The organism is Acinetobacter sp. AG1 (assembly GCF_001005525.1).
In the GTDB taxonomy this organism is placed as follows: domain Bacteria; phylum Pseudomonadota; class Gammaproteobacteria; order Pseudomonadales; family Moraxellaceae; genus Acinetobacter; species Acinetobacter modestus.
Genome location: NZ_LBMZ01000112.1, coordinates 1 through 90,264, shown reverse-complemented (window position 1 = coordinate 90,264; position 90,264 = coordinate 1). Strand labels below are relative to the sequence as shown.

96 protein-coding genes, 1 other RNA gene and 1 pseudogene are annotated in these 90,264 nt (G+C 38.2%); 49 read left to right on the top strand and 49 right to left on the bottom strand.

What is annotated here, in order from left to right; translation table 11 throughout:
- From AAV96_RS10250 to AAV96_RS10210, 9 genes and pseudogenes are all read right to left on the bottom strand, one after another.
- A pseudogene (locus AAV96_RS10250) lies at positions 1–187 on the bottom strand (hypothetical protein); the annotation flags it as partial.
- Between the two features lie 58 nt (positions 188–245).
- Positions 246–1,478 carry a benzoate/H(+) symporter BenE gene (gene benE, locus AAV96_RS10245; protein ID WP_046739241.1) on the bottom strand — a complete coding sequence of 411 codons (1,233 nt, stop codon included), beginning with the start codon at positions 1,476–1,478 and terminating at the stop codon, positions 246–248.
- Between the two features lie 39 nt (positions 1,479–1,517).
- Complete coding sequence (benD, locus tag AAV96_RS10240; protein WP_046739240.1) at positions 1,518–2,303, bottom strand: benzoate diol dehydrogenase BenD; 786 nt, start codon at positions 2,301–2,303, stop codon at positions 1,518–1,520.
- A 17-nt stretch (positions 2,304–2,320) separates the two neighbouring features.
- The gene (gene benC / locus AAV96_RS10235; RefSeq protein ID WP_046739239.1) at positions 2,321–3,337 is read right to left on the bottom strand and encodes a benzoate 1,2-dioxygenase electron transfer component BenC; all 1,017 of its coding nucleotides are present in this window, start codon (positions 3,335–3,337) and stop codon (positions 2,321–2,323) included.
- 70 nt (positions 3,338–3,407) lie between these two features.
- Entirely contained in the window at positions 3,408–3,911 is a 504-nt protein-coding gene (gene benB / locus AAV96_RS10230) for a benzoate 1,2-dioxygenase small subunit (protein WP_046739238.1), read from the bottom strand.
- A complete protein-coding gene (gene benA, locus AAV96_RS10225; protein ID WP_046739237.1) occupies positions 3,908–5,299 on the bottom strand; it encodes a benzoate 1,2-dioxygenase large subunit in 1,392 nt (463 codons plus the stop codon). The genes benB and benA overlap by 4 nt, the downstream gene beginning before the upstream one ends.
- A gap of 79 nt (positions 5,300–5,378) precedes the next feature.
- The gene (gene catA, locus AAV96_RS10220; protein WP_005216816.1) at positions 5,379–6,299 is read right to left on the bottom strand and encodes a catechol 1,2-dioxygenase; all 921 of its coding nucleotides are present in this window, start codon (positions 6,297–6,299) and stop codon (positions 5,379–5,381) included.
- 144 nt (positions 6,300–6,443) lie between these two features.
- Positions 6,444–6,734 (bottom strand): muconolactone Delta-isomerase, encoded by a 291-nt coding sequence (gene catC / locus AAV96_RS10215; RefSeq protein WP_004662754.1) that lies wholly within the window; start codon positions 6,732–6,734, stop codon positions 6,444–6,446.
- 10 nt (positions 6,735–6,744) lie between these two features.
- The gene (locus AAV96_RS10210; RefSeq protein ID WP_046739236.1) at positions 6,745–7,860 is read right to left on the bottom strand and encodes a muconate/chloromuconate family cycloisomerase; all 1,116 of its coding nucleotides are present in this window, start codon (positions 7,858–7,860) and stop codon (positions 6,745–6,747) included.
- Between the two features lie 111 nt (positions 7,861–7,971).
- Between AAV96_RS10210 and AAV96_RS10205 the strand changes: the two genes are divergently transcribed.
- Positions 7,972–8,904, top strand: a complete 933-nt coding sequence (locus tag AAV96_RS10205) for a LysR family transcriptional regulator (protein ID WP_004662749.1) — start codon at positions 7,972–7,974, stop codon at positions 8,902–8,904.
- Between the two features lie 88 nt (positions 8,905–8,992).
- Here AAV96_RS10205 and AAV96_RS10200 read toward each other — a convergent pair whose 3' ends face one another.
- Both AAV96_RS10200 and AAV96_RS10195 read right to left on the bottom strand, forming a co-directional pair.
- Entirely contained in the window at positions 8,993–9,994 is a 1,002-nt protein-coding gene (locus tag AAV96_RS10200; protein WP_046739235.1) for an LLM class flavin-dependent oxidoreductase, read from the bottom strand.
- Positions 9,995–10,138: 144 nt separating this feature from the next.
- Positions 10,139–10,654, bottom strand: coding sequence for a glycine zipper domain-containing protein (locus AAV96_RS10195; RefSeq protein WP_046739234.1), 516 nt, complete (start codon positions 10,652–10,654; stop codon positions 10,139–10,141).
- A 246-nt stretch (positions 10,655–10,900) separates the two neighbouring features.
- Between AAV96_RS10195 and AAV96_RS10190 the strand changes: the two genes are divergently transcribed.
- The gene (locus AAV96_RS10190; protein ID WP_046739233.1) at positions 10,901–11,617 is read left to right on the top strand and encodes a pseudouridine synthase; all 717 of its coding nucleotides are present in this window, start codon (positions 10,901–10,903) and stop codon (positions 11,615–11,617) included.
- On the opposite strand, the gene AAV96_RS10185 is transcribed toward AAV96_RS10190, so the two are convergent.
- The 4 genes from AAV96_RS10185 to AAV96_RS10170 all read right to left on the bottom strand — a co-directional run bounded on the left by AAV96_RS10185 (position 11,618) and on the right by AAV96_RS10170 (position 14,121).
- Positions 11,618–12,061 (bottom strand): GNAT family N-acetyltransferase, encoded by a 444-nt coding sequence (locus tag AAV96_RS10185; RefSeq protein ID WP_005215389.1) that lies wholly within the window; start codon positions 12,059–12,061, stop codon positions 11,618–11,620. It lies immediately after the preceding gene.
- A 98-nt stretch (positions 12,062–12,159) separates the two neighbouring features.
- On the bottom strand, positions 12,160–12,474 hold the full coding sequence (locus tag AAV96_RS10180; RefSeq protein ID WP_046739232.1) for a type II toxin-antitoxin system RelB/DinJ family antitoxin: 315 nt from the start codon (positions 12,472–12,474) through the stop codon (positions 12,160–12,162).
- A gap of 109 nt (positions 12,475–12,583) precedes the next feature.
- On the bottom strand, positions 12,584–13,492 hold the full coding sequence (locus tag AAV96_RS10175; protein ID WP_046739231.1) for a pseudouridine synthase: 909 nt from the start codon (positions 13,490–13,492) through the stop codon (positions 12,584–12,586).
- A complete protein-coding gene (locus AAV96_RS10170; RefSeq protein ID WP_046739230.1) occupies positions 13,489–14,121 on the bottom strand; it encodes a hypothetical protein in 633 nt (210 codons plus the stop codon). Before AAV96_RS10170 ends, AAV96_RS10175 begins: the two co-directional genes overlap by 4 nt.
- A 107-nt stretch (positions 14,122–14,228) precedes the next feature.
- Between AAV96_RS10170 and tsaE the strand changes: the two genes are divergently transcribed.
- From tsaE to AAV96_RS10145, 5 genes are all read left to right on the top strand, one after another.
- Entirely contained in the window at positions 14,229–14,705 is a 477-nt protein-coding gene (gene tsaE, locus AAV96_RS10165) for a tRNA (adenosine(37)-N6)-threonylcarbamoyltransferase complex ATPase subunit type 1 TsaE (RefSeq protein WP_046739229.1), read from the top strand.
- On the top strand, positions 14,695–16,635 hold the full coding sequence (gene mutL / locus AAV96_RS10160; protein WP_046739228.1) for a DNA mismatch repair endonuclease MutL: 1,941 nt from the start codon (positions 14,695–14,697) through the stop codon (positions 16,633–16,635). The genes tsaE and mutL overlap by 11 nt, the downstream gene beginning before the upstream one ends.
- Before the next feature lie 6 nt (positions 16,636–16,641).
- Positions 16,642–17,586, top strand: coding sequence for a tRNA (adenosine(37)-N6)-dimethylallyltransferase MiaA (gene miaA, locus AAV96_RS10155; RefSeq protein ID WP_046739227.1), 945 nt, complete (start codon positions 16,642–16,644; stop codon positions 17,584–17,586).
- A 91-nt stretch (positions 17,587–17,677) separates the two neighbouring features.
- Positions 17,678–18,190, top strand: a complete 513-nt coding sequence (hfq, locus tag AAV96_RS10150) for an RNA chaperone Hfq (protein WP_004661396.1) — start codon at positions 17,678–17,680, stop codon at positions 18,188–18,190.
- Between the two features lie 79 nt (positions 18,191–18,269).
- Positions 18,270–19,130 (top strand): EamA family transporter, encoded by an 861-nt coding sequence (locus AAV96_RS10145; RefSeq protein WP_046739226.1) that lies wholly within the window; start codon positions 18,270–18,272, stop codon positions 19,128–19,130.
- A gap of 44 nt (positions 19,131–19,174) precedes the next feature.
- Here the strand turns inward: AAV96_RS10145 and nfsB are convergent, their stop codons facing one another.
- The 3 genes from nfsB to AAV96_RS10130 form a co-directional block, all read right to left on the bottom strand.
- Positions 19,175–19,828, bottom strand: a complete 654-nt coding sequence (gene nfsB / locus AAV96_RS10140; RefSeq protein ID WP_046739225.1) for an oxygen-insensitive NAD(P)H nitroreductase — start codon at positions 19,826–19,828, stop codon at positions 19,175–19,177.
- Positions 19,829–20,042: 214 nt separating this feature from the next.
- Positions 20,043–20,759: a UDP-2,3-diacylglucosamine diphosphatase gene (locus tag AAV96_RS10135; RefSeq protein WP_046739224.1), complete on the bottom strand. Its 717-nt coding sequence runs from the start codon at positions 20,757–20,759 to the stop codon at positions 20,043–20,045.
- Positions 20,760–20,780: 21 nt separating this feature from the next.
- A complete protein-coding gene (locus AAV96_RS10130; RefSeq protein WP_004661403.1) occupies positions 20,781–21,290 on the bottom strand; it encodes a peptidylprolyl isomerase in 510 nt (169 codons plus the stop codon).
- A gap of 167 nt (positions 21,291–21,457) precedes the next feature.
- Here AAV96_RS10130 and AAV96_RS10125 point away from each other — a divergent pair, with 167 nt between their 5' ends.
- The gene (locus AAV96_RS10125; RefSeq protein WP_046739223.1) at positions 21,458–23,185 is read left to right on the top strand and encodes a glutamine--tRNA ligase/YqeY domain fusion protein; all 1,728 of its coding nucleotides are present in this window, start codon (positions 21,458–21,460) and stop codon (positions 23,183–23,185) included.
- 411 nt (positions 23,186–23,596) lie between these two features.
- Here AAV96_RS10125 and AAV96_RS10120 read toward each other — a convergent pair whose 3' ends face one another.
- Together AAV96_RS10120 and AAV96_RS10115 are read right to left on the bottom strand one after the other, a co-directional pair.
- Positions 23,597–24,310, bottom strand: a complete 714-nt coding sequence (locus tag AAV96_RS10120; protein ID WP_046739222.1) for a glutamine amidotransferase — start codon at positions 24,308–24,310, stop codon at positions 23,597–23,599.
- A gap of 31 nt (positions 24,311–24,341) precedes the next feature.
- Positions 24,342–25,307 carry an alpha/beta hydrolase gene (locus tag AAV96_RS10115; protein WP_046739221.1) on the bottom strand — a complete coding sequence of 322 codons (966 nt, stop codon included), beginning with the start codon at positions 25,305–25,307 and terminating at the stop codon, positions 24,342–24,344.
- Positions 25,308–25,466: 159 nt separating this feature from the next.
- Between AAV96_RS10115 and AAV96_RS10110 the strand changes: the two genes are divergently transcribed.
- The 3 genes from AAV96_RS10110 (at position 25,467) to AAV96_RS10100 (ending at position 28,490) form a co-directional block, all read left to right on the top strand.
- The gene (locus AAV96_RS10110) at positions 25,467–27,179 is read left to right on the top strand and encodes an AAA family ATPase (protein ID WP_046739245.1); all 1,713 of its coding nucleotides are present in this window, start codon (positions 25,467–25,469) and stop codon (positions 27,177–27,179) included.
- A 9-nt stretch (positions 27,180–27,188) separates the two neighbouring features.
- Positions 27,189–27,551: a 5-carboxymethyl-2-hydroxymuconate Delta-isomerase gene (locus tag AAV96_RS10105; RefSeq protein WP_046739220.1), complete on the top strand. Its 363-nt coding sequence runs from the start codon at positions 27,189–27,191 to the stop codon at positions 27,549–27,551.
- Between the two features lie 87 nt (positions 27,552–27,638).
- Complete coding sequence (locus AAV96_RS10100; RefSeq protein WP_046739219.1) at positions 27,639–28,490, top strand: AraC family transcriptional regulator; 852 nt, start codon at positions 27,639–27,641, stop codon at positions 28,488–28,490.
- 31 nt (positions 28,491–28,521) lie between these two features.
- On the opposite strand, the gene thiM is transcribed toward AAV96_RS10100, so the two are convergent.
- The gene (gene thiM, locus AAV96_RS10095) at positions 28,522–29,337 is read right to left on the bottom strand and encodes a hydroxyethylthiazole kinase (protein WP_046739218.1); all 816 of its coding nucleotides are present in this window, start codon (positions 29,335–29,337) and stop codon (positions 28,522–28,524) included.
- Positions 29,338–29,371: 34 nt separating this feature from the next.
- Positions 29,372–30,532 (bottom strand): hypothetical protein, encoded by a 1,161-nt coding sequence (locus tag AAV96_RS10090; protein WP_046739217.1) that lies wholly within the window; start codon positions 30,530–30,532, stop codon positions 29,372–29,374.
- A 228-nt stretch (positions 30,533–30,760) separates the two neighbouring features.
- On the opposite strand from AAV96_RS10090, the gene AAV96_RS10085 reads away from it, so the two are divergent.
- The 4 genes from AAV96_RS10085 to AAV96_RS10070 all read left to right on the top strand — a co-directional run bounded on the left by AAV96_RS10085 (position 30,761) and on the right by AAV96_RS10070 (position 33,211).
- Complete coding sequence (locus AAV96_RS10085) at positions 30,761–31,234, top strand: DUF2147 domain-containing protein (protein WP_046739216.1); 474 nt, start codon at positions 30,761–30,763, stop codon at positions 31,232–31,234.
- 142 nt (positions 31,235–31,376) lie between these two features.
- On the top strand, positions 31,377–31,853 hold the full coding sequence (locus AAV96_RS10080) for a DUF2147 domain-containing protein (protein ID WP_004661419.1): 477 nt from the start codon (positions 31,377–31,379) through the stop codon (positions 31,851–31,853).
- A 240-nt stretch (positions 31,854–32,093) separates the two neighbouring features.
- Positions 32,094–32,531, top strand: coding sequence for a DUF2147 domain-containing protein (locus tag AAV96_RS10075; RefSeq protein WP_227505845.1), 438 nt, complete (start codon positions 32,094–32,096; stop codon positions 32,529–32,531).
- Positions 32,532–32,737: 206 nt separating this feature from the next.
- On the top strand, positions 32,738–33,211 hold the full coding sequence (locus AAV96_RS10070) for a DUF2147 domain-containing protein (RefSeq protein ID WP_034601217.1): 474 nt from the start codon (positions 32,738–32,740) through the stop codon (positions 33,209–33,211).
- Between the two features lie 56 nt (positions 33,212–33,267).
- Here AAV96_RS10070 and AAV96_RS10065 read toward each other — a convergent pair whose 3' ends face one another.
- Entirely contained in the window at positions 33,268–33,525 is a 258-nt protein-coding gene (locus AAV96_RS10065) for a hypothetical protein (protein WP_004661424.1), read from the bottom strand.
- A 345-nt stretch (positions 33,526–33,870) separates the two neighbouring features.
- Here AAV96_RS10065 and pepN point away from each other — a divergent pair, with 345 nt between their 5' ends.
- The 6 genes from pepN (at position 33,871) to AAV96_RS10035 (ending at position 41,489) form a co-directional block, all read left to right on the top strand.
- Complete coding sequence (gene pepN, locus AAV96_RS10060; RefSeq protein ID WP_046739214.1) at positions 33,871–36,477, top strand: aminopeptidase N; 2,607 nt, start codon at positions 33,871–33,873, stop codon at positions 36,475–36,477.
- Between the two features lie 111 nt (positions 36,478–36,588).
- Positions 36,589–37,272 carry a dienelactone hydrolase family protein gene (locus tag AAV96_RS10055; protein ID WP_046739244.1) on the top strand — a complete coding sequence of 228 codons (684 nt, stop codon included), beginning with the start codon at positions 36,589–36,591 and terminating at the stop codon, positions 37,270–37,272.
- A 69-nt stretch (positions 37,273–37,341) separates the two neighbouring features.
- Positions 37,342–37,758: an RDD family protein gene (locus AAV96_RS10050; RefSeq protein ID WP_046739213.1), complete on the top strand. Its 417-nt coding sequence runs from the start codon at positions 37,342–37,344 to the stop codon at positions 37,756–37,758.
- Positions 37,759–38,068: 310 nt separating this feature from the next.
- Entirely contained in the window at positions 38,069–38,761 is a 693-nt protein-coding gene (locus AAV96_RS10045; RefSeq protein WP_046739212.1) for a hypothetical protein, read from the top strand.
- Between the two features lie 56 nt (positions 38,762–38,817).
- On the top strand, positions 38,818–39,537 hold the full coding sequence (locus tag AAV96_RS10040; protein WP_046739211.1) for an MgtC/SapB family protein: 720 nt from the start codon (positions 38,818–38,820) through the stop codon (positions 39,535–39,537).
- A gap of 116 nt (positions 39,538–39,653) precedes the next feature.
- Positions 39,654–41,489: a monovalent cation:proton antiporter-2 (CPA2) family protein gene (locus tag AAV96_RS10035; protein WP_046739210.1), complete on the top strand. Its 1,836-nt coding sequence runs from the start codon at positions 39,654–39,656 to the stop codon at positions 41,487–41,489.
- 47 nt (positions 41,490–41,536) lie between these two features.
- Here AAV96_RS10035 and AAV96_RS10030 read toward each other — a convergent pair whose 3' ends face one another.
- The 4 genes from AAV96_RS10030 to AAV96_RS10015 form a co-directional block, all read right to left on the bottom strand.
- The gene (locus AAV96_RS10030) at positions 41,537–42,715 is read right to left on the bottom strand and encodes a benzoate/H(+) symporter BenE family transporter (protein ID WP_046739209.1); all 1,179 of its coding nucleotides are present in this window, start codon (positions 42,713–42,715) and stop codon (positions 41,537–41,539) included.
- A gap of 107 nt (positions 42,716–42,822) precedes the next feature.
- A complete protein-coding gene (gene leuE, locus AAV96_RS10025) occupies positions 42,823–43,473 on the bottom strand; it encodes a leucine efflux protein LeuE (protein WP_046739208.1) in 651 nt (216 codons plus the stop codon).
- 72 nt (positions 43,474–43,545) lie between these two features.
- Positions 43,546–44,535: a transaldolase gene (gene tal, locus AAV96_RS10020; RefSeq protein WP_046739207.1), complete on the bottom strand. Its 990-nt coding sequence runs from the start codon at positions 44,533–44,535 to the stop codon at positions 43,546–43,548.
- 107 nt (positions 44,536–44,642) lie between these two features.
- Complete coding sequence (locus AAV96_RS10015) at positions 44,643–45,536, bottom strand: LysR family transcriptional regulator (RefSeq protein WP_046739206.1); 894 nt, start codon at positions 45,534–45,536, stop codon at positions 44,643–44,645.
- 87 nt (positions 45,537–45,623) lie between these two features.
- On the opposite strand from AAV96_RS10015, the gene aceI reads away from it, so the two are divergent.
- A complete protein-coding gene (gene aceI / locus AAV96_RS10010) occupies positions 45,624–46,058 on the top strand; it encodes a chlorhexidine efflux PACE transporter AceI (RefSeq protein ID WP_004661441.1) in 435 nt (144 codons plus the stop codon).
- 100 nt (positions 46,059–46,158) lie between these two features.
- On the opposite strand, the gene AAV96_RS10005 is transcribed toward aceI, so the two are convergent.
- A complete protein-coding gene (locus AAV96_RS10005; protein WP_046739205.1) occupies positions 46,159–46,749 on the bottom strand; it encodes a DUF4291 domain-containing protein in 591 nt (196 codons plus the stop codon).
- 269 nt (positions 46,750–47,018) lie between these two features.
- Here AAV96_RS10005 and AAV96_RS10000 point away from each other — a divergent pair, with 269 nt between their 5' ends.
- The 5 genes from AAV96_RS10000 to AAV96_RS09980 all read left to right on the top strand — a co-directional run bounded on the left by AAV96_RS10000 (position 47,019) and on the right by AAV96_RS09980 (position 54,298).
- Positions 47,019–47,831, top strand: a complete 813-nt coding sequence (locus tag AAV96_RS10000) for an SDR family NAD(P)-dependent oxidoreductase (protein ID WP_046739204.1) — start codon at positions 47,019–47,021, stop codon at positions 47,829–47,831.
- Between the two features lie 81 nt (positions 47,832–47,912).
- Positions 47,913–51,374 carry a transcription-repair coupling factor gene (gene mfd / locus AAV96_RS09995; protein WP_046739203.1) on the top strand — a complete coding sequence of 1,154 codons (3,462 nt, stop codon included), beginning with the start codon at positions 47,913–47,915 and terminating at the stop codon, positions 51,372–51,374.
- A gap of 199 nt (positions 51,375–51,573) precedes the next feature.
- The gene (locus AAV96_RS09990; RefSeq protein WP_004661448.1) at positions 51,574–52,008 is read left to right on the top strand and encodes an HIT domain-containing protein; all 435 of its coding nucleotides are present in this window, start codon (positions 51,574–51,576) and stop codon (positions 52,006–52,008) included.
- 49 nt (positions 52,009–52,057) lie between these two features.
- Positions 52,058–53,494, top strand: coding sequence for an adenylate/guanylate cyclase domain-containing protein (locus tag AAV96_RS09985; RefSeq protein ID WP_004661449.1), 1,437 nt, complete (start codon positions 52,058–52,060; stop codon positions 53,492–53,494).
- A gap of 33 nt (positions 53,495–53,527) precedes the next feature.
- Positions 53,528–54,298 carry a hypothetical protein gene (locus AAV96_RS09980; RefSeq protein ID WP_046739202.1) on the top strand — a complete coding sequence of 257 codons (771 nt, stop codon included), beginning with the start codon at positions 53,528–53,530 and terminating at the stop codon, positions 54,296–54,298.
- A gap of 52 nt (positions 54,299–54,350) precedes the next feature.
- Here AAV96_RS09980 and fdx read toward each other — a convergent pair whose 3' ends face one another.
- From fdx to AAV96_RS09940, 8 genes are all read right to left on the bottom strand, one after another.
- Positions 54,351–54,689, bottom strand: a complete 339-nt coding sequence (fdx, locus tag AAV96_RS09975) for an ISC system 2Fe-2S type ferredoxin (protein ID WP_004661453.1) — start codon at positions 54,687–54,689, stop codon at positions 54,351–54,353.
- A gap of 17 nt (positions 54,690–54,706) precedes the next feature.
- Positions 54,707–56,566 (bottom strand): Fe-S protein assembly chaperone HscA, encoded by a 1,860-nt coding sequence (hscA, locus tag AAV96_RS09970; protein WP_046739201.1) that lies wholly within the window; start codon positions 56,564–56,566, stop codon positions 54,707–54,709.
- 38 nt (positions 56,567–56,604) lie between these two features.
- Positions 56,605–57,123, bottom strand: a complete 519-nt coding sequence (hscB, locus tag AAV96_RS09965) for a Fe-S protein assembly co-chaperone HscB (RefSeq protein WP_046739200.1) — start codon at positions 57,121–57,123, stop codon at positions 56,605–56,607.
- A gap of 83 nt (positions 57,124–57,206) precedes the next feature.
- Positions 57,207–57,527 carry an iron-sulfur cluster assembly protein IscA gene (gene iscA, locus AAV96_RS09960; RefSeq protein WP_004661460.1) on the bottom strand — a complete coding sequence of 107 codons (321 nt, stop codon included), beginning with the start codon at positions 57,525–57,527 and terminating at the stop codon, positions 57,207–57,209.
- A gap of 29 nt (positions 57,528–57,556) precedes the next feature.
- Positions 57,557–57,943 (bottom strand): Fe-S cluster assembly scaffold IscU, encoded by a 387-nt coding sequence (iscU, locus tag AAV96_RS09955; protein WP_004639432.1) that lies wholly within the window; start codon positions 57,941–57,943, stop codon positions 57,557–57,559.
- 91 nt (positions 57,944–58,034) lie between these two features.
- Entirely contained in the window at positions 58,035–59,252 is a 1,218-nt protein-coding gene (locus tag AAV96_RS09950) for an IscS subfamily cysteine desulfurase (RefSeq protein WP_005215456.1), read from the bottom strand.
- A gap of 1 nt (position 59,253) precedes the next feature.
- Positions 59,254–59,727 carry an Rrf2 family transcriptional regulator gene (locus AAV96_RS09945; RefSeq protein WP_004661463.1) on the bottom strand — a complete coding sequence of 158 codons (474 nt, stop codon included), beginning with the start codon at positions 59,725–59,727 and terminating at the stop codon, positions 59,254–59,256.
- Positions 59,728–59,835: 108 nt separating this feature from the next.
- Entirely contained in the window at positions 59,836–60,483 is a 648-nt protein-coding gene (locus AAV96_RS09940; protein WP_005215459.1) for a hypothetical protein, read from the bottom strand.
- A 210-nt stretch (positions 60,484–60,693) separates the two neighbouring features.
- Between AAV96_RS09940 and AAV96_RS09935 the strand changes: the two genes are divergently transcribed.
- From AAV96_RS09935 to AAV96_RS09925, 3 genes are all read left to right on the top strand, one after another.
- The gene (locus tag AAV96_RS09935; RefSeq protein WP_004661467.1) at positions 60,694–61,149 is read left to right on the top strand and encodes a phasin family protein; all 456 of its coding nucleotides are present in this window, start codon (positions 60,694–60,696) and stop codon (positions 61,147–61,149) included.
- A gap of 166 nt (positions 61,150–61,315) precedes the next feature.
- A complete protein-coding gene (locus tag AAV96_RS09930; protein WP_004661469.1) occupies positions 61,316–61,588 on the top strand; it encodes an HU family DNA-binding protein in 273 nt (90 codons plus the stop codon).
- Between the two features lie 128 nt (positions 61,589–61,716).
- Positions 61,717–63,588 (top strand): SurA N-terminal domain-containing protein, encoded by a 1,872-nt coding sequence (locus tag AAV96_RS09925; RefSeq protein ID WP_046739199.1) that lies wholly within the window; start codon positions 61,717–61,719, stop codon positions 63,586–63,588.
- Positions 63,589–63,656: 68 nt separating this feature from the next.
- On the opposite strand, the gene AAV96_RS09920 is transcribed toward AAV96_RS09925, so the two are convergent.
- Positions 63,657–64,520: a YbgF trimerization domain-containing protein gene (locus AAV96_RS09920; protein ID WP_005215464.1), complete on the bottom strand. Its 864-nt coding sequence runs from the start codon at positions 64,518–64,520 to the stop codon at positions 63,657–63,659.
- Between the two features lie 319 nt (positions 64,521–64,839).
- Here AAV96_RS09920 and ffs point away from each other — a divergent pair.
- An RNA gene (gene ffs, locus AAV96_RS17985) (signal recognition particle sRNA small type) lies at positions 64,840–64,936 on the top strand.
- 10 nt (positions 64,937–64,946) lie between these two features.
- Here ffs and AAV96_RS09915 read toward each other — a convergent pair.
- The 4 genes from AAV96_RS09915 to AAV96_RS09900 all read right to left on the bottom strand — a co-directional run bounded on the left by AAV96_RS09915 (position 64,947) and on the right by AAV96_RS09900 (position 67,797).
- Positions 64,947–65,429 (bottom strand): regulatory protein RecX, encoded by a 483-nt coding sequence (locus tag AAV96_RS09915; protein ID WP_046739198.1) that lies wholly within the window; start codon positions 65,427–65,429, stop codon positions 64,947–64,949.
- A gap of 46 nt (positions 65,430–65,475) precedes the next feature.
- Positions 65,476–66,522 (bottom strand): recombinase RecA, encoded by a 1,047-nt coding sequence (gene recA, locus AAV96_RS09910; RefSeq protein WP_004661473.1) that lies wholly within the window; start codon positions 66,520–66,522, stop codon positions 65,476–65,478.
- A 158-nt stretch (positions 66,523–66,680) separates the two neighbouring features.
- Positions 66,681–67,109, bottom strand: coding sequence for an RNA-binding S4 domain-containing protein (locus tag AAV96_RS09905; protein WP_046739197.1), 429 nt, complete (start codon positions 67,107–67,109; stop codon positions 66,681–66,683).
- Positions 67,093–67,797 (bottom strand): HAD-IA family hydrolase, encoded by a 705-nt coding sequence (locus tag AAV96_RS09900; protein WP_046739196.1) that lies wholly within the window; start codon positions 67,795–67,797, stop codon positions 67,093–67,095. Before AAV96_RS09900 ends, AAV96_RS09905 begins: the two co-directional genes overlap by 17 nt.
- Before the next feature lie 11 nt (positions 67,798–67,808).
- On the opposite strand from AAV96_RS09900, the gene AAV96_RS09895 reads away from it, so the two are divergent.
- Together AAV96_RS09895 and AAV96_RS09890 are read left to right on the top strand one after the other, a co-directional pair.
- Positions 67,809–68,666, top strand: coding sequence for a 3'(2'),5'-bisphosphate nucleotidase CysQ (locus tag AAV96_RS09895; protein ID WP_046739195.1), 858 nt, complete (start codon positions 67,809–67,811; stop codon positions 68,664–68,666).
- 51 nt (positions 68,667–68,717) lie between these two features.
- Entirely contained in the window at positions 68,718–69,449 is a 732-nt protein-coding gene (locus AAV96_RS09890; RefSeq protein ID WP_004661479.1) for a histidine phosphatase family protein, read from the top strand.
- A gap of 117 nt (positions 69,450–69,566) precedes the next feature.
- Here AAV96_RS09890 and rpsT read toward each other — a convergent pair whose 3' ends face one another.
- Positions 69,567–69,833, bottom strand: coding sequence for a 30S ribosomal protein S20 (gene rpsT / locus AAV96_RS09885; RefSeq protein ID WP_004639414.1), 267 nt, complete (start codon positions 69,831–69,833; stop codon positions 69,567–69,569).
- A gap of 212 nt (positions 69,834–70,045) precedes the next feature.
- Here rpsT and AAV96_RS09880 point away from each other — a divergent pair, with 212 nt between their 5' ends.
- The 4 genes from AAV96_RS09880 to AAV96_RS09865 all read left to right on the top strand — a co-directional run bounded on the left by AAV96_RS09880 (position 70,046) and on the right by AAV96_RS09865 (position 72,508).
- Positions 70,046–70,711 carry an NAD(P)H-binding protein gene (locus tag AAV96_RS09880; protein WP_046739194.1) on the top strand — a complete coding sequence of 222 codons (666 nt, stop codon included), beginning with the start codon at positions 70,046–70,048 and terminating at the stop codon, positions 70,709–70,711.
- A gap of 13 nt (positions 70,712–70,724) precedes the next feature.
- Positions 70,725–71,237 (top strand): ribonuclease E activity regulator RraA, encoded by a 513-nt coding sequence (gene rraA, locus AAV96_RS09875; protein WP_004661483.1) that lies wholly within the window; start codon positions 70,725–70,727, stop codon positions 71,235–71,237.
- Between the two features lie 11 nt (positions 71,238–71,248).
- Positions 71,249–72,034, top strand: a complete 786-nt coding sequence (locus AAV96_RS09870) for a glutathione S-transferase N-terminal domain-containing protein (protein ID WP_046739193.1) — start codon at positions 71,249–71,251, stop codon at positions 72,032–72,034.
- Between the two features lie 123 nt (positions 72,035–72,157).
- The gene (locus AAV96_RS09865) at positions 72,158–72,508 is read left to right on the top strand and encodes a hypothetical protein (RefSeq protein WP_046739192.1); all 351 of its coding nucleotides are present in this window, start codon (positions 72,158–72,160) and stop codon (positions 72,506–72,508) included.
- Positions 72,509–72,591: 83 nt separating this feature from the next.
- Here AAV96_RS09865 and AAV96_RS09860 read toward each other — a convergent pair whose 3' ends face one another.
- Entirely contained in the window at positions 72,592–74,118 is a 1,527-nt protein-coding gene (locus tag AAV96_RS09860) for an acetyl-CoA C-acetyltransferase (protein WP_046739191.1), read from the bottom strand.
- A 224-nt stretch (positions 74,119–74,342) separates the two neighbouring features.
- Here AAV96_RS09860 and AAV96_RS09855 point away from each other — a divergent pair, with 224 nt between their 5' ends.
- The 3 genes from AAV96_RS09855 (at position 74,343) to AAV96_RS09845 (ending at position 77,991) form a co-directional block, all read left to right on the top strand.
- Positions 74,343–75,734, top strand: a complete 1,392-nt coding sequence (locus tag AAV96_RS09855) for a 3-oxoacyl-ACP reductase (RefSeq protein ID WP_046739190.1) — start codon at positions 74,343–74,345, stop codon at positions 75,732–75,734.
- A gap of 66 nt (positions 75,735–75,800) precedes the next feature.
- Complete coding sequence (locus AAV96_RS09850) at positions 75,801–76,655, top strand: MaoC family dehydratase (protein ID WP_046739189.1); 855 nt, start codon at positions 75,801–75,803, stop codon at positions 76,653–76,655.
- A gap of 82 nt (positions 76,656–76,737) precedes the next feature.
- Positions 76,738–77,991, top strand: coding sequence for a serine hydrolase domain-containing protein (locus AAV96_RS09845; protein ID WP_046739243.1), 1,254 nt, complete (start codon positions 76,738–76,740; stop codon positions 77,989–77,991).
- A gap of 138 nt (positions 77,992–78,129) precedes the next feature.
- On the opposite strand, the gene AAV96_RS09840 is transcribed toward AAV96_RS09845, so the two are convergent.
- Complete coding sequence (locus AAV96_RS09840) at positions 78,130–78,717, bottom strand: TetR family transcriptional regulator (protein ID WP_046739188.1); 588 nt, start codon at positions 78,715–78,717, stop codon at positions 78,130–78,132.
- A 125-nt stretch (positions 78,718–78,842) separates the two neighbouring features.
- Between AAV96_RS09840 and AAV96_RS09835 the strand changes: the two genes are divergently transcribed.
- The gene (locus AAV96_RS09835; protein ID WP_046739187.1) at positions 78,843–80,333 is read left to right on the top strand and encodes an MFS transporter; all 1,491 of its coding nucleotides are present in this window, start codon (positions 78,843–78,845) and stop codon (positions 80,331–80,333) included.
- Between the two features lie 205 nt (positions 80,334–80,538).
- Positions 80,539–80,916, top strand: coding sequence for a hypothetical protein (locus tag AAV96_RS09830; RefSeq protein ID WP_046739186.1), 378 nt, complete (start codon positions 80,539–80,541; stop codon positions 80,914–80,916).
- An 83-nt stretch (positions 80,917–80,999) separates the two neighbouring features.
- On the opposite strand, the gene AAV96_RS09825 is transcribed toward AAV96_RS09830, so the two are convergent.
- Positions 81,000–81,593, bottom strand: a complete 594-nt coding sequence (locus AAV96_RS09825) for a Maf family protein (RefSeq protein WP_046739185.1) — start codon at positions 81,591–81,593, stop codon at positions 81,000–81,002.
- Positions 81,593–81,976: a DUF2237 family protein gene (locus AAV96_RS09820; RefSeq protein ID WP_004680899.1), complete on the bottom strand. Its 384-nt coding sequence runs from the start codon at positions 81,974–81,976 to the stop codon at positions 81,593–81,595. Before AAV96_RS09820 ends, AAV96_RS09825 begins: the two co-directional genes overlap by 1 nt.
- 139 nt (positions 81,977–82,115) lie before the next feature.
- Between AAV96_RS09820 and AAV96_RS09815 the strand changes: the two genes are divergently transcribed.
- Entirely contained in the window at positions 82,116–83,303 is a 1,188-nt protein-coding gene (locus AAV96_RS09815; RefSeq protein WP_004661505.1) for a phosphoglycerate kinase, read from the top strand.
- A gap of 140 nt (positions 83,304–83,443) precedes the next feature.
- Entirely contained in the window at positions 83,444–83,686 is a 243-nt protein-coding gene (locus AAV96_RS09810; RefSeq protein ID WP_046739184.1) for a hypothetical protein, read from the top strand.
- A gap of 46 nt (positions 83,687–83,732) precedes the next feature.
- Here the strand turns inward: AAV96_RS09810 and AAV96_RS09805 are convergent, their stop codons facing one another.
- Complete coding sequence (locus AAV96_RS09805) at positions 83,733–84,116, bottom strand: hypothetical protein (RefSeq protein ID WP_004661508.1); 384 nt, start codon at positions 84,114–84,116, stop codon at positions 83,733–83,735.
- Positions 84,117–84,311: 195 nt separating this feature from the next.
- On the opposite strand from AAV96_RS09805, the gene AAV96_RS09800 reads away from it, so the two are divergent.
- The 5 genes from AAV96_RS09800 to gspM are packed head-to-tail and all read left to right on the top strand — an operon-like array spanning position 84,312 to position 88,181.
- A complete protein-coding gene (locus AAV96_RS09800; RefSeq protein ID WP_046739183.1) occupies positions 84,312–84,890 on the top strand; it encodes a nitroreductase in 579 nt (192 codons plus the stop codon).
- A gap of 47 nt (positions 84,891–84,937) precedes the next feature.
- Positions 84,938–86,011, top strand: coding sequence for an NAD(P)H-dependent glycerol-3-phosphate dehydrogenase (locus AAV96_RS09795; protein WP_004661512.1), 1,074 nt, complete (start codon positions 84,938–84,940; stop codon positions 86,009–86,011).
- Positions 86,012–86,068: 57 nt separating this feature from the next.
- Positions 86,069–86,524 carry a phosphohistidine phosphatase SixA gene (gene sixA / locus AAV96_RS09790; protein WP_004661514.1) on the top strand — a complete coding sequence of 152 codons (456 nt, stop codon included), beginning with the start codon at positions 86,069–86,071 and terminating at the stop codon, positions 86,522–86,524.
- A gap of 38 nt (positions 86,525–86,562) precedes the next feature.
- Positions 86,563–87,702, top strand: coding sequence for a type II secretion system protein GspL (gene gspL / locus AAV96_RS09785; protein WP_046739182.1), 1,140 nt, complete (start codon positions 86,563–86,565; stop codon positions 87,700–87,702).
- A complete protein-coding gene (gene gspM / locus AAV96_RS09780; RefSeq protein ID WP_004661518.1) occupies positions 87,702–88,181 on the top strand; it encodes a type II secretion system protein GspM in 480 nt (159 codons plus the stop codon). The genes gspL and gspM overlap by 1 nt, the downstream gene beginning before the upstream one ends.
- A gap of 46 nt (positions 88,182–88,227) precedes the next feature.
- On the opposite strand, the gene AAV96_RS18465 is transcribed toward gspM, so the two are convergent.
- Positions 88,228–88,824 (bottom strand): sensor histidine kinase, encoded by a 597-nt coding sequence (locus AAV96_RS18465; RefSeq protein WP_227505844.1) that lies wholly within the window; start codon positions 88,822–88,824, stop codon positions 88,228–88,230.
- A 682-nt stretch (positions 88,825–89,506) separates the two neighbouring features.
- Positions 89,507–90,208 carry a response regulator gene (locus AAV96_RS09770; protein WP_034601242.1) on the bottom strand — a complete coding sequence of 234 codons (702 nt, stop codon included), beginning with the start codon at positions 90,206–90,208 and terminating at the stop codon, positions 89,507–89,509.
- Between the last annotated feature and the right edge of the window lie 56 nt (positions 90,209–90,264).

The following is a 90,264-nucleotide window of genomic DNA, read 5'->3' as shown; positions in this document are numbered from 1 at the left end:
GAGTACGTTTAACGATTTCAATAGGAAAGCGGATACGATTTTCATAACTCCCGCCCCATTCGTCATCACGGTGGTTAGTACGAGCAGCAATGAATTCATTGATCAAGTAACCTTCTGAACCCATGATTTCAACGCCATCGTAACCTGCATATTGTGCAAGCTTGGCACAGTTTGCAAAATCATCAACTGAGGGCTTCAACCAGTGAAGCTTGTGATTTGTCGATCATAATTAATTTATCCTACAATCAAGTCTTGCTGATCTGTTTTTCAGAAGATGACTGGGTCATCACAGTATTTGGGTGAGCATGAGGATTTAAAAGAATCTGGGCGATAATACCGATACAGATGCCCCAAAAAACTGAGCTAAGTCCGAGAAAGTGCATTCCTGAAACCGTTGCAAGAAATGTGATTAATGCTGCATCGCGCTGATGATCATCTTTCATCGCAATCATGACATTTGTCCCGATCGCCCCAAGCAGGGCTAATCCTGCTAAAGCTGCGATGAGTTCTTTGGGAAGAAGGCTAAAGAGCATGACAATACTGCCAGCAAATAAGCCACCTAAAATATAGAAAATACCGTTGGTAACACCTGCGATATAACGCTTCTCTTTGAGTTCATGAGCATCTTTACCCATGCATAGAGCAGCAGTAATTGCAGCAAGTACAATCGTAATTCCACCTACACAAGCGACTGCAAGTGAGGCAATACTTGAAGCTGTAATAATCGGTTTAGCGGAAGTGTCATAACCACTTAATTTCATAATGGCCATACCCGGCAAGAATTGCCCTGTTAAACTCACGAGAATTAAAGGTAAAGCCAAGTTGAATGTAGAGTGCCAAGTCCATTCAGGAAAAATAAAATGAGGGATAGCAAAGTTAAACTGCATTTCAACAGGATTCATTTTTCCCAAAATTAAGCTGAGTGAAACACCAAACAATAAAACCCACAGCATGGTGTAACGAGGCGAATATCGTTTTGCTAATAGATAACAAAGCAACATGCTGAAAACGATCAAAGGCATGGAATCAGTTGCTACAAATAATCCGAGCCCAAATTGAAATAAAATCCCTGCCATCATGCCTGCTGCAATTCCTTGAGGAATCCATTTCAGCAATTTGTCAAAATATCCTGTCGCTCCAACTATAAAAATGACAATCGCCGAAGTGATATAAGCGGCAACAACTTCATTCAAAGAGATATTTGGAAACAGTGAAACCAATAATGCCGTACCAGGAGCTGACCATGCTGTGATGACAGGGGTTTTATAACGAATTGAAAGATAGATTCCAGCAACAGCAGCACCAATTGATATGCCCCAAATCCATGAAATCATCATTTCTGTAGAGATATTGGCTTTTTGGGCAGCCTGAAAAAAAATGATGAGAGGGCCTGAATAAGAAATTAAGACAGCAATAAATCCAGCGATCGTTGCTGAAATAGACCAATCATTCTTTAAACTCTTCAACAGGTTAGTCATAGCGCCTCCTTGCAAGATTTCCTGCTGTTTAGATCAGAATTAACCCTGATCACCACCACCCACTGCAATTACACTACCAGTCATATAAGACGACTCATCTGATGCAAGAAAAACAATAGCGTTGACTTGTTCATCAATCGTGCCATAACGTCCCATCAGACTTCTTTCTTTGGTTTGATCTACAACCTGTTGCATCCAAACTTTTTCATCTTCGGTAAGTGGAGTTGAATTACGAGGCACTTTTCGTGGTGGAGCATCTGTTCCACCTGTTGCAATTGCGTTTACACGAATTCCATCTTTCGCGTGCTCAAATGCAAGGGACGTGGTAAGTGCATTGACACCACCTTTTGCTGCTGAATAAGGAATTCGGTTGATACCACGCGTTGCAATAGAAGAGACATTTACGATGACACCGCTTTTTTCCTTCAACATTTCAGGCAATACGGCACGGCAACACCATAAAGTTGGAAACAATGAGCGATTGATTTCTTTAATGACCTCTTCTTCACTAAAAGCATCATATGGCTTCATCCAAATTGCGCCACCGACATTGTTAATCAGAACATTAACACGACCAAAATGCTCAATTGCTTGATTTACAACAGTCTGCGCACCAGAAAAAGTTTCCAAGTCTGTTTTGACTGTGATCGCCACGCCACCTGAACGCATAATTTCATGAGCAACTTCATCCACCAAATCTGAACGATCAGCTAAAATCACTTGTCCATTTTCAGCAGCAATTCGAAGTGCAACACCACGACCAATCCCTTGTGCTGCACCTGTGACAATCACTATTTTGTCTTTGAATCTATCTGGAAAAATCATGCTCATCTCCAATTTAATTAATTCGCTGAGAATTTTTCAAATAAGAAATTGGCAGGTTTAATGCCTTCTTGATCTAACCAACCACGAACAGCTTCAACCATTGGTACTGGGCCACATAAGTAAATGTCGACATCACCATGATTCAACCAGTCATTTTCAATATGACCTGTGACATAACCTTTACGTTCATGTTGGCTCTCTGGGTTTGCGACGACAGTACGATACTCAAACCACGAGTATTTATTTTGAAGTTCTTCTAACTTTTCAATAGCGACTAAATCAAAGTCATTGGTTACACCAAAAACCAGACGAATAGGGTGATCAGACCTTTTTTCTTCAAGGATTTGAAGCATCGAAATAAATGGTGCAATGCCTGTACCACCAGCGAGCATTAATACTGGGCGAGTCACATGACGCAGATAGAAACTGCCAAATGGACCAGTAAAACTCATTTTGTCACCCGTTTTTGCATTTTTACTGAGGAACTCGCTCATCTGTCCATTCGGTACATTCCGAACAACGAAACCCGTTAAACGATTGCCGGGTTTTGAACTAAAAGAATAAGAGCGTGTTTCAGTCGTATTCGGAATTCCTACATTGACGTATTGACCTGCTAGGAAATGAATCTCAGGCTGTCCATCATCAAGTTGAATATCAAAGGTAATTGTGGAGTCAGACAGATTTTCGACACGTGATAAAGTACCTTGGAACTGATGAATTTCTGTTTTGCAAACATCAGAAGAAGCTTGAATTTTGAATACAGCATCTGATTTTGGGCGGCATTGGCAAGCAAGTATGTAGCCTTGTTCAGCTTCTTCAGGAGTTAAAGCATCTTCAATATAGGTTTCTTCTGGCATGTCATAACTACCAGATTCACAGAATGCTCGACATGTACCACATGCACCATCTCGGCAATCCAAAGGAATATTAATCTTCTGGCGGTAGGCAGCATCAGATAAAGTTTCATCTTGTGCGACAGTAATAAATCGCGTTACACCATCTTCAAATTGAAGTGCTACATTATGGTTAGACATGGCAATCATCCTATTTAAAAATTTTGATCTGGCTAACCCAACCAAAAGATCCATTTGGCTGGGCGGCTGGCTATAGATGATAAATATCAATCACTTGATTGATATAATCGTTCTTTAACACCACATATTTACTGAGAATTTTTGGTTGCTCACCTGAAAAATCAATGACATAGCGAGACATACCAAAGTAGCTATAGTTGGTTTTGTAGCGGAAGCTCAAGGTGTTCCAGTTAAAACGTACGGTGACTGTTTCGCCATTACGTTCCACAATTTCAATATTGCAGATGTTGTGGCTCGTCCGTGTATCTGGCATCGTTGCTGATGAACGTTCGGTTTTGATACGAAATATGCGATCTTCCAATCCTTGGCGGTCTGGGTAGTAAATTAACGAAATTTCAGACTGAGGATCTTCGGTGAGTTTGTCGTCGTCATCCCATGCAGGCATCCAAAAAGATGCTTCTGCTGCATAACAATTCAGCCAATCGTCCCACTGTTCATCATCGAGAAAACGAGCTTCTTGATAGAGGAATTGAGTGATATTTTCTAAGGTCACTTTTTCTGCTGCGGTATTCATACTGCTTCCCCTTGAAATTGAGCTGCTGCCAATCGTTTTTCGATCGCAATTGCATTTTTCATAGAGGTCAACCAGTATTGATGTTGAGCAAGATATAAGCCTTCATCTTCAGTTTTAATGCCACTGAGTTTTGGTTTTAGACCAATTTCATTTGCTGCTTCATCGGGTCCATGAATCCAGTGTTTTGAACCACGACACATGTCATTCCATTCCAATTCAAGCCCTGCATAACCAGCTTGGCATGCACGAAATTCTTCTAAATCATCAGGCGTTGCCATTCCAGAGGCATTAAAGAAATCTTCATATTGACGGATACGGCGAGCACGAGCTTCAGCCGATTCGCCAACAGGCGCGATGCAGTAAATGGTGACTTCAGTTTTATTCACGCCAAGTGGACGGAGTACCCGAATTTGAGAGCCAAATTGATCCATCAAATAAACGTTAGGGTATAAGCAGAGATTTCGTGAGCGTTCGATCATCCATTTAGACATCGCAGCCCCGAACTTCTCGGTATATTCTTCTGCTTTGGGAAAATTTGGTCGATCTTCTGGATTTGCCCACTGAGTCCATAGCAACATATGACCATGTTCAAAACCGTATGATCCACCACCTTGTTTGCCCCAAGAGCCTGCACTCATTGCACGAATATTATCGCCTGCCTGAGCTTCTTTACGGTGTTGAGTCGTTGCAGCATAGTTCCAGTGAACGGCTGATACGTGATAGCCATCCGCACCATTTTCAGCAGTGAGCTTCCAGTTTCCTTCATAGGTGTAGCTTGAAGAACCACGTAAAACTTCTAAACCTTGTTCTGACTGACCAACAATCATGTCAATAATCTTGCTTGTTTCACCCAAGAATTCTTCTAAAGATGGAACATCTGGGTTTAAGCTGCCAAATAAGAAACCCTTATAGTTTTCAAACTTTGCAACTTTTTTTAAGTCATGTGAACCATCTTGGTTGAAACAATCAGAATATCCAGCATCGCTTGGATCTTTTACTTTGAGCAATTTACCTGAGTTGTTAAATGTCCAACCATGGAAAGGGCACGTATAAGTCGCTTTATTACCGCGTTTATGTCTGCAGAGTTGTGCACCACGATGAGAACATGCATTGATCATTGCATTTAACTCACCGTTACGGTTACGCGCAATAATGATTGGCTGGCGACCAATATAGGTGGTGTAAAAATCATTATTTTGGGAAATTTGGCTTTCATGTGCTAAATAGACCCAGTTACCTTCAAAGATGTATTTCATCTCAAGATCAAACAAAGCTTGATCAGTAAATACTGAACGATGCAGCTTGTATTCGCCCGTTTCTTCGTTATCTACAAGTAATTCATCAATTCGATCAAGATGGCTCGTATTAATTACAGGAATTCGTGGCATGTCCGTTCTCCGACTTTCCAAGCAAGGAAGTCCTGAGCTAACAAGTCTCTATTGCTAACTCAGTTCCTATTAAGCTGAGTTATGCGCTAGCGCGACGACGATCTACTTCAGTTGAAGGCGCTGTGGCAGCGTCTTTCACGAGTTCGATATTGAACGTGATATGTTTAAAGGGTTTATCCAGACCACGACCTTGAATTTCAGCTTGATCAGATACATCAATCGCGGTTGCCACTAAGCCATCACGTGTCGCAAAAGCAAAGTCATCCCATAAATATTGATCACCCTCAATGTTGAATTGAGTTGTTAATTTGCGGAAACCTGGTGCAGAAACAAAATAATGAACATGAGAAGGGCGGTTGCCATGACGACCTAATTTGTTGAGTACAAATTGGGTTGTGCCTTCTGGTGGACAGCCATAACCTACAGGCATCGTGGTAAGCGCTACGTATTTGCCCTCAGCATCAGCTAAAATAGTACGACGTAAATTAAAATCGGATTGAGACTTATCGAAGAAAGAGTAGTTGCCTAAACTATTCGCATGCCAAACTTCAACCTTGGCACCTTCAATCACATTACCATCAGTATCTGTTACTGTACCTTCAATAATTAATGTGTCGATTTTGTCTGATTCAGAGCCATCGTCCATACGTGCAAAACCAACTGATTCAGGCGCACCTGCAACATAAAGTGGACCTTCAATCGTACGAGGCGTACCGCCTGAAATACCTGCTTTAGCATCAGCCTCATCAGCACGTAAATCTAAATAATGTTCTAAACCCAAACCTGCTGCGAGTAAGCCTAATTCATTGGCTTGACCTGCATCTGTAAAATATTCGAGACCTTTCCATACTTCCGATGGTTGGATATCTAAATCTTCAATCGCTTGAAATAAATCACCTAATAAACGAACCACAATCGTTTGAACGCGTTGATCAACTTCAGCAGTTGCAGTATCAACATTCATTTGTTTAACTAGCGTATCGATTTCCTGACGGTTCATACTATTTCTCCTTGAGTATGCTTATAGCGTTAGTAGCGGGGGAATCACCAAATTATTTATTGCGATTTTGCCTTGCTACATTCCTTGTTTTAGCCTAGCGCTGAGAGGGTGTTGGGAACCTCAGAGCAATTAGATTCATATACGTTAATGATCATCTTCCCGAATCGATGATGGGTGACGATTCAACGCCATCACCTCAATATTCATGTAGGGATACAAGGGCAAGCCCTGTAAAATGTTGTGCAGCTCTTCATTGCTTTCAACATCAAAAATACTGATGTTTGAATACTGACCTGTGATACGCCAAATATGACGCCACTTGCCTTGACGCTGTAAATCTTGCGAATACGCTTTTTCTACAGCTTTAATTTGATTGGCTTGTTCAATTGGCATATCGAGTGGAATATGCACATCCATGCGAACCTGAAATAGCATGCTTTTCTCCTTATGCTTTGCGTCGTAATTGCTCAATTTTGTCTTCATCAATCTCAATACCTAAGCCAGCTGCTTGGGGTACAACCAATTCAAAATTTTCATATTGCAAAGGTGTTTTTAAGATATCTTCAGTGAGTAACAATGGCCCAAACAATTCTGTTCCAAACGCAAGGCTGTCAAAGGTGCTAAACGCATGTGCTGAGGCAATGGTTCCAATCGGACCTTCAAGCATCGTGCCCCCATAAAGATCAATCCCTGCAAGTTTTGCAATTTTTGCCACTTCACACGCTTCAATTAGACCGCCGGACTGTTCAACTTTTACGGCGAACACATCAGCCGCATGTTGTTGTGCTAAGCGATAAGCACTGTCAGGACCTGTTAATGCTTCATCAGCCATAATCGCGACATCAAATCGTTGGGTTAAACGTCCGAGAACGTTGGTTTGTTCAATTGCACAAGGTTGTTCAATTAAATCAATGCCACCATCCTGTAACTGTTGAATCCCTTGGATACATTCCAATTCTGACCATGCACGATTTACATCAACACGAATACTGATCTCTGTACCTAAAGCCTTTTTAATGGCAATCACATGATCAACATCATGTTGTAGAGGATTAGAACCAATTTTTAACTTGAAAATATTGTGGCGTTTTAGCTCAATCATTTCCTTTGCTTCAGCAATATCTTTATCTGTATCACCAGAAGCTAAAGTCCAAAGTACAGGCAAGCGATCACGCAAACGACCACCTAAAATTTCACTTAAAGGGAGGTTTAATTGTTTTGCTTGAATATCAAGAAGTGCTGTTTGAATGGCACATTTTGCAAATCGATTTCCATTAATACTTTTGCGAATTAACGCTAAAGTTTGTGCCACATTCAACGATTTTTTGATCGAAAGTAATAAGGGAGCAAAGTAAGTATCAATATTTGCTTTTGCACTTTCAGGACTTTCTTCACCATAGTTAAGCCCACCAATTGTGGTGGCTTCACCCCAACCAACCACACCATTTTCTGCTGTTACTTTGACCAAAACTAAAGTTTGAGTCTGCATCGTAGTCACTGAAAGCTTGTGTGGACGAATGGTTGGAATATCAACTAATATGGTTTCGACAGATTTATACATTTCACACCATCACTGGTTCTTTATGTTCTTCCTATACCTTAAAAGAATGATTAAACTGTGTCTAAGACTGAATATGTATTTTTTTATACCTATTAGGTATGGAGATGAAGAATGGAACTCAGATACCTACGTTATTTTGTCGCAGTGGTAGAAGAACAAAGTTTCACCAAAGCAGCAGAAAGGCTTTTCATTGCTCAACCACCATTGAGTAGGCAAATCCAAAACCTTGAAAATGAATTAGGTGTGCAACTTTTTGAGAGAGGAAGTCGACCACTACAAACCACAACCGCAGGACAATTTCTTTATCAGCATGCGCTTAAACTTTTGTCTAATGCGGAAGAAGTTAAAAGTATGACCAAAAGAATTGGTCTAATCGAAAGAACTTTAACGATAGGTTTTGTTGGTTCATTACTATTTGGTTTATTACCAAGAATTATTTATCTCTACCGCCAACAACATCCGCACTTAAATATTCAATTAGTAGAATTGAGTACCACTGAACAAATCCAAGCGTTAAAGGAAGGACGAATAGATGTTGGATTTGGTCGATTAAGAATTAGTGATCCTGCGGTGAAACGTGTTTTATTACGCAAAGAAAATTTGGTGGTCGCTGCTCATTCAAGCCATCCTTTGGCTCAAAGAGTGGAGGGTGTTCATTTAGCAGATTTAGTTGATGAAAAACTTTTTGTTTATCCAAATACCCCAAAACCAAATTTTTCGACCCAGCTTATGAATATTTTTGCGGAGCACAGTTTAGTGCCAAAACATATTCGTGAATTGCGTGAAATCCAACTCGCATTAGGTTTGGTTGCGGCTGGAGAAGGAATTTGTATTATTCCAGCGAGTGCAGATACGATTCGCTTTCCACATTTATTGTATATTCCTATTTTAGATAGTGGCGCGGTGACTCCTATTTTTATTACTGCTAGAGCAATGGATAATAGCGCAGATTTACAATCACTTTTTGATTCAATTTATCAGGTTTATGATTTAGAAGGAATAGCATACGAACGCTCTGTCTTTGAATGGGCTCAAGAGAGATAGGCTATTACGGTTCAAATATATTGCTGCTCTTTGATTTTAAATTTTCAAAGAGCAATGCTTATGTAAAGAAACTAAAGCCAAATAATATTTACTCAGTTTTTAATTGCTGAATTAAACTAAAGTTTTCTAGGCGTTTTTCAGTATCATAAATATCACATGTAAAAATGAATTCATCAACATCGTATTGACTAGCAATCTTATTTAATCCAGCTTTCACAGTTTCTTTTGAACCAATTTGTGCCATCGCATAAAAATTTTGAATCGCCATCTGTTCTGAAACTGAAGCCAATCCTTCGATTGAATCAATTGGTGGTTTTAACTTTAGGCTATTGCCACGGATCAAATTTAAAATTCTTTGATAAGAACTAGTTGCTAAATATTGTGCTTCTTCATCAGTTGCCGCAACGACTGTTGGTACGCCCATTGAAACATAAGGTTTATCAAGATATTCAGATGCTTGAAAATTCTCACGGTAAATTTCGATTGCTTGACCTAACATACGTGGGGCGAAATGTGATGCAAAAGAATAGGGAAGTCCGAGCTTTGCGGCCAATTGTGCACTGAATAAACTTGAGCCAAGTAACCAAACAGGTACATGGGTATTTTGACCTGGCGTTGCAATTATTTTTTGATTTGGTTGCGGTACTTTAAAATATTGCAAAATTTCCATTACATCCTGAGGAAATTGATCTTCTGTTTCTTGACGCCCACGCCGTAATGCACGCATCGTCATTTGATCAGTTCCTGGAGCACGCCCCAAACCAAGTTCAAAACGATTAGGATAAAGTGTTGCTAAAGTCCCGAATTGTTCTGCAACAACTAATGGTGCGTGATTAGGTAACATGATGCCACCAGAACCTAAGCGAATTTTGTGTGTATTTGCTGCGATGAATCCTAGTAAAACTGCCGTTGCGGAACTCGCAATTCCATCCATATTGTGATGTTCAGCTAACCAGAAACGTTCATAACCAAGCTTTTCAACATGTTGAGCAAGTTCTAGTGCATGACGAAGTGAAAATTCAATACTTTTATCGTCTCTGACAGGAGCTAACTCCAAAATTGAAAATTTGATCTCTTGTAGTGACTTCATTTTTTGACTCTCAAAATCATATATCGAAATAATACGATATTAGATTGTTTTTGTATATCGAATATTGTCGATATTTGTTGCGAATTGGATAAAATAAAAAAAGCGCCCGAAGGCGCCAAAAGAGAAAGTGTTAGGATTTGATGATTAATCCTTATACCAACCACGGTGATAGCCATTATCATGACGGTAATGATGACGAGATTTATAGTATCCACGATCATCATAAGAACGACGGTTGTTATAACGGCGGTCATCGTAAGAACGACGATTTTCGTAGCGACGGTCTTCTTCACGATCTTGACCAACTCTTTGACCTAAAGCTGCGCCACCTGCTGCACCCAAACCAGCGCCAATATAGCCGCCATTCGTTCCACCTACATTACGTCCAACGGTGTAACCACCAACGCCGCCCAGTCCACCACCAATGGCGGCTTCAGTGCGATCACGTTTATTACTTGATGCTGCAGCACCACCAGCACCACCAATTGCGGAACCAATCATGGCACCCGTATTACCGCCAAGTTGTTTACCAACTGCTGTACCAACAATACTACCGAGTGCTGAAGTTGCTGCAACACGTGCTGTATTATCTGCATGTGCAACTGTCATCATTGAAGAGGTTGCCAAGATGACGCTACATAACCACATATTCGATTTCATGGTGAAACTCCTTATCCATTCTTTTGGACAGTATTCTTTTGCTTGAGATAAATGTAACAAGACTTTTAAGTGAAAATATGGAGCGCAATAGGATGATTGAGAGAGTTTGGCGAGAGTTTTGTATATGTTCTATTACAAATGAACAGATTGTGAATAAATTATAAAAAATAAGAATGAGTATGCTGTAAGCAACGATGCCTAGCTGAATCGAGTACAATAGACTCAGTTTGAGATGAGGATGTAGTTATGCTGTTGGAAAAAATTTTGCAATCGCAAGGCTTTGGTTCAAGAAAGTATTGCCAACAGTTAATTAAAAATGGTTCTGTGCAGATTGAAGGACAAGTTTGTGAAAACCCTAAACAGAGTATAAATACGGATCAGCTTTGCTTTCAAGTATTTGGCGAAGAATACCAATATCGAGAACATCTCTACATTGTTTTAAATAAACCGAAGGGTTATGAATGTTCACATCAGGCAACGCATCATAAAAGTGTATTTAGCTTACTACCTGAAATTTTGATCCATCGAGGTATTCAATGTGTGGGAAGGCTAGATCAAGATACCACAGGATTATTGTTATTGACTGATGATGGTCAATATTTACAAGCCTTAACCAATCCGCGTAAGCATGTGCCAAAAGTTTATCATGTAACGACTGCCGATCCGATCTCAGCTGAGCAATTAATGGCTTTAGAACAGGGAGTTGAGCTAAGGAATGAAAAAGGTATTTATGCCGCAACCAATCTTCAACTATTTTCCACACACCAATTGGCAATGACAATTCATCAAGGTGTTTACCATCAAGTTAAACGTATGCTTGCTGCAGTCGGAAATAAAGTTGAGCTTTTACACCGCCAGCAAATAGGATTACTTGAGCTTCCTGAATTACCAGAAGGTGAATGGATTTATCTTACATCTTCTCAAAAAAAATTGAGTCAAAATATTGCTTTAGATATTGAATAACTATTTTAAAAAACAGTGAAAGGTTTTGAATTCATCATCTTGAATAAATCCCATTTGTTCATAAAGACGGCGAGACTCATAATTATTTTTTTGTGTTTCGAGACTAATTCTTTGTGCATTTTCATGGCGAGCAAAAAGGATTGCAGTGTCAATTAATTGTTTAGCCGATCCTTGTTTTCGATAAGATGGGGTTACATAAACATCATCTAAAATATAATAGGTTTCGCAAGAAACAGACGAAAAAGCAAGGTACAGTAAAACAAAGCCTGTGAGGACATCATCTTTAACGTGAATGAAAATGACACTATCTTTATTTTCGAAACGATGTTTTAGAAATTGATAGGATTGTTCAACATTGGATGATGTACCATAGAATTGACGGTATTCATCAAACAAGACAGCAAGTTGGTGAAGATCTTCTTTTGTTGCTCGTTTAACAATCATTCCTGTCCATCCTTGCACTTATAGTTTTATTTGGACTGTCAGAATAACGAAAAAATTTAAGCTTAAAAAATAAAAACTTGTTTATAAATGCAACATTGTTAAGTTTTGTCACTTTCGCTTAATAGCGCATTCAATTCTTCAAATAGATCTTCATGATCGTCTTCAACATCCAAATCTACAGCAGCTGCAGGATCATTTATTGCTGCATTTTTAGATTTACGGAGCTTGAGTAACTGTTCCATATTAATGTTTTGATTTTCAATTGCAAAAGGAATTGATTTCGTCAACACAACTTGTTTAAAGAAAAGACGAACAGCTTGAGCAGGGGATATACCTAACTGCTTAAAAACAGCAAAAGCTTGTTTCTTTTCCTGTGAATCAAGGCGAACTTGATAAACTTCTGTTTTTCGCATACAGAATACGACCAAATATTTTTAATTATCGTCATGTATTCTAAACCATTGCAATGTAATTTCAATATTTTTGAAGTGAAAAAATAGAAATTTTGTCATTACGTTGTATTTACAGTGTCAATTCAAATTTAGAATTAAAATGCATTTCTTGATTTAAAACGGGATCTATAAAATAAATCTTTTTTGCTAACAACTGGAGCGGTTGTTCAAAGTCATCATCAGCTTTATGTGCGACAATTGGGTAAAATGGATCATTTAAAATTGGAATGCCTAAGTAATTGAGATGCACACGCAATTGATGTTGTTTCCCCGTCTTGGGTTTAAGCAGATATTTTGCGTAATGTTGATTGTGTTCCAGAAGCTCTATCAAAGTCTCAGAATTTTGAGATTTTTCAGAATTAATCTGCATCGTATAAAACGGCTGACCTTTTTCTAAATGGAGCTGTAATATTTGCGGGAAATGTAATTCAGCTCGATAAGCTGCAATCGCGTGATAGATTTTTTGTACTTTCCTATCAGCGAAAAGTTGTTGGTATATTCCTCGAAGTTCTGGTTTTTTACAGAATAAAACGATGCCCGCTGTTTCGCGATCGAGTCTATGAATCGGGGTCAGATCCTCATATCCAGTTTGCTTTTTTAAACGTACTAATAATGTTTCCTGAACATATTGCCCAGTTGGGGTCATTGTCAGAAAGTGGGGTTTATCAACAACGAGTAAATTTTCATTTTCAAATAAAATCTCATGCTGAAATGGGACAGAAACTTCATGAGCAAGAAAACGATAATAAAAAATATGGCTATTAGGCGTATAGTGGCTTTCTATGTTTAAGATGTCACCATCAGCCGCATAAATTAACTGATCAGCAAAGCGTTGCTGCCATTCGTCGACTTGAATATGGGGAAAATGTTGGCAAAGATATTCAAAAATGGTGTGTGCCGAAATATTCTGGGGTAAAAAGACTTTACTGGCACTAACACCATTGATCATTGGAGGGATAAAATTTTCAACCGTATTCATTTTATTTTGAGTGATGCTGAAGAATGAAAATTTGGGACATATCCATGGTCAAACATTTTTACAAAAGTTTGAGGTGTTAACACAGTAACTATAAGATTTTGAGGTAATTCAATTTTCTTTTGATAGCCATCAAAAGACCAAATCAAATAACAGTTTTCTTTATAAACTACGATCGCTTCAGAAGCATATTCAAAAAAAGTTCCAATAGGCAGTTCTGAAAGATTTGCTTGGAATGTATGCTGCCTTTTTTCAGCATTGATTCGATCTTGGTGGATACGTTTATCCATTTCTTTTGCTGAAATTGATATACCTGCATTGTTGATATTTAACCAATTTTTTTTAAACTCTTGATAACGTTTTCTTTGGCATTCGCCACAGGGACGATGTCCTGCAGATAAAGCTGTGGCTTCATCTAAAAAAAATAATTCTGAATAAGAGTCACCAAAAACTTCTCTTTTAATATTACCGAATGTCGTTAAACAATGAATCCATGACTGTGTTGCCCATTGTTTAATAATCTGTTTATTCGAGTTATGGAGACGACCGCCACGATTTCCCATCAGCATCGCTTTTTTAGAAGGATGCTGATGCAATTTTCCCCAAGGGTTTACTCTATTTTGTAAGGTCATATTTAAAATCTTGAGCGTTTTAAAAAGAAGCAATTCATTTCGGTGCATTAGGCTTTAATGCAGGGCGATGTTATCATAGCGGGTATCCCAATTTTATTCTATTTGCCATGTCATATTCAGTAAAATTTACTTTAAATCATGAACAAGACACTCAAAAATTTGCGCAAGTGCTCTCACAACAAGTGCATTCAGGCGTTATATATTTGATTGGTGATTTAGGTGCTGGGAAAACTACATTTACGCGTTATTTTATCCAGAATCTTGGACATCAGGGTTCAGTAAAAAGCCCAACTTATACCTTGGTTGAGCCATATACAATTCAAGGCAAAGAAATTTTCCATTTTGACTTATATCGTTTAGATGATCCCTATGAATTAGAACTGATGGGAATTCGTGATTATTTAGAAACCCCAGATGCTTTATTCTTATTTGAATGGCCTTCAAAAGGTGGAAATGAAATTCCAAAAGCTGATGTAGTGATTGATATCCAAAAATCGGATGATGAATTGACTCGGTTTGTTACGCTAACCACTGAATCCGAATCTTTATCTCAAACTTTGCAGGAACAATTGAATGGCGCATGATTCAACTCGTCGTATTCATACCCTTGATGCTGCCTTAGCCAACCAGATTGCTGCGGGTGAGGTGATTGAACGTCCATCATCAGTTGTTAAAGAATTATTAGAAAATGCAATCGATGCTGGCGCAACCGAACTTATTATTCGGGTGGCGCAAGGTGGTTCGACCCTGATTGAAATCATTGATAATGGTCATGGAATTCATCCTGAAGATTTACCATTAGCGGTGATGCGGCATGCGACAAGTAAAATTAAAACATCGGAAGATTTGCATGCAATTGTTAGTTTAGGCTTTCGTGGAGAGGCATTAGCTTCGATTGCTGCGGTATCACGTTTGACGTTGACCAGTAGCCAAGATGAACAAGGCGTGGGTTATCAGGTTGAAGTGAATGGAACAGCGTTTGATCATCAACAAATACAGGCTGTTGCAGCACAAAAAGGTACACATATTCGTGTACAAGATTTATTTTTCAATGTGCCAGCGCGCCGAAAGTTTTTAAAAAAACCAAGTACAGAATTTGGGCATATCGAAGAAATAGTCCGCCGTTTGGCTTTGACTCATTTTGAAATTCGTTTTGTACTCGAACATAACGATAATATTCGTTTAAATTTGCCGATTGCTGATAGTGGTGAATTACGTTATCAGCGTGTCCAGCAGTTATTAGGTCAACAGTTTATTCAAAATGCCTATTGGATCGATGCTGAAAGTATCAATATGCGTTTGTCAGGTTGGTTAGGGCATCCTTCCGACGCACGAGCACAGGCTGACATGCAATATGTGTATGTGAATGGTCGTATTGTCAAAGATAAAACCATTTCACACGCTTTACGTATGGCTTATGAAGGAATTTTGCATGGTCATCAACATTCTTCTTATTTATTGTTTTTAGAAGTTGATCCAGAAAATATTGATGTGAATGTGCATCCAACCAAGCATGAAATTCGTTTTCTGAACCAGCGTGAAGTACATGAATTTGTACGGCACTATGCCAAAGCAACCTTGTCTCAATTTCAAACCGCAACTGCTGATTTAGCAGAAGCGATGAAAATAGATGAAGCTGAGGCAGAAAAATTTAATTATCAGCCTCAGCCAAAATACCAAGAACAATTCAATTTACATCGAGCAGTAGCTGAGCCTGAGCGACAAGACAATCAGCAGGTTGTTGTTTCGACAGATTTACTCACTGAGTTTAATCAAAGCCGCCCACAGGCAGTACAGTACAATTCAACACCTCAAGAACGACGTTATAATGGCTCTGCACAGTTAAATAATGCACTCAAAAGCTATTTAGCGCCTTTACGTGAAGAAACAGAAGATGAAAATGATCAAGGCCCATCACGTGTGGATGAGTTTCCTTTGGGAATTGCAATCGCACAACTGCATGGCATCTATATTTTGGCGCAAAATACTGAAGGCCTGATTATTGTGGATATGCATGCGGCGCATGAACGTATCTTGTTGCAGCAGATGAAGTCGGCATGGGATAAACCTGAGTTTTGGACTTCGCAACAACTGCTGATTCCTAAAGTTGTTTCCATTACTCGTATGCAAGCCACACGCGTTGAAGATTTACAACCACAATTAGAACGTTTGGGGTTGGAAATTGATCAATATGGCGATGATCAGGTGATTGTGCGTGGTGTGCCTGCCATTTTGCATAAAGCTGACTTTAGTAATTTAATTCCAGAATTATTAAATGATCTTGATCCAAATGATGAAGCTAGGGGGCTATTACAAAAACGTGATGAGCTTCTTGCTGGTATGGCGTGTCATGGAGCTGTAAGAGCACACCGACAACTCAGTCTTTCGGAGATGAATGCTTTATTACGCCAAATGGAACAAACTGAATTTGCCAGTCAATGTAATCATGGGCGTCCAACTTGGCGCGCATTTCCATTGCATCAATTAGATAAATTATTTGCTCGAGGAGAGTAGTTTTACATGTCAAATCAATTGCCCGTCATCAATCTAATGGGGCCTACCGCAAGTGGTAAAACAGCATTGGCATGCGAACTCTATGAACGCGGTAATTTCGAATTGATTTCTGTGGATTCAGCTTTAGTTTATAAAGATATGGATATTGGGACTGCTAAACCCACAAAAGAAGAGCAACAACAATATCCGCATCACTTAATCGATATTATTAGTCCATTGGACGTATATTCAGCAGCACAATTTGTTGAAGATGTTTGCCCATTAATTGATGACATGCATTCACGTGGCAAAACACCAATTTTAGTGGGCGGTACAATGCTATATTTTAAATCGCTACTTGAAGGATTAGCTGATAATCTACCAAATGCGGATCAAAGTATTCGTGATGCGATTCTTGCTAAAGCTGATCTTGAAGGCTGGCAGTCTGTTTATGATGAATTGGCTTCGGTTGATCCAATTGCTGGACAAAAGTTCAAAGTTTCAGATAAACAAAGAATTATTAGAGCATTAGAAGTTTTCCGAATTACAGGTGAACCAATAACAAAACTACAGGCAGAGCAGCCTAAAAATCAACCATATCGTTACATATTTCATAATTACGCATTGATGCCAGATCGGGTAGAATTACATCAACGCATTGAGCAACGTTTAAGCAAAATGTGGAGTATTGGATTTTTAAATGAAGTAGAGGAATTAATTAGAAAATACGATTTAAATGATAATTTACCATCCATGCGGTCTGTGGGTTATCGTCAAGCTTTAGATTTTTTATTAAAAAGTGACCTAAGTCTCAAAAATAAAGTAGAAATGGAGAACAAAGCATTATTTGCGACACGGCAACTTGCCAAACGTCAATACACTTGGTTACGTTCTTTGCAAGAAATACACGATTTTAAAACTTACGTGACGATAAAGCAGGCGAAAGAAGACTTGCGAAACTTCTTTGGATAAAGCAAAATTCGCAGGCTGTCTTTTTATAATTTTTAGTTGAAAAATAAAGATAGTTTTTTTGCGCTGATTTAAAATTTTTTTGGAGTTAAAAATGTCTAAAGGTCAAACTTTACAAGATCCGTTCTTAAATTCTCTCCGTAAAGAACGTATTCCAGTTTCTATTTTCCTCGTGAACGGTATTAAATTACAGGGGCATATTGAATCTTTTGATCAATATGTAGTTTTATTAAAAAACACTGTAAGTCAAATGGTTTATAAACACGCGATTTCTACAGTTGTACCTGCACGTAACCCACGTCCAGCTGGCGCACAAGGTGCTACTGGTGGTTTCCCTGCACAAGGTTCTACTGGTGGTTTCGGTGGTCAAGGTTCTACTGGCGGCTTTGGTGGTCAAGGTGGCTTTGGCGGTCAAGGTGGTGGCTTCGGTGGTCAAGGTGGCTTCGGTGGTCAAGGTGGTGGCTTCGGTGGTCAAGGTGGCTTCGGTGGTCAAGGTGGCTTCGGCGGTCAAGGTGGCTTCGGCGGTCAAGGTGGCTTTGGTCATCAAGGTGGCTTCGATGGCGAAACTAAATTTGAAGATGGTCAAGAAGACGAAAATAATCGTTAATTGATCTATGATCTTTTAAAAAAGCCAGTCTAATAATAGACTGGCTTTTTTTTATGTTTTTACATAGCTAGAAAAAACTATGGAAATGATTGTTGCAGCTGCATGTTGTAGTGTATTGGTCTCGATTCTTTTAAAATATCTAAAAGCAAAAGGTTTTGATGTTTTTCAAATCATTGCATGGAATTATTTGAGTGCCAGTCTTTTATGCTTTTATTGGTTTAAAACCGATATTAGCCATATTTCTCTCAATAATACGCCTTGGTGGTTAATTCTTGTTTTAGGTCTATTATTACCAAGTATATTTTTATGTTTAGCCAAATCGCTACAATTCGCAGGTATCTTAAAAACTGAAATTGCCCAACGGTTAGCGGTAATATTCTCGTTATTATCAGCTTATTTTGTTTTTGGTGAGCAATTTAGCCAATTAAAATTAATTGGGGTGGTTTTCGGAGTTATTGCAATTTTAGCGATCATTATAGGACAGGCCACAGAGCAGGCAAGTAAAGGCATGAGCTTAAAATCAGCCTTATTTTTGTTTAGTGTTTGGGCGGGTTATGCAGCTATTGATGTATTACTAAAATATAGCAGTAGTTTAGGTTTACAGTTTGCGGTCACGCTAAATTTAACTTTTATTACAGCCTTTATTTTATCTATCACTTATATCGCCATTACCCAACCGAACTGGCAACCTAAAAACATTTTTATGGGATTATGTTTGGGTGTACTGAACTTTGCCAATATTGCTTTGTATGTTAAAGCACATATGATTTTCAAAGAAACCCCAGCCATTGTCTTTGCTGGCATGAATATCTTGGTAGTGGTATTGGGTGTACTCAGTGGCGTGGTGTTATTTAAAGAATGTTTAAAAGCTTATACCTGGATTGGATTAATCAGTGGTATTGTTGCAGTCATGTTATTGGCTAAAGCAATGATGAATTAAAACAATGGGAGTAAATTGAGTCACTCCCATTGGATGAATGATTATTACAAACGTGTAAAAACAACCTCATCAGATAGTCGTGATTTAGGTAATTTGGCATTAAAGTCATTTTCGCTACGATAGCCGAGTGAAACAATAACAGATGCTTTTAAGCCTTTTTCAGTTAAATCGAATTCTTTATTGATTAAATCTCTGTCAAATCCTTCCATTGGTGTTGCGTCAATGCCTTCTAAGCCTGCTGCAAAAAGGAGTTGTCCAAGTGCAAGGTAAGTTTGATTTTCCATCCAAGCAGGGAGGTTTTTTAATTCATTACGATAGAATTCAACATAACCTTGGCGAGTATCTCGTTGACCTTGTTTAGCTTTCTCATCTTTAAAACGACCACTGACATCATCTTGTTGTAATAGTTGTTCTAAGTATTCAGCAGAAATATCAGTACGCGTGCAAAATACTAAGGTGTGGGAAGAGTTTAGAACTTTAGCCGCGTTATAGATGTAATTGCCTGTTAAAGCTGATGCGATACGTTGTTTGGCCTCATCTGTTTCAGCAATTAAAAAATGCCAAGGTTGAATATTTACTGAAGAAGGGCTGAAACGTAAAATTTCGAGTAGTTTTTCAAATTGTGCTTGAGGAATTTTTTTCTCTGCATCATAAGCTTTTGTGGCATAACGTGTTTTTGCTGTAGCTAAAGTATCCATCCGTCATTAACTCGATTTAAAAATTTAATTTATTCTACTTGATCTAAATTTCACTGAAAGTAGCTAAATGTGATTTCTATATAGATTTAAGTCGTATGTGAGTGAGTTAAAGTGTTTAAAGCTTTGATAAAGTGTAAGGAGTTAAAGCTGATAAATGTTTTATAAAATTATTGGATTAAAAGAAGGTAAGGAATGAGTAGAGCTGCAAAAATGATTAATAAAACCACTGTTTAAAGTCTAATTGATAATCTTCTTGCTCATTAAGTTCTAAAATCCAAGCTGAATTTTCTCGCCAATCACCTAAAACAATACGTTGCTTATTCAATACTTGATGAATTTCAGGACGATGGGTATGACCATGAATTAAATAATCGACTTGAGTGATTACATTTTCGACGGCTTGTTCATTCACATCCATGATGTCATAGCTTTTTAGTTGTTTGGTTTCACTACTCTTTTTCCGAAAACCATTTGCAAGTTTTTGCCTGAAACTTAGAGGGGTTCGCTTTATCAGCCCTAATAGAACAGGATTACGAATCACTTTACGAAAACGTTGATAGGCAACATCGTCAGTACAGAGTGCATCGCCATGTTCCAAACGGAAGGTATGTTGCTGAATCTGTAGGCTATAAACGTTTGGCAATAGAATACCGTTAAATTGCTTTAAGAATTTTTGACCTAAGGCGAAATCACGATTGCCTACTTGGAAATATACTTGGTTATTTGCTTTGGTAAATCGTTGTAAGGCACTGACAATTTCATCTAACCATGAGGCGGTGTAATCGTCACCAATCCAAGCATTAAACCAATCACCTAAAATATAGAGTTGAGTGTTTTTGTCTTGATATTGTTTCAATAAAGCCAAAAACCCTCGAACGAGTCGAGGGTGATCAGGTGACAAATGTAGATCTGAAATAAACAGATAAGTCACAAAGAATCCTGTCGGATAAAATTATTCAGAGATAATTTTAGCAGATTCGATCACAACGTTCTCTAAAGGAACATCTGCATGGTAACCACGGTTACCTGTACGTACGCCTTTAATCGCTTCTACGATATCAAGACCTTCAACAACTTTACCAAATACTGCATAACCCCAGCCTTGTGCTGTTTTACCAGTATGGTTTAAGAAAGAGTTGTTTTTAACATTGATAAAGAATTGAGCAGATGCTGAGTGCGGAGCTTGAGTGCGCGCCATTGCAATTGTGCCTTCATCGTTGCTTAAGCCGTTATCAGCTTCGTTTTCGATTGAATCACGTGTTGCTTTTTCTTTGAAGTTTTCATCCATGCCACCGCCTTGGATCATGAAACCATCAATCACGCGGTGGAAAATTACGCCGTCATAGAAACCGTCACGTACATATTCTAAGAAATTTGCAACCGTTTTTGGTGCTTTTTCAGCGTTAAGCTCAAGAACAATACGACCTTTGTTGGTGTTTAATTCGACTTGAGGAAAACTCATTACATTAATCTCCTAAACATGGGCAAATTGACCATGGGTTTTTGGTTGAGAGAAGCATAAGCAAACTGTAAACTACAAGGCAAGTAAAAAACGTTAAAATCTTTCATAAATAGTAAAGATTGCGTTTTTATTTCCCATTTTTAACTGTAAGAAGTGATTTACACCCTATGAAGCCAAATGATGTTGTTTCTGAACTGCCAAAGACCCCGACGCCGAATACTCATGCCTCTGTCGATGCCGCGCAGCAAGAACAACAGGCAGGCTTAGATTTTGTTCGTCAAGTGATTACCGACGATCTTAAAGAAGGGCGTACCCAAAAAGTAGTAACACGTTTTCCACCTGAGCCAAATGGTTATCTTCATATTGGTCATGTCAAAGCAATTTGTTTGAACTTTGGTATTGCTGAAGAATTTGATGGTCTATGTAATTTACGTTTTGATGATACAAACCCAGATGCCGAAGAACAAGAATATGTTGATGGTATTGCCAACGATGTGAAATGGTTAGGTTTTAACTGGAATGGTGAGCCTCGCTATGCTTCAGGTTATTTTGATCAACTTTATACATGGGCTGTTCAATTAATTGAACAAGGAGATGCTTATGTTGATTTGCAAACCCCAGAAGAAATTAAGCTGAACCGCGGTAATTTCGTTGAACCTGGTAAAAATTCTCCATACCGTGATGCAACGGTTGCCGATAACCTAGCGCGCTTTGAACAAATGCGTAATGGTGAAATTCAGGAAGGCGGTGCTGTTCTACGTGCCAAAATTGATATGGCCAGCCCGAACGTACATATGCGTGATCCGATTCTTTATCGCGTATTGCATTCAGAACATCACCAAACCGGTGATAAATGGAAAATGTACCCAATGTATGACTATGCGCATCCATTGTCAGATGCAATTGAAGGTATTACCCATTCACTCTGTACTTTAGAATTCCAAGATCATCGTCCATTCTATGACTGGATTGTAGAAAAAGTTCACTCGCAGGCTGTACCACGTCAGTACGAATCTTCACGTTTAAATATCGATTACACCATTACTTCTAAACGTAAATTACGTAAGTTGGTTGAAGGCAATCATGTACAGGGTTGGGATGATCCGCGTATGCCAACAGTCGTTGGAATGCGTCGCCGTGGCTTTACCGCAGAAGGTTTACGCGATTTCTGTAAACGTGTTGGTGTCTCGAAAACTGATGGTATTGTGGATGTGGCAATGCTTGAGTTCTGTATCCGTCAGTCTTTGGAAAATGCCGCAGCGCGTGGTATGGCAGTATTGAACCCATTAAAAGTAACCTTGACCAATTTACCTGAAGAATTAGATTTAACTCATGCACGTCATCCAAATGTGGATATGGGCGAACGTATCATTCCTTTAACACGTGAACTTTATATTGATCGTAAAGATTTTGAAGAAGTACCACCAAAAGGCTTTAAGCGTCTGATTCCAGATGGTGAAGTGCGTTTACGTCATGCTTATGTGATCAAATGTGATGAAGTGATTAAAAATGCTCATGGTGAGGTGATTGAACTTAAATGTTCAATTGACCCTGAAACTTTAGGTAAAAACCCTGAAGGTCGTAAGGTAAAAGGTGTGATTCATTGGGTTTCTGCGACCAAAGGTGTACCTGCGGAAGTTCGTATTTACGATCGTCTATTTACAGAAGCTGCACCAGACGCAGATGATGATTTCTTGGCAAATCTAAATCCTGAATCATTAAAAGTCGTTCAAGCAGTGATTGAGCCTGCTTTGGCACAAGCGAAACCTGAAGATCGTTTCCAGTTTGAACGTGAGGGTTACTTTGTTGCGGATCAACATGATCATCAAGCTGAAAAACCAGTGTTTAACCGTATTCTAGATCTAAAAGATAGCTTTAAAGTAGAGAAGAAATAACCTTTAGGTGAATTTGAATTCTTTTTAGCTCGACGAATTTAGTTTAGACATGAAAAAGCCCAATTTAAAATTGGGCTTTTTTTATTATATTATGGATTTATGTGATAGAAATAAATAATCATTGAAATAAGTAAAGCCGTCGACATGAATAAATAAGTATTGATTGAGTGAAAACTTTTTATTAACTTGATCATATTTTTATTCCAACTAAAAGAGTATGAATGAATAATGTTATTTTATTGTTTTTTTAGAAAATAGCTTGCGAGTAGTGTCGTTACTTATTGGTCTTAATGTTTGTTTCTGTAATAAAATTTTAATAAGTGTAATATTCTATTTTTCAAATAACTAATTTAAGTTAGGCAAATAGTATGTCTAAATTTATCATAAACATACTATTTTTGAGTCATTAATTCAATCATTAAGTTTTTCTAAAAAAACTTCAATAATTGCCCTACATTTACTTTCTAATTGTTCAGCATAATCTAAATTAGCTTGTCTTAATTGAGGAATGGACAAACCTGCATGACGTATCTCACAAGTATGACCAATCAACCATTTTTCAAAACTGTGCTGAGTAATTTCAAGATGGAATTGTAAAGCTAGAATATTATTTCCCACAGCGAATGCCTGATTTGGATAAATTTCTGAGCTAGCGAGTAAAGTTGCTTGTGATGGTAAATCGAAAGTATCACCATGCCAGTGTAAGACATGAATATTTTCTAATGCTGATAATGAATTTTGATCAACATTTTTTATTTCTAATGGGCTCCAACCAATTTCTTTTTGATGACCTGCGTAGACTTTTGCACCTAATGCGTGTGCAATCAATTGTGCGCCCAAACAAATACCAATAGTTGGTTTATTCGCATTCAAGCGTTGCTTGAGGCCTTCAATTTCTTCTATAAGAAAAGGGTAGTCTTCAGTTTCATAAACACCAATTGGTCCACCAAGAATAATGGTAAGACCTTCATAATTTAAAGCGGGTTTAAGATCATCTACACCTGCTTCGAAATAACGAACACGGAAACCGAGTTGATAAAAAATATCTTCTAATGAACCTAAATCTTCAAAGGCAAGATGCTGAATTGCATAAACTGTTTTAGGTAAAGAAATTGAAGTATTCATAATCTGTGTGATCACTATAAATAGAGCTTAGTTAAGGCATTTTTTGTTCAAGCCAAGAAAATAAATCCTGATAGACTTTCTCTCGTACAGGTGGTGCAGATAAGACCAAATCATGTAAGCCATTTTTGATTGCTAAGGTTTGTACATCACCTTTCATTTTCTTCGCATTGTGAGTCATATCTTTGACATCTAAAATCACATCACTTTGCTGTGCGTCAACACCCCATTTTTTTGGATATTTGGATTGGTGTGAATGCATAATCAAGGTTGGAATATTTAAAGTAATACCGCGATGGATTTCTTTTTGTGCTTCATGTATTGCATGTACAAAGCATAAGTCTACAAAAGGCATTGATTTAGGTTTCCACTCTAAATTGAAAGTCCATTCGCCATAAAATGCTTTATGTAGGCTTGGTGTATACCATTGATTTAAGCCACTTGGGAATTTTGCATTTGGTAAACGTTTGCCAACTTCACTTAATAAGGGAATACCAACTTTTTTCTCTATTACACTTTTATAGAAATCGTAAAATGGACTGTTGGTCCATAAAGCTTTAATGAGTCGATGGTCTGGATAGTGTGCGGCATAAAGTGTAGTAATTAAACCGCCTGTAGAATGTCCTGCAAGTAAAACTTGGTTATGGTTTTCTTGACCAATAATTTCTAGTGCTTTACTGATTTCAGCATCATATTCACGTAAGTCGAGTAGATAATAAAACTTCTGATGCGGTAATTTTGAGCGACCATATTTTCTGAGATCGAGAGCATAAAAATCATAACCATGCTGGTTAAATTGCTCTGCCATTTCTGTTTGAAAGAAGTAATCACAGAAACCGTGGATATATAGAACTGCTTTCTTGGTAGCTTGAGCTGCTTTCTTGCGAACTAATGTTGCAACGACTTTACCATCATAATCATCAGCAAAATTTAAAGTGAGTTGCTGATAATCTTCTCCTAGTATATCTGTTTGATATTTATATGAATTTGAGCTGTTCATTTTTATATCTAATCTGAATTAATTAAGAAACACATTAAATGAAAATGTTTGGATGTCAATGTAAAAATGAGATACAAACAGTTCTCAAAATCAGTTTGAGTTTTTACTTTTACAAAAAAATCGTTAAGCTATGTGCTGTTGTTTTTGACTGAAGAAATTATGAAACAAGAGACTGCACTGAAGTTACTTAAAGCTGGGGAAAATGTTTTTTTAACAGGTTCCGCGGGTGCAGGAAAAACCTATACGCTTAATCAATATATTCACTATCTTAAAGCGCGAAAAGTCCCCGTTGCGATTACGGCTTCTACGGGGATCGCGGCTACGCATATGAATGGAATGACCATTCATACATGGGCAGGGATTGGGATTAAAGATCGTTTGAATGATGATGATCTGAAGCGTATGAAAGAGCGTAAATATTTAAAAGAGCATTTAGAAAATGCCCAAGTCTTGATTATTGATGAAATTTCAATGCTGCATGCCAAACAGCTCAATTTAGTCAATCAGGTACTTAAATACTTTAAAGAAAGTGATGAAGCTTTTGGTGGAATTCAAGTCATTGTTGCAGGTGATTTTTTTCAGTTACCACCAGTCGGTAAGAAGGATGAAAGCAATCGAGATAAATTTTGCTTCATGTCTGAGGCTTGGGTTGAAGCAAAATTCCGAGTTTGCTATTTGACTGAGCAACACCGTCAGGATGATGAAATTTTAAATCAGATATTAAATGCGATTCGAGCACAGAGCATTCAGCAGAATCATATTTTTGCATTACAACAATCACGTCAGCATGATATTGGTGAAACCTTTACCCGTTTATACACACATAATATGGATGTGGATAACATCAATTATCAGCATCTGAACGAAATTGAGAATGAAAGTCATCAATTTAATGCTGTTTTAGATGGTAATGAAAAATTGATCGAAACACTGAAGTCCTCAGTACGCGCACCTGAAGAATTGACCCTTAAAAAGCATGCCAAAGTGATGTTTGTCAAAAATAACTTTGATATGGGGTATATCAATGGCAGTTTAGGCGAAGTGATTGGTTTTGAGGAAGATGATAAACAAGGGATTTTACCAAAAGTCAAATTGACAGATGGAACGACATTACTTGTTGAGCCAGAAACATGGTCAATTGAAAATGAAGCAGGCAAGGTAATTGCAAGTTATCAGCAAATTCCTTTACGTTTGGCGTGGGCGATTACCATTCATAAAAGTCAGGGTATGACTTTAGAAGCAGCAGAAATTAATTTAACGCATACTTTTGAAAAAGGTCAGGGCTATGTCGCTTTGTCTCGATTAAAGTCACTGACTGGACTGAAATTGCTTGGGTTTAATGAACAAGCATTAGAGTTGGATAGTTTAGCAATTAAAGCAGACCGCCGTTTTCAGGAATTATCGACTGAAGCAGAAGTGAACTTTGAAAATATTGATCTAACGCCACAGCATAATGCCTTTATTCGTCATTGTGGCGGTACGCTGAATGCAACTGAAATTGCACGTAATGAGAAAAAACTTTCGAAAGGTGAAAAACAAAATTATGCAGCAGCGACTTTAGAGGAAACGCGTGCTTTATTTGAAGATGGATATGAAATTGAAGATATTGCCCATGAGCGAGGGCTAACGCCTGCAACGATTATTAACCATCTCGCGCGATTGCATAAAGAACAAGGATTAGATATTTCCATTGCTAATCCTGGTGATGAAGTCGTTGAAGAAGTTCGTAAGATTTATAAACGGTTACACAAACGTAAAAATCCTGAGCATTTTACCGATGATGGTTCAATTAAGTTACGTCCAATTGTGGAAGCTACAAGTCCGCGTATGGCTTATGATCAAGTCCGTTTAGCATTACTGTTTATCGAATAAGGGATTTAAATGCCTCATCTGATTGCAAATTATTCAGCAAATTTAGCTGATCTTGATCAGCAAAAACTTCTTAAGCTAGTCAATACAGTATTGGTTGAGACTGGATTATTTAGTGCCTATGATATTAAGTCGCGCATTTTTAAAGATGAGGTGTTTTTGATTGGGTTGGAGGATCATCAAGAAGCTTATGTTCATCTAAAACTTTATATTTTGAGTGGACGAACTCAAGTTCAGAAGCAAGCAGCAGGTGAGGCATTACTCCGATTGTTAGAACAAAAAGGTTATCTAAAAAATGAGGCTGAATATTCAATTCAATTATGTGTTGAAGTCATTGATATGCCAAAAGAGAATTATTTTAAGGCAACGGTCTAATTTGATTTGAAAATCCGCAATTCTGATCAAGTTTACAGGATATGAATCTGGCAAATTAGCTTTCATCAAATGAATTGAGTTAAATGTATGTCGCTATATGATCAGAAGTTGCAACGTGTATGTGAGTACATCCAGCAACATCTAGATGATGAGCTGGATCTGAATACGTTGAGTCAAGTTGCATCACTATCTAAATTTCATTTTCATCGCATTTTTGTAGCGAATACAGGTGTGAATCTGATGAAGTTTATTCAGTTGTGTCGTTTAAAACGAGCATCATTTCAACTTGCATTTTCTACTGATACTAAAATTATTGATATTGCTTTACAGTCTGGTTTTGATAGCCCTGAAGCATTTAGCCGCGCATTTAAACGTTCATTTGATCAAACCCCAAGTGCTTTTAGAGAACAGCCGCATTGGTCGTCTTGGCATGAAAGGTTTGTTTTTTCTTTACCTCCGAGAGAAATCATGATGAACGTTAATATAGTAGAAAGAGCAGAAGAGAAAATCGCATTTATTTCTCATCACGGCGCACCAGAACGTGTATTTGAAACGGCAGCACAATTTATTCAGTGGCGCAAAGAAACGGGATTATCTCCTATAACAAAAAGCCGCACCTACGGTATTCCATTTTCTGACCCTGAACAGACTTTAAGTGATGAATTCCGTTTTGATATTGCTGGAACAATCACAGCGGATATCCCTCAAAATACTTATGGTGTAACCACAGGTACACTTCCCAAAGGCAACTATGCCGTGATTCGGCATTTGGGTAGTCACGATCATATTAAAGACAGTGTTTACTATCTATATCGGGACTGGTTACCACAATCAGCGCGTGAAGTAGGGGATTTTCCCGTCTTTTTTCACTATCACAACTTTGTTCATGATGTAGATGAATGTGATTTGATCACAGACATTTATTTATTACTGAAATAGGGTTTAAGCTCTGCAAATAAGCAGAGCTGAATTATAAAATTTCAATGTCTACATATTGCTGAATTAAATTATCATCGAGCATATGAATATAATCTAAAAAAGCAACATTAAAGCTTCCAACTGTTTGAGCATGGTCATATGCCAGTTTGCCTGCAATAGCAAAATGAATATGTGCAGCAAGCGCCGCAATGGTTGAATTTGTTACTGCATGATAAGCGGCGGTTAATGCACCTAGAGCGCATCCTGTTGCAGTAATTTTAGGCTGTAAATGGCAACCACCATTTACTTTGATTACCATATCCAATTGTTTGGAAATGATATAGTCAGATTCACCAGAAATCGCAACACACTCAGTATGCTGTAGCAAGCTTTTTGCTTGAGCATAAACATCATGGCTATTTAATGTGCTATCAACACCTTTAGATTGAACTTGACTACCTGCTAAAGTACTTATTTCAGAGGCATTGCCGCGGATAATGGTGGGTTGAAACTTGAGTAATTGATTAACACTTTCACTACGCCATTTCAGGATTGCTCCATAGCCAACAGGATCGAGTACCCATGGTCTTTGTTGCTGTTGTGCTGTTTCAGCAGAAATGAGCATCGCTTGAGTTTGTTCAGTCGTCGGTGTACCAATGTTGATGCTTAAAGCTGCACAAATTTTTGTAAAATCTGCTGCTTCAAATGGGTTGTCGATCATTGCGGGCGATGCACCAGCTGCAAGTAAGATATTTGCGACGTAATTATTGGCGACACTATTGGTAATACATTGTACCAATGGGGCTTGTTGCTGAAGAGCTTGCCAAGCTTCAATCACTTGTTCAATGAGTTGTTGTTTTTGTGACATTCATCACCCCTTAAAAATTTTAAAAAATAATAGTTTAACGCGTAAAGTAGTGGTCTTGATGCTTACATCGACGACAAATCAATGATACATAGTCTGTAGCATCATAATCGACTACAAGATCATTTGAACCGCAATACATGCAACGCTTTACTGCATAAAAATTTAAACGAGGTTCGATCTTGCGCCAAGATTTCCAGACAGGCTGAATAAAAACACTCTCGTCATAACCCAAAAATTTAAATAATAATACTTCGCTCATTTTACTAAATGGAATGGTGTATGGTCTTGGTAGTGTAGTGGTTTCCCAACGTTCAGCCAAAGCGCGTTCACGATATTGTTCTAATGTCTTTTTGAGTAAGTTTGTATTAATAAATTTATCGTTTCTTGGCTGCAATGCTTTTTGCTTATAGAGGTACTCTAACGCAGTTTGAATTAAGTAAAAAATTTGACCCACTGCGAGTCCTTCCATCAAGCGATAGCAAAAGGCCTGAAAGGAGCGATTACCTGCAATTTGAATTCCCCAAGTTCTACAATAAAACTGCATGAACTGTACGATTTCTTGATAAAGAATCGAATATAAAGCATCTTTAACTTCATCTGTCGTTTTGAAGGGAATACCTAAACTTAGATTCTCATAAAACCAATGGCGCAATTGTTGGGTTACACTAAATAGACTCGGATCAGAATAACCATCAAGCCGAAGATTAAGATAAAAATGTTCTGTTTCTAGGCTCGAATCTTGTGATTTAAATATGCCTAATTTGAGTAACTCTTGAACGAGTTGATTTTGAAATAAATAATTGGGGGTGAAATCATGATATTTAATGTTCTTCCAGTGGATTAATTCATCATGCTGTACATCTTCACGAGCATAACTGTCCAACAAACTTAGTAAAAATAATTTATGCATAAAGCTGAGTTGATTCAGGCTATAAATCACTTCATCTTTGACTTTGTATTTACGTTGTTCTTGTAAAATGGTTTGTTGAGTTTGTTTTTTGCGCTGAGCGGTGCATTGGGCACAATGGCAATTCAGTTTGCTGTCACTTTTAAATACACGATGTTGGCAATGACTACATTCATGAAATTGGAATTCTTGCGAGTATTGCTCAGCTTCAATCCAGAACATGGATGCTTGGCACAATGGACAATGGCTACTTTCATCTAGCTGTTTTTGCAGAATCTGTAAATCCATTGACAATAAACCTATATAACCACGAAATGAAAGGATTATACATTGCTCGTGCTCGGAGTGAGAAAAAGATTATTTGCACTGAAAAAGTAGTTTTGTATTGAGATTTAATCCACTGAATTTTATATAAAAGCTAAGCAGGTGGCTTATCCATTTTTTAAAATATGGTAAATTTCTATCCCAATTAAAAGATGTTATTAAGTTTGTTTATAGAAGTAGAAAGGGATAAGGATGAATAATCAAATATTGTTGAAATGCTCTATTGCATTAATTGCTTGTTTTACAAGTATTCTCTCATATGCAAGTACAATTGAAGGCTATTGGCGCAGTATTGATGATCGGACAGGCGAACAACTGACCATCATTGAAATTAAGAAAGCAGCGGATAACACTTATCGCGGAAAAATCGTTTATATCTATCCGAATGCGCAAGGGGCGATTGTAACACATTGTGTTAACTGTCCACCGCCATATACAGGAAAGCCACGTTTAGGTTTAGAAGTTTTAACTGGTTTGGTTGAAGACCCCAATAAAGCAAATAGTTTTATTAATGGGCGCATCTTAGAGAGCAAAACTGGAAAAGTGTACAAAGGTAAAGCTCGATTAAATGCAGATGGTAAGCATTTAAATATGCGCGGTTATGTTGGAATTTCGGCTTTGGGTAGAAATACGGTTTGGATACGTACAGATAGTGCGAACCCGTAATCATTTCTTTTTTAATATGTGAGTTGCTTAAAATTCATTGTGATTTTAAGCAATTAAATATCCATTCGTCTTGTTGACTGTCTAAGAACATTGGAATAAAAATGTATATCAGATGGATCTATTTTGCATTAGGGAGCAGATTATGCAAAAAAACTCACTCATGAAAGGACTCGTGGGAATTTCATTTGCCCTATTCGCAACTGCTAATTTCGCGGCGACACCTGAAGGCTTTTGGAAAAGTATTGATGACCGTACGGGTGAACAGCTTTCAATCGTAGAAATTAAAAAGAAACCTGATAATACTTATACAGGAACAATTGTATATCGTTACCCAGTACCGGGTGGTGGTACGGTATTGACTAATTGTGTCAAATGTCCTGAGCCTTTCAAAAACAAACCTATTTTAGGACTTCAGATCGCATCAGGTTTGAGAGAAGATCCTAAAAATCCAAACCATTATATTGACGGAAAAGTACTCGAACCTAAAACGGGTAATGTTTATAAAGGCAAAGCTCAGTTAAGTGCTGATGGTAAACGTTTACGCATGCGTGGATATATGGGGATCTCTGCTTTAGGTCGTACCCAAGTTTGGATTAGGACTGACAGTGCCAATCCTTAACCCTGTTGAACAAATAAATATGGTTCAATATCAGGGTTTATATCTTAATGAGTTCATGTCTAATCGTATTTTAGCCATTTTATGAATTCATTTATGTAGATCAGTTTCAATGCTTTGATATTGAATCAGAGAGGTTTTTTTATGCTCTATCCTAAGAGATCGAGCATAAAAAGGATTTTCCTTATTCAAAACGTTGAGGCTTATATGTATAAAAATTCATTAAAGAAATGCCTAATCGGAATGGCATTGGTTATTACAAGTGTTGGTAGTTATGCAAGTTCAATCGAGGGTTACTGGAAAAGTATAGATGATCGTACGGGTGAGCAGCTTTCAATTGTCGAAATTAGAAAAGGCACTGACGGTTATTATCATGGCAAAATTGTCTATCGTTACCCCAACGCACACGGTATTAAGTTAGCCAATTGTGTTAAATGCCCTGAGCCATATACCAATCATCCAATCCTTGGCTTAGAAATCTTATCAAAGCTCAAAGATAACCCTGAAAATCCAGATGCGTATATTGATGGTAGAATAATGGAACCTACCAGTGGTCGGATCTACAAGGGCAAGGCACTTGTAACGAGTGATGGTAAGCGCTTACGGATGCGTGGCTATATGGGGATCTCGGCTTTAGGGCGGACCGTGGTTTGGCTAAGAACGGATCATGCCAATCCTTAAAAATCTTGTAAATTGAGAGAAATGTGAAGAATCTATTTTGTATTTAAAAAATAATGTTATTGATTACATGAATTATATCAGTTAGATAAGTTGTTTTTTAAGCAAAAGAACGCACCAGTAGAGTGAAAGTTCTAATGAAGTGTGATAAGTTTCAATAATTAAACCTATAAAGATGAATGGGTTAGTTTTTAAAAGACGGGGTTAGTATGCTAAATCAAATATTCATGAAGGGATTCATGGGGCTTTCTATTGCTTTTTTAAGCATGACGACCTATTCCGCTTCAATCGAAGGTTATTGGAAAAGTATTGAAGAACGTACAGGTGAACAGCTTTCAATTGTCGAGATTCGTAAAGGATCAGATGGTCGCTTTCACGGTAAAATTGTTTATCGCTATCCTAACGCTCGTGGTTTTTCATTGACTAACTGCATCAAATGCGCAGCGCCAAATACAAATAAGCCATTGCTTGGTTTAGAAATTTTATCAGGTTTTAGAGAAGATCCAGATAAACCAGATGCCTATATCGATGGTCGAGTATTAGAAGCGAGCAGTGGTAAAGTTTATAAAGGTAAAGCGGTCGTAACTGGTGAAGGTAAACGTTTACGTATGCGAGGTTATATGGGCGTTTCTGCCTTAGGCCGTACAGTCGTCTGGTTACGAACAGATAGTGCAAATCCTTAATTATTGTAATAAAAAAACCTCGAAAATATTTCGAGGTTTTTTATTAAATATAAAAGTTAAACAGGGCATGGTAAGTTTTCGTCCTCCTGACCGATTTTTTTGGCGTTGATAAGCGCTTGGACTTTTTTACTTGGTAATTTTTCTTTTCCAAGTTCGTCATAGGTATTCACGATATTCGTTACTTCTAAGCTGCTGAGTTCGATTCCTTCTGCTGTTAAAAAAACGGAAATGACATGATGATCCACACCTGCTTTTGCGAGATCATGGATCGCTTTAATATTTTCTAAACGATATAAGTGTGCTTTTAATTCCATCGTCTTAACCCTCGCTTGTTTTATTGTATTACCTAGATTGGCATATAAACTTAAGCAATAACCGTGCACAAAATGTAAAGTGCATAAAAAAAATGTAATTCGAACCTTAGAATTTGGTTAATTTTGTAGCGTTTATTTAAAATTAGAAAATACTGTTGTTATTCTGTCTAAATAGAATTCCATTTTTAATCAATTAATTTGAAAATCACTGAACTAAACCCCAATAAAAATACTTGAAACTAAGATATGGGCTTAAAGACAGCTTTTGTAAGTTGGCGTATGATCGACTAATCAAGAAGTCTTGATAACAAGACCATCCGACATGATGAACGATAAGGAATACTGATGAATATTGCAGCACAGCCTCCTGTACAAGCAGATCAAACGATTTATTTAAAAGATTATCAAAAGCCATCGTTCTTGGTTGAATCAATCAATTTAAATATTCAAGTTTATGATGATCATACGATTGTTGATTCTACACTGGTGATGAAGCGTCAGACTGCAGGTGAATTAGTTCTTTTAGGTCGTGATCTTGAATTGAAATCGGTTCAATTGAATGGGCAAACCCTTAGCGCTGAACAATATCATTTGAATACTGAACAATTGGTGATCACTGATGCACCAGATCAGGTCATTTTAAAAATCCAAGTCATTATTCATCCTGAATCGAACACTCAGCTTGAAGGGTTATATAAAGCAGGTGATTTATTCGTTACCCAAAATGAACCAGAAGGTTTCCGTAAAATCACCTTCTATCCAGATCGTCCAGATGTGCTTGCTGAGTTTACGACACGGGTAGAAGCAGATAAGAAATATCCTGTATTGCTTGCAAATGGTAACTTGTTGGAAACGGGTGAAGCTGGGGAAGGTCGTCATTTTGCAATTTGGCAAGATCCAACCAAAAAGCCAAGCTATTTATTTGCCTGTGTGATTGGTGATTTGGCGGTATTGAAAGATCGTTACACCACGTCGGAAGGTCGTGATGTTGCTCTCGAAATTTATGCAATCGAGAAAGATATTCCGAAATGTCACATCGCAATGGAAGCATTAAAGCATTCGATGCGTTGGGACGAAGAACACTATGGTCGTCCTTATGATCTCGATAATTATATGATTGTCGCCGTCAGTCAGTTCAACATGGGTGCGATGGAAAATAAAGGTTTAAATATCTTTAATACGTCTTGTGTGCTTGCCGATGAAGAATACACCACTGACGCTGCGATTATGCGAGTTCAGTCAGTCATTGCACATGAATATTTCCATAACTGGACCGGCAACCGAATTACCTGTCGTGACTGGTTCCAATTGTGTTTAAAAGAAGGCTTAACGGTTTTCCGTGATCAGTCTTTCTCTGAGGATTTACAATCAGCAGCCGTACAACGAATTGATGATGTAGCAGTATTGAAATCGCATCAGTTCCCAGAAGATGCTGGCCCATTATCGCATCCGCCTCGTCCAGATCATTTTGTCGAAATCAACAACTTCTATACCGCGACAGTGTATGAGAAGGGCGCTGAAATCAACCGCATGATGGCAACGTTATTGGGTAAAGAGAAATACCGTCAAGGGACTGATGAATATTTCCTACGCCATGATGGGCAAGCGGTTACGGTTGAAGATTGGGTTGCTGCATTGAGCGCAGGTTCAGGTGTTGATCTATCTAACTTCCACACTTGGTATAACCAACCTGGTACACCAAAGTTAGAAGCTAAAGGTGAATATGATGCCGCTGCACAGACTTATCGTTTAAGCTTCAAACAAAGCTTGAAAGCACATCCAAAATATCCAAATCTCAAGGCAGTGCCAATTCCTGTGGCTCTGGCATTATTTAATGCCAATACAGGTGAGCAATATACCTTGCACAGTACTGATCTGTTTGTGAATGAGGTCAAAGATGGCGTGTATTTATTTGATCAAGATGAAGCAACAATTGAATTTACAGGTGTGACTGAACAACCTGTTGCTTCGTTATTACGTAATTTCTCTGCACCTGTCAATTTGGTGTTTGATTATTCCAATGATGACCTTGCATTTTTGATTCAACACGAAACCAATGGCTTTAATCAATGGCAAGCGACACAAACTTTATTGGAACGTATTCTTTTAGAAGATCATAAGGTGGATACCTATATTCAGGCAATTAAAAATACCTTGCCAGACTTAGTGAATAAAGATCCGTTATTGGCATCGCGTTTATTTGATATACCAAGTGAAAACTATTTAGGTAGTCGTATAGATCAAGACTATGAGCCTGAACTGATTCGTGAAAAGCGTGAAGCTGTGCTGGATCGTTTAGCACGTGATTTAGGTTCATTCTGGAAAGAGACTTATTTGGCCTTAGATCCAGACCAGCAAAAAGAGTTTTCTTTGGCGATGGGCGTACGTTCATTAAAGAATATCACTCTGAATATGTTGGCGCGACAAGGCGATGAGTCTGTATTTGATTTGGCTTATGCGCAATACCAACAAACAGGCAATATGTCTGAGCGTTTAGGCGCATTACGTGTTTTAGTCTGGAATGATGCGCCACAAGCGCAGGCTGCACTTGCAGATTTCTATAACCGTTTTAAAGATGAAGCCTTATCTTTAGATCAGTGGTTTAGCATCCAAGCTTCGAATCCATGTGCGACAGCGAAAACGATTGAATACCTCACCAAACATGCGGATTATGATTTGGGTACACCAAACCGTATCCGTGCAGTGAGTGGTGGACTTGCTGCAAATCCAGTCAATACGTGGAGCTTTGGTGTTGATCATTTCATTGAGCTTGCCGCTTATTTGGATGAGAAAAACCCAATTTTAGGTTCGAGGTTATTACAAGTGCTGTCACGTTGGTACACCTTGGCTGAACCACAACGTAGTCAGGTGCAACAGGCGCTTAAGGCGTTGCAGCCTAAAGTAAAATCGAAAAATGTAGCAGAAACATTGAACAGTTTACTCAGTATTTAATTTACAGATTAAATGAATGCAAAAAGGATGTCGTCAGACATCCTTTTTTATTTGACAATTAATATTGTCAGAAATAGTATGGAAATCATTCGAATGTAACGGATGACTGCAATGGAAATAAAAACAATCACATTACCGACACGTCAAATTGAAGTTGAAGTGTATGCACCTGCACAAAGCTCTGAAAAAATGCCTTCGATTTTATTGCTACACGAGTTATTTGGTATCCTCGATGTCTATCGAGAAGATGCCCAAGACTTGGCTGATCGGGGTTATTTGGTTTATGTGCCTAATTTATTTAGTGGTGGTGCAGTCAAATATTGTATTCGTGCAATGGTGAGTAAGGCTGGCCGTATCAATTCAGCGGACAGTGAAGTTAATCAAGAAATTCATGTATTACTCGATGCATTAAAGGCAGACCCAAGATCGAATGGTCGTTTAGGCATGTTAGGGCAGTGCTTAACAGGGGGGTATGTGATTCAGATGGCCAAGCGCGAAGATATGTTGGCACCCGTGGTTTATCATCATTCTTTGGGAATTGAAGGTGCAGGTGTACCGAAAAAAGAATCTTTAGATGAAGTGCGTATTTTACAAGGGCATTGGTCTACGGTTGATCCATTTTGTCCAGCAACTAAGCGCAATAAACTGATTCAACAATTGGGTGATCGAGTGGAAGCTTATACTTACAATATGCCACATGGTTTCCGCAGTGTTAGTCGTGGACTTCCAGAGGCTAAAGTCGTTTGGCAGCGCACGGTTGATTTTTTTGATCGAGAATTAAAACAAAATACTTGATGAGTGATATGCTGATAAATAGATAATTTATAAGTATTTATATTCTAGAGAAATAGAAGAGAGGGGAACATGTCACATAAGTACGAATATGCTGGTTTTTGGATACGTTTTGCAGCATCAATAATTGATAACATCATTATTTTTGTTGCATTGATTCCTATTGCAATGCTTTTAGGTTGGGAGTCAACCTACTCATCTGGTTTAAGTTCAGGAATTGAATGGCTCTGGCAAATTCTGTTTGCAGTATTTTTTGTATTTTGTTGGGTTAAATTTGCAGGTACGCCAGGAAAACGTTTACTACGTTTAAAAGTACTAGATGAAAGGACTGGTGAAAATATTACTGTTGGGCAAGGAATCATTCGATATATCGGTTATTTCCCAGCAATATTAGTTCTATTTATTGGTTTGATTTGGGTAGCTTTTGATTCTAAGAAACAAGGCTGGCACGACAAAATGGCAAAAACAGTAGTGGTTAGAGAACTTTAATTTAGAGCGAAATTCTCTCATGTAATGAAAAATTCATATGATAGGGCTTGTGGATCAATTCGCATGTCCTATAATGCCATGGAGTTTATTCGCGGAGATCCTAAATGGGAAGTTGTTCGAGGTTCGGGTTTAATAAAGGATTAAGCCAAAGCGAATACTGAGCAAGTGAGCTATTTAGGTCGGCTATCTTGCAATGAGATAGCTTTGTTAAAAATATTATAAACCCTTCTATAAAATTTTGCTGTACCCACAAAATTTATTGTATTGACTGCATCCTGTTTAGTTTCTCACCTAAAATGGGGAGAAGCCTATGTTTTTTCACGCTTCCATTCAATGGCTTGCTATTGTTAACGTATTTATTTTGTGTGGATTATTGCTGACTCAAAAGAGTAAGGCGGGTCCACTCATCAACACCGATGATGTTTCTATTACAGCGGCACAGCTGTGTCAGCTCGAAAGTACATATAGTTATAACAAGGATGGAACTTGGTCTTATCAAGTCGTACCTGCCTGTAACCTTAATCAAAATCTAGAAGTATCTTTGGGCTATCATTCAAGTAAAGATCAGGATCAGATTCATGGCTTTTCGGTTCAAGCGAAAAGCATTTTAAAGCCAATGGAGAATGATTGGGGTGTTGCCAGTAGTTTACAGCTATCCCGTGATGATGTTGCTCATCATGGGGATTTAAACTGGTTTTTGAATGTTCCTGTCAGTTTTCAACTTTTAGATCAACGTTTAGCATTAGATACCAATCTCGGTTATCAACAGACCGATGAGCGTCTTGTTCGTTGGGGAATTGCTTCAACCTATACAGTGACTGAGCATGTCGGTGTAATACTTGAAACATATAATCAAGATCGCCAAGCGCCATTTTTTCAGACAGCGTTGCAGTACAATTTAATTCCGAATGTTCTTACTTTAGAAGCATCCTTTGGTGATCGTTTAAGTCGTATAAAACAGCATTGGTTTGGACTGGGCTTAAGCTATACGCCATCATCATAATTATCTTAGATTCAATTTATCCATTATTAGAATCACTCATAATAAATAGGTGTTAGATGCAATTAAAATTTCTAGAAAATACAGATTTATCCAATATCGTTGATACTTTAATTAGTTTATCTGTTGCATTCATTTTAGGTGCATTGATTGGATTTGAACGTCAATATCGACAGCGTACAGCGGGACTTAGAACAAATGTTTTAGTCGCTGTGGGCGCAGCAATTTTTGTAGATATTGCAATTAATTTGACTGGAGCTGATGGAGCGGTTCGTGTGATTGCTTATGTTGTTTCAGGAATTGGTTTCTTAGGTGCAGGTGTGATTATGCGCCAAGAAGGCAACATTCATGGTTTAAATACGGCTGCGACACTATGGTGTTCTGCGGCTGTGGGTGCTTCGGCAGGCGCTGATTTGATTGTTGAAGCGATACTTGCAACTGCTTTTATTCTAGCCGCGAATACTTTGTTAAGACCTATTGTTCATGCCATAGATCGCCGCCCATTAGATGATGAGGCAGAAGTCTTACATGTCATCTATATTATTTGTGATCGTACTCAGAGTAAGGTAGTCATGGACGAGCTGAATCTAACTTTGAAACATCATAACTATCCTGCCAAAGATATTGATGTAACGCCGTTTGGTGAAAAAGAGGTTGAGATCGAGGCGACACTGATTGCGAGTTCAATTGAGGCTGAAGATGCGCTGCATATTATTAATCATCTGAACGCGATGCCACAAATTCGGCAAGCTTTCTGGGATAAAAATGCAATTAACTAAGTTATGTATATCAATATTTCAAATAGCTCTATTGGGAATAACTATCTCGTAAGTGATATATAAGTCTTTTATTGTTTCACATACAATAAAATCAGATAAATAAAAATGAGAACAGTATGAGTTCAGAAGCACACTCAATCAGTTTAATTGCCCCTGTCGTTTTATTGGCTGCGGCTGTCATAGCCGTTCCTATTTTTAAACGAATTGGCTTAGGCTCAGTTCTTGGTTATTTAATTGCTGGCTTAGTTATTGGTCCATTTGGATTTGCATTTTTTCATGATTCTGCTTCGATTCTACATATTGCAGAGCTTGGTATTGTCATGTACTTATTTGTGATTGGGCTAGAAATGCAGCCCTCACATTTATGGAGTCTAAGGCGTGAGATTTTTGGCTTAGGAACTTTGCAAATTATTGCTTGTGCTTTGGCATTAACAGGTGTTGGGCTTTTATTTGGATTTAAATGGCAAGTTGCATTTATCGGCGCTGCAGGTTTTGTACTGACGTCTACTGCAATTGTGATGCAACTCTTGGGTGATCGTGGTGATATCGCACAGCCACAAGGTCAAAAGATTGTCGCAATTTTATTATTTGAAGATTTATTGATTGTCCCATTACTGGCAATTGTTGCTTTTATGGCACCGAATCATGTGGTGGAAAGTACCTCAGCACGTTTAGAAAATATAGGTATTGGTTTAATTGCAATTGCAGGTTTAATCGCCGCAGGTTATTGGTTACTCAATCCTTTATTTAGATTACTCGCTGCCGCAAAAGCACGAGAAGTGATGACGGCTGCTGCACTTTTAGTGGTGTTGGGCGCTGCTTTACTGATGCAAGTCAGTGGCTTATCCATGGCAATGGGGGCATTTCTTGCAGGTGTGCTATTGTCAGAATCGACATTTAGACATCAGATTGAAGCTGATATTGAACCATTTCGAGGAATTTTATTAGGACTATTTTTCCTTGGTGTTGGAATGTCGTTAGATTTATCGGTCGTGAAGCAAAATTGGCAATTGATCTTGAGTGGCGTAGTTGCAATGATGCTGGCTAAATCCCTCATGATTTATATTGTTGCTCGTCTGACCAAAAGTCGGCATACGGAAGCTTTGGATCGCGCCTTATTGATGGCTCAAGGTGGTGAGTTTGCATTCGTATTATTTTCTGCTGCTGTCTCCGCTCAAGTCATTGATAATACAATTAAGTCGAATCTAACAGCAATTATTGTACTGTCTATGGTGTTAACTCCAATCTTAGGCATTCTTTTTAAACGATTTACCGAAACCAAAGATTCAGTTTCTCTTGATAATGTCGATATTGCTGAAGGTCTAAGCGGCAGTATTCTAATGATTGGGTTTGGTCGTTTTGGTCAGGTAACCAGTCAATTACTCTTGGCAAGAGGAGTGGATGTCACGATTATTGATAATGACATCGACATGATTCAAAACGCAGAAAAATTTGGTTTTAAAATTTACTATGGCGATGGCTGTCGTCTCGATATTTTGCATGCTTCAGGAGCTTCGACGGCAGAAGCAATCGTGATTTGTGTCGACAGTAAACAAACAACCAATCGAATTGTGGAATTGGTCACGCATGAATTTCCGTTAGCCAAAGTTTTGGTTCGTTCTTATGATCGGGAACATTCACTACATTTGGTCAAACAAAAAGTCGATTATATGATTCGTGAAACCTTTGAATCTGCGATAAAATTCGGTGAAGTCATTTTAGAGCAACTGGGTGTCGATGAAGATGAAGTTCGCATGATCTCAAATGAAATTCGAGAACGTGATAATGAGCGTTTTGAAACAGAAATTGCTGCGGATGATGTCTATGCAGGGGTGGGTTTACAATACTCACATTCTCATCCTCGACCTACAGCACCATTGATTCGTCCTAAACAGGCAGGACGAATTTTAAATGGTGAAGAAACTGAAAAGGATGTAGAAGATAGAAGATAGGTAAATCGACTTTGAAATAAAATGGATTTAAATAAGTCTTAGCTAGACTAAGACTTATTTTTTAATTTAAATTTGAATAAAACCAAAACAAAAATACCCAATAAAAGCCCCCAAAATGCAGAACCAATTCCGAAAAACTGAATCCCAGATGCGCTACATAAAAAGGTGAGTAATGCTGCTTCTCGTTCTTCTACGTTTGCAAAAGCCACTGCAATGTTATGGCTAATCGTGGCAAATAGGGCAATACCTGCAAGTGCAACAATAAAAATAGGCGGAAATGACATGAGCAAACTGACTAAGGTTGCAGCGAAAAGCCCCATTAAAATATAAAACAAACCACAGCTTATACCTGCAATATAGCGTTTGCTCGGATCAGGATGTACTTGATCATCTAAGCTGACCGCTGCACTAATCGCGGCTAAATTTATCGAGAAGCAACCAAAAGGGGCGAAAATCGTATGTGCAATACCTGTCCAGCCTACTAGTTGATTGACGTGTGGGTGATAACCATAGCTTTTAATCATGGCAATACCGGGCAAATTTTGCGAAGTCATATTGATGACAAACAACGGTAAGGCTAGACCCAGTAATGCAGACCATGAAAATGAGGGTTGCATCCATACAGGTTGAGTAAAAGACCAAGTGATTGAATGTAATTGAAAATCAATAAATAGAGGGCAAATCATAGCACCTAAAATCACTGTCAGCACAATGCTATAACGAGGCAATAAGCGTTTTGAAACAAGATAAATTGCTAACATGCTTAAGATAAAACCGAGCTGACTTTCTAAGCTGCTAAAAATCTGAATTCCAAATTTTAATAAAATCCCTGCAAGCATGGCACATGTGAGGCTTTGAGGAATATGAGCTAGTAACTTTTGGAAAATGCCTGAAAATCCAACGATTGCGATTGCGACGCCACAAATTAAGAAAGCACCAATCGCTTCATACAAATCATAATGGCCAGTCGATGCAATGATCAGTGCAATCCCCGGAGTCGACCATGCAGTAGCAACTGGATATTTATATTTCCAAGATAAGATGAGTCCTGATAATCCAATCGCCAAACCTAATGCCCAAAACCAAGAGCTGATTTGTGCTGTATTTGCACCTAAAGATTGTGCGCCTTGAATGACTAGTACAGCAGAAACGCTAATCCCAATCAGAAAGGTAATAAAGCCAGCAAAAACGGCAGGAATCGAAAAATCTTGAATTATACGTTGCATCAATGCATCTATACTTGATTAAAATTTGTTGAAAAGTATATCGTTAATTCAGCGGAAATCGTAGTTTTAAAATGATTGAATTAATTGATCATATGATCAAAACAGGATTATGTGAGGGTAGACGTTGCTAGTCGTAATCCAAACATAAAGAATAAAATCCCCACGCTGCAAACACCTCCAGCGGCAAGTTTGTAATTATGTTTGAAAAAGTTTGCTAATTTAACACCTGAAAAAATCAGAGCAGTCAGATAGGTAAAACTGACCAGTTGCACAATAATGGCTAAGACCAGAAAGCTGAGTGCTGGATAAGCATAATTGGGTTGTACAAATTGCACGAAAAAAGACAGGAAAAACAGAATCGCTTTAGGATTGAGTAAACTGATACTGAGTGCGGTACGATAGGGATGAATTTGATCTAAACGAGGTAGATCAGCCATTTCAGTAGAGTGTGGTGGTTTATTCCATGTCTGATAGGCACTTTGTAATAGTTTGAAGCCTAGATAGGCGAGATAACAAGCACCTGTTAACTTGAGAACGATAAATAAAATCGGAAAGGCTTTTAATAATGACGCTGCACCTAATACCGTACACAGGATTAAAATCGAATCACCTGTAAATACACCACATGCTGCTGCATAGCCCGTGCGAATGCCATAACGTGAAGCGACCGACATGACATATAAAGAGTTTGGGCCAGGCAATAACACAATTAAGATTGTACCAATAATAAATGTAGTTAAATCCGTTACGCCGAACACAACCTACTCATTAAAAAACCGATTTTCATTAATATAACAAAAATCGGTTTTTATAGGTGAAAAATAAACTAATTAAGGTCGAATCTCTGCATCAATACCGAAAGATTGACGCAGTAATAAACTCAAATGATCACGTGCTTTGATAAAGCCATCAATACCACCTTGTAGTAATTGGAAAGCCATTAAATCTTGCTCAAGTTCAGCTTTAAAACTTTCTTTGGTTTGAGCTGTACGTTCAATTTTCTCAGCTTGTTGCGCCGAAGTTGAGCTGAGTTGAGCTTCAACAACCTGTTGATCTTGTTCAAGTTGAGCCAATAGATTTGGTGCAATTGTGAGTAAGTCACAACCTGCTAAACCAAGGACTTGTGCTGTGCTACGGAAACTTGCTCCCATGACCTGTGTCGCAATGCCATGTTGTTTGTAATAGTTATAAATTTTCTTGACTGAAAGAACACCTGGATCGTTTTCGATTGGGTATTGCTCGATGCCTTCCGCTTTTTTATACCAGTCTAAAATTCGACCGACAAAAGGAGAAATAAGGGTTACTTTTGCATCTGCGCAAGCTTGGGCCTGATGCAAACCAAACAATAATGTTAAGTTACACGGAATTCCTTCAGCCTCTAAAACTTTAGCTGCTTGAATGCCTTCCCATGTTGATGCGATCTTGATTAAGATACGAGATTGCTCAATACCATAACCTTGGTAAAGTTTAGAAAGTTCACGCGCTTTGGCAATCGTCGCATCAGTATCATAAGAAAGAGAAGCATCGACTTCAGTTGAAACACGTCCATCGATCAATTTTAAAATTTCAACGCCAAACTTCACCGTCAAAATATCAATGGCGCGTTCAATCAGTTCATCACTTTGATAGCCTTCTTGTTTTGCTTGTGTATAAGCATCTTCAATCAGTTGCTTACTTTCAGGTTGTTCAGCCGCTGCTGTAATAAGTGATGGATTGGTTGTTGCATCTAAGGGACGAAATTTTTCAATCGCTTCTAGATCACTACTATCGGCAACAACGGTTGTTAAATTTTTTAATTGGTGTAATGCAGTCTGAGTCATTGATATAGCGTTCTTACTTAAACAAAATTATGGATAACTTCTTTATAGCACAATCTACAGGAAAGCAAAGCATCGCATTCAATACATTTAAACCTGAGTGATTTACTCTATTTTCTAGGTTGCTGACGTAGTAGTCGAATGTGTTCAATCAAAAATCTAGCAGCAACACCTAACTCGCTTTCACGACTCCAAACTAGATCGACATAGTATTCAAACTTAGGTGTGAAATCATAAAGTTGCAAAACTTTTAGCTTTTTCTTTAATTCAGGGTTTTCATTAAACATTTCTAGGGGCAAAACTCCCCAACCTAAATTCCGAAGAATCATCATACAAGCAGAATGATGATTATCTGTGCGCCAATAATCTTTAGAAAATAGTAGTTCTGGCTTGATGCTATGGTCACGGCTAGCGACCACGATTTGGCGTGTCTGCACCATTTGCTCAAATGAAATTTGCTCAAATTGGGCTAAAGCATGACCTTGAGCAATCACTGGAACAAGAGCTTCTCTTTTTAATTCAACAAATTGTTCACGACTATCTAACTGTTCTCGTTCAAACATGAGTGCAAGTTGTGCAGACTGATCGAGTAACATCTGTAAAGCATCTTCTTGAGGAGCAGAAAAAATATTAATGGTCAGATTTGGAAAATGTTGTTCAAGTAACGTAATGTAATCGGTCCAATTGGTATGCAGCAATTCAGAAACCACGACAATGTTCAAAGTTGACTCTAGTCCAGTGCTGAGCGCATGAGCATGTTGTTTCCATTGATTTATCTCAATCAAAAGTTGTTGAGTTTTTTCATATAAAACCATTGCCGCAGGTGTTGGTGTAGGTTCGCGTCCAATTCGCTCGAATAAATTGAGATTGAGATCAATTTCTAAATTGGCAATTGACATACTCACTGCCGAAGGAACTTTACCGAGTTTCCGCGCAGCAGCCGAAAATGAACCTGTTTCGATTACGGTCTGGAACATTAGAAGTTGTTCTTGATTAATATTCATCTGTCAAAAAAACTGAAAGAACCTGATTAGATTAATCAAAATTATAAAAATAAAATGACAAGTATCCAAACAAAAGAGTGTTATAAAATGTTGATTTCCAGAAGAAGACTCATTCATGCAATTAGCTATGAAGTGATCTTATTGGTCATCATCGCAATTGCGTTAAGTTTTATTTTTAGTATGCCTTTAGAGGTGACTGGTATTCTAGGTGTAATCATGGCCGTGATTTCAGTGATTTGGAACATGATTTTTAACCATTATTTTGAGAAAGTTGAACATAAATATCAGTGGAAACGAACTATCCCTGTGCGTATCTTGCATGCGATTGGTTTTGAGGGTGGTTTGATGCTTGCGACCATTCCAATTATTGCTTATATGATGAAGATGAGCTTTATTGATGCATTAATTTTAGATTTTGGTCTAACGATGTGTATTTTGGTTTATACCTTTATTTTCCAATGGTGTTATGACATGGTAGAAGAGCGTTTCTTTCCTGATGTGAAGTTGGCTTCTGTCAATTAATAAATATAGATAAAGGCTGAGAAATCAGCCTTTATTGTTTTACGATTTGATGCTGAAAAAAGTTTAGAAAATCCTATTTTTTCAATAAAAAGTAATTCAATCAGAGTGAATCTCTTTTTATTGAAGGAATATATACCATTTCTTTTGGTAATAGTAATTGAGCTTCTTCCATTTTATTCTTTTGTACTAAAGCATAAATCTGATGTGCAAGTGGTGTGACCTCTGTAATCGAAACAATCCATTGATTTACATAATGTTGGACTGCTTCTTTACTCAGTCCAATTTGTATCGCTCTATGTTCAAGTGGTCGTAATAATAGATCGCGTTCAGGATCCCATTGAATTCGTACAGGTGAATTTTCTTTCAGTTGTTGCCATGCTTGCTCACTTGTGGTCGGATCACGGTGACTAAGACAACTATGTGCTAAAGCCCATTCAAAACCTTCTCGGCGAATATCAATGGCTAAGATACGGTTTTGCCCATCATCTTTAAATCCCCAACCAGCACGATACATCATCCAAAGAAATGAGGGTTTAATCCATGTCATTCTATCCATCTTAAATGGTGGTGAGACAAAAGTTTGATGTTTGATAGCCGCATTGGCTATGGAATGAGAATAAGCTTGATAGACACGGATGGTTTTATCGTTATATGCAGCTCGAATTTGTTGAGTGGGAATGATTATTGACATAGATTTAGATTAAATTTCTCTCTTTTTATTAAAAAATAATATAACTATTTGATTTTTTAAATGATCGTAAGTTTCATTTTTATCGCATATAAACGATTTGAATAGGATAGCGAGTTAAATAGCCTAAGTAAATCAAAATTATTGGTGAGCTTAATCATAAATTGAGAAAGACTTTCTTTGAGTTTTTCCGAAGAAGACTTTTCTCCTAGAAGCTAAATGAATAAGATCAAAATGGATAATTATAGATTGTATAAAAAATAGGAAAACGTATGACAAATCTACAAGGAAAAACCATTATATTGACAGGTGCATCAGGTGGAATTGGTGAACAAGCTGCGATTCAGCTAGCTGAATTGGGTGCGAAAATTTGTCTAATTGCTCGTCGTAAAGATGAATTGGAACGAGTACAGCAGGTCATTCAACAGCAAGGCGGTCAAGTATGGATTTATCCTGTAGATATTACTCAGGAAGATCATGCTAAAAACTGTATTGAACAAATACTTAGTGAACATGCAAAAGTTGATGTCCTGATTAATAATGCTGCTCGCTCAATACGTCGTCCAATTATTCAGGCATTAGATCGGCTGCACGATTTTGAGCGTACCATGCAAATCAATTATTTTGCAGCAGTGCGTTTGACATTAGCCTTGTTGCCACATTTTCTGGAAAAAGGTGAGGGACATGTTGTCAATATTTCTACTATGTCAACTCAAGTTCCAATTCCATTATTTTCAGCATATTTAGCCAGTAAATCGGCTTTAGAATCCTTTTCACGTTCGCTCAGAATGGAGCTAGGTGATCAAGGAATTGATGTGAGTATTGTTTATTTTCCAATGGTCAGAACACCCATGTCATCTAAAACAACGATTTATAAACATATGCGGATGCTAGATACGTCCACCGCCGCAGGCTGGATTGTCAAAGCTGTACAGCAAAAATCTTATCGTATTACCAGTACCAGTGGTGCAATTGCCAATGCTTTACTAAATACAGCACCAACAACAGTGATGAATTTAACTCGACCATTATTTCGTTTGATGGATCGTCGATTAGAGAAAAAATTAAAGGATAAATCCAGTTAGTCTTCTTTCTGGATTCATATCCACATAAAAAACTCCATGTTAAACTAAGCCTATTGTCTTTTCGATTACATGATTTTCTCTATGTTTCAACAAGAAATCTCTCAATTAAACCTACAACAATTCAAAGCAGGCGAAAAGCGCTGGATTGGTTCCTTACGTGGATCATCTGCAGCATTATTATTCAAAGAAATTGCCACACAGAGTTCTAATCTATACGTCATTGTTGCGAGAAATAATCAGCATCTTGCCCAGCTCGAAAGTGAACTCGAATTTTATGGGATAAAACCAACAATTTTTCCTGATTGGGAAATTTTGCCGTACGACCGTTTATCACCACATCAAGATATTGTTTCTGAACGTTTGGCGATTTTAGCGAATATGCCACAAAAGGGTATTCTACTAGTTTCTGCCAGTACCTTAGCACAACGTGTTGCACCTTACTCATGGGTGGTTGGTGAACACTTTGATATTAAAGTTGGACAACGACTCGATTTAGAAGCACAGAAAAAGCAATTAGTACAAGCAGGCTATCGTTTGGTTGATACTGTTTATGATCATGGGGAATTTGCAGTTCGTGGCAGTATCATGGACATTTATGCATCTGGACAAGATCAACCGATTCGAATTGATTTATTTGATGATGAAATTGAAAGCTTAAAATTTTTTGATCCTGAAACGCAGAGAACCACTGAATCTTTAAAAAACTTCACCGTTTTACCAGCAAAAGAATTTCCTTTAAAAGAGGGACGTTCTACCTTTAGAGATCGTTACGCAGAAAGTTTTCCAACTGCGAATCCCAAGAAAAACCCAATTTATCAAGATGTACTTGAAGGAATTGCAACACCGGGATTAGAGTTCTATTTACCTTTATTCTTTGAGAAAAAGGTGATGGAAGCGCAAAGTATGCTTATGACGTACTTACCAAAGAATTGCGTTGTCATTACAAATAACGAAGTTGAAGATGAATTAATCAATTTTTGGAAAGAAGTGGTTCGTCGTTATGAAGATCGCCGTCATAACATCGACCAACCAATTCTTTCGCCTGAAGAGCTTTTTTTAATGCCAAATCATGTGTTACAGGCATTAAACCAATTTCCAAGGATTTTAGCTTCAGCAGAAGCATTTGACGAAAAAGTAGGTGTTTTAAATCTTGCAGCAGAACAACCACCAAAGCTTGCAGTTGACCCTAAAAAAGAACAGCCCTTTGAAGCAGTTAAATATTATATTGACCAAGTTAAACATCCTGTTTTATTGGTAGCAGAAAGTGCAGGTCGGCGTGAAACTTTAAAAGATGCATTACGTTCGGTTTTAGGTGAAATCCAAAATGTAGAGAGTTTTGTTCAATTTCAGAAAGACAAGCTACAAGTTGCAATCACAAGCGCGCCATTAGATCGTGGACTCGTGCTCAGCAATCAACTCTCAGTCATTTCTGAAAATCAACTCTATGAACATCGGGTAGTGCAACGACGTCGTAAGCGTCAACAAGAGGTTTCTGAAGAATTTCTTGTTCGGAGTTTAACTGAACTCAGTATTGGTGCGCCTGTAGTACATATCGATCATGGTGTTGGGCGTTATGCAGGCTTAATTACCTTAGAAATTGATCAACAGGATCATGAGTTTTTACAGCTCGATTATGCAGATGGCGCGAAAGTCTATGTGCCTGTCACCAATTTGCATCTAATTAGTCGTTATAGTGGTGGCGATCCTGACCTAGCCCCTTTGCATAAATTAGGTACAGATACATGGAGTAAAGCCAAGCGGAAAGCTTTAGAGCAAATCCATGATGTTGCGGCTGAGTTGTTACATATTCAGGCACGCCGTCAATCGAAACCGGGTTTTGCCTTTGAATTGGATCATACTGGATATATGCAATTCTCCAGTGGCTTTGCCTATGAAGAGACTTTAGACCAAGCCAATACAATTGAAGCTACGCTCCACGATATGCAGCTTGCCAAACCAATGGATCGTTTGGTCTGCGGTGATGTCGGTTTTGGTAAAACTGAAGTGGCGATGCGAGCAGCTTTTGTTGCAGTACAAAACAACAAGCAAGTTGCGGTATTAGTTCCTACTACGCTACTGGCACAGCAGCATTATGAGTCCTTTAAAGATCGTTTTGCTGATACAGCGGTGCGTATTGAAGTACTGTCTCGTTTTGGTAGCAATAAAACACATCTGAAAACGATTGAAGACTTAGCTGAAGGCAAAGTTGATATTGTGGTGGGAACACATAAAATCCTGCAAGAAAACATTCAATTCAAGAATCTTGGATTAATGATTGTTGATGAGGAACATCGTTTTGGTGTTCGTGATAAAGAACGGATTAAAGCTTTACGCGCCGATGTGGATATGCTGACACTAACGGCGACGCCGATTCCACGAACTTTGAATATGGCATTCTCTGGGATGCGAGATCTTTCGATTATTGCAACGCCGCCAGCCCGCCGTTTAGCAGTCAAAACTTTTGTTCAAGAACATACGGATGACTCAATTAAAGAAGCGATTTTGCGTGAGTTGTTACGAGGAGGTCAGGTTTATTTATTACATAATGAAGTTGAAACCATTGAAAGAGCAGCAGAAACGATTCGTAATTTAGTCCCAGAAGCACGTGTTGCAGTTGCACATGGACAAATGCGCGAACGTGAACTTGAGCAGGTCATGCAGCAGTTCTATCACAAAGAATATAATGTTCTTGTATGTTCAACCATTATCGAAACGGGTATTGATGTACCGAATGCCAATACGATTATCATTGAAAGAGCAGATAAGTTAGGTTTGGCGCAATTGCATCAATTACGTGGTCGTGTTGGGCGTTCGCACCACCAAGCGTATGCCTATTTATTGGTTCCATCGCTAAAACATCTCAAAGGCGATGCAGAAAAACGTCTTGATGCTATTCAACGTGCTTCAACACTGGGCGCAGGATTCATGCTTGCAACTGAAGACTTGGAGATTCGGGGGGCTGGTGAATTACTCGGTGAGCAGCAAAGTGGTTCAATGCAAGCAATTGGTTATAGCTTGTATATGGAAATGCTAGAGAAAGCGACCAAAGCCATCCAAAAAGGCAAAACGCCAAACTTTGATGCACCTTTGTCATTAACTGCTGAAATTAACCTACACATGCCTGCGCTGATTCCAGATGATTATCTAGGGGATGTTCATCAACGTCTGCTGTTTTACAAGCGTATTAGTAATACTGATACGCAAGAGAAACTTGATAATATTCGGATGGAACTCATTGATCGTTTTGGCATTCCACCTCAGTCAGTCAAACAATTGTTTAGTGTGCATCAATTACGTTTGAAGGCAGAGCAGCTAGGGATTACTAAGATTGATGTCAATAATAATGGTGGATACATTGAATTTTCGCCAGACACACCAGTGCAAGCAATCAGTATCATTCAATTAATGCAAAAGAATCCAACCCACTATCGTATGGAAGGTGGTCAACGCTTAAAGATCACAGTGCAAATGGCTGAGTACGATAAGCGGATTCAGTTTATTGTTGATCTATTGAATAAACTACTCAACGAACTACATAGTTAGTTGAAAAGTAAATTTTTTGCTGCATAATTAAACTACTTTGATTTTCTTTAAGCAAAGAATCTGCTTTTTGTCAGATGTTGATGTAATAAATAAAGAAAATCATTGTTATTTGTAATCAAACAGGCGACTAATAATACTCACATCAAAACTGATGTGATAGTATTGACCATCATCATTATTCTGCATCATTTATAAAGATATGTTTAGTTTGCATCCACAACTTGCTCAAGATACATTTTTTGTAGGCGATTTTCCGCTTTCAACATGTCGTTTAATGAATGATATGCAATTTCCATGGTTGATTCTTGTACCGCGTGTACCGGGAATTACCGAGTTATATGAATTAAGCCAAGCTGATCAAGAGCAGTTCTTGCGCGAATCTAGCTGGTTATCTAGTCAATTGTCACGGGTTTTTCGTGCAGACAAAATGAACGTTGCTGCATTAGGTAATGTTGTACCACAACTTCATTTTCATCATGTTGTGCGTTATCAAAATGATGTTGCGTGGCCGAAACCTGTTTGGGGTACGCCTGCGGTACCTTATAGTAATGATGTACTCGCGCATATGCGTCAAACCTTGATGCTTGCATTACGTGGTCAAGGCGATATGCCATTCGACTGGCGTATGGATTGATGGAAATATAAAATAAAAACAATCTTCTATAATAAGGAAGGAGGATAGGGTGCCACTAGATAGGTTAATAGATAAAGAACCTAGACAGTTCGCTTATTTTCATCGTTTGATGGGATATTCGATATTGTCATTGATTTTGGTAATTTATACATTTACCGCACCGAGTGCTAACTATCAGCTTTACATCCTTCCTTTATTACTGATTCATTTCCTAATCTGTCCCAAATTAGACAACTGGCTCCAATACAAATTTGATAAGAATACTGAAAAAAACGTACTTTTTGCTTTTGAAGCGGTCATCGTTGCGATTGTACTTGCAGGGTTACACCTAAGTTTAGTTCCTACTTTTACGATTTTATTTGGACTTCTTTACGTTGGTTTAAATAATAAAATTACACTCCCTGTTGCGTGTTTAATCGGACTGATCGGTGTTCTCACTTTTTACTTTTGTACTTTTGCAATTTTTGGTGCTGAAGAATATTTCGAACCTACAAATCCAGAACTGACTGTTGTTAGTTTATTTGGTTTGATGATGTTTATTGTGATTGGTAACTATTATCAACATAGAAGAATCAATATTTTAGGGCAACAGCGTCAGCATTATCATAACCAAATGACACGCTACATTGCTTTTGCTAACCAATTGAGTCGATATGCGCCATTACAATTATGGCAGTCGATCATGCGTGGGGAAGCTGAAGCTAAAATTGAATACAAACGTAAGAAATTAACCATTTTCTTCTCCGATATTCAAGGGTTTACTGAACTTTCAGAAAGCCTTATTCCTGATGATTTAGCTTTTTTACTTAATGATTATTTAAGTCATATGACTGAAATAGCAAAACAGTATGAAGCAACCGTTGATAAGTTTATGGGCGATGCGATTCTCATCTTCTTCGGTGATCCAAATTCTCAGGGTGTTGAACAAGATGCGAAGTCTTGTGTAGAAATGGCGATCGCAATGCGTCAGCAAATGAAATTGTTGCGTGAGCGTTGGAAGAAAATGGGCTATCCAGCGTTGCACATTCGAATGGGTATTAGTACGGGTTATTGTCACGTAGGCAACTACGGGGCTTCACATCGTATGGCTTATACCATCGTTGGTCGTGATGTAAATTTAGCAGCGCGTTTGCAGTCTGCTGCTGAAGTTGATGAAATCTTAATTGCGGATGACACTCACCAACTGATTAAAGGTGAGTTTTTGTGCGTACCGAAAGTGCCAATTTATTTAAAAGGGATTCAAGGGCCTGTTAAAACGTGGCAGGTAATGGAAAAATTCACAGGTAAGAAATCCGATACACAAAAATGGTTTGATTTCGATTATAAAGGCTTCCATCTGGTCTTGAACTTAGAGGAAGTGCAGAATTATGAATATCCAGAATTGGTTGAAATTTTGGAGAATATGGTTCAGCGTATTAAAACACAACAAAAAATTACCAATGCTCAGGGTATTCCAAAACTGACTTTGGATGATGAAGTAAGATAAAGATATTCAATAATTAATTATAGAGTTGAAATAATGTCTGCATTCGTTTCACAGTATCCATTGGCTATTGATGAGAGCATGGTGGGTGAGTATCCTGCTTTGGTAAAGTCAGGTGCAGGTTATTTTTATGATGATGTTCTTGAATATCGAGTTTGGTGTCATCCAGAACGTGGTGCGCTAGATGAATATGAGGGGCAAGATTATTATTGTGCATTTTCCAATTATGAAGATGCTCAACAGTTTTCCGAAAAAACAGCTGGAGCGGAACATCCTTTGGTTTTGATACGTCAAAGCTGCTGGATTAATGAACCTCAAACAGGCGTATTTACTGCTGACCGTGGAGAACGTCTAACTGAATGGCAAGTGATCTGGTTGAATAATGCAAAACGTCAAGATGGTGATATTGAAAATTTCTTTGCGGAACGAGGAATTGCATTTACAGGCTATCAGGAAGTGATGGATGCGACTCCTTTCACCAGAGATTTTAATCCGCAAGCATACAAAGCATTCCCACAATATTTAGGGGTTATTGCGTGTTCTTGTGTCATTGATGGAAAATTGCCAATACGTTGGGTATCTCACTCAGGCGGAGATTGGCAAATGTATTGTCATGTGGATGCACATGATTTTTCTGAAAATAGTTTGGATTTTGAGCAAAATATTCAATTGACCAATATGGCACAATTACTCAAATATAATCCAGATTTACAAATATTATATGATCTACCTATTGATAAAGGTGCTTATAGAGATCATGTGGAGTCTGTTTGGCAATATTTTGATGATTATGATGTTGATCAATAAATTTAAATTAAAAAAACTCCTCTAATAAAGAGGAGTTTTTTATGGATAAAGCTTAGTGATTTTCCGAAGCATGATTAATCGTATATTTCGGAATTTCAATTTCTAAATCTTCATCAACGATCTCAACTTGACATGACAGGCGAGAGTCAGGTTCTAAGCCCCATGCACGATCAAGTAGATCCGCTTCAACATCGTTCATTTCTTCAAGGCTATCGAATCCTTTACGAACAATCACGTGGCAAGTCGTACATGCCGCAGACATGTCGCAAGCATGTTCAATTTTAATGCCTTGTTTCAATAAGCTTTGGCATAAATTGGCGTTTTGTTCGACTTCAAATTCTGCACCTTCAGGGCAAATGAGTGCATGAGGAAGAACTTTAATACGTGGCATATTGATCACCTATACCTTTAGTTTGAGTTTGACCAATCTTCAAGTTTTGTACCTTTTAAGGCATGGTCAATATGTCGATTCATACGAAGTGCTGCAAAGGCATCGCTGTGAATTTTAAGTTGTTGAACAGCATGTTCAATCGCTGCAAGCTCATCGGTTTTAAGACGAGCTTTTAACGCTTCAGCAGCAAGAATTAGATCTCGTGCTTGTTGCTGAGAGAGTAAATCGGTATCTGCTTTTAACGCTTGCTCTAAAGCTTCCAACTCACGTAGTGCTTCCACTTTTGTTTCTTGCAGATGGCGCAAGTGTTTGTCTTCTTCCGCATGTTGGAAACCTTCAACCAAGAGGCGTTCTGTATCAGCAGCAGATAGACCATAAGATGGTTTGATATCAATTTGCGCTTGAACACCAGAAGTGGTTTCTTTCGCAGATACTGTCAGTAAGCCATCCGCATCAACTTGGAAGGTCACTTCAATCCGTGCTTGACCAGCAGTCATTGGTGGGATGCCATGTAAAACAAAACGACCCAATGAGCGACAATGCTCGACTAAATCACGTTCACCTTGTACCACATGAATCAACATCGCTGTTTGACCATCTTGATAAGTGGTGAATTCTTGACGGCGAGCTACAGGGATTGCGGTGTTTCGTGAAATCAAACGTTCAACCAATCCACCCATGGTTTCTAGACCAAGAGAAAGTGGCGTGACATCAAGTAATAATGAACCATCTTGACTGTTGCCTATGAGCTGGTTGGCGGTAATAGATGCGCCAATTGCAACGACTTCATCAGGATTGATGGTACAGAGTGGTTCACGTTCAAATAATTCGCGTACAGCTTTTTGTACGGCATATGAACGTGTTGAACCACCTACTAAAACCACATGTTCGATTTCATCGAGTTCAAGTTTAGCATCACGCAGTACACGTTTGCATACACTCATGGTTTTATCGAGTGCGACTTGAATAATCGATTCAAAAGTTGGGCGATCTAAAGTGAGGCGATCATCCAGTAGTTTTAATTCGGCAGTTTCATGATCTGTTAAGTATTCTTTGGCTTGACGCGCTGCAACAACAAAAACAGCATATTCTTCATCGCTTAAAGTTTCGATATTAAGCTGTTTTTTTGCCCATTTCACGATTAGGCGGTCAAGGTCATCACCACCAAGCGCGGTATGTCCACCAGTCGCCAGAACTTCAAAGACACCTTGTGAAAAACGTAGGATCGAGACGTCAAATGTACCGCCACCGAGGTCGTAAATTACATAGTTACGATCGGTGCTCAAGTTGGTATCTTGGTCTAATCCATAGGCAACAGCTGCCGCAGTAGGTTCATTCAACAAACGTAAAACATTTAAACCTGCAAGTTGAGCAGCATCACGTGTCGCTTGGCGTTGTGCTTCATCAAAATATGCCGGAACAGTGATCACTGCACCATTGATGGGGTTGTTGAGGCTTGCTTCGGCACGATCTTTTAACTGTTTTAAAATGTCAGCAGAAATTTCGACAGGCGTTTTACGACCAGCGGTAGTTTCAAATGCTGGCATCTCATTTTCTGCACCAACAAGTGTATACGGATGCTGGAATTTGATATCTGCTTGTGAGCGACCCATAAAACGTTTTACTGAAACAACAGTATTTTTTGGGTCAGTCAGCATAAATGGCTTGGCTTGATAACCAAACGTTGTTGAATCTTTTGCGTAATGAACAATCGACGGCAGTAATACACGATCTTTGTCATCTTGCAGAACTTTCGGTTTTCCCGATAGCACTGTCGCCACTAAAGAGTGGGTTGTCCCTAAGTCAATACCGATCGCAATACGATGTTGATGCGGAGCAGTAGATTGACCTGGTTCAGCAATTTGCAAAAGTGCCATGCGTGAGGTATCCCTTGAAAATATTCGGTAACAGCGGATTAAAAATCATCATCGAGATCGAAGATATCTTCTTCGTCCAACATACGATCTTCAGCTTTATCAATATCATTCATTACACGTTGAAAAAAACGTAGTTTACGAACGGTATCACGAGCCTCAGCCCAGTCTTCTTCAGCAAAATCGATTTTAAATTCACGAACTAAACCGTCAATCCATTGCTGAACTTCAACTTTTAAGGTACTAAGTTGCTCGGTAGAGGTGGCCTCATCAAGCTGTTCACGCATTTCGAGTGCAGATTGTAAAAATTCAAAATCGCTAATGGACTGATCCAAGTGATGATCTTGTTTTTTTAAGCCAAGTAAATACGCCGCACGACTATCAACTTGTGAGAGCACTTTATACGCTTGATTGATTTCACTCGACTTGATCAATGCTTGATCTTTGTCAGTGGCTTTATCGGGATGATATTGCTGTTGCAAACTTAAAAATTGTTTTTTTAAAGCTGCTAAATCTATATCGAGTGCTTCTGGTAATTGGAACAACTCAAAATGATTCATGGGAGATGAATTCCGCTATTAATAAATACGTTAAAACAGTGCGGAACACACTGTTTTGACGAAAAGAAAGAGGGTGTTGCTAGTTAGACGGTAAATGATTCACCGCAACCACATTCACCTTTTTGGTTAGGGTTGTTAAATTCAAAGCCTTCATTCAAACCATTTTTCACATAATCCATCTCTAAACCATTGAGATAAACGAGGCTTTTAGGGTCAACAAAAACTTTAACACCGAGTTGTTCAAACACTTGATCATGTGTATCGATATCATCGACAAACTCAAGTACATAAGCCAACCCAGAACAACCCGAAGTTTTCACACCAATACGAATGCCTTCACCCTTACCGCGGTTTTGCAGGTAATTGCTGATGTGAGTCGCAGCATTTTCAGTTAAATGGATCATGAAAACTCCAATATTATTTCGGTCATCAATTAAGCTTTCGCTTTCTTACCACGATAGTCTTCAATCGCAGCTTTGATTGCATCTTCAGCCAATACAGAGCAGTGTACTTTTACTGGTGGAAGCGCAAGCTCGGTCGCAATATCAATGTTTTTGATTGCTTGAGCTTCATCAAGCGTTTTACCTTTTAACCATTCAGTTACAAGAGAGCTTGATGCGATTGCAGAACCACAGCCATAAGTTTTGAAGCGAGCTTCTTCAATTACGCCATTGTCATCGACTTGAATTTGTAAACGCATCACGTCGCCACATGCAGGTGCACCGACCATACCTGTGCCTACGTTTTCTGCATTTTTGTCTAATACACCAACATTACGAGGGTTTTCGTAATGATCAATTACCTTTTCGCTATAAGCCATGTCGCTTCTCCAAACCTCGGGGTCAGCCTAATATTAATATGAGGGTTAAAACACTGTTTTCAATGAAGAGTTCAATTCAAACTACAATGAATTAGTGTTCAGCCCATTCAACTGTTGAAAGGTCAATACCTTCTTTATACATATCCCAAAGCGGAGAAAGTTCACGTAATTTCTCAACAGCAGCTTTGGTAATTGTTAACACATGATCAATATCTGCTTCAGTTGTGTATTTACCAAAACTGAAACGAATTGAACTATGTGCTAATTCATCAGATAAACCTAAAGCACGTAATACATATGAAGGCTCTAATGTTGCAGAAGTACATGCTGAACCACTTGACACTGCAAGATCTTTTAACGCCATCATCAATGATTCACCTTCAACGAAGTTAAAGCTGACATTAAGATAGTTTGCAACGTTCTCAGTCGGATGACCATTCAAGAACACTTGCTCAAGGTCTTGGAAGCCATTCCAAAGTTTGTCACGTAGGTGGCGAAGGCGCTCTTGTTCTGCTTGCATGGTTTTACCAGCAATTTCAAAAGCTTCACCCATACCTACAATTTGATGAGTTGCTAAAGTACCAGAACGCATACCGCGCTCATGACCACCACCATGCATTTGTGCTTTTAAGCGAACACGTGGGCTACGGCGTACAAATAGAGCACCAATTCCTTTAGGACCATAAATTTTATGACCAGAGAAGCTCATTAAATCAATTTTCATGGTTGAAAGATCGATTTCAACTTTACCAGCGGCTTGTGCAGCATCAACGTGTAAGAATGTTTTATTCGCACGTGTTAGCTCGCCAATAGCTGCTACGTCAGTAATCGTACCGATTTCATTGTTGACCATCATCAGTGAAACAAGAATGGTATCTGGACGTAAAGCTGCTTTCACCATTTCAGGTGTAATTAAACCTGTACGTGGTTCAGGTTCTAAATAAGTAATTTCAAAACCTTGTTCTTCTAGCTCGCGGCAAGTATCTAACACAGCTTTGTGTTCGATTTTACTAGTAATGATGTGCTTGCCTTTTGAACCGTAAAACTGAGCAATACCTTTTAGTGCTAAGTTGTCAGATTCAGTTGCACCAGAAGTCCAAACGATCTCACGTGGATCTGCTTTAACTAGGTTTGCAACTTGTTCACGTGCATATTCAGCTTTTTCTTCAGCTTGCCAACCATAGGCATGTGAGCGTGATGCAGGATTACCAAAAGTCCCTTCGAAGGTTAAACATTCCATCATACGTTCTGCAACTTCAGGAAGTACTGGTGTTGTTGCTGCATAATCAAGATAAATTGGACGTTTCATGTCAAATACCTGTAACCGATAGGAGGGCTGAATCTAAACTTGCTGAGTTTTGGCGAAGTGCAACAGTTTGAACATTGTCGCGTGCGATCAGGTCTGCAAGAGAGATTTTTGCGAGATAATCGGCAATATGGTGGGAGAGTTCTTGCCATAAGTCATGCGTTAAGCACATTGCACCATTTTGACAATTGCCTTTATGGTCGCAGCGTGTTGCATCGACGGTTTCATTTACAGCTTCGATAATTTCTAGCACGGTAATTTCAGTTGCATTTCGTGCAAGATGATATCCACCATTAGCACCACGAACACTCGAAACTAACCCATGTCGTTTAAGTTTTGCGAATAACTGTTCTAAATAGGCGACTGATATGGATTGACGTGCTGCTATTTCGGCAAGCGTGATCGTTTGTTCAGTTGGCTGCAAAGCTAAATCAAGTAGAGCAGTCACTGCGTAACGACCGCGAGTTGTAAGACGCATGATTCGGTACACATGGTTAGACTAGATGTCTAAATTTTATGAATTCCGACTAAAATAGTCAAGTTTTTTAATTGCCAAAATGCGTGTGAAAAGTGAAATATGTTGGAATTATTGTATCCACATATTATAAACGAAAAAGCCTATTAAAATAAAGCTGAATACAGCAAATGAAATATTAATCCAACGTTGGCGTTTTTGCAGGCGATGAATGCGGTTTTGATATTGTTTAACTTCAACCAATAATGAGTTGATCTCAGAGCGTTGCTGATCGATTTTATCAAGCAATGGCGCAATTCGTTGCTGAGACGCAATAGCTTCTGCATCACTATCAAATGCATTGAACCATTGTTTCCAATTTGCGAATATACTCGTGAGTGTGAGGTGAGGGATTAAATCCATTACCTCTTCTTGAAGTCTTGCATCACCTAAAATACGCATATTGTAGATACTGCGCTGATTATTAAATACGAAAATTTTAATCAAATCGATGAGTGTGCTATTTATTTCCAGATCAACTTTTCGATCTAGGGCTTTCATATCAAACAAAATTCCTTTTTCGGTAAATTGGACATAAAAGTCAAAAAAAGGAATATAACTGTTGATTCGAATGGTAACTTTTTCATCGATAAGCTTTTTCGCTTGCAAGCGTAAAGTTGCATCATGCGTGAGAATGAATGAAAAAAAAGTTTCTAAAACAATGATGACAATGTTTAGCAACAAATGGGGGTGTTTATGTCTTTGTTGCGTATCACTCATAGGTCTCTTTATCCTTGCCAATCACACTATAAATTTCATAAAGCACGTAAATCTGAGTATCCATACTCAATTGTTAAAAATAATTTACATGACTTTATTGCTTTGTAGAACAGTTTTTTAAAACGATCAAGTCTTAACTTTGATATTATAAAAACATTTTTATGGTTAAATACGACATACTGTTTGTAAAGTGCTTGGGAGTAATGGTTAATGGACAACTCAAATGTAGAACACCCAACTGATGAGGCAGAGGTAAAAACTAAGCTAAAATCAAAGAGTTCTAAAAAATCTGCCCTTGATTTCAAAAAGTATACGCAACAGATTTGGCTGGCTGGATTAGGTGCTTTTTCACGCGCCGAAGAAGAGGGAAATAAATTATTTGACTCTTTAGTCAAGGTGGGTGAAGAGCTAGAATCCAAGACCGTCGATTTTGCTGATAACACTGTTGGAAAAGTGACTGAAAAAGCCAAAGAATCAGTGACGGATACTAAAGATAAAGTTGAAAAAATTTTAGACACAGGTGTGAATCATTCGTTGAATCGTATTGGTCTAGTGACTCCAAAAGATCTTCAGCATATCGAGCAACTTTTAGTTCAGCTACATATTAAAGTAGATGCATTGATTGAAGAAAATAATCAATTAAAGAGTAAATTGAATAAAAAGTAAAAAAATATAGGCACTCGTCTGTTTATGTGGTTTTTGAGTATTTATTTTTGCTAAAAAGCCTTTCTAGTATTGCGTTCTCCCCTAAAGCATTGCTATAAAGGCGGCATGGCCTTTTAAACTATAGCCTTGGATCTTAACAAACGATATTAAGAGGATATTTTTTATCATGAATAAATCAGAATTAATTGATGCGATTGCTGAAAAAGGGGGAGTATCTAAATCGGATGCTGGTAAGGCACTCGATGCAACAATTGCGTCAATCACTGAAGCACTTAAAAGCGGTGATACGGTTACTTTAGTTGGTTTTGGTACATTTAGCGTTAAAGAACGTGCTGCACGTACTGGTCGTAATCCTAAAACAGGTGAAGAGCTTCAAATTAAAGCAAGCAAAGTACCTAGTTTTAAACCAGGTAAGGGTTTAAAAGATTCAGTTGCGTAATCTTTTTAAATCAGAAAACGCACCATTTTGGGTGCGTTTTTTATTTATTGAATGAAATACTTTATTCAGCATTCATTCGCTTTGGTTTTTCAGTTAAAATTGCCCCGAAATAAAATATTGGAATACTTATGGAATCATTTCGTACAGTCATTAAGGGTTGGCTTGGCAAAGTCCTATTAGTTTTGTTTTTGACCCCTTTAGCGCTTGTAGGTATTGAAGGATATTTTAGCGGCAGTAATAAAGCAGACGTTGCGAAATCTGTTAACGGACAAGATATTTCTAATAAAGACTTGGAAAGTGCGACTAAAAATTATAAAGATCAATATTTATCAATGGTAAAGGGTGACGAGTCTCTTTTAAATCAGCCAGTTATTCAGCAAAAAGCTTTAGATGCGCTGATTGCACGCTCTTTATTGCAACAGCAGGCGGAAAAGCTAGGTATCTCTTTAAGCGATACTCAGCTAGAGCAAATGTTGGCACAACAACCAAGTTTCCAAGAAAATGGACAGTTTTCTCAAAAGTTGTATGAAAATTATTTACGTTCGGTTGGAATGACTAACCAAGCTTTAATTGCAAGCTTGCGTCAAGATCATGCCCTAAAAATGATTTCATCGACTTTGTTAGATTATGCGTTGGTGAGTAAATCTGATTTACATCAGCTTGCGAGTTTGCAAACAGAACAGCGTACTTTGCATTTAGCAAGTATTAAGTTGGATGATTATAAAAAAGGTTTGACTGCGTCAACTCAAGAAATAACAGATTACTACAACAAGCATAAAAATGAATTTAAGCAAGTTGCGAGTGTTGATGTTGATTATGTGGTTTTAAGCCCGGCATTATTGCCTCAAACTAATTTAAATATCACTGAGGCTGATTTACAACAGGCTTATAAGGCTTTTGTTGAAAAGCAACAGAAAGATGCAAAACGTGAAGTGAAGCATATTTTAATTACAACTGATGCGCGCGATGCGGCAGCAGCTCAAAAAATTGCGAATGATGTTTATGCCAAGATTCAAGGTGGAATGTCATTTGCTCAAGCGGCTGTACAATTCTCAGAAGACCCAACTTCAAAAGCACAGGGTGGTTTAGTTGATGCTTATGCGCCAGGTATTTTCTCAGCTGACTTTGATAATGCAGTTAATGCATTAAAGAATGGTGAAGTTTCTAAGCCTGTTAAAACACAATATGGCTACCATATCATTGAAGCAAATGCACCAGTTGCAAACATTCCTTCATTTGAGACTGAGAAAGCTCGCTTAACAGCTGAAGTACAGAAGGCAAAAACTGCAAATTTATTTAGCGATACTGTAAATAGCTTAAATGAAATGGTTGTGGGTAATGATTCTTTAGAAGCAGTTGCTCAAGAAGTGAAGGGTGCTCGTGTTGAATCTTTAAATGGGGTGACCTTAACCACTCAAAACCCTTATTTGAGCGATTTAAATGTTAAAGCAAAACTGTTTAATGATGATGTGAAAAACGGTGACCGTAATGCGTCTTCTAATATTCAGTTAGCGAATGGTGACACGATTTGGATTAAAGTCCGTAATTACCATGCAGCGGGCGTTAAACCATTAGATCAAGCGACTGCTGAAGTAAAAGCAAAAGTCATTGAAGCAAAGGCATATAAAGCTGCTCAAGCAAAAATTGCAAAAATTTTAGCTGATTTTAAAGCATTACCTGCTGCACAAGTTGTTGCAAAATCACAAGTCACTTTTGAAGATGCAGGTACATTTGCACGTTCTCAAGGTTTAAAACGTGCAATTGAGCGTGCTGCTTTTAGTATTCCTGCGCCAACTAAAGAAGGTATGTGGTCTGCTACGACAGCAAAATTACCTAATGAGTTGGTTATCGTTGCAGTTTCAAACGTGAATACTAATGCTGCAAATGAGTTACCACCAGAGCAAATTACTGAGTTAACTAAGTTGTATCAGCAGTTCCGTGGTCAGCAGTTACTAGAAGACTATACTGATTATTTAAAATCACAGGCGAAGATCAAATAAGTTTGATCTAAGCTTTGAAATTTAAAAAGCCAGTTCTTATGAACTGGCTTTTTTGTGCATTATAAGCATTATTTTTTCTGAATAAATTTAGCTTCTTCGGATTGTGGATATTGGTTAAGCAACTTCGTTTTATACTGGTTGGCAAGAGCAGTGTTTTTATCGACTTCTTTTGCAATGCTATAAAGTTGATAAACCGCTCGAGAAGCTTTTGCTGAATTAGGATAGCGTGTTACTACTATATTATAGTTTTGCTTAGCTGCTTTATAGTCAACAGGTTCAACCGCTAAATAAAACTCAGCTAGCCAAAAGTAAGCGTTTCCAACATAAATTCCATTTGGGTGGTTCTTAATGAAATTTTGCATTGGTTGGATGGCTTTTTTTGCGCCACCTTGTTTGTAGGCATCTAGTGCAACCGTATATGCTGCTTTTTCTAGCTCAATTTGGTTGTTTGTATTGCTTGTTGTAGCAGTATTTGACTTCGGTTGTACGACAGGTGTCTGAGGCACTGAATCCTGTTTTACAGGGCTAGGAGTTGCTGAGGTGGGTGCAGATGTTGGAGCTGAGTTTGTTTCTGTTTTTACTGTATCAGTTGTCGTACTATTTTCTGGTTCTGTATTTTCTTCTGGTGGGTCAATTTTTTGAGAGAGTAATTCTAAGCGTTGATCTAAATCTGTATAGCGATTTGCTAACTCTTTTTTCAGTTGCTCAATTGAATTGTCATGCTCTTCTAATTGTCCTCGTAATTTTCGAACTTCTTCTTCTAGTTTTTGGTTCTTTTGAATGAGATCCCAATTTAGGTTTGAGCCAGTATTAGAGATATTTGTATTATCTGCAATCGTCTGGCTAAGTGCACGAGATTCAATGGGAACATTTGCATATAAATGTGCGCTAGCGAGTAAGGCAGTAAAAAGTACGGAATACTTTTTTAGCATAAAAATTCATCCATAAAGTTAAAAAGCCGTGAGCGAACAAGTCCTCATGTTTACTTGTGGCACACTAGATCTATGTTTTTGATTTAGTCATTAAAGCAGCAACTCATTTAAATGCAATAAGCATTTACAATCTTCAAGCATTTTTCGAATAAAGAAATTATCTATTGTTTAATGTTTATACACTTTTAAATTAAATAGATAATATAGAAATAGATTTTGCTGATGAAATAAGCAATTGAATCAAAAAGTCACTTAAAAACAGATACAAGTCTTGCAACTCAGGCAAAAATCTCTATACTTTGTCAGGCAATGGTAGCCCTGCTGGTAGCTTCGCAATTGTACTCTATGAACCCCGCCAGGACCGGAAGGTAGCAACGGTAATAGATCTATGATGTGCCGAAGTAATGCTAGTAGGGCTGCCACCATTCATTCTTCATCGCTCGTTCGAGCAATTGCTTTCATAATTATTCCCATATCAAATCCTCGGTATTGTAAGAATCTAATTTGTCTTGCTTTCAGTTTTGGATCTGTCTCTACTTCTATCCCAAATTTCTTTATTTTGAGTTGATAAGCTTGATCTAGCCAATCGACCTCTGAAAGTTCTTCAGTAATAAGTTCTGTATCGAGTTGTTTTGCTTTTAAAGCCTGTTTAATTCTTTGTAATCCTTTACCTTTTCTAAGTTGACTGGCTAGTGTGAGTTCTGCAACACGTTGGTCGCTTTGGTAATTCTGTTGTGCTAACTCTTCAACTAGATTTGTGACTTCTTCTGGATTGATCGCATATTGATTTAATTTTGCTTCGAGATCTGCTTTGGAATAATCTCGACGTGTAAGAAGGGCAAATGCATAAGAGCGTAATCTTGTACCTGTCAGTGTTTTGGGCTTCTTTATTTTTTCAGAATTAAACAAGTTTTATATCCTCATGAAAGAAAAACGCCCCGAAGGGCGTTTCAGCTTAGCTTTCTAAAAAATCTGGTTCTTCTTCATCTTCAGTTTGAGCTGCTTCTTTGTTGTTTTTAGTAAGAAGTTGTTCACGAATGACCTTTTCGATTTCTTGAGCCATTGCTGGATTTTCTTCAAAATGTCGAATCACGTTATTTTTACCTTGGCCAATTTTATTGCCTTGATAAGAATACCAAGCACCTGCTTTTTGTACGATGTCTTGTTGAACAGCAAGATCAACCAATTCGCCTAACTGATTAGTGCCTTTGCCATACATGATTTGGAACACAGCTTCTTTGAACGGAGGTGCCATTTTGTTTTTCACAACTTTAACACGCGTTTCGTTACCTGTGATCTCGTCACCTTCTTTCACTTGACCGATACGACGGATGTCTAAGCGTACAGAAGCATAGAATTTAAGTGCATTACCACCTGTAGTGGTTTCTGGGCTACCAAACATCACACCAATCTTCATACGGATTTGGTTAATGAAGATCACCATACAGTTAGAGCGTTTCGCATTACCTGTAATTTTACGCAGAGCTTGACTCATTAAGCGTGCTTGTAAGCCCATGTGTGAGTCGCCCATTTCGCCTTCAATTTCGGCTTTAGGGGTTAATGCTGCTACAGAGTCGACAACGATTAAATCGATTGCACCAGAACGCACTAGCATATCGGCGATTTCGAGCGCTTGCTCACCGTGGTCAGGTTGTGAAACCAAAAGGTTATCAATATCTACACCAAGTTTACGTGCATATTCTGGATCTAATGCATGTTCTGCATCGATAAAGGCACAGGTACCGCCATTTTTTTGACATTGAGCAATCGCTTGTAATGTCATGGTAGTTTTACCTGAAGATTCAGGACCATAAATTTCGATAATACGACCTTTAGGTAATCCGCCAATCCCTAATGCGATATCGAGAGTTAAAGAGCCTGTAGAGACCGCTTCAACAGCTTGTACAGTATTATCACCTAAGCGCATCACGGTATTTTTACCAAATTGCTTTTCAATTTGGCTTAAGGCTGCTTGTAACGCCTTGCTTTTATTATCATCCATCTCAAAACCTCAAAACTTTATTTCTTAACGACTAACCCAAGTGGATGTATTGAATCTCAACTTGTTGGGACTTGAGTATAGTGGCAGATTCTAGTTGTATATTCCACATCTGATCTGTGCCAATACGACACAAGATGACGCGTCCAAATTAGAAAATTTTATTCATCATGATATGACCATGATTGTACATTTTCTTGTTTAAAACGATTGATATCACGACGATCTTTTTTGCTTGGTCGGTGATCAGGTCGGGCTAGATTATGCAATTTTCGCTGCGATGCATGCAACTCTCTACGCTCAATACTTTCAGGCGTTTCTTCATAAAGAAGTTGGGCCATTGGAGCTCCACCTCGAACAGCCGATAGTGCTTTCACAACAACGGTCTTTTTCTCAAAACCTTGCTGGATGGTGAGTTCCATTCCAACACGGACGTCTCTAGAAACTTTAACGCGGTCATTGTTGTGATGGACTTTACCACCTTCAATTGCGGCTTTGGCAATAGAGCGTGTTTTAAAAAAACGTGCAGCCCAAAGCCATTTATCAATGCGCATGGCATCCATGCTGTCTGATTCATGCTGTTTTGGCATCTGTTACCTGTAAGTTGGTGTCAAGATAATCAAAGAGATTGGTTAAATGATCGAGTGATGGGTACGCTACTTCCGTGGCGAGTCGAGCTGGTTTAGCACTAGACGGTTGTAAAATGCTAAACAATTGGGTAATACCAAAACGCTGAGCGCCTTGGAGTACCGCAACCGTATCATCAATAAATATTGCTTGAGCTGGATCAAATGGATGTATTTGTTGTAACTTTTGCCAAAAAGCGACTTCTTCTTTGGCATGTCCAAGTTCTTCGCTACTGATCATGACTTCAAAGTAAGGGCTAAGTTCGACATTTTCAAGCTTCAGTTGTAAGCCAGCTCGATCGGCATTGGTCAGTAACCAACAGCGATAGCCTTGAGCTTTGAGTTGTTCTAATAATTCATGACAACCTTTACGTGCGCGAATTTTTTCACGGTGTTCATATTGTAGTTGTAAAACATCTACGCCAACTTTAGCAGTCCAATACGCCGAAGAATACCAAGATAGTGTATGCTTATGTTGTTGGTAAAATTGGAATAGTGCTTGTTTGCTTTGCTCTAAACTGCATTGATGTGTTTGGGCATGACGTTCAGGTAAACAATGATTCCAAATGAAATCATCGAAGGCTAAATCGAGTAATGTGCCATCCATGTCGAACATGGCGATAGGCTGCTGCTGTAAATCTGAATATGACATAAGGCTGATCTATGTTTATTAAAACGCTTGCCCCACAAGATCAATTTATTCTGAAACTTGTGCCAATCATGGCGCAGGCAAGTCAAATATTATTGGAAGAATATCAAAATTATTGTGCGGGTGGTGAGTTTAATATTCAGGAAAAAAGTGATGATTCGCCTGTGACTCAGGCAGATTTAAAAGTAAATCGTTTTTTATTAAAGCAGTTAGCGGAATTTACACCGGAGTTACCAGTGTTGTCAGAGGAGAGTGATTATTCTGCTCGATCTGCTTGGTCACGTTGCTGGATGCTCGATCCTTTAGATGGTACGAAAGAGTTTATTCATGAGCGCGATGAATTTACGATTAATTTAAGCCTGATCGAGGGTAATGAAACGACTTTTGCAATTATTGCCGTACCCTGTGAACAGGTCATGTATATTGGTTATCAGTCACACTTACCTTATAAGTATAGTTTTAGTCGTCAAGAATGGTTTCAATACCAGATCGAAGAACATGATTTGGCAGCGCCACTTCAAATTGGTTTAAGCCATAGCAGTAAAAACCCCAAATATAAAAATTTTATCGAACCAATTTTACTAGATCGTGCTGTAGAAAGACGTGAGGCAGGGAGTGCCTATAAGTTCTGCATGATGTTAGAAGGTGAAATTGATATTTACCCAAGATTTCATCCAACTTCAGAGTGGGATACGAGTTCAGGACAAGCTTTACTTGAAAGTATCGGTGGTGGATTGATGACTCTGGATGGAAAACCATTTCAATATAATCAGCGTGAGACTGTTTTGAATGGTGGTTTTATCGCGTTCAGAGATCAATATTGCAAAAAAATTGCTTACGAGGCGTTGGCGCATTCGGGCATTTTAGATTGAGTCTTCTAGCGTGCGTGGTATAGTGAGCTAAATTTAAGCTTGTATGTGAATATGGCCCTGCATTTATTGCCTAAAAGTATGTTTGAAGCAATTGATTTACTGCCAGATGCTTCAACTCCTGTCACGTTGTTTACTCGTCACTCTTTACGTGAGTTGGTGAATGGGCAGGGTTTGGCTGGTTATGACTTGCAATTAACGGAGCAAGGTCGAGATTTGGCTTATGCATGGGGTCAGTATCTTATTAAAAATACGGATCGAGCAATTCAACATTGTATCTCTAGTCCAATTCAGCGTTGTGTTGATACGGCTGCATTAATGATCCAAGGTGCAGATGGGATTCATGAGGCAATAAATACGCATACGATCGAAATTGTTGAGCAGCGATTGTTAGTAGAACCCGGAAGCTTTGTATTGGATATTCAGCAAGCAGCCCCTTACTTTCGTAAACAAGGTGCATTAGGGTTTATTAATAGTTTTGTGAACAATGCTTTGCCTGGTATGAAACATCCAATTACAGGCGTTTTTGATGTTTTGGAGCTGTTATATCATACCCATCCGACGCAACATCAGGGTTTAAGCTTGGCTGTTAGTCACGACACCATTATTGCTGCGATCGTTGCAGTGATTTCAGGTCAAACACAAATTGATAAGTCGGATTGGCCTGAGATGATGGAGGGCTTATTTGTGTGGTTTGAAGGTGAGGATTTTAGCAATAGTAAGCTAAAATGGATCTGGCGTGGTCAAAAGCATGAACTGGTCATTAAAGATTTTCAGAATAAATAAGATTTTTGAAAAATATGATTTAATTGTGCAATTTAAAATTAAAAAACTACTACGTTGAGTTACTAAATTGAAGACAATAAAAAAGCCCGAAAATCGGGCTTTTTTACATGCATCAAATTAGTTAGCTAAAGCTTTAATTTGAGCGTTTAAGCGGCTCTTGTGACGAGCAGCTTTATTTTTGTGGATGATGCCTTTATCAGCCATACGGTCGATTACAGGTACAGCTGTTTTATAAGCTTCTGAAGCAACAGCATAGTCACCAGCAGCGATCGCATTTACAGTACGTTTGATATAAGTACGAACCATAGAACGCAAGCTTGCGTTGTGTTTACGTGCTTTAACGTTTTGACGAGCACGTTTTTTAGCTTGAGCAGAGTTTGCCACTCGTGCACTCCTTGAAAATAAGTTGGTCTGGGCGGGCTGAAGTTAAAACCAAAAAATATTGGCAACATTCACCAGCCCGTAAACAAGTGCCATATTTTGAGGAAACTAAGCCCCGAAGTCAAGCCTTGTGATACTTTTAAGTACATTTAACAGGTGATAATCTTGCAAGAAAACGTTACATTAGGCTTAGTTATGAGTCGGAATAAATAAAAATGAGAATAGGTGACAAAAAAGCAATTGTTATTGGTGCTACAGGACTAGTAGGTGAAGCACTTGTGGCTGAATTAGAACAGTCAAATGATTTTAGTTCTGTGACTGTTGTGGTAAGGAAAAATTCAGATAAATTAAAATCTTATAGTAAAGTGACTCAGCTTATTCTGGAAGATTTTTTGCTTTTGAATGATGAAGATGTAAGCACTTATACTCATGCATTTAGTTGCTTAGGTAGCACGATTAAACAAGCTGGATCGAAACAAGCATTCTACGCAATTGACTATGAAATTAACGCTCATTTTGCTGATTTAATCCAAGATAAAAATATTCATTTATTGGTGGTCAGTGCCTTAGGAGCGAATGCTAATTCACCAGTTTTCTATAATAAAGTTAAAGGCGAGTTAGAAAACTACTTAAAAAGCTTGTCGATGTATAAGCTCTCAATTTTTCAACCGTCACTCTTAATTGGTAAGCGTAGTGAAGTACGAGTTTTAGAAGATGTGGCACAAACGCTATTTAAATTGGTCGAAAAAACTTGGACCAAGCCGTTTAAATATAAGCCTGTAACCGCAGAACAATTGGCGCATACTATGCTAAATGCAGCTCAAACTCAGACAGCAGCATTTAAGCTGTACGATAATTTGATGATACAACAAACCCAATAATGGAGATTTTTCAGTGACTACGATTCCTTTTGTAACTTGCGACTTGTTAGATGATAATCCTGAGAAAGATTTACAGGTCGTAACGCCATCTTTAGACGGTAAGTTTTTTAAGAGTTATGGTGCACGCAAGAGCTTTGGTGGACAGGTTGTAACAGTTAAGTGTTTTGAAGATAACTCACGCGTAAAAGAGCTTCTAGCAACAGATGGTGCAGGAAAAGTCTTGGTTGTTGATGGTGGTGCTTCGATGCGCTGTGCTTTGATGGGCGATTTGATTGCTGAATCAGCTGTGAAGAATCATTGGAATGGTGTTGTGATTTACGGTTGTGTGCGTGATGTTGATGCAATTGCCGAACTTGATTTAGGTGTGCATGCATTGGCTGCAATTCCACAAAAAAGTAATCGTAAGGGCATAGGTGAAGTTGATATTACATTGTATTTTGGTGGTGTGACGATCAATTCTGGCGATTATATCTATGCCGATAATAATGGCATCGTAATCGCAAAAGAAAAACTAGTTGACTGCTAAAGGATAGCAATATGCTCAAAATGGCGAATCATCAATTTAAGGTTTTACAATCTGTTGTTGCAACTTTAATTGAAGGAGGAAGAGGTGTGATGGGAACACCACAACCGAATCAGCCTTCGAAACCGTTAAAACTTTATGAGTTTGAAGGTTCACCCTTTTGTCGCCGTGTCCGTGAAGTGATTACCATGCTGAATCTAGATGTGGAAATTTATCCATGTCCGAAAGGTGGTCAAAAATATCGCCAAATCGTCAAGGAAAAAGGTGGTAAGAAACAGTTTCCTTTTCTGATTGATGAAAACACGGGTGATCAGTTATACGAGTCACAACAGATTATCCACCATCTATTCAAGCACTACGGTAAAACAGGGCAAACGCCGAAAAAATTCAGCCACTATCCAAAGCTTCCTTATGTTTCTGCTTTAGCCTCACTTGCAAATGCAGCACGTGGTGTATGGATTAACAAGAAAATTGTTAATCGAGCAGCACCAGAACAATTACTTGAATTGTGGAGTTTTGAAGGAAGTCCCTATACACGATTGGTTCGTGAAGTTCTGACTGAGTTGGAAATTCCGTATATTTTGCATAATGTTGCGAAAGAACGTTGGCAAGATATTGGACCAGCAATTTTGCGTTTAAAACCTGGTCAATATATTCCATTACCGAATGGGAAGCGTGAAAAGGTTGTTGAAGTGATGGGACGAGATATTCAAGTTCCATATTTGGTTGATCCGAACACAGGCGTGAAAATGTTTGAGTCAGCTAAAATTGTTGAGTACCTCAAGAAGCAGTACGGATAATAGAATAAATTGTAAAAAGCATCTTTTAGAAGATGCTTTTTTTATATGTGGAGTCTAGCAGTTGCTTCAATGATTGGTTTAGCGGTTTAATAGGCTCGAAATAGCCATATGATCAATTCCAAAATGTTAAGCCAACTGACTAATTTATTCAAAAGTTCAAAGGAAACACCTGCACAGTTATTCCTTAAAGAAAATGATTTGGTTTTTGATAGTCGTGGTGCAATTTATAAAGGCATCGTTTTAAATGAGTTAGGATTTCGTCTGGAATATTTCTCAAATCGAAAATTAGATCGATTTGATGATCTAGAGAAGCTGTTTAGGATTGCACCGCAAATTAATGAAAAGATTGATTTGGAATTGCACTCACAGCGATTTGTTGAGCGCATAGGAAATACAGAAGAAAATTTGAGAGAGTTGAAACAGGTGATTAAAGTTTTAAATGATTATTATGTGAAGTTTCAAAGACCAAGATAAGCTAAAATATTTTTATGAGTTTTAATGTATAAATAAAAAAAGCTGAATCATTTGATTCAGCTTTTTAGTATGCAAGCTAACGATTATTTTTCAATAATGGCAGTTACACCTTGACCACCAGCAGCACAGATCGAAACTAAGATACGACCTGAACCTTTTTGGTTTAAGATTTTCGCAGCAGTCGCGATGATACGACCACCAGTTGCAGCGAATGGGTGACCCGCAGCTAAAGATGAACCTTTAACGTTTAATTTGCTACGATCAATTGAACCTAAAGGTGCATCTAAGCCTAAACGCTCTTTACAGAATTTCTCATCTTCCCAAGCTTTCAAAGTAGAAAGTACTTGTGATGCAAACGCTTCGTGGATTTCGTAGTAGTCGAAATCTTGAAGTTTAAGGCCAGCACGCTCAAGCATACGTGGAACTGCATAAGCAGGAGCCATCAATAAGCCTTCTTTTTTACCAACAAAATCAACTGCAGCAGTTTCAGAGAATGTTAAGTAAGCAAGAACTTCATGACCATTTGCTTTAGCCCACTCTTCAGAAGCTAAAAGTACGCACGAAGCACCGTCAGTAAGTGGAGTAGAGTTACCCGCTGTCATTGTTGCAGCTTCGCCTTTACCAAATACTGGTTTTAATTTTGCTAATTTCTCAGCAGTTGAGTCAGCACGTAAGTTGTTGTCACGGCTTAAACCTAAGAACGGCGTGATTAAGTCATCGAAGAAACCTTCTTCGTATGCTTTCGCCATTTTTTGATGAGAAGAAGCAGCTAAAGCGTCTTGATCTTCACGAGCAATACCCCATTCAAGGGCAGTGATTGCTTGGTGATCACCCATAGATAAACCAGTACGTGGTTCACCGTTTTTAGGTGCATCCATAAGATCTTTAACGTTGATTTTAGATAAAGCTTTTAAACGATCTTTACCTGTTTTAGCGATGTTGAGCTCAAGCAAAGCTTTACGTAAACCATCACCGAAAGCGATCGGAGCGTCAGATGTAGTATCAACACCACCAGCGATACCTACTTCGATTTGGCCTAAAGCAATTTTGTTTGCAACTTGGAATGCAGCTTGTAAACCAGTACCACAAGCTTGTTGAAGATCGCAAGCTGGGGTTTCAGGAGCAAGTTGAGTATTTAACACACATTCACGTGTCATGTTGAAGTCACGGCTGTGTTTCAATACTGCACCAGCAACCACTTCACCTAAACGTTGACCTTGTAGGTTGAAACGCTCAACCAAACCGTTTAATGCAGCTGTAAACATGTCGATGTTAGAAGCTGTAAAATAAGCGCCGTTAGAACGTGCGAAAGGAATACGGTTACCGCCAATAATGGCAACACGGCGAACAGTGTTTTGGCTCATGATTTTATCCTGTTGAACAGAAGGTTTGGTTGTTTTAGCTGGTGCTACTTTTGTAGATGTAGAAGAAGCAGTGCTTTTTGTACTACGACCGGTAGAACGAGGACGAGTCGTTTTAGTTGTCGTACTTGCTGCTTTAGGAGTTGCGTCAGCACTTTTACTTGGAGTAGAAGTTGCTTTTGATGTATTTGACACAGTCTCTTGAGCAGAATTCTCGACTGCTGGATTTTCTTGAGTTGTTTTGCTCATAAGGCTTTTCCAAGCATAATTGCGATATTCTTGCTATAACCATAGCATATTTCCAATACTGCTGTATTGACTAGAATGACGCTTTAGACCACATTCAGGTCAAGACATCCAGACATGAAGTCAAGTATGATTTATTGTGAGTCAATCAAACATTGGTTTCATGTTATTTTGCTGACATGGTTTAGATGTTTGTAAAAAATTCATTTGTATGAGAGATAATAATCATGACCGATCAATACCAAGCATTTACACAATCACCTTTGGGTAAATTTGTTGTAAAAAATTTAGGTTTACCATCACCAGTTAGCTTAGATCGTTTTGAAAGTGCCCAACCTGTTGTAAATGGTGCCGTATTGCTTGGCGCAGCACCTTCAAGCACTATTTCTGCTTCTATTGCACAAGTTCTTAGCAATATCCATGCAGATAGCTACGTAGGCAATAATGTTGAATTACAGCAAACTGCTGCAAAAGTAGGTTTAAACCTTCGTCCTTTAAATGCAGATGATAAAGAATCTAAGTTTAAAGCAGTCGTATTTGATGCTTCAGGTATTCAAGATTCTGAACAGTTAAAAGCGTTGTATGACTTCTTTAATCCAATCGCACGTCAAATCTCAAGTTCTGGTCGTGTAATTGTAATTGGTACAACTCCTGAAACAGCTAAAACCGTAAAACAAGCGATTGCTCAACGTGCGCTTGAAGGTTTTGTGAAGTCTGTTGGTAAAGAATTCAAAAAGGGTATCACTGCCCAAGTAGTTTATGTAGATCAAGGCGCTGAAGCAAACTTAGAATCTACTTTACGTTTCTTAATTTCACCACGTTCTGCTTATGTATCTGGTCAAGTGATCCGTATTTCTAAAGCAGAAACAGTGAAATTAGATTGGGCTAAGCCACTTGCGGGTAAAACTGCACTAGTAACAGGTGCAAGCCGTGGTATCGGTGAAGCAATTGCACAAGTATTGGCACGTGATGGCGCACATGTGATTTGCTTAGATGTTCCTCAACAACAAGCTGATCTTGAGCGTGTTGCGGGTTCAATTGGCGGTTCAGTATTGGCAATTGATATTACTGCTGCTGACGCTGGCGAGAAAATCAAAACTGCTGCTGCTAAACAAGGCGGTTTGGATGTAATCGTTCACAATGCAGGTATTACTCGTGACAAAACTTTGGCAAACATGAAGCCAGAGCTTTGGGATCTAGTCATCAACATTAACTTGTCTGCAATTGAACGTGTTAACGATTACTTACTTTCTAATGATGGTTTAAATGCAAATGGTCGTATCGTTTGTGTATCATCAATCAGTGGTATCGCGGGTAACTTGGGTCAAACCAACTATGCAGTGTCTAAAGCAGGCGTAATTGGTTTGGTTAAATTTACTGCACCAACATTGAAGAATGGTATTACGATCAACGCGGTTGCACCAGGCTTCATTGAAACTCAAATGACTGCTGCGATTCCATTTGCGATTCGTGAAGCAGGTCGCCGTATGAACTCAATGAACCAAGGTGGTTTACCTGTAGATGTTGCTGAAGCAATTGCTTGGTATGCTTCTACTGGTTCAACAGGTGTGACAGGCAACGTTGTTCGCGTATGCGGTCAAAGCTTGTTGGGCGCTTAAGCGTTAAAAGTTTTGAAGAGGGGTGCTTGTGCATCCCTTTTTTATAAAAATATAGAAAGGTTCATTATGAATACACGCCATTTTAGTCAATTGCCAAAGCCTTACTTAGCTTATCCAAAAGTTATTCAAGGTTTAATTTTTAAAAAGCCAAAAGGCGAAAAAGTATTACCACAAGTTGAATATGTGGTAGATACGCTTAACATTGATGCAAAACATTTAGAAAGCTATAACGAAATTTGTGGTTTTAAAAATGATGGTTTTGTACCAGCAATTTATCTAGCAGTACTGTCGCAAAGTCTGCAAATGCATATGATGACCAGTGAAGCGTTTCCATTTGCAATTTTGGGTTTGGTTCATATCCGTAACCAAATTAAACAAACTCGTAAAATCGGTGTGAATGAGCAAATTACGTTGTCATGTAAATTTGGCGAACTTCAGCCACATGATAAAGGCTTACAATTCGATTTCATTACAACTGCCAAAGTGGGTGGTGAAGTGGTGATGGAAAGTTTAACGACTTATTTATCACGACAAAAAACTGAGAAAAAAGCTTCTGAAAAATCGAAAGAATCTAAAGAGCCTGCATATCAGCCAAAAGCAGAATGGAATATTTCTGAGAATACTGGTCGCCGCTACGCATTGATTTCAGGTGATTTTAACTTGATTCATATTCATGCAGTCACAGCTAAAGCATTTGGTTTTAAACAAGCGATTGCACATGGCATGTGGAGTAAGGCAAAAGCTTTGGCGAGTATTGAGTTACCCGCTGCTTATGAAGCAGATGTTTGGTTTAAATTGCCGATGTATTTACCATCAACTGTTGAGTTTTTAACAGCTGCTGAATCAAAACAAACTGACTTCTTGATTCGTAACGTTAAATCTAAAAAGCCGCATGTTGCGGGAACAGTGAAAGCACTTTAATACTGAATAGTATTGTTGAGTCAGCCCTTTTGTTCGCAAGAGGGTTATTCTAAAAAATATAAATATCATAAGGATGTGTGCATTGATTAAAGAGATTTTATTTGCCGATACGCATAATTATCATGGCAAGGTTGATCATCGTTTTATTGACCTAGCAACCCAATTCAGTCGTTTGCAAGATGCGAGAAGTCATCAGGGTGGCGCTGCATTGGTGATATATTTCCAAGGTCAGAAAGTTGTTGATATTTTTACTGGTAAAAAATCTCAAGAACAAGATTGGCAATCTGATACTTTGGCAATGTGTTATTCGACAGGTAAAGGAATTTTAGCAACGCTTGCACATATTTTAGTAAGTGAAGGCTTACTGGATTATGATCAGCCTATTGCACATTATTGGCCTGAGTTTTCCCAAAATGGTAAAGCCAATATAACATTGCGTCATGTTTTATCGCATCAAAGTGGTTTATTCGATATTCGCAATACGATTGCGACAGCAACAGAAATGTTGGATTGGTCGCATATGTTAGAGGTAATGGCAGCTGCTACTCCTCGTTTTGCAGCAGGACAAAGCTTTGCTTATCAACCGCTGACCTATGGTTGGCTCGTAGGTGGGGTCATTGAAAAAGCAGCGAAACAGCCTTTAAGTTGGTTAATGCAGCGTTATCTGGTGCAACCGCTTGAATTGGATGGTGCATATTTTGGTACACCAAACTCTGAATTACAGCGAGTTGCTCGGTTACTTGAAAAACCTAAAAAACCATCTGCACCAAAGCCACAAGTTAAAAAAACTGATCAACCTCGCAAAGCCTCATTATCAGAAAAGTTCTTAGAACTTTCAGGACAAAGCCCTCAAGATTTCCAAGATGCCATGATTCCAAAAGGCATGCGTAATTTTAGCTTCTATAGTGATGCTGGTTTACAAGCTGTTATTCCAGCGGCAAATGGTGTCTTTACCGCAGATAGTTTGGCAAAAGTCTATGCGATGCTTGCCAATCAAGGACAGTGGAATGGTCAACAATTGATTCATCCAGAAGTATTTAAGCACTTAAGCACCGTACAATCTAAAGCACGTGATCGAGTGATGCCAATTCCAATGCACTGGCGTTTAGGCTATCACCGTATTTTAACAATGGGCAAGCGTGCGCCACATGGTTTTGGTCATGTTGGTTTTAATGGTTCAGGGGCATGGTGTGATCCAGCTCGTGAACTGAGTTTTGCTTATACCCATAATTTTAATATTACCTCTGCAACTGGGGATTATCGTTTGTGGGGCTTGAGTCAAGAGACGCTCCGCTGTGCAGATGCAATCTTAAATGGGCGGAAAGGCTGGTTTTAATTTGATCTAGTGTAATGAGGCTGCATATAGTAAATAACAGCCTCACATTTATTTTCAAATTGATCAACTTTCTTCAAAATGCAGTAATTGTTTAAAAAAGTGGTTTTAGGATTTGTACTAAATCTAGATATTATTTATCTAAATTTTTTTAAATAGCTCTGCCTGAATAATTGCATCAGTATGTCTTTTAAAATCGACCTCATTTAAACCATTCAAACCCAGTTTATAAATGCCTTCTAGCCCACAGACAAAAGCAATCAATCGCCAAGCAATATCATGACTATTCGTGTCAAATTGAAATTCCCCTTGAGCTTGACCTTCATCAATCATACGAACAATAGAACGATGCCAATCTTGCATGGCAATATTATATGCAAGTTTGATTTCTTGATCCTGATCAATGAGGACTTCAGCTTCATTCCACAGTCGTAAATAGGGTTGAATTTGTTCAATATTTTCACATCCAAGTAGGAGCGAGAGGCGGTGTAAATAATTTGTGGTATGAACTTGGTTTTCAATCTCATCAAGTTGCTGCATGAGCTTAATAAATGCTTCTGCTTTTAAATGTGAGTTAGAAGCAAAATGATGATGGACTTGCCCAGTTGATGTTTGTGCTTCAGTTGCGATACGGCGAACGGTCATCGCAGAGAAGCCTTCGTTCAAGGCAACCTGCATGGCTGCTTGTAGAATCATTTCACGACGTTGTTCTTTATTTAAATAAGCCATACTTTCAGCGCCTTAGGCGATAGTCACAAACACAAACAAAATAACGCATATCTTTAAATTGGACAAGTGTTCAATTTTGGTTATAATAGCAACAACTTGAACATATGTCCAATTTAGAGAAATTTATGTCTAGCAAGTGGTTAATTCTTGCAATCGTTGTATTGATCTATCTCCCTGTATCAATTGATGCAACTGTCCTCCATGTCGCAACACCGACTTTAAGTGAGTCTCTTTCATTATCGGCAAATGAGTTGCTGTGGATTATTGATATTTATTCTTTGGTCATGGCAGGTCTTATTTTGCCGATGGGGGCATTGGGAGATCGTATTGGCTTTAAAAAGCTCATGGTGATTGGTGGGATTTTGTTTGGCCTAGCATCATTGGCAGCCGCATTTTCTTCTACTGCATATGCACTGATTGGTTCACGTGCTTTATTGGCGGTTGGTGCAGCCATGATTTTGCCTGCGACTTTATCTGCAGTTCGAAATACTTTTCTTGATGAAAAACAACGTAATTTTGCTCTAGGCATTTGGGCTACAGTTGGCGGCGGCGGTGCAGCCTTTGGCCCATTACTGGGTGGTTTTCTATTGGAGCATTTTCATTGGGGTTCAGTCTTCTTGATTAATGTTCCGATTATGCTTGCTGTTATTATTTTTACTATATTTGTCATTCCGAAACAGGCAGGGCAACCGAAGCAGAATCTTAACTTGTTACAGGCTATTGTGTTGGTGGTCGCTATCCTAAGTATGATCTATGCGATTAAAACAGTGATGCATGGTTTTAGTATCTGGTCGGTTTTGATCTTTGCAGTGGGTTTTAGTTTATTGATTGGCTTTATTCGTACACAGCTCACATCAACCTCTCCAATGATTGATATTCAATTATTCAAACATCCTGTGATTGCGACAGGTGTAGTGATGGCGATTGTATCTATGATGGCATTGGTCGGATTCGAGTTGCTGATTTCACAAGAACTGCAATTTGTTTACCAACTTTCTCCATTGGCTGCGGGTGCATTCATTTTACCGTTTATGGTGGCAATCAGTTTAGGCGGCCCAATTGCCAGTATGCTGGTCAATCGTTTTGGTCTACGTTCAGTCGCATCGCTCGGTATGTTGATGAGTGCGGTAAGTCTATGGGGGTTGGCAAATACTGATTTTATGCAGGCGAAGGTGCAAGTCTGGAGTTGGATGGTGGTATTGGGTCTCAGTGTTGAAATTGCATTATTGGCTTCAACCTCTGCAATTATGTCTTCAGTACCGCCAAGCAAGGCGACCGCAGCAGGGGCAATTGAGGGAATGGCGTATGAGTTGGGAGCAGGTTTAGGAATTGCCTTTTTCGGTTTGATGTTATCATGGTTTTATGCCAACTCGATTGTGGTTCCAGTCGATGTACCACATAACATTATCGAACAGGTGAGTAGTTCGATTGGTGAGGTGGTTCAAGCTGCCAAACAATTACAGCCAACAATTGCTGAACATTTGATTCAAGCTGCAAAACAGGCCTTTAGTCAATCGCATCGTTCTGTACTGAATTTGGCTGCGCTCTTATTCTTGATCTTGTCGATTTTTATTTGGTTTGCTTTACCGAAAAGAGTTTCTTCAGTTGAGGAATAGTCGGCTTACCCTTATCCAAATTGGGTTTGGGTAAGGGTTAAGGGTGTGGCTAAAATAAGCAGTTAGTATTAAAATTTGATAGCGTTAAAGTAAAATCGAATATTAATAATTTGTTATGCTGCAATAAAGGTTCATAAATCTAGTTTTCAGTGTTAATAATGAAATGCTATACTAAGTTTTCATATATTTTGCAATAACTTATAAAATGAAAAAGATTGCGCTATTTCTTACATTAATCGCTTTGATGGGATCAACCTCAACACAGGCTTATGAAGCAGAGCCAACAAAAAAAGATATGAAGGAATTCTATGCTTTATTAAAAATTATTTACAGCGATATGCCTGCATTAATGAATGGATTTGAAGTTTTAATAGATAATGATTTTGATCTGAATAAAATTAAAGATAAAAAAACCGTTTGTGATGCGGTACAGGCGGCGGAAAGGATTACTTATATAGCTAATCAATCTAAAGTTCATCCGTATTTTCAGAAATCAATCGACCAATTAAGAGAAACAATGCCTGAAGATAATGCAAAGTTTATTAAACAAGGTCTTCAAAGCACTGGTTATAAGTGTCTATAGTAAACAAAAATGGGTCTTGGCATCTTTATTTAACTTAATTGACCTGAAAAAATACCTTGTCTCCATAAGCTTAGATAAGGTTTCTAAGGAACCTTAAGCTCGAAAGCACGTAAGATCTTGCATAACTGAATCATGGGTAGACCCATCAACGTAGTTTGATCATCACCAACCATTTTCTCAAATAAGCTAATCCCTAAGCTTTCACACTTAAAACTACCCGCACAATGCAAGGGTTGATCAATTTCGATATAACGTTCAATCTCAGTCAGTGTCAATTGGCGAAATTTGACTTGATAATGTTCGACCAATGTCATTTCAAAACCAGATTGCAAATGTTGGACGCTGAGTGCTGTACTAAAAAACACGGTTTTCCCTGAGTTTTCCTGTAATTGTTGAATAGCATTTTCAACACTTAAAGGCTTACCAATAAAGTCATATGGTGCGTGTTCACGCCAAGCGACTTGATCAGAACCAATGACAATCGCATTGGGATTCTGTTCAGCAATGACATGTGCCTTCTCATAAGCTAGACGTTTAGCCAAATCATCAGCATGTAATTCACCCATTGCAGATTCATCAATATCAGGTGAAATACAACGATAGTCCAATCGTAAACGATCCATCAAGTCTTTACGGGTTTGGCTGCTAGAAGCCAAAATCAATTCAAACTGATTCATTAGACCGCATATTCCACGAGAATATTCAGTGGCACATAATGCAAAACAGCATTATGGCAAGCATTCAATTTAATTGGTGGGGCATGACCTGCTTCGTATGCTTCAACCCAACGTGTGACGCAAATACACCAAAAATCACCTGGTTTTAATCCAGGGAAACCCACTTCTGGTAAAGGCGTAATTAAATCATTCCCAACTTTTTGTGAGAAATTTAAGAAATCTGAAGTCATTTGCGCACACATGGTGTGCTGACCTAAGTCCGTGACCGCCGTATGGCAAAAACCATTACGAAAATAGCCCGTGATCGGGTCAAAGCAACAACTAGATAAAGGTTCGCCAAGAACATTTAAACGATTAATTTTTGGATCAGGATGAATAGACATAAGAATACAAAGATTTAATGACGATGATTATGATAATCAAAAGTGAAATTTTAGACAGCTTTTCTGCAAAAAAACTCACCTTTATTTCAGAGAATCATTTAAAATTGTGCCGTTTTTAAAATCAACTAGAGAGCCATCCATGAATTTTCAGCGCATGACTGACCTTGATTTAGCAGGTAAACGTGTTCTTATTCGTGAAGACTTAAACGTTCCTGTAAAAAATGGGGAAATTACCAGCGATGCACGTTTACGTGCTGCATTACCAACAATCAAAGCTGCGTTAGATAAAGGCGCTGCGGTAATGGTATTTTCTCATCTTGGTCGTCCTGTAGAGGGTGAGCCAAAGCCAGAGCAATCACTTGCACCAGTTGCAGCTTATTTAAGCACTGCTTTGGGTCAGGATGTTAAATTATTTACTGATTATTTAGATGGCGTTGAGGTTGAAGCGGGTCAAGTGGTATTACTTGAAAATGTACGTTTCAATCATGGCGAAAAGAAAAACAAAGAAGAGCTTGCACAAAAATATGCAGCACTTTGTGATGTATTCGTTATGGATGCATTTGGTACTGCTCATCGTGCAGAAGCGTCAACAGAAGGCGTAGCACGTTTTGCAAAAGTTGCTGCTGCTGGTCCGTTATTAGCCGCTGAATTAGATGCGCTAGGTCGAGCAATGCAAACACCTGAAAAACCAATGGTAGCAATTGTTGCAGGTTCTAAAGTATCAACAAAACTTGATGTATTAAATTCACTTTCTACTATTTGTGATCAATTGATTGTGGGTGGTGGTATTGCTAATACATTCCTTGCTGCTGCTGGTTTCAATGTTGGTAAATCTCTCTATGAAGCTGATTTAATTGACACTGCAAAACAAATTGCTGCAAAAGTAAGTGTTCCATTACCAACTGATGTCGTTGTTGCTGATGCAACTCAAATCGACTTCAGTGACTTCTTAGGTTCTTTGGCAAATGCTCAAGCAGTTGTTAAGAAAGTAGAAGATGTTGCAGATACTGACATGATTTTAGATGTTGGTCCTGAAACTGCACAAGCTTTTGCAGAAATCTTAAAAACATCAAAAACGATTCTTTGGAATGGTCCAGTAGGCGTATTTGAAGTTGATCAATTTGGTGAAGGAACCAAGACGCTTTCATTGGCAATTGCTGAATCTGCTGGTTTTTCAATTGCAGGTGGTGGTGATACATTAGCAGCTATTGATAAATATGAAGTAGCTGATCAAATCGGTTATATCTCAACGGGTGGTGGTGCATTCTTAGAATTTGTAGAAGGCAAAACATTACCTGCGGTGGCTGTTTTACTTGAGCGTGCTTAAGTAAGGTTTAGCTTTCGTTATATAACAAGTGATTTAAAAAAGAGTCGATATCAATCGGCTCTTTTTATTGTGTCATTAAAATGTCATATATTTGCAATATGATTGTCATCAACTTAACCAAGTAACTGTGGAAAGCCGTGATGAAAATGAAATTAACCCTTGCCGCTTTAATTATTGCTCCAATCATGTTGACTGCATGTGGAAAGAAAGAAGAAGCAAAAAATGTTGAACAGCAAGAACAAGTAGCTTCAGAAGTATCAGCACCGACTACTCCAGAGCAACAAGCTGCGATCAACGCAATTGATAAGCCAGAATTACAAAATAAGAAAAATGCTGAAGCAGTAAGCCCAGCTTCAGAAGAGGCTGCGAGCGAAGCTCACTAAGCTGAATGTAATAAAAAAGCCGATATTAATATCGGCTTTTTTATATTTATGAATTGGCTTTGCAATAGAAAGTAAGCGTTGTTTGATAGTCATCATCTTTGGCTAATGATGCATTTTTACCTGTAATCGTTCCAAGTACACCCGCAGCAGCTTCAACCAATTTGCCTGTTTGTTCATCGACTACACCTTTTAAAACGCCTTGATATGCAGTTTTCTCATCAACCACGACTGGTGATGTATTTCGGGTGCAAGTTTTTTGAGCGGCACTAATGGCATTATTTTTAGCGATCAAATTGGTTTTACCAATTCCTGTCACTTCATATTGATTATTTTCTTTTTGGATCGCTAAGGTGTTGGTCGGTGTTGATGCACATGCGGTGAGCCCGAGTACCAAGCCACCTAATAAACTCATGATTAACGTTTTTTTCATTGCTTGTTCTCAAGTAGTTACCTAATTGGATTATTTGAACATATTATTTTTAGTTGCTTTTGCAGGTTATGTACAGTTTGTAGTAGCGCTCTGTTAAATTTCTCAAATTGATGATTAAGCAAGGATTAAACGTGGTGGAAATTAGCTAGATTATGCTAATCTAAACAAATCCTTGTGTTAGTTAGATTCATGTCAATGACGGACTCAAATATAGAGACAATTCATCAAAATATTCATCAACGTCAATCTATTGGTCAGCTTGTTGAACCAGCGCCAAATTTACAACAACTCGAAAAAGCAGTACAAGCTGCATTAACTGCACCTGATCATCATCGTTTAAAACCAACACGTTTTGTGGTTGTAACACCTGAGCAACGAGCGGCTTTTGGTGAGTTTTTAGCAAATGCTTTAGCTGATATGGGCGAAAATGACCCTGCACAATTAGAAAGAGTAAAGCATCATCCATTTCGCGCGCCTTTACTTGTTTTAGCCTTAACCACGATCCAAGATCACCCAAAGGTTCCGCACTTCGAACAAATTTTAAGTACGGGTGCTGCTGTTCAAAACTTCTTACTTTCATTACAAGCACAAGGTTTTGCGAGTATGTGGCGTTCTGGTGCAGTTGTAGAATCCAATTGGCTTAAGCAACAATTTGGTTTAAAAGAGCAAGATTTGATTTCTGGTATTATTTATATTGGAACAGCGGCTAAAACGATTGCACCTCGTGCAGAAATAGAGAGTCAAGATTTTTTAAAAGTATGGCAACACGTTTAATCTTATTGATGAATGATTAAAGAAAGAAATTGGTTTCAGGAAAAAAAATGACAGAGTTAAAATTTAGTGATTTAGTTGAGCCTGTGGCAGTAGATCAAAAAACAGCATTAAGAATTACTGTATTAGGTGGTGGAAGTTTTGGTACAGCAATGGCAAATTTAGCTGTACGCAATGGTTGCGATACCATGATTTGGATTCGAGATGCGGCTGTAGCAGAAGAAATTAATCAAACACATATTAATAAACGTTATTTACCTGATTATCCATTGGAGCCAGCTTTACGTGCTGTTGCTGATTTAGAATTAGCGGTAAGAGATCGAGATATTATTTTGGTCGCAATTCCTAGTCACTCATTTCGTGATGTTTTAAAACAAATTGCGCCGTTTATTACAGCCCAAGCAGTAGTTTCATTAACCAAAGGAATTGAAGCAAAAACCTTTAGTTTCATGAGTGAGATTATTCGCGCAGAATTACCAGAAGTTCCTTACGGCGTTTTATCAGGGCCTAATTTAGCCAAAGAAATTATGGCAGGTATGCCATCAGGAACAGTGATTGCAAGTGAATCGGAATTGGTACGTTATGCGGTACAACATGCTTTGCATAGTGCGTTATTCCGTGTATTTGGTAGCGATGATGTACACGGTGTAGAACTGGGTGGAGCATTAAAAAATATCTATGCAGTTGCTATGGGGATGGGTGCTGCTTATAACATCGGTGAAAATACCAAAAGTATGATTTTAACCCGTGCTTTGGCGGAAATGAGTCGTTTTGCAGTCAAGCAGGGTGCAAACCCTTTAACCTTTTTAGGGCTTTCTGGTGTAGGTGATTTATTCGCAACTTGTAATAGTCCATTAAGTCGCAACTATCAAATTGGTTTTGCACTAGGTTCGGGTAAAACACTTGATCAAGCAACTAAAGAATTAGGTCAAACAGCTGAAGGGATTAATACCATTGTCCAAGTACGTGCTAAAGCACAAGAACTGGATGTTTATATGCCGATTACCAATGCTTTATATGAAGTTATTTTTGAAAATGCGCCACCAATGACGATCGCTTTATCATTGATGAAAAATGGTCATCGTAGTGATGTAGAATTTGTTTTACCACATCATGAAGTTTAATCAGAAAACTGTCATCAATCATTGTTAATATATAGGTATAAATAATAAGGTCGTTTTATGCAGTTAACTTTAGTACGTCACGGTGAAGCATCTCCAGCAATCAACGGTAATGATACGCAACGCCCATTAACAGTGCGTGGACATCAACAAGCAGAGCAAACAGGACATTTTTTAAAAGATGTCATTCAGCCTGAAATTTTTATTGTTAGTCCGCTATTACGTGCCCAAGAAACTTTGGCACACATCAAGGCTCATTTTCACGGTATTCCTGTTTTAATTTGCGATAAAATTAAACCTGATGATGATGCTAAAGATGCAATAGAATGGTTATCTAAATTACCCTATGAATCCATTGCTGTGGTCTGTCATATGAATGTAGTTGCACATATCGCAGAGCAATTGACCCATGAGAATTTTAATCCGTTTGCATTAGCAGAAGCACGTATTTATGATCAAGCTGTGATTGCCAATGGTTTATCAACACAAAAGAATCGTTTTATACCAACACTATAATTTATATATCCGCGATAGGATAAGGGTACTGAACACCGATGCTGTATATATGGATGCCCGAAACCAATGGAACATGGTATTGGTCGGCAGGGGAAAATTGGTTACAGGCGAATAGTCTTGAGCAGTTGATTCAGGACTTACAAGCGCATAATGGAAAAGAGACGGTGGTCTATTTTCCAAGTCGTAATGCGCAAATCTTGCAACAACCTATGACAAAAATGCACTACAAGCAGTTAGGGCAAGAAGGGCTTAAATATTTACTAGAAGAATATGTGACTTTGCCAATCGATCAAATGAAGGTGGTTCATCATTTTCAAAATGATCAGCTTAATGTGATGGGCGTGGCTCATTCCACAGTTGAGACGTGGCAACTTGCACTTAGTCTTTTGCCAATTCAAATTGCAGCGTTCTTACCTGATTTTTTAATCTTGCCAACACCAGAAGAAAACCAAGTGGTGATTGCAAACCTGTATGATCACTTATTGGTAAGAGAGTCGGAATGGTCTGGCAATTCAGTGGATGACTTGGGATTATTCCTTGAGTTTCAAACACCTGAAACGAATTATAAGCTGGCAAATCTTAGTTCAACTGAATTAGCAACAGTTATGGCTGCTTCAAGCCAAGATCAATATACTGAATTTAGTTACCAATTTCAGCCCTTGGCAAAGGCAAAACAGCATCCATTTAATGTTTTGCCAAAATCCAAGAATGCAGAAGTTCAATGGTCAGGTTATTGGAAAGCTTCAGCATTGGTTTTGGTTGCCGTTATTTTTGTTCAATTGGGTTATGACGCTTTACGTTGGTCTAAACTAAAAAAAGTGGCTGATCAGACATCGGCTCAGGCGATAGATCAATATAAATTCTGGTTTGGTGAAAATAGTCGCGTTACTGAGCAAAACATTAAAAGTCAGTTCGAAAGTCAATTACGTATGAGTCAGCTGGGTGATACACAAGCACTTTCGTTGTTGAGTAGAGTAGGACCGATTTTAATGCAGAAACAGATCATTGCTCAGCAAGTCAATTATGATGCTTCGACTTTAGCAATGTCATTAAAAGCTAAATCCGCAGATGACTTACAAGGATTAACTCAACAATTAAACCAACAAGGTTTCCAAGCTGAATTGGGTAACGTTCAAGCAGATTCGATTGGTGCGATTGGGGTGGTAAAAGTAAAATAATGAAAGCATTAACAGGTCTACAAAATAGTTTCGATCAAAAAATTGAAACCTTAAATCAATATTTACAGAGCTTATCTGTACGTGAACGCGTGATGGTAATTTTCACAACAGTTTTTTTAGTTGTTGTGATTATTGGTTTTGCATTATGGAAAATGCATGCTTTGGCCGAGCAACAGCAAAAACGTTTAAATGAATTAAAAGATTTAACGGTTTGGATGCAAAGTAATGCAGCAACAATGAAACCTGCAAATGATCTGGAGCTATCAGCAGCAGATAAAATTCAACGTACGGCACAACAACAAGGCTTATCAGTTTCTTCACAGCAAAATGGTGAGCAAATTCAAATTGTCGCTGAACATCAAAATTATGCTGTTCTTGCAAACTTTTTAATGCAACTCTCTCAAATGGGGTTAAGCATCCAAAAAATGGACATGGTTTCAAATAACAATCAAATCAAGTTAACTGCGACCGTGCAATAAATATAAAGGAGCTTGTAGCTCCTTTATATTTATAGATTCATCATGATTAACTCTGAATGACTCTAATGATGGTCTGACCACGTTTGGACTGAACATCCATAACAGAATGAATTTTCTCAAGACGAATTTTCATGCTACGTAAACCAATATTGACATTTGCACTATTCACTTCATCGACATTAAAGCCGATACCATCATCTTCAATCTCTAAAATAATTTGTTTAAGGTCAGAAAAATACAAACGAACAATGACTTTTTTGGCGTAGCTATGTTTGATGACATTGGTAAGTGCTTCTTCTGTAATCCGCAATAATGTCAAACATTCCAATGCACTAGGTTGTGAATGCCAAACTTCTGCAAAATCCCAAACAGATTGAATACTTAACTCATTGAAAATTTGACTAAATCGATGTCTAACAGGTGCTCCCCATAAAATAGGTGTTTTTGGAACTTCACCTGAGACACTTGATCCACTGTCGATGACTTCTCTGAGATCATCACGTAGCAGTTTCAGAATAGATAAGAACTGTTGGTTATCAAAATTTTCTTTGCTTTGGCTAATCACACCAATAGAACGAACTAAAGAACTGCCTAAAATATCATGTAAATCATGAGAAAATTGTAGTCGCTCCTGACGTCTCATTCTTTCTAATTCTGTTTGATGAATATTTAAAATATCTTTGACATTACTGATAATTAATAATGTTGAAAAAATCAGCAGCCCAAATAAAAAGCACAATTGTATTTGAAACCAATCATGATCTGTGTGCACTGTTTGAAAAATAATTTTCTGATCGATGAGAGGGACTATAAAAATTAAACCTGATGATAGAAAAATAATTTTGATCACTTTGTCTATCATACTATAGCTATTTACAGCGAAGATTTTTGGAAATTTTAAGCCAACAATGCACGCCGAAAAAAGGAAAGAAATAAGCAAAGTAAGTTCTAATTTTGAATTTAGATAAGCGAAATAAAATAATATAGGAATAAAAATACTAACCAGAATAAAACTCAATTTGAAAGAAAAAGATTGATTGAACTTATATAAAACTGCTTGAGCAAATGAGAAAAATACACCTAAATAAATTAAGCTGAAAAAGAAATACCAATGAGGTGTTTTTTGAACAGGGGCTAAATGCAGAATTAATAAACTAGATCCTGTCATCATTAGGAAAATTGATAACCAAGAAACAGAAGGAGGTAAATATTTTTTTAAAGTTGTGGTTAGTAAAATAGCACCAAATGCTATGATGAAAATAGGAATAAATAGGTTAAATGAATTTTGAATAATCGACATGTATTTGTAATTTCTTTCTCAATTTTCAGAATAAACCTAATGAATAAGCAATTTTTATTGCTTTAGAACGACTATCTACCGCAAGTTTACTATATATATTACGTAAATGAGCTTCTACGGTATAACGCGATAATCCTAATTCATTTGCTATATCTTGATTGTTAAATCCCTGAGTAACGTAATCTAGGATTTCCAATTCTCTTGCAGATAAATTTTCAGGTGAGTTTTTAATCTTTTGTGGCTTCTTGACCATATTTGTTAAAATAATCTGAGCAAGAAAAGGGTCGATTGGTATGCCGCCTTTTAAGATTTGCTTAATAGACATGAGGACTTCAAAATCATCTCGCTCTTTTAATAAATAACCAGTTGCACCTGCTTGAATTGCTTTAAAAATAGCCTCTCTTGTACTCCATGCAGATATAACTAAAATTGGAACAGTGGGATTCTTTTGGCGTAAAGTTCTGATTAGTTTAGTGCCATTACCATCGGGTAGCCCCAAATCGACTAGAGCAAAAGCAATCTTTTTTGCTTTTACTGAGGCTATAGATTGGTCCAGTGTATTAGAAAAGATTAAATCTTCATTATTGTAATTAAGATCTATTAATAGTTTTTTTAATCTATTTTGAATAATGCTGTCATCTTCGACAATCAATACCGGTTTAGGTAAGTCGAATGAAAATAAAGGGCTGTCAAAATGTGCTTCTTTTTCTATCGTTTGTTCGATCATAGTAATTATCAAGTAGTGAAGCTTTTTTAATTATAAACATGCTTTTTATATTTTCT

Excerpts from the sequence above, each read along its gene's own strand:
- benE (WP_046739241.1), bottom strand. The coding sequence starts at position 1,478 with ATGACTAACCTGTTGAAGAGTTTAAAGAATGATTGGTCTATTTCAGCA.
- benD (WP_046739240.1), bottom strand. The coding sequence starts at position 2,303 with ATGATTTTTCCAGATAGATTCAAAGACAAAATAGTGATTGTCACAGGT.
- benC (WP_046739239.1), bottom strand. The coding sequence starts at position 3,337 with ATGTCTAACCATAATGTAGCACTTCAATTTGAAGATGGTGTAACGCGA.
- benB (WP_046739238.1), bottom strand. The coding sequence starts at position 3,911 with ATGAATACCGCAGCAGAAAAAGTGACCTTAGAAAATATCACTCAATTC.
- benA (WP_046739237.1), bottom strand. The coding sequence starts at position 5,299 with ATGCCACGAATTCCTGTAATTAATACGAGCCATCTTGATCGAATTGAT.
- catA (WP_005216816.1), bottom strand. The coding sequence starts at position 6,299 with ATGAACCGTCAGGAAATCGATACGCTAGTTAAACAAATGAATGTTGAT.
- catC (WP_004662754.1), bottom strand. The coding sequence starts at position 6,734 with ATGCTATTTCAGGTTCGCATGGATGTGCATATTCCACTCGATATGCCA.
- AAV96_RS10210 (WP_046739236.1), bottom strand. The coding sequence starts at position 7,860 with ATGTATAAATCTGTCGAAACCATATTAGTTGATATTCCAACCATTCGT.
- AAV96_RS10205 (WP_004662749.1), top strand. The coding sequence starts at position 7,972 with ATGGAACTCAGATACCTACGTTATTTTGTCGCAGTGGTAGAAGAACAA.
- AAV96_RS10200 (WP_046739235.1), bottom strand. The coding sequence starts at position 9,994 with ATGAAGTCACTACAAGAGATCAAATTTTCAATTTTGGAGTTAGCTCCT.
- AAV96_RS10195 (WP_046739234.1), bottom strand. The coding sequence starts at position 10,654 with ATGAAATCGAATATGTGGTTATGTAGCGTCATCTTGGCAACCTCTTCA.
- AAV96_RS10190 (WP_046739233.1), top strand. The coding sequence starts at position 10,901 with ATGCTGTTGGAAAAAATTTTGCAATCGCAAGGCTTTGGTTCAAGAAAG.
- AAV96_RS10185 (WP_005215389.1), bottom strand. The coding sequence starts at position 12,061 with ATGATTGTTAAACGAGCAACAAAAGAAGATCTTCACCAACTTGCTGTC.
- AAV96_RS10180 (WP_046739232.1), bottom strand. The coding sequence starts at position 12,474 with ATGCGAAAAACAGAAGTTTATCAAGTTCGCCTTGATTCACAGGAAAAG.
- AAV96_RS10175 (WP_046739231.1), bottom strand. The coding sequence starts at position 13,492 with ATGAATACGGTTGAAAATTTTATCCCTCCAATGATCAATGGTGTTAGT.
- AAV96_RS10170 (WP_046739230.1), bottom strand. The coding sequence starts at position 14,121 with ATGACCTTACAAAATAGAGTAAACCCTTGGGGAAAATTGCATCAGCAT.
- tsaE (WP_046739229.1), top strand. The coding sequence starts at position 14,229 with ATGTCATATTCAGTAAAATTTACTTTAAATCATGAACAAGACACTCAA.
- mutL (WP_046739228.1), top strand. The coding sequence starts at position 14,695 with ATGGCGCATGATTCAACTCGTCGTATTCATACCCTTGATGCTGCCTTA.
- miaA (WP_046739227.1), top strand. The coding sequence starts at position 16,642 with ATGTCAAATCAATTGCCCGTCATCAATCTAATGGGGCCTACCGCAAGT.
- hfq (WP_004661396.1), top strand. The coding sequence starts at position 17,678 with ATGTCTAAAGGTCAAACTTTACAAGATCCGTTCTTAAATTCTCTCCGT.
- AAV96_RS10145 (WP_046739226.1), top strand. The coding sequence starts at position 18,270 with ATGGAAATGATTGTTGCAGCTGCATGTTGTAGTGTATTGGTCTCGATT.
- nfsB (WP_046739225.1), bottom strand. The coding sequence starts at position 19,828 with ATGGATACTTTAGCTACAGCAAAAACACGTTATGCCACAAAAGCTTAT.
- AAV96_RS10130 (WP_004661403.1), bottom strand. The coding sequence starts at position 21,290 with ATGAGTTTTCCTCAAGTCGAATTAAACACCAACAAAGGTCGTATTGTT.
- AAV96_RS10125 (WP_046739223.1), top strand. The coding sequence starts at position 21,458 with ATGAAGCCAAATGATGTTGTTTCTGAACTGCCAAAGACCCCGACGCCG.
- AAV96_RS10120 (WP_046739222.1), bottom strand. The coding sequence starts at position 24,310 with ATGAATACTTCAATTTCTTTACCTAAAACAGTTTATGCAATTCAGCAT.
- AAV96_RS10115 (WP_046739221.1), bottom strand. The coding sequence starts at position 25,307 with ATGAACAGCTCAAATTCATATAAATATCAAACAGATATACTAGGAGAA.
- AAV96_RS10110 (WP_046739245.1), top strand. The coding sequence starts at position 25,467 with ATGAAACAAGAGACTGCACTGAAGTTACTTAAAGCTGGGGAAAATGTT.
- AAV96_RS10105 (WP_046739220.1), top strand. The coding sequence starts at position 27,189 with ATGCCTCATCTGATTGCAAATTATTCAGCAAATTTAGCTGATCTTGAT.
- AAV96_RS10100 (WP_046739219.1), top strand. The coding sequence starts at position 27,639 with ATGTCGCTATATGATCAGAAGTTGCAACGTGTATGTGAGTACATCCAG.
- thiM (WP_046739218.1), bottom strand. The coding sequence starts at position 29,337 with ATGTCACAAAAACAACAACTCATTGAACAAGTGATTGAAGCTTGGCAA.
- AAV96_RS10090 (WP_046739217.1), bottom strand. The coding sequence starts at position 30,532 with ATGGATTTACAGATTCTGCAAAAACAGCTAGATGAAAGTAGCCATTGT.
- AAV96_RS10085 (WP_046739216.1), top strand. The coding sequence starts at position 30,761 with ATGAATAATCAAATATTGTTGAAATGCTCTATTGCATTAATTGCTTGT.
- AAV96_RS10080 (WP_004661419.1), top strand. The coding sequence starts at position 31,377 with ATGCAAAAAAACTCACTCATGAAAGGACTCGTGGGAATTTCATTTGCC.
- AAV96_RS10075 (WP_227505845.1), top strand. The coding sequence starts at position 32,094 with ATGGCATTGGTTATTACAAGTGTTGGTAGTTATGCAAGTTCAATCGAG.
- AAV96_RS10070 (WP_034601217.1), top strand. The coding sequence starts at position 32,738 with ATGCTAAATCAAATATTCATGAAGGGATTCATGGGGCTTTCTATTGCT.
- AAV96_RS10065 (WP_004661424.1), bottom strand. The coding sequence starts at position 33,525 with ATGGAATTAAAAGCACACTTATATCGTTTAGAAAATATTAAAGCGATC.
- pepN (WP_046739214.1), top strand. The coding sequence starts at position 33,871 with ATGAATATTGCAGCACAGCCTCCTGTACAAGCAGATCAAACGATTTAT.
- AAV96_RS10055 (WP_046739244.1), top strand. The coding sequence starts at position 36,589 with ATGGAAATAAAAACAATCACATTACCGACACGTCAAATTGAAGTTGAA.
- AAV96_RS10050 (WP_046739213.1), top strand. The coding sequence starts at position 37,342 with ATGTCACATAAGTACGAATATGCTGGTTTTTGGATACGTTTTGCAGCA.
- AAV96_RS10045 (WP_046739212.1), top strand. The coding sequence starts at position 38,069 with ATGTTTTTTCACGCTTCCATTCAATGGCTTGCTATTGTTAACGTATTT.
- AAV96_RS10040 (WP_046739211.1), top strand. The coding sequence starts at position 38,818 with ATGCAATTAAAATTTCTAGAAAATACAGATTTATCCAATATCGTTGAT.
- AAV96_RS10035 (WP_046739210.1), top strand. The coding sequence starts at position 39,654 with ATGAGTTCAGAAGCACACTCAATCAGTTTAATTGCCCCTGTCGTTTTA.
- AAV96_RS10030 (WP_046739209.1), bottom strand. The coding sequence starts at position 42,715 with ATGCAACGTATAATTCAAGATTTTTCGATTCCTGCCGTTTTTGCTGGC.
- tal (WP_046739207.1), bottom strand. The coding sequence starts at position 44,535 with ATGACTCAGACTGCATTACACCAATTAAAAAATTTAACAACCGTTGTT.
- AAV96_RS10015 (WP_046739206.1), bottom strand. The coding sequence starts at position 45,536 with ATGAATATTAATCAAGAACAACTTCTAATGTTCCAGACCGTAATCGAA.
- aceI (WP_004661441.1), top strand. The coding sequence starts at position 45,624 with ATGTTGATTTCCAGAAGAAGACTCATTCATGCAATTAGCTATGAAGTG.
- AAV96_RS10005 (WP_046739205.1), bottom strand. The coding sequence starts at position 46,749 with ATGTCAATAATCATTCCCACTCAACAAATTCGAGCTGCATATAACGAT.
- AAV96_RS10000 (WP_046739204.1), top strand. The coding sequence starts at position 47,019 with ATGACAAATCTACAAGGAAAAACCATTATATTGACAGGTGCATCAGGT.
- mfd (WP_046739203.1), top strand. The coding sequence starts at position 47,913 with ATGTTTCAACAAGAAATCTCTCAATTAAACCTACAACAATTCAAAGCA.
- AAV96_RS09990 (WP_004661448.1), top strand. The coding sequence starts at position 51,574 with ATGTTTAGTTTGCATCCACAACTTGCTCAAGATACATTTTTTGTAGGC.
- AAV96_RS09980 (WP_046739202.1), top strand. The coding sequence starts at position 53,528 with ATGTCTGCATTCGTTTCACAGTATCCATTGGCTATTGATGAGAGCATG.
- fdx (WP_004661453.1), bottom strand. The coding sequence starts at position 54,689 with ATGCCACGTATTAAAGTTCTTCCTCATGCACTCATTTGCCCTGAAGGT.
- hscA (WP_046739201.1), bottom strand. The coding sequence starts at position 56,566 with ATGGCACTTTTGCAAATTGCTGAACCAGGTCAATCTACTGCTCCGCAT.
- hscB (WP_046739200.1), bottom strand. The coding sequence starts at position 57,123 with ATGAATCATTTTGAGTTGTTCCAATTACCAGAAGCACTCGATATAGAT.
- iscA (WP_004661460.1), bottom strand. The coding sequence starts at position 57,527 with ATGATCCATTTAACTGAAAATGCTGCGACTCACATCAGCAATTACCTG.
- iscU (WP_004639432.1), bottom strand. The coding sequence starts at position 57,943 with ATGGCTTATAGCGAAAAGGTAATTGATCATTACGAAAACCCTCGTAAT.
- AAV96_RS09950 (WP_005215456.1), bottom strand. The coding sequence starts at position 59,252 with ATGAAACGTCCAATTTATCTTGATTATGCAGCAACAACACCAGTACTT.
- AAV96_RS09945 (WP_004661463.1), bottom strand. The coding sequence starts at position 59,727 with ATGCGTCTTACAACTCGCGGTCGTTACGCAGTGACTGCTCTACTTGAT.
- AAV96_RS09940 (WP_005215459.1), bottom strand. The coding sequence starts at position 60,483 with ATGAGTGATACGCAACAAAGACATAAACACCCCCATTTGTTGCTAAAC.
- AAV96_RS09935 (WP_004661467.1), top strand. The coding sequence starts at position 60,694 with ATGGACAACTCAAATGTAGAACACCCAACTGATGAGGCAGAGGTAAAA.
- AAV96_RS09930 (WP_004661469.1), top strand. The coding sequence starts at position 61,316 with ATGAATAAATCAGAATTAATTGATGCGATTGCTGAAAAAGGGGGAGTA.
- AAV96_RS09925 (WP_046739199.1), top strand. The coding sequence starts at position 61,717 with ATGGAATCATTTCGTACAGTCATTAAGGGTTGGCTTGGCAAAGTCCTA.
- AAV96_RS09920 (WP_005215464.1), bottom strand. The coding sequence starts at position 64,520 with ATGCTAAAAAAGTATTCCGTACTTTTTACTGCCTTACTCGCTAGCGCA.
- recA (WP_004661473.1), bottom strand. The coding sequence starts at position 66,522 with ATGGATGATAATAAAAGCAAGGCGTTACAAGCAGCCTTAAGCCAAATT.
- AAV96_RS09905 (WP_046739197.1), bottom strand. The coding sequence starts at position 67,109 with ATGCCAAAACAGCATGAATCAGACAGCATGGATGCCATGCGCATTGAT.
- AAV96_RS09900 (WP_046739196.1), bottom strand. The coding sequence starts at position 67,797 with ATGTCATATTCAGATTTACAGCAGCAGCCTATCGCCATGTTCGACATG.
- AAV96_RS09895 (WP_046739195.1), top strand. The coding sequence starts at position 67,809 with ATGTTTATTAAAACGCTTGCCCCACAAGATCAATTTATTCTGAAACTT.
- AAV96_RS09890 (WP_004661479.1), top strand. The coding sequence starts at position 68,718 with ATGGCCCTGCATTTATTGCCTAAAAGTATGTTTGAAGCAATTGATTTA.
- AAV96_RS09880 (WP_046739194.1), top strand. The coding sequence starts at position 70,046 with ATGAGAATAGGTGACAAAAAAGCAATTGTTATTGGTGCTACAGGACTA.
- AAV96_RS09870 (WP_046739193.1), top strand. The coding sequence starts at position 71,249 with ATGCTCAAAATGGCGAATCATCAATTTAAGGTTTTACAATCTGTTGTT.
- AAV96_RS09865 (WP_046739192.1), top strand. The coding sequence starts at position 72,158 with ATGTTAAGCCAACTGACTAATTTATTCAAAAGTTCAAAGGAAACACCT.
- AAV96_RS09860 (WP_046739191.1), bottom strand. The coding sequence starts at position 74,118 with ATGAGCAAAACAACTCAAGAAAATCCAGCAGTCGAGAATTCTGCTCAA.
- AAV96_RS09855 (WP_046739190.1), top strand. The coding sequence starts at position 74,343 with ATGACCGATCAATACCAAGCATTTACACAATCACCTTTGGGTAAATTT.
- AAV96_RS09850 (WP_046739189.1), top strand. The coding sequence starts at position 75,801 with ATGAATACACGCCATTTTAGTCAATTGCCAAAGCCTTACTTAGCTTAT.
- AAV96_RS09840 (WP_046739188.1), bottom strand. The coding sequence starts at position 78,717 with ATGGCTTATTTAAATAAAGAACAACGTCGTGAAATGATTCTACAAGCA.
- AAV96_RS09835 (WP_046739187.1), top strand. The coding sequence starts at position 78,843 with ATGTCTAGCAAGTGGTTAATTCTTGCAATCGTTGTATTGATCTATCTC.
- AAV96_RS09830 (WP_046739186.1), top strand. The coding sequence starts at position 80,539 with ATGAAAAAGATTGCGCTATTTCTTACATTAATCGCTTTGATGGGATCA.
- AAV96_RS09825 (WP_046739185.1), bottom strand. The coding sequence starts at position 81,593 with ATGAATCAGTTTGAATTGATTTTGGCTTCTAGCAGCCAAACCCGTAAA.
- AAV96_RS09820 (WP_004680899.1), bottom strand. The coding sequence starts at position 81,976 with ATGTCTATTCATCCTGATCCAAAAATTAATCGTTTAAATGTTCTTGGC.
- AAV96_RS09815 (WP_004661505.1), top strand. The coding sequence starts at position 82,116 with ATGAATTTTCAGCGCATGACTGACCTTGATTTAGCAGGTAAACGTGTT.
- AAV96_RS09810 (WP_046739184.1), top strand. The coding sequence starts at position 83,444 with ATGAAAATGAAATTAACCCTTGCCGCTTTAATTATTGCTCCAATCATG.
- AAV96_RS09805 (WP_004661508.1), bottom strand. The coding sequence starts at position 84,116 with ATGAAAAAAACGTTAATCATGAGTTTATTAGGTGGCTTGGTACTCGGG.
- AAV96_RS09800 (WP_046739183.1), top strand. The coding sequence starts at position 84,312 with ATGACGGACTCAAATATAGAGACAATTCATCAAAATATTCATCAACGT.
- AAV96_RS09795 (WP_004661512.1), top strand. The coding sequence starts at position 84,938 with ATGACAGAGTTAAAATTTAGTGATTTAGTTGAGCCTGTGGCAGTAGAT.
- sixA (WP_004661514.1), top strand. The coding sequence starts at position 86,069 with ATGCAGTTAACTTTAGTACGTCACGGTGAAGCATCTCCAGCAATCAAC.
- gspL (WP_046739182.1), top strand. The coding sequence starts at position 86,563 with ATGCTGTATATATGGATGCCCGAAACCAATGGAACATGGTATTGGTCG.
- gspM (WP_004661518.1), top strand. The coding sequence starts at position 87,702 with ATGAAAGCATTAACAGGTCTACAAAATAGTTTCGATCAAAAAATTGAA.
- AAV96_RS18465 (WP_227505844.1), bottom strand. The coding sequence starts at position 88,824 with ATGAGACGTCAGGAGCGACTACAATTTTCTCATGATTTACATGATATT.
- AAV96_RS09770 (WP_034601242.1), bottom strand. The coding sequence starts at position 90,208 with ATGATCGAACAAACGATAGAAAAAGAAGCACATTTTGACAGCCCTTTA.